Source organism: Sporosarcina sp. ACRSL, from assembly GCF_022346605.1.
Taxonomy (GTDB): Bacteria; Bacillota; Bacilli; order Bacillales_A; family Planococcaceae; genus Sporosarcina.
Genome location: NZ_JAKRNT010000002.1, coordinates 1 through 113,068, shown reverse-complemented (window position 1 = coordinate 113,068; position 113,068 = coordinate 1). Strand labels below are relative to the sequence as shown.

The following is a 113,068-nucleotide window of genomic DNA, read 5'->3' as shown; positions in this document are numbered from 1 at the left end:
CTCTCCCGCGGAGCAGCAGCCGTCCAAATCGGAACAGCATTATTAGCTACAGAAGAAAGCGGAGCGCATCCTCTGTATAAGCAAGCGGTCATAGATGCAACTGAAAACAACACCGTGCTAACGAAAGCATTCTCCGGTAAATCGGCACGAGGTATCCGCAATGAATTCATCGAAATGATGGAAGGTTTCCCGATCGCACCTTATCCATACCAAAACGATTTGACGAAAAAGATCCGAAGTGAAGCCGCTGCGCAAAGTCGTCCTGAATTTATGTCGCTTTGGGCGGGAGAACGCGTGCAGGACACGGTCGGCGGAACAGTGAAGGAGATTGTGGAGAAGTTTCTTGGAGATGGAGGGTGAAAGTGAAAAGAATACTACTAGCGGTTTTTTTAAGTGTTCTGTTAGTTGGATGTTCAGTTGGAAATGAAGAGTTGGATTCTAAACCAGCTTTAAACAAAGAATTTATTGATAAACATGCGGAAGCAGGTCTATCAAAAAGTGAAGTAGAAGAAATCTTCGGCATGGATTATTTCTCTGGAGAAGGCGATTTTGAGGCGAATGAAGTATGGGTATACGACAAGGTTAAAGATAACTTTGAGTATGAAAAGAGTACACAAATCGTTCCGTTTGATGCTATCCGAGAAGGAAATGTCGAGTATCAGCTATATATAAATTTTGTTGAGAATGAAGCAATTATGTACCTGCTTATTTACAGGGGAGAAGACGGCGGACTTTGGCAATATCAAGTTAATCCTGATGGCACAAAACAAGAGTATAAAATGTAAAGCGCTAAGCGGTATTAGCAACTTCCTTCTTTTGTTTTCTTCTAAAAAAGAAACGCCATATGTAATACAGCGTCCAAGCAATTGCTGGAATTAGATTTATATAAGGGTTCGCAATTTCTGTAAAAAGGATAAGTAACACTGATGCAGTTATAGATGGAACCATAATATAGATCCATACTCTAACTTCCTTGTTTTTAAAGCTTAGATCAAATCGGTCATCCATTGTAACTCACCCCTAGAACAACAACTATTTCCACTATTATAAACTATACGTCAGTGAAATCAAAAAACTTTTGAGGATAAGTATTGTAAAGAGGCGGTTCTCTCCGCCTCTTTACATATACCAAAGCAATTCATACCCCATCTTCTTCCCTTTCTCGCTCTCCTGCTCAACCACTTTCCAAATCCCGTTTTCTTTCAGAACTCTGTAATAAAAATTGGTCCCGTCGGCTTTCTTGAAAAGAATAAAGGCTTCATCGCCTTTTACAAAGGTAACGGGACTAATCACATTTTTGTAAGGCGGTTGAATCTCCGTGCTAAGAATATTGATGACAATTTCTTCAGCGATATGTGCCAGTGAATTGAAATCATTTTGTTTCTCCGCTTTGTAGCGCAGCTGGTTATAATCGTATCGTTCATAAGGAAGTAAATTTAAGTGGAAAGACTTTTTAATGTCGATGAGTGCTTCCTTATAAAATTGTTGCAACTTTTTTTCCTCGTCATCGCCAACATGCTGAAAATCGAGCAGTTTAACGCCTTTCGCACTGATTCCGAACTGCAATGTCTCCTTGCCGTATGGCGGATTTTCAGCCGTTTCAAATGTCTTTACTTGAACTTCCACTGTGAAGGAAAACCCGCCTTCATCTTCCCGCTGGATCGTCACTATTTTTGCATCGTGCAATCCATACGATTTATCGTAGCCATAATAGGCGATGATTCCTTCCGAAATATACGGTTGAAGTGTCGTTAGCAGCGCGTCTTTGATGGATTGTTGGTCAATATTTCGTTCTTCCGCTTTTGGCAACATAGGGTGGATGAGCATCGAAGTCATGAGGAATAGAAAGAACAACCTAAGCCATTTCAAGTCTAAACCCTCCTTTTCAGGTTTTACTCTTATGTTTTCCTATGTGAATGAAACGATACGTTTCCGAAAAATATAGCCTTGAATGAAGGCAATTGCGCTATAATGGATGAAATTGAAAATACGGATAACGGAGGATCATATGAAGAAATATATGGGTGAAATCGGATTGCTGTTAACGGCCATCATATGGGGAAGTGGGTTTGTCGGAAGTGCTGTAGCATTGGAAACATACACACCTTATCAGATTTTAGCGGGCAGGTTTCTAATTGGCGCTGTTTTATTATGTGCCGTCTTTTATAAAAAATTGAAGCTCATTTCAAAAAGCGCATTGATCAAAGGAGCCATCATCGGTGTGTTCTTATACATAGCGTTCGTGTTGCAAACGGTCGGCCTTCAATATACGACGCCATCCAAAAATGCGTTTCTGACGGCGGTGAATGTGGTCATCGTACCGTTTATCGGGCTGTTAATTTATAGAAGGAAACTGGATTTGTTCGAGGTCGTTGGCGCTTTTCTGGCGATGTTCGGCGTGGCGGTTTTGTCTCTCCAATGGTCAGCTGGCATCAATCTCGGAGATTTCTTATCGTTCTGCTGTGCAATCGGCTTCGCATTCCATATTTTCTATACGGCCCAATTCGTGAAAACGGAAGATCCGATTGTCCTGACAATCGTACAAATGGTGACTGCGACTGTCATCGGCTTCGTCGTTGTGTTGTTGAAAGGGGAGACGGCGTTCAGCATGCAACCGGAAGGGTTAACGTCTTTACTCTATTTAGGCGTTTTCTCAACAACGATTGCGTTTTTATTGCAAACCGTCTCGCAGAAATTCATTACAGAAACGAAAGCAGCAATCATCCTTTCGACGGAATCGTTATGGGGAATGGTCTTTTCCGTCATTCTGTTGAGCGAAATCCTTACGCTTAAGATGGGGATTGGTGCGGTTTTAATACTTGCTGCGATTATTTTATCGGAGACCAAATTAGGTTTTTTGACAAAAGGAAAACAAGTTCAATTATAAAAAAGATTCTTGTTGACCTGTCCCTTGCAGGCAGGTTTATAGTGGAATCAAAGGGAGGGGAACTATGTTATCAATCGGGAGAACAGCTTATTTAGTCGGGCTGACGACGAAAGCAATCAAGCATTATGAGGAGATCGGACTCGTCCAGCCTACCTATGTGAGTCCGGAGTCGGGATACCGGTTTTATTCGCAGAAGGAACAGCAACAGCTCGTGCGAATCAAGACATTAAGGAATTTCGGCGTGTCCCTTTCCGACATTTTGCGGGAAGGGGATGAACAGATGGAGTCGTTGTTGAGGAATCGGAAAAAGGAAATCGAGGATGAAATCAACAAACTGCAAGGGAAGATGGAAGGAATCGATCAATTATTAAGCAAAGGGGAGAAGGAAATGGAAACACGTATTGTCGAAAGCGAAGGGTTTACAGTGAGAGGGTACCAAATGAAGGGACCTGTATCTGAAATTCCGGCAGAATGGGATCGGTTAATCAAAGAGATTAATGAGAAAGATGTCGCTGTTGAAGAATCATTTGGTGTCTGCTTGAGTATGGAGAACGACATCATCCATTATATCGCGGGGCTGAAAGCAGAGTTTACGGAAGGGTTCCCAGACACGAAAGAGGTCGTTATTCCGGCGGGTAAGTTCATCGTTGCGAAAGTGGAAGGCGGCATTCCGGGAATCCCGGCTACGTATGACTACATCATTCAAATGGAGGACATCAAACTGCGGGATTGCTACGATTTCGAGCGATACGTCCATCCGGCTGGAGCAACGGAAGACGTTATAGAGATTTGGATGCCGATTGAGTGAGGGGACAAAATGTGGAAGAGAATTGAATGTGTTGCAGTCTATACTGAAGACATTGAGGAGTCAGTCGCATTTTACGAATCCTTAGGGTTACAGAAGACTTGGGAGACATTTCAGGACGAAGAAAAGAAGTGGGCACTTATTGGAATGCAGTTTCCTGATGGTAACTCGGAGCTTGTGTTGAAAAATAATCCTGATTTGAATTTTGCTGAGATAGAAATAGTCGTTGATGATGTTCACGAGACATACAAGGCTTTACAGTCAAAGCAAGGGGTTCAATGGATCCGCAAGCCGTTTCCTAATACTCTTGGCGGGCACGTAGCTGTTATGGAAGCACCTGACAAAAATGTTTTTGTGTTAGTTGGGAAATAGTAGTAATATGAAAATGAAAAACAATTAAGTTACTAAGAGCCAAGCCGAAAACAAAGGGGAGTAGTGGAATGGAAACACGCGTTGAACATGTCGAGCAATTCAAGGTAAAAGGCTATGAAATGAATGGGCCAGTAACGGAGATTCCGAAGCTTTGGGATGAATTGAACGGGGTTATTCAAGAAAAGGGAGCGACGCCTGAAGAGTCGTTTGGAATCACGTTAGGAATGGGTAATGGAAACTTTCACTACTTGGCGGGCATTAAATCGGAGTTGGCAGAAGGTTTTACAGATACGAAGGAATTGTTGATTCCAAGCGGTAAATTTATTGTCGCAAAGGTTGAAGGCGGAGTTGAAGCCATTCCGGCTGCTTTTGATGCGTTGTTGCGCAATCCGGATGTGACACTTAGACATAGCTATGGGTTTGAGCGATATATTCATCCTGTAGGTTCTAAGGGATACGAGACGGAAGTTTGGGTGGCGATCGAATAAGACAGGATCTGGCTTTTGCCGGGTCTTTTTTTATTGAATAATATGAATCTAAAAGGTGTTCGTAACGTAGATAAATATAGAGATTAACGGGGGGTGTTTATATGTGGATTGTGTGGATCATGATATTTTTACTCATCATCATATTGCTCTTGGTGAATGTGGTTTATTGTCTTTTAAAGATTAGCAATCAATTAAAACAGATTTCAGAGCATTTTAATGTGAAAGAAAAAGAAGTAGTCACAATGACTGATGAAGAGATTGAAAAGGAATTGGAAGACGAATTCAAGAAATAAAGCAGCATGAGAGAGGGTGGCAGCATGAAAGAAATTTATCGGAAGACGTCGATTGCCGGTTTTATTAGCGGCATCGGTATGATCTTATTTTGCATTCTTTATTATTTTATTTGGTATGAAGGGTTTTCGGTAAATGGCGATGTATTGTTTGAAGTAGGGATTGGCGGATTGTTTGCGCTTGGGGCAGGGGTTTATTTCAAAAAAGCATACGAAAAGCTGACGGATCCTCCTGTTGTCGAAAGTGCCTGGGATATGGAAGCTATTGGAGAATTAAATCTAAAACGAGTGCCTTCGTTGCTGCCGAAATTTGTCCATGTCGATCATAATGGACAACCGTTGTTTCAGATCCAACCTACAAAAGGACGGTTGCGCAATGGCCTCCTCTTTTTCTCGTTGTTTGAAAAAGGAATGGTGTTTCCCGTTGAATACGACATAGCGTCAATGGACGGGCTACCCATAGCAACTATCCGAATCAAAAACAATGTGAAGCAATTTTTGTTAACGTTGAAGAAACCCGATGGCACGGTATTAGGACAATACATACAACACTTATCCAAATCGGCAATGAAAAACCGGGGCACTCTTTATCATGCGGATGGCACGGTCTGGCGGCAGCTAGAAGCGAACAACATGGCGGGGGATATCGATGTGACAGATGAGGATGGAAATCGGACAGCTTCGTATCGCTACGGCTTGTTTCCTTACGCGACGCTTCCTGCCTTCCAAAGCACGGCCCATCATGAGCATGTCAGTTTCGGGGCCCATATTTCATCCGATGAAAAGTTTGCTTACGTCATGATCTTTTTCTTTTGGTTGGATGTATGAGTAAAGGGATATTTTCCATGCATGAGGATTTGAGTAAGGATAAGTTTTGAAGGAACTGGTATCACTAATTTTCCTGAAACCGTTAGTTTTATAAAAACCTATCTGAAGGGGATAAAATTTTGTAAAGACAGACCATAAGAGCAAGATTGAGGACGAAAAGGAAGGCGATTACTTGTTAAAATGGGTTCAATACATGTAGGGAGCTAAGATCTTAGCGTTGAAAGGATAGTGAACCGTGATGGGAAATATCAATCTTTCATTTGAAGAGATGTGGGAAAAAATCATCGCTTGTGATCGTAAATATGATGGCCTTTTTTTTACGGCAGTAAAAACAACTAAAATATATTGCCGGCCTTCCTGCAGATCAAGGAAGCCTAAAAAAATGAATGTGGAGTTTTACCATGACATGAAAGAAGTTGAAAAAGCCGGATATCGAGCATGCAAAAGGTGCCAACCAGAGGCAGATCAGTCGCCGCATATTGAAATGGTTAGGAATATCATTAAATTTCTAGTCAATCACCATAAAAAGAATGTGGTATTAAAAGATATAGCGGATCAAGTTGGTTTAAGTCCTTTTTATTTGGAAAGGTTATTTAAACAAGAAACCAAGGAGACTCCGCGGGATTATTTAGAAAAAATACGAATTGATAAAGCAGCTCATCTTCTAAAAAGCTCGACTCTGACGAACCTTGAGATCTGCTATGAGGTGGGTTTCCGGAGTCCTTCTAATTTTTACAAAGCATTCCGGAACTTAAAAAACTGTTCACCTAGTGAATACCGAAAGGAATTTCTTCATGAATTGGACGGATTATGAATCGCATTTGGAGATTTATCCTCCCGAGGACTTTAACTTTGAAGAGTGTTTAATTTTTTTAAGTAGATCCGACAGGGAAATCCTTCATAAAATTAAATCCGGATCTATATATAAACTACTAAAAGTGAAAGAATCCTTAATCTTATTCAAGATAGAACATACTGAAAACACGTTAAAGGTTGAATTTCCTATAAGTACTCCATCGATTCATTTGCGAGAAAAAGTGGCAGAGTACATATGGGAATGGTTCGATTTGGAAAGGGACTTAACAGGATTTTATCAAATGGCTTTACATGATAAAGTTTTAAAGAAACTAGTTCATAGCTATAATGGCTTGAGGATTATCTGTATGCCAGATTTATTTGAAGCACTAGTATGGGCGGTCATTGGACAGCAAATTAATTTAACATTTGCATACACATTAAAGAAACGTTTCGTGGAACAATATGGTGAAAGCCTTTGTTTTGAGGGTGAAACGTTTTGGATATTCCCATCAATTGAAAAAATAGCTTTAATAAGTATCGATGATTTAAGAAAACATCAATTTACTTCAAGGAAGGCAGAATATATTATTGGCATAGCTAAAACTATGTTAAATGGCGAATTGACAAAGGAAGTCTTACTGCAAAAGCAGGATTATGAGCAAGTTAAAAAAACATTAATGATGATAAAAGGTGTTGGAGCGTGGACTGCCGATTACGTTATGATGAAATGCTTACACAATACTTCTTCTTTACCAATAGCGGATGTCGGTCTTCATAACGCTATTAAGAATCTATTGGGATTAGATATGAAGCCGACCGTTGAAGAAATCAAAGAATATGCCGTTATTTGGGAAGGTTGGGAGGCATATGCTACTTTTTATCTTTGGAGGTCCTTATATGACAAAAAAATCTAAATTAGATTATGAATCACCGATAGGCTTGATAGAAATAATAGGTAATCATGATGCCGTTAACTCTATTATGTTCACTGAAAGGCGCGAAAAGGTGAATGTATTAACCGTTGAAACTCCCGCGGTTCTAGCGGAATGCTATAAACAATTTGACGAATATTTTAAAGGTGAACGTTATGAATTTACATTTCCTTTTCAGTTTGAAGGAACTGATTTTCAAAAAAGTGTATGGGAAGCTTTGAGAGAAATCCCTTACGCTGAAACGGCATCTTATAAGGATATCGCTGTTTCCATCGAAAACAAAAAGGCAATCAGAGCTGTAGGGAGTGCGAATGGGAAAAACAAGTTGAGCATTGTAATTCCCTGTCACAGAATAATCGGTTCAAATGGGAAATTAACGGGTTATGCAGGTGGTCTATGGAGAAAAGAATGGTTACTTCAACATGAGCAGTCTTGTAATAAGGACATATAGAATTCAGAAACTATAAGTCAGCCTCCATTAAAGAAAAAAATACCTAACAATTCCCTTGTGAAAAGGATTATGTTAGGTATGTTGCTTGTGACCGCTAACCTATTATATTTGTATGAGTAACAAAATGATTGAAGATAGACATAGACATGCACTCGCCAAAAACAAAAATGCGAGTACTTGCTTTGGTTTCAGGCCAGCACGTAGCAATCGATAATGGATTTGGCTAGCATCCGCTTGATAAATAGACTTGCCTTGGACAAAACGTTTGACGACGACAAAAAGATTGTCGAAGATTGGTACTCCCAATGCCAAAATGGGAATGAACAATGAGAGAACGGTTGCTTGTTTGAAGGCTCCATCCAATGCGATGACCGCAAGCAAGAATCCAAGGAAACTTGCACCTGCATCCCCCATGAAAATCTTGGCAGGCGGTTTATTAAAGCGCAAATAAGCTACCGTAATGCCGACTAGCACAATCGCCATCATAGCGGAATTTGGCTGGCCTTTTGCAACTGCAACAATAAAAAGCGTAACAGCCGATATTGCAACAAGTCCTCCCGCGAGCCCATCCATGCCATCCGAGAAATTAATTACCGTTGTCACTCCGAAGATCCATAAAATCGTCAGTAGAAACTGCAGAATAAATGGAAGGGTGACATATTCACCGGATAGCGGGTTGACGAAGCCGTTAAACGTGATGCCCGACGCAAAAACAAGAATCGCGGCGGATACTTGCACGAGGAATTTAGGCAATGCCGGGAAATCCTTTCCCTTCGTTTTGAACCAGTCGTCGATCGTTCCAATCGTTAACAGCAATACTCCTCCCCCAAAAAGTGCGCCGGTTTCCCAAGTAAACTCTCTAGTAAATAGAAGATAGACGGAAAAAAAGCCAATGAAAAGTGCATAACTCGCCGTCAGTGGAATCGGTTTACGGTGTAATTTTCGTTCGACGTTTTCCTGGGGTTTGTCCACAAAATCGAGTTGGAAAGCGAGCTTTCGCAACGGGGGAATCAAAGCGTATACAATAAGAAATGATACTAAAAAAGCTAGTATGTACAAGAACTTTCACCACCGTTTTAGAAATTTTCTATTAATAAAGGACGTATTACTTTTAAGATGGTTCCCCATTTACTTGGGGCATTTCCCAATTCATCATATCGCCGTCCAGTCCAGTCCTTTTCATCCCCAACTTTTCCAACACTTTGATCGAAGCAAGATTATGGTGTAAACATTCGGCAACGATTTTCTTCACTCGCCCCGAAGCAAATGCCCATTCAACAAGAGCACGCACTGCCTCGGTCGCGTACCCTTTGTTTTGTGCAGAAGGAATGATGCCATAGCCGATTTCCACTGTTTTGTCTGAAGTCGGTTTCCCTTTAAATCCGATATCTCCAACAATCGTATTCGTTTCTTGATCCACAACGAACCAAACACCCCATCCGAATTGGGAATCGTCGTCTTGAAGTTCGGCTATATGTCCTTTAACGTGATCTCCTATTTCATAATCCTCAGGCGAAATGGTTGATAGAAATTCAGGTGTACAAGCTATTAATTGAAGTCTATTAGTATTGATGATCATGAGAATACCTCCTGAATAAGTCGTTATGTTAAGTATACTTGGAATGCTAGATATGAGTATAAAATTCTTTTTCAATTGTGTTGACTCTCACGTTACGTCATACTCTATAGTCAATAGTGAAGGGAGGCGGGGAATATGAAAGTGAAAGAAGTAGCGGATTTGACCGGTGTGAGTGTGCGCACGCTCCATCATTATGATGAAATCGGTTTACTCGTTCCGGACGAAGTGACGGAGGCGGGCTATCGGGTGTATTCCGATGAAAACTTGACGACCCTCCAGCAAATCCTATTCTTTCGTGAAGTCGGCTTCCCTTTGAAGAAAATCAAGGAGCTGTTGGATAGCCCGTCATTCAACAGACTGGAGGCGTTCGAGCTACAACGAGACATGTTGGTCGCGAAGCGCAAGCAATTGGAGACGATGATTGAGACGATTGACAAGACGCTCCAATCCGAGAGAGGAGAAATGACAATGACGAACGAAGAGAAGTTTAAAGGGTTCGACTTCAGTTCGAATCCATATGAGCAGGAAGCGAGAGAACGTTGGGGGGATAAAGCGGTCGACAAGGCGAATAAAAATGTCGCGAACTTCGGCAAAGAAACCCAAGAGGAGATGAACCGCATTTATTTCAAACTCGCGGAGCTCCGCAATACCGACCCTGCTGCAGAAGAATCTCAAGCTGCAATTGGCGAGTGGTATACTTTCTTGAATAAAATTGGCGATTATCCATTGGAAGCGTTCGCCGGACTTGGTGAAATGTATGTCGCGGATGAACGATTTACGAAGAACATTGACAAATTCGGGGAAGGATTGGCCGTATTCATGCGGGATGCGATGAATGTGTATGCGGAACGCGGGGGAAGGGAGTAAAGGTGATCAACGATTTCGCGTAGAATGCCTTTCGACAATTATTTATGCGCGAATAAAGGCGTTTATGCGCTTTTGAATCGATTTATGCGTAATTCGCCATCGTTATGCGTGAGTTCTGGCATTTATGCGCTTCTCGGCTAATTTATGCGCTTTTTCGCCGATTTATGCGTTTTTAGGAAGACATCCGACTTTTTGGATGTCTTTTTTTGATAAAAAAACCTTCTAGACGTTTCCGGTTAGTTGGCGTATTGTTGAATAAATACATCAACGGGAGTGATTGCAGATGAACGCAACTGAATTTTGCGAACGGTACGCAGTGGAACGGAAAGGGACGAATTCATTAAAATGGGATGCGCTTGACGTACGGTTCGGCGACCCGGATCTCATCGCCGCCTGGGTAGCCGACATGGAATTCAAAGCACCCGAAGCCGTCTTGGACGCCTTGCAGCAACGGGTTGCACACGGCGTATTCGGCTACTCCTTCGTGCCCGATTCGTTCTATGATTCCTTCATTGATTGGGAGAAACAGCATCATGGCTATGAAGTGAAAAAGGAATGGATGCGGTTTTCTACAGGTGTCGTCACCGCGCTGTACTGGTTTGTCAACGCCTTTACGAAACCGGATGAATCCGTATTGATTTTGACACCCGTCTACTATCCATTCCATAATGCCGTGAAAGATACGGGACGGAAATTAGTGACGTGCGAGCTTGTGAATGAAAATGGGAACTATCGTATCGACTTTGAAGCATTTGAAAAAAGCATTGTCGACAATGACGTGAAACTGTTCATCCAATGCTCGCCGCATAACCCGGTCGGCCGCGTGTGGACAGAAGAGGAGTTACGGAAGATCCTATCGATCTGCCAAAAGCATAACGTCCTCGTCATATCGGATGAAATCCACCAAGATCTTGTTATGGAAGGGCATACGCATATTCCTTCCGCAATTATATATGGCGGTGAATTCGCAGACCAGCTCATTACTGTCACGGCACCGTCTAAAACATTCAATCTTGCTGGGCTGTTGACGTCGTTTATCATCATCGAGAATGAACAGCTTCGTACACAATTCGATGCATATGTGAAAACGGTTAATCAAACAGAAGTGAATATTTTAGGACTTGCTGCTGCAGAAGCGGCTTATCGACATGGGCAAGAATGGCTTGATGGACTGAAAGCTGTTATCCGTCATAATTACGAACATGTGAAACAGCATCTTCACGAGAAGGCGCCGGAAATTATTATCTCGCCTTTAGAAGGGACATATTTGGTCTGGCTTGATTTACGGAACGTTATTGATGCGGAAAAGACGAAGGAATTCATTCAGGATCGCTGCCGGATTGCCGTTGACTTCGGTGAATGGTTCAGCGCAGAAGCGAAAGGGTTCATTCGCTTGAATATGGCGACAGAGCCTAGATTCGTCGAGCTTGCTGTTAAAAACATCTTGGCGAACTTGGAGAAGTGACGACTATTCAGTCCTCGCTGAAAGTTTTTAATAATATGGCAGTACATTCGACCTGATTAGTAGTATAATAGGAAAACCATCGACCGACGACCCATTGTGACTACCTATACATCCACAGAAATCGCTTACCCATGGGAATGAAAATTCTTTTGGGAGTGAAACTCTACATCTAGTTAAAACGTATAATACATAGATAGATAAAACGGTTGAACTGTCCGCCCCAGAGTAAATGTCTACAACTTAAGACTTAGAAGTTTTCCACCTGCAGACGGTTTAGCTTCCCGAAAAAAATGTACATACTGTAGATAGAGATGAGTTAGGGGTTGGAATAATGGGGGAAACGATCTATATTGTACTGACTGACACGGGAACCTTACTGTCTAAGGCGATCGGCATGTATACGCGGAAGGATTTAAATCATGCGTCGATTGCATTCGATGAGCAATTGACCGAGATTTATAGTTTCGGCCGGAAGCAGCAATACAATCCGTTCCTTGGTGGGTTCGTGCGTGAAAATGTAATGGAAGGCATTTTTCGGGAGGCCGATTGCGCTGTATACCGTTGTGAAGTGTCAACGGAAGCGTACTTGCGGATTCGTCAGAAAATCGCCCAATTCGAGTTGAATCAACGTAATTATAAATACAATTTTATCGGTTTGTTCGGCGTGGCGCTGAATAGAGAGATTCGACGGAAAAGGGCATTTTTCTGTTCGCAATTCGTCGCGACTGTCTTGCAGGAGAGCGAGCCGCATCGACTCATGACGAGACCTTGCCTGACGATGCCGCATCATCTGGCGTGCTTGCCGCATATGGAACTTGTGTATGAAGGCGACTTGAAGACGTACGTAATGAAAGTAAGAGGGCTGCAAATGGAACGTCCGCTTCGTATGGGACTGTTGAAAAGCTTGGCGTTCCGTCTGCTTGCCTGATCTTTGAGCTTCTCCAATGAGAGAAGCTTTTTTTACTTGTTCGTGCGATAATGAAAAAAATGATCGAAAAAGGATGACACGATGACAAAAACAATTGATGTACAAGTGAACGCACAAAGTATAGCCGCCATAAAGAAGGGGTACCCATTAATTTTGAAAGACGCAGTGGTCAACCCCGAAGTGTTGAAAGAAGAAGGAACGATTATCCGTTTGGTCGATAAATACCGTAAATTTATTGCGAAAGGCTATTATGGGAATCAGAACAAAGGAATCGGCTGGGTGCTGACAAAAGATGACAACGAAGAAATCGATTTCACGTTTTTTGAATCAAAGATTTCTGCCGCTTTAGCAAGACGGGAATCCTTTTTCGAAGATAGCGAGACGACCGCATTCCGCGTCTTTAACGGGGAAGGCGATGGCATCGGTGGATTGACGATCGATTATTTCGATGGTTACTACATGGTGAGCTGGTATAGCGAAGGCATTTATTCCATGAAGCATCATGTGTATGGCGTGTTGGACAAGCTTGTGGATTATAAAGCGGTGTATGAGAAAAAACGGTTCGATACGAAAGGCCAATATATCGAGCAAGATGATTTTGTGAAAGGGACCCCTGGGGATTTCCCGATCATCATAAAGGAAAACGGCATGAACTTTGCTGTTGATTTGAATGATGGCGCGATGACGGGGATTTTCCTCGATCAGCGCGATGTGCGAAAAGCATTGCGGGACAAGTATTCGGAAGGCAAGCATGTGCTGAACACTTTTTCGTATACGGGTGCATTTTCGGTCGCAGCAGCTCTAGGGGGCGCACGCGAGACGACGAGCGTCGATTTGGCGAAGCGCAGTTTGCCGAAGACGATCGAGCAGTTCAGCGTGAACGGCATTGATTATGAAGCGCAAAACATCAAAGTGATGGATGTGTTCGATTATTTCCGTTACGCGAAACGCCATGAATTGAAATTCGATGTAGTTGTTTTGGATCCTCCGAGTTTTGCACGTTCGAAGAAATATACATTCAGCACGGCGAAGGATTATCCGGCTTTGTTGAAGGATGCAATCGATATCACAGAGAAGAACGGCATCATCATTGCATCGACGAATAACGCTAGCTTCAGCATGAAGAAATTCAAGACGTTCATCGAAAAAGGATTTGCGGATGCCGGTTCACGTTATAAAATCCTCGAGGAATCTTCATTGCCAAAGGATTTCCGCACAAGCCGCGACTTCCCGGAATTCAATTACTTGAAAGTCGTCATTTTGCAGAAGTTGAAATAAACGAGTGGACGCCATCTCCTGTGTGGGGGGTGGCTTTTTTTGATGTTGCAATTAACTGAAGGAAGTCGTTCAATAGATAGAAAGATAGAAGAGGGGGAGAGCGGATGATTGAGGCGGTTCTGCATGGTGCCATCCTGGCACTGGGGTTGATTTTACCGTTAGGCGCACAAAATTTATTTGTGTTCAATCAAGGGGCGTTGCAACCGAAGCTGGTGAGGGCACTTCCAGTCGTCATAACTGCGGGGATTTGTGATACGATTTTAATCGTTGCAGCTGTATCGGGTGTTTCCCTACTTATTTTGACGTTCCACTGGTTGGAAACAATCATGTTAGCTGTCGGCATCCTGTTTTTGCTTTACATCGGAATTTCTCTTTGGCGAAGCGCTCCTACATCAATGGAGTCAGAAGCGGAACGGTTTTCTCCGAAAAAACAGATCATGTTCGCCGCATCCGTCTCCTTACTGAATCCCCATGCAATCATCGATACAATCGGCGTCATCGGATCGAACGCATTGAGTTATTCGGGAGAGGCCCGATTCGCGTTCACGCTGACGACAATTATTATTTCATGGTGCTGGTTTTTCGGACTTGCCTTAGCTGGGCGGATGCTCGGAAAGATGGATACGAGCGGGAAATTCATCGGGTTGATGAATAAAATCTCCGCCGTCGTCGTCTGGGGCGTTGCTGTTTACATGGCAATCCGTTTAATCTTTTAACGGTGCCTGTGCACCACACATTTATGACAATTCAAGAAAACTAATAATAATACAGAAGTTAAGCCAACGAAATTTGACGTCGTTGGCTTTTTGATTTTCCTTTATACAATTGTAGTGCATAGTCTGAATAGTGTCTTGCACAGGCACCTTCATAAATACCTTAATAATTCTTTACATTAAGAAGATTTGTGCTTAACAATGACCACGTACAATATGGTCTGTAAGGGAACGAACGAGAAAAGGAGGTAAGGGTAGTATTCATACCCAACAATCTGTCAATCGGGCTACTAAACTATCAATTGCTAACTGGAGGAGACAAGTTGAAAAACATTGGACGGTTCATCACATTGCTCGTTTTCGTTTTAGTATTAAGCGCATGCGGAGACAACCAGGAAGGTACAGGCAGCAAAGATAACAAAGCTTCAGCGGATAGTGGCAGGACGGAAATTACGTATTGGTATGCATTCGGGGATAAGATTGGGGAAAACAATGAGAATTTAGTCAAAATGTTTAACGATTCACAAGATAAAATTTTAGTGAAGGCGGAGTTCCAAGGGAATTACGCTGACCTTCATTCTAAAACGCAAGCGGCTTTCGCAGCGAAAAATGCGCCGGAAGTTACGTTGAATGAAATCGCTTCGATGGGCGTTTTTGCTCGTTCTGGAATGACGGAAAACTTGACGCCGTTCATCGAAAGAGACAGCGACATCAATTTGGAAGATTTCAATCCGGGTCTGATGGGCAACTCGTATGTGGACGGTAACATCTACGGACTTCCGTATTTGCGGAGCACGCCGATCCTCTACATGAACGTGACGATGTTGGAGGAAGCGGGCCTTGACCCAGCAGGTCCGAAAAACTGGAAGGAATTCGAAGAGTATTTACGTGCTTTGACTGTGGAAGGCAAAAGTGTCGGTCTGAGTATGCCGGTAGGAATTTGGAACTTTGAGGCGTTCGTTGGTGCTGGTGGCGGCGATATGCTAGCTTCAGATGATTCCGAAGTGACATTCAATGGAACAGCCGGGGTGGAAGCGCTGGAATTTTGGAAACACCTTACACAAGAAGGTATCTTGAAAATCCATACCGGTGATGAATCGTCTGCGCAAGCTTCACAAGACTTTGCAAACGGCAGATCTGCGATGATGTTCGCATCCACTGCAAACTTGACGCATACCTTGGCGGTCGCAGAGGAGAATGGATTTGAACTCAACACGGCATTCATGCCATCGAATAAAACGAGCGGTGTGCCGACAGGCGGTGCAAACCTTGTTATGACGGCAGGTCTGTCACCTGAAAAACAGGAAGCCGCATGGGAATTCATCAAATGGATGACAGCGAAAGAACAGACCATCTATGCGAGCACGTACACAGGCTATTTGCCGAGCCGACTTTCCGCTATTGATTCGGATGAGATGCAAAGCTTGTATAAGGAAATCCCTCAATACAAAGTGGCTGTCGACCAATTGCAATATGGAAAAGCACGGCCGATGGCGGATGCCTATCCTGAGATTTCGAAAATCTTGGAGGATGAAATTACGAGAAGTTTACTGGAGCCGGATTTATCAGCAAAAGAAGCATTGGATAAAGCAGCTGAGTTGTCGAATCCCCTCTTACAATAATCCGATTCGGGAAGATGGGCAATCGAGCCCCCTCTTCCTGTTTTCGTAAAGGAGACGATCACATTGAAATGGATGGAGCAAGTGAAAGTGACGATTTTCGATATGGACGGGACGTTGTATCAGGACGATGCTTTTTTAGGGCGGTATATAACGTATTTATTGGACGAAGTCGTAGACGAAGAGAATATGAGTGATGTCGTGTCCGAAGCGTACGATATTCTCGATGGCAATCATATTGTGCAGCTTGGCCATTTCTTTGATCGGAAACAGCATTTTTTCTATGAGCATGATCAGTTCTTGCCGACGAACTGTTATTCATGGGACGGCAAGAAGCATGAACATTCGATTGAGGAAGTTACATCACTCCTCTTCATCGGAGATCCGTGGGGCATCGCCAATCTATATGCAGAAAAATACGGCATACCACGTGAAAAGCGGAACGAGGCTTTTGAAAAAGTACGTTACGAAATGATTCAAAAGCCTTTTGAAATCAGACGCCATACGCCTTTATTCGAAAGCATCGCAGCACTCAGTACAAAGAAAAAAATATTCATGACGAATACGCCAGGGGATACCGGTCCAGCTTTCGTCACGTATTTGAATATCGGATCGATGTTTGATGATTATGTGTACGACGCAAAGAAGCCACTTGGGATGGAAACGATCGTGAAAGGGCTATTGAAAGAAGGGTATGCTCCGGACGAAATCCTTTCCATCGGAGATAATCCATACAATGATTTGGCGCCTGTCCGAAAACTTGGTGGACGCACTTGCCTCATTTCACCGTACACGCATTTTGGAAAACATGAGTGGGATCATACTGTCAAAACGGTGGAAGAGTTGGCTGACTTTTTACGTCAACCGTCTGTTGTGAAGCTATAAAGCGAAGAGGAGATGAACGGAATGGCTGAAATCAGATTAGTGAACATCGTGAAAAAGTTCGATGAGGATACAGTGGTGAACAACTTGAATCTCACAATCGAGGACGGTTCATTCACCGTTATCGTTGGTCCTTCCGGCTGCGGGAAATCGACGACCCTCCGGATGATTGCTGGATTGGAAACACCGACGAGCGGTGAAATCTGGATTGGTGATGATTGTGTGACGAATGTGGAGCCGGGCAAGCGGAATATCGCAATGGTTTTCCAAAACTATGCGCTCTACCCGACGATGACGGTTCGTAAAAATATCGAATTCGGCCTTGTGAATAAAAAGGTTCCAAAAGCGGAACGGGAGTCTTTAATTCGGGAAATTAGCGAGATTGTCGGTTTGACGGACCACTTGGATAAGAAGCCACATCAATTGTCAGGAGGGCAAAGGCAGCGGGTCGCATTGGCAAGAGCGATGGTGAAAAAGCCAAAAGTGTTCATACTGGATGAACCTCTTTCGAATTTGGACGCCAAACTGAGAGGGCAGATGAGACGAGAGCTGATCCAGCTGCATAAGCGTCTCGGCACGACGTTCGTTTACGTCACTCATGATCAGGTCGAGGCGATGTCGATGGGGGATCAGATCATTCTTCTCGATAAAGGCGTTACGCAACAAATGGATTCTCCTATGAATATGTATCATGACCCGAATAATGTGTTCACTGCTGAATTCATCGGTACACCGCCAATGAATATTCTCGAGCGTGGACATTTGAATACTGTATTACCGACGTTATTCGAAAATGTGAAATACGTCGGATTCAAGCCTGAGCATGCGGAAATCATCGGGGAAACAGAGGAGCGAAGGACGGATCATGTCGTGCTGCAAAGTGAGATCCTGACGACAGAAACATTAGGGGCAGAAACGATCTACACGGTGTCAAATGTTGCTGGCATGATGAATGTGAAAAGCTTCGACAATCCAATCACGGAATCGAATAATGTACAAATCGCCATTCCGTACGAGAAACTTTATTTCTTCGACGAGCAGAAAGAACGGATCCGTTTCCTCGAAATCGACAGGGCTGTTTCTCAACCGAAGCCGGCAATCGTTGGAGGCGTCTAATATGACTCTTGCAAATCCTAACGAGATGATCAATCACAAACGCGAGCGGTCGACGTTTTCCGCTTTGAACTGGGTAGCGATCAGGCCTTACATGATGATTTTTCCATCAATTATTGTGTTCACGCTGTTTTTCCTCTATCCGATCGGTTATATGATTTATTTAAGCTTCTATGATTGGAACTTCATTAGCCCGGACAAAGATTACGTCGGCTTATCGAACTTTACGGCATTGCTGCAAGACCCGAAATTTCAGCAAGTGTTGCGCAACACATTCGTCTATTCATTCGCGACGGTGTCATTGACAATCAGCATCTCCTTATTATTAGCCCTTTGGTTGAATAAAAAAGGGGCGATGTACGGATTTGTGCAAGGGGCGATTTTCAGTCCGCATATTATCTCTCTCGTTTCAATCTCGATGCTTTGGATGTGGATCATGGATACGGATTACGGATTGCTGAATTGGTTTTTAAATCTGTTCGGCATCGCAAGTATCCCTTGGCTGACAGATCCGAAGACGTCGTTGTTGTCGCTCATTATCGTCGCGGTTTGGAAAGGGATCGGCTATTACACGCTTATTTTCATCGCAGGCCTGCAAAGTATTCCCAAAGACATTTACGAAGCGGCGGCACTTGATGATACGAGCAAGGTTCGGACCTTTTTCAAATTGACGTTGCCGATGCTGTCGCCGACGTTGTTCTTCTTGACGATTATCGGGCTAATCGGTTCGTTCCAAGTGTTCGAAACGATTTCAATCATGACGAAAGGCGGTCCGATTAATTCAACGAATACGATCGTCTATTACATTTATGAAAATGGCTTCCGGTTCTTCAAAATTGGTTATGCCTCGACTGCCGGTGTCATCTTGCTGTTTGTCGTCGGCATATTCACGTTTCTTTATTTCAAACTGCTGTCACGAAAAGTCCATTACCAATCATGAAAGGTAGGAAGACATGAAGAGAAATCCGATTTGGACGGCCGTCAACGGAATCGGCCTGCTACTACTCATTTTCATTTTTGCAATGCCATTCGTCTGGATGATCTCCACCTCTTTTAAAACGTTAGGTGAAACGATGACCTTCCCGCCGAAATGGATTCCGAACCAATTGCTGTGGGAGAACTTTTCGAGAGCATGGAATTCAGGGCCGTTCCTGAAGTATTTGCTGAATAGCACGATTGTCTCTGTCGGCATTCTTGTTCTGCAATTTGCGACGATCATCCCTGCGGCTTACGCATTTGCGCGCTATCGATTCAAAGGGAGCAATTTCTTCTTCGGTGTGACGATGGTTACGTTGATGATTCCGACACAACTTATTTTTCTTCCGGTCTATTTGCAGATGAGTTCATGGGGGCTGTTGGATACGCTTTGGGCATTAATATTGCCGTTTGCGTCAAGTGCGTTTGGGATATTCCTTTTGCGCCAGTCATTCAAGCAAGTCCCGGAAGAGTTATTAGAAGCTGCTCGGTTGGATCAGGCGAGTGAATGGAAGATCATTATGAAAATCATGGTGCCGATGGCGAAGCCTGTCCTCATTACATTCGGGATGTTCAGCTTTATCGCCCATTGGAATGATTATTTCTGGCCGCTCGTCATGACAACGACTGATGCTTCCCGTACGTTGCCGCTCGGAATTTCGAAGCTTCGTGAGGTGGATGGCGGTGTCGCCTGGAATATTTTAATGGCGGGGAACCTCATATTGGTCATTCCGATCCTATTCATTTTCTTCTTCGCCCAACGGCAAATCATTCGCGCATTTGTCTACACGGGTGTGAAGTAAAGTGAAACTTCAATCAGTGAGGTTTTTCCACTGATTGTTAGTTGAACCAATCGGGCTTTTACTGGCTGTTGATCCCCTACTGAGAATTTTAGATTCCTCTATAATTTTTGAAGTTGGGTCTTACAGCCAGTTAAAGCGGGATAAAAACAGCTAAGACAGAGTAAATTCCATGAAAGCGGGTGAGCAGATGGAACAGTTGACGATTTCGTTTGTCATCCCTTCCTACAATGAGGCGGGGAATATTGCTAACGTGATGAAGGCAATTTCAGATGAAATGGCGCACCAGCAAATGGCATATGAGGTGTTGTTCGTCGATGACGGCAGCACGGATGGGACAATGATTGAAATTAGAGATATTCAATATACGTACCCGGAAGCTGAATATGTTTCATTCACACGGAACTTCGGGAAAGAGGCTGCGATTATAGCTGGACTGCAACATGCAAAAGGACATGCGGTCATTTTGATGGATGCTGATTTACAGCATCCTCCCGCTTTAATATCCGAGCTATTGAAAGGTTTTGAAGAGGGGTATGACCAAGTGATTGCGAAACGCAATCGGAAAGGGGATTCTCGTCTCCGGTCGCTGTTATCGAGTGCCTATTATCGCATTGTCAATAAAGCGATCGACGTTCAGTTGAATGACGGGGAAGGGGACTTCCGGTTGTTGAGCAGGCGTGCGGTCGACTCGCTTTTATTGCTCAGCGAAGGTAATCGTTTCTCCAAAGGGCTATATGCTTGGATTGGATTAGAGCAAAAGACGATTACCTATGAAAATGTCACACGTCAGCACGGGGAGACGAAATGGTCTTTTTCGAAGCTGCTGAACTATGCGATCGACGGAATCGTTTCGTTTAACACGAAACCGCTGCGTCTTTGCATGTATATCGGATTAGCGACATTGACATCAGCATTGGTGTACATTTTCGTCACACTTATTGGCATCTTCCTTCATGGTGTGGCGGTGCCCGGGTATTTCACGACGATTTCCGCTGTCCTTTTCTTGGGTGGAATCCAATTGTTATCTCTCGGAATCATCGGCGAATACATCGGAAGGATTTACAATGAAACGAAAAAACGCCCGCATTATTTAGTTCGGCAGACGAGCGTCGAAGCAAAACGGGAAGGCCAGGCGACAGTGCATGGCTCGTGAGTTCAATGCGTTTTTCATTGTAGGTGTTGTCAATACAGTGGTTTACTACGGTCTTTATTTGGGCGGAGTGCACGTATTGCATTTGCAATACGTGATCGCCCATTTTGCGGCGGTCATCATAAGCATGGTCGGATCATTTTTACTGAACAGCTATGTTACATACGGTGTGAAACCGACATGGAAAAAGTTCTTCCTGTTTCCGGTCACCCAATTTGTGAATATCGGAGTGACGTTCATCGTCCTCTTTGTTCTCGTCGAGTGGCTGAACATGAATAGCAGCATCGCTCCACTCGCCGCCTTGGTCGTAACCGTGCCGATCACGTTCGTTGTAACCGGGAGGGTGCTAAAAACTGCATGAACAGACAAAGGACATCACAGTGGATCGCTATATGGGCCGCAAGCCTTGTTATCGCGGTCCTCAGCCATCTTTTTTTTCTAACGGAATTTTTCAAAGGGCGTTATATGACAGGGCTGAACGACGGCCTGTCCCAAATGATTCCGTTCAAATACTTTCTTTATAATTTGTATACGAGCGGGGAGTTTTTCTACTCGGAGAGCTTCGGACTGGGCGGCGGCGTATTCTCGCAGCTAGGGTATTATTTTTCCACGTCGATTGTCTTTATCGTGACCGTACTCATCACGTTCCTGCTTGAGAAGATCGGGGTCATCTCGACGCCAGACTTGTTTTACTGGGCGAATACACTCATCGTTATTAGCATTTTGCGAATGACGTGCATCATTGCACTGACTACATATTTTTTCAGGACAATTCGATTCCATTGCATTCCTGCTTTTATCGGCGCCGTCCTTTACGGCACGAGTGTCATTTATTTTAGGCATGTGACATATTGGGAGTTTTTTGCCGATGCGATGCTATTCTTTCCGTTGTTGCTCATTGGCGTGGAAAGAATACTGCAAAATGGGAAGGGCGGATTGTTCATCGCAGCAGTCGCGCTTAATATGATCGACAATTTCTACTTCGCGTATGTAAATTTCTTGCTCGCCTTTTTGTACATCCTTTTCCGTTGGCTGTTCCCGCTTTTCATTGAAGAGACGGAGAAGGGGAAGCAGGTGAAGCTGTTTCTCGTTGGAGGGATTGCAGGGGCGGGGATTAGCGCTCCGTTTTTCATTCCGTCCGTCTACGGGTATTTGAACAATTTCAGGCCGGAGTATGAGGATTCCATTCCTCTATTTGGGGCGGTCGATAACTTGCTGCTCCATGGAAGGATTGTCATACTGCCTGCTTTCGTGCTGCTTTGCCTGTTGATGATTCCTCTTTACAAAAACCGTGCATTCAGGTTTTTTGCTAGCAGTACAATCGTGCTATGCGTAATGCATTATAGCCCGTTTGTCGGCAGTGTGTTCAACGGCTTTTCTGCGCCGCAATACAGATGGGAGCATTATCTTTCCCTTATGGCAGGGGGGACGGCAGCGGCTGCACTTCAACAGTTGCGCACGGTGCGGCTACAAAATATTGTCATCTCCGCGACCGTTGCAACCGGGCTCTATATTGTGTTTTACACGTTCGATCCGAAGCTTAAAATCCAAATGCACGAGTCTTATTTGCTCATTTGCGCCGGTGTCACGATTGCATTGTTATTTGTTTTCTATTGGAAAAAAAAGCGGTGGGCAATGTGTCTCCTGATTGCATTTATTTTATTCACATCAGTGCTCACGGCGAATATGTTCCAGGAAGAAAAGCTGACATATCGGGACAATGGCAAAAATAAAGGCCCTGACTACGGCATCACTCGGGAGTATATGGAAAGCGAGCATTATTACGGGGTGGATCAGCGGGCATTGATCGAGGACGTGTTGGCTGCTGAAACGGATCCGCTTGCAAGAATTGACTGGATGATTGAAACGAGGAACAATACGCCAATTGTCCAAGACTTCAACGGGATGAGCGTGTACTCGAGCATTTTGAACAAACATTTGCTGTTATTTTATTTACAGGATCTCCAGATCGACATGAGACGGGAGAGCGTCAGCAGATATGCTTCTCTCGGTGACCGGGCAAATCTGTACAGCATTTTGAATGGCAGCTATGCGATTCGGAAGGAAGGCGGGGATCCGGTTCCTTTCGGGTTTGCGGAAATCGCGAGGGAAGGTGAGTACATAGCATATAAAAATGACTACCTCCTTCCGTTCGCTCGTACGACATCTGTCCTTTACTCTGAAGAGGATCTCAAGGATGAACCCGCACTTGCCAAAGAGCATGCGATGTTAAATGGAATCATTTTACCCGACGTCGAAGGGGCGGAAATTCCTGAGCTGGTGGATATTGCTGACGAAGTGACGTTTGAACCTGTGAATGCAACGTATGAGGATGGGATTTTGCATGTAGCGGATGGCGAGGGGGGAATCGACGTCGTTATGGGGGAAACGGATTTGAAAGTGGACAGCTTCCTGTCGTTCTTCATTCAACGGAAAACGACTGATAAGGCTTTTAATTTGAAAGTGAACGGGTTCACGACCGAACGGAAGGAAAATGACTCGATCTACAGGACGAATGTTAACGATTTGACGATCAGAGTGCCGTCCGAAAAACGGATTGCTATCAGGGTGCCGAAAGGGAAATACGACCTGCGCGACTTTTCATTGTATACGGAGGATTATTCGTTATTGAAAGCAGTGAAAGCGCAAAGCGACCAGGAAGCGCCTATCGATGTAAGTTGGAACGGGAGCAATGCGAAGATCGTGTTGGACAATCATAAAGGGGATTCTCATATCGTCCTTCCGATTCCATTCGAGAAGGGATGGACTGCGAAACGGAATGGTGAGAAAACACCGATTCTACAGGCGAATTATGCCTTTACGGGCATTGAACTCGAGAACGGGAAGAATGAAATTGAGTTAACGTATTACCCGCCTTATTTCTGGCCATCACTCGGACTGAGTATCCTGTCGATATTGTTTTCGGTTTATTGGACTAGGAGAAATGAAAAGGCTTCAAAGGCAGCTTTTTATAATTAGCTTTGACGAATAGCGAAGGGTTCGATTTGTAGAATTTCTACATTAGATTATCGTAACCCTATCGCTTTCGCCGCTTTTAGGTCGAAGAAGACCCTTATGAAGTACGAGCTCTTCTGCCAATCTTGCAAACATAATCCATCAGCTTGCTATGGACTCCTGGGAATAGCGTAAAAAAGATGTCCATTGTTCTTCGCATAGGCATCGGACAAATTAACGGGGTATTATGATGAACGCCCTTCAGTGCAATCTTTGCCAGCTTTTCAGGAGCCATCAGCTTTTGTTTTTTCATCTGCTGAACCATTTTTTCCTTATCAATGTTAATAGCAATAGCATTTGAAAAAATGGGTGTATCTACAAATGTGGGACAAAGTGCACTTACTTTCACACCATATTCTTTTGCCTCATAATGTAGTGAAGTTGTGAGACCGACTACAGCGTGTTTCGTTGCTGAATATGCCGAAGTCAGAGGAGAGGGCCCGAGTCCTGCTGCAGATGCTGTATTGACAATATGGCCAAAGCCTTGCTCTTTCATGATGCTATATCCAATCTGTGTCCCATGGATGACTCCCCATAGATTCACATCCACAATATGTTTCCAGTCATCTGCTGAAACATCAAATAACTCGCCATACATCGTAATTCCTGCATTGTTAAATAGATAATCTAGCCTCTCGAATTCTTGGAAAGTGTTCCTCATTAACTCTTCTACACTTGTTTGATCAATTACATTTACATATTCATATCGCGAACAGTTCGCTTGTCGATTAAGTTCGTCCTCCAAAACCTTTCCTTCACTCATATTCACATCCGCTATGATGACAAATACCTGTTGTGAAATGAGTTCTCTACAAAGTGCTTTCCCAATACCTGACGCTCCGCCAGTTACAATCGCTACTTTTCTATTTGTGTTCATTGGTTAATGCCAAAGGAACCATTGTATTTTGGTCAATTGCGTTTTTGATCACATGGGCGTATTCATCTGAAACGATTTTTGCTCCGGGGCTGTTCAAATGTATTCCATCCAAGGTAAGCTTTAAACCACGCTTAGCTGATAATTGATCGATTTTTTCTGCTTTTTTATAGAAGAACACATCAAACATGACCCGAAACGGATTGGTGGAAATATAATCTGAACTAGTCTCGTTAGTTAATGCTTTTTCAAAAACGGCATGAAGATCCAAATAATGTACGTGCTCCTTTGCACTTAACGATTTGATGAGCATACATAATTCTTTAACTTCCCTGTTGGAAGGATTATCAAAATGTTCACCAACTAAAGCAGGTGAAACCATCACCACCATTTTGGAAGAAGAATTTACGATTTCTAAAATCTGTTGGTAAACCTCTTTAAATTCCTCAAGATTTTCTACTACTGGCTGCGCCTTAACATTTAAAAGCTTTGAATACACGTCATTTGTACCAATCCAAAGGAATGCCAAATCAAAATCATCATCTAGTCCTGTTTTTGTTAAACGACTATATAGACTTTTTACTGTCTCCCCAGGTTTTCCGAGATTTACAAACAAATCCTTTGGAAATCTCACTTTTAACATATTTGCAAATGAAACACCTGGACGCCCCTCAGTTAAACTGTCACCGATTAATGCGATCTTCATGTAATTTTCCCCTTTTCTTTATTGAACTTAAAAAGATGGTGATTGCTTGTTCAAATAAAGGCTCAAGTGACTGTAATGGCTGTGTATTCGTCAATTGGCATAGCCCCCCAAGCCAAGTCCCTACTAGTGCAGTCCATTCATCAACGTTTCCATTTTCAAACTCCCCGCGTTCAATTCCCTCTAAAAAGATTGAACGATAAGTGCTCATTGGCACTACTGCAAGTTCATATAACTTTCGGACTGATTCCGGTGATGATTTAGGATTTGCGCCCAATTCCTGTCCTGCCTTTAGCAGAGGCGTTTGATAATTGTACAGAACATGTTTGGCCATCCCGTACCATTTTTCAGTGGCAGACGAATAGTTTGGTTCTTTTTCCATCCATTTGGCATACCATTCATGCATGGAATTCTGAGCTAATAGAACAAATAGCTTTTCCTTGTTTTCAAAGTGATAGTAGATGTGGCCTTTACTGTATCCGGATGCTTTAGAAATATCTCCGATTGAAGTCTGATTGTACCCATACAGTGAAAACAATTCATAAGCTTTTTCCCTAATAATTCGTTTTGCCTCTTCGCTGTCATAACGCCTACTCAATTCATAAAGATCTCCTTCCGTTGATTTGAACGATTGTTCTAATTCTATTTTATTACTTATTTATCCAAATAGATATACAGATAATCACTTTTCGTAAAATTGACACAAATAAAAAAGAGCAACAATTTACGTTGCTCTTCAACTAAGCTTGTTATTAATGCTTATTATTTATTTATTTATTTATTGAACAAGTGTTGGTAGCAATGATACCGTGCAATTCCGGTCTTCGTCGATTCCTTTTCCATCCGTACGATGTGTGAAATGATTCATGTTTTCATAAATTAAGGCTGCGTTCTGCTTAAGCGTCTCGTCATTCAAATCAATGGATGACACGACGATTTGCTCATCCTGGATATCAATAACCCGGAATGACTGCTCATCTAAACAAGCTGCAGTTTGAACGAACGTCCAGTTGCCTTCTTTCACAATCGAATCGCGATGCGTATGGCCATTGAAATACATGCCGATGCCTTTCTTTTGCTCTAATAAACTCCGCATATCAATGCCCGGATGGATGGATCCGTTGTTCAGCTCCGATCCTTTTGTTGTGTTGTGCACGGGATGATGTGCAAACACAAGTAACGGCTTTTCTCCTGAATTTTGAATGACGTGCTCGAACCATTCCAATTGCTCGTCATCTATCCAGCCGCCCCAACATTCATAATCCAATTCTCGAGCCGTATCCAAAAATGCAAATACCGCCTGCTCCGTTTCGAATGAATGGTATTGTTTCTGCCCAGTCAAGGCGAGAAGCTCTTGTTTCGTCAATGAGTAGTTGTCATGATTCCCTAACACGTGGATGAATTCACGGGAATCACCGATCAGGGAATAGATGTTGTGCAATTCGTGCGCCATGCCGTAATTGGTTAAATCACCGAGAGAGACGTGCAAACGTGCGTCGATCGCCAAAAACTGATCGATGAATTCCTTGTAAAACGATGCACGCGCCTCTAACAAACCTGGTACTCTTTCATCGACTGCCGGATAATGCAAATCACTGAACAATGCAATTTTCAATGGAATGCTCCTCTCAAAATGGATTCGACTCCATCATACCTACTCAATGTGAAGTGCATATAGCAATCTTGTTAATAGAGTGTAAAATCAGACTCCTTTAGTGAGGAATGCTTGTGTTTACCATGGTTTTGCTCGAGTTCGGTGAAGTTATGCGCGAGTTCAGCATACTTTTGCGCGAGTTTCGCATAGTTATGCTCGGGTTTGCTATACTTTTGATCACTTTGTGACTTTCGACCTCCGGAAATTAAACATCACAACCGTCATTTACAACCCTCTTAACTCCTCATTCAACTTCTCCGCCTGCTTCCTGAAATATGCATAGAAGGACAGCCAGATGATTGAGTAGAACGCGATGAAGATAAGGAGCATGCCGATGAATCCTTTCATCGTGAACGGGATCCATCCAATGATAAACGCAACGATAAAATAAAGGGCAGTGACACTAAGAAAATGCAATGTCGTTTGTACCGGCAACGTCAGTCTTTCGTTTTCAAACAGCAAAGGAGTCACCGTGAAGAACCAGCCGCAAAACATAGTTCCGAGAGCATTTTTTCCGAGGATTGCCGCATCCAACATTTCTTTATCGCCAATATAGATAACCGCTAAGATCGTAACAAGTGCGAGGAATGAGCCGAAAAAGATGCCGAGTATACTTCTCGTTATAAACGTTTTCATCCGTTTTTCCTCCTGTTCATTTTTAATGCTTCCTTGATGCCACTCACGTATGTGCGTGAAACGTATTCTTTCGCGCCGGATTTGAAATGGACGACTAATGTGCCGTTGAACGAGGCTTCGAATCGGCTTAACTCATGGAGATTGGCAATAACCGATTTTGATAGTCGAATAAATTTCGAAGAAGGCAGCATTTCCTCAAGCTCATACAATTTCTCTTTTAATGAAAAGGAGCCGGAAGACGTAACAGCCACAACGCCTTCCTTTTCCGTATGGAAGTAATGAATTTCATCAGGTTTCAAAATATGCTGCATCTCGCCGTCTCGACCGACGAGAAACTCAGTCTTCTTTCCTTTCAAAATATCAAGAATTTCCTTTATCGAATCATCCACTTCATTGCAATGGATCGTCACTTTGGTCTCTTCGTAAATTTCGTCAATGTCCAGTGTTACTTTCATTTTGTACAACCCCTCCTCGGTTCCTAGTAGTAGGATACCATTTCAAGGAAGATTTTCGCAGTCTATTTCCAAAACGTAGAACCAATAAGGAGATGGCAGTGGCGATGACGATAAATCCGATAGATTGAAGTGTTGCTGCATTCCACTCCAACTGCCCATTCCAAACGGCGATGAATAATTGATTCATATGATAGACGGGATTGAAATCGGCGATGACTTGCACGAATTTCGGCATCATGTTGATCGGCATCGTGAACCCGCCGGTGAACATGACGACTTGGAAAATGACAATGGAGAAGACGAGTGCGGCATTCATGCTTGTGAAAAGCGAGTAGATGGCTGACGAAATAATAAGCAATGCTGCGTTCAGTAGCATGAACAACCCGAAGGCCAAGACAAAGTTGACCGGTTGGAATGAAAGATCATAAGCGATTAGACCGATAAAGAACACGAGGAAATATCCGAAGCTCGTAATGATGATGGACCGTAAAATGTTCGACAGCAACAACGTCCTTTTCGGAACGGGGGATAAAATGATCCGTTTTTCTACGCCTGTCGTCCGGTTCATCACTTGGTCAAACCCGAATGCGAAAAAGACGACCCCAAATGTGATGAGCAAGATGAAGGAAGGGGTGTATGTTTCGGCATAATTGAGATTGCCGGCATATGTAACATCCCCGAAAAGCTGCCCCATGAACAAATACGTGACCGGTGGAACGATGATCGTGAACACCATATAGAAAATCTCCCGTGAGAACATGAGCAAGTCGTATTTTAATTGCGTCGCTAACATTGGTATTCCTCCTCAAATAGATACTTTTGATAAGTAAAATTCGTTAATCGATTTGTAGCCGGTTGAAAGTATCGCTTCTGTTGTATCAAACACTTCATTGACGCCTTCATTTAACAGCATCACTTTATCGCAATACAATTCAACTTCGTCCATATTGTGGGTCGTCAAAATGACCGTGCTGCCCGTGCGTCCGTTGTATTCGGAAATATATATCCAAAGCATATTCCGCATATGCGGATCGAGGCCAGTCGTTGGTTCATCCAAAATGAGCATTTTCGGTTCGGATAAAAAGGCGATCGCTAAGCTGACGATCTGCTTCCAACCGCCCGATAATTTGTCGAAGTATTTCTTCCGATGCGGTTCAAGTTTGAAGTCGGTGATGATCTGCTCGATATCTATCGGTGATTTGTAATACGCTTTGAACAGTTTTAGCAGTTCGACAACTTTCAATGTTTTATAAAATTGGGTAGGCTGCAGTACCGCTGAGATATCTTTTCGCACATGTTCAAGCTGACTAGTCGAGAGAGCTTGAAGTTCTTTATCGAATATGAGCACATTCCCGTCGTCATACGGTTTTAACGTCATGAGGATTTCAAGGAACGTCGATTTGCCCGCCCCGTTTTTACCGATGACCCCGATGATTTCACCCGCCTCTGCTTTGAAATCGATACCTCGTAGCACTTTGTTGTCCCCATATGCCTTTTGTAAATTGCTGACACGCACAATTTCCATTTCAAATCCCTCCGTCGCTGTTCTTTGTACACTTACTATATACAGACAATCAGAATCCGTATGCAGGTTTTCGATGACCGGTCGTTATTTTACGGTCAGTTGCAAAAAAGCACCTGTCAGTTGCATTCGGCGGACACGTCATTGGAAATATGATCGAGTTTGAGGGAGTTTTGCGCGAGTTCAGGTGAGTAATGCGCGAGTTTGAGGGAGTTATGATCAAGTTCGGGCAAGTTATGCGCGAGTTTGCTATACTTATGCTCATTTTGGGACCTTCAGCGTATTCAAGACAAGTTGATAAAGAAGGAAAATGGTGAATCTTTGTGGAAGTAAGATTAGGTTGGGGGTGACTATATGGTTTCATTACAACCGATTAAACGAAGCAAACTGAGAATATTTGCAGGGAAGAAAGTATATAGATTGAAACGCTATGGTGAATGGCTGTTTGACGGAAAAAAGTATGCGCGCAAAAGACTCGAAGAAAAACTTCCGTATGTCGTGATGAAGCACCGGACGCCTTTGCTGAGGCAATTGAAAGATGTCGATATGCAGCTGCAACGGAATAAAATCATTAATTTACAGCTCGCTACAAAACGATTGCATAAAGTCGTGATCGAGCCGGGCGAAACGTTCTCATACTGGCGGCTGATCGGCAATACGACGAAGCGGAAAGGGTATGTCGACGGCATGATTCTCCATTATGGAAAGGTGACTGTCGGGACGGGCGGGGGGCTCTGCCAGCTGTCGAACCTCATTTATTGGATCACGCTGCATACGCCATTGACTGTGACAGAGCGCTATCGCCACAGTTATGACGTCTTTCCCGATTCAAATCGCAGTCAGCCATTCGGCAGCGGGGCGACGTGTGCGTACAATTATTTGGATTTGCAAATTAAGAACGAAACCCGAACGCCATATCAGCTGATGGTTTACTTAACGGACACGCATCTTAACGGGGAATGGCGTTCGGCGGTACCACCAACTCGAACGTACGAGATTTACGAAAAAGATCATCATTTCACAAGAGAATTATGGGGCGGCTACGTCCGTCATAATTCGATTTTTCGGAAAGTATACGACGCAGAAGGGAACCAGATCGACGATGAGTTCGTCACAGAGAATCATGCGATAACGATGTATGAGCCATTTCTAACATACGAGGGGGACGGGAAATGATTGTCATGATCAACGGGGCGTTCGGTGTCGGAAAGACATCGGTTGCGAATGAATTATTGCAAAGATTAGACGGAGCCATGCTGTTTGATCCGGAAGAGGTCGGGTTCATGCTGAGGAATATCATCCCGGCAGAAATGAAGTTGGAAGGCGAGAAAACGGGGGATTTTCAAGACTTGAACATGTGGAAGCCATTGACGGTCGAAGTGGCAAGACAGTTGCGCGAGACATATGGTAAAGATTTGATTGTGCCGATGACGATTTACAACAAGGACTATTTCAAGACAATCCATGGCGGTTTTTTGCAGGTCGATCCTGAAACGTATCATTTCTGTTTGACTGCGAAAAAGGAAACGATCCATGAGCGGTTGCTTGAACGCGGGGAAGAGGAAGGCAATTGGTGTTTCCAGCAGACGGATAAATGTCTTGCCGGCTTTGAAGACGACTGCTTTGAACAATTCATCCCGACTGACGAAATCGGGGTCAACGAGATTGCCGACTTTATTTGTAAGGAGATTGGAGCGAAGTCAATATGTTAGGTTTGAATAAAGATGTAGTCGCTTTAACTTCATATCGCGATGAATGGAAAGAGCTTTTCGCGCAGGAGAAGAACCTATTGGAATCGTTGATCGGGGAATACGTAGTAGACATTCAGCATATCGGAAGCACGGCGACCGAAGGGATTGCAGCAAAGCCAATGCTCGATGTCCTGATCGGCGTCAGTTCGTTGGATGATGTGAAGAAATTTGATAAGTACCGGTTGAAGGATGCGGATATTTATCATTTAGGGCGTGTGGAAATTGAAGGGAAGGAAGTCTTCGCCAAGTTCTCCGATTTGGAGGAATTGACGAAAACGCATGTCTATCACGTCGTTGAGTATGGAGGCGACTGGTGGAAGCAACACACGCTATTTAGGGACTATCTGAATGACCATCCTGACATCGCGAGACAATACGAAATGTTGAAGAAGGAAGCGGCGTTGAAATATCCAAATAATGAACGCCTCTATACAGAGGCAAAGAAAGCGTTTGTCGATGATGTACTGAAAAAGTGTAACATTCAACAAACTTAACAAATAATTTACATAATGCTTTTTCCCTATAACCTATAATTATAATTGACTATAGATCGTTAGGGGATGCTAGGAATTGAGAATGACAGTCGGAAAGAAGTTGTGGATTGGATTTTTAGCGATTCTATCCATTGTTCTGTTAGTCGGAGCATCCGGGTTATGGGCTCTATCCAAATTGGATGCGGAGTACCGTTATTTAATTGACGATAAAATAAAAAATGTAATCGTCATGGAACAACTATTGTCAGCCCAACATGCGGATGCAAAAAATATCCGCGGCTACATCATCTACCAAGAGCAATCATACGTGGAACAACGAAAAGAAATATTGGAATCCATTAAAGGACATATTAAAGAACTGGATCAAGCATTACATACTCCATCCGCACGCGATATTATGAAAGACGTGAAGGAGACAACTAAAAGCGCTGAGACAATTAGTGAACTAATCATCCGAGATGTACAGGCAGGCAATTTGGAAAGCGCGATGAACTTGGCAATGGAGGTTTCCTTCTATCAGGAGGAAGTTTCGGCCAATCTTCAACAGTTAATTCAACAGCAAGAAACGGAGCAAAAGAATACGGAAGAACAGTTACAAACTGTGTTGAAATGGATCTATTATCTGATTGGCGGTTTAATAGGATTTGCTGTCGTTTCAAGTATCGTTATCGCGCGAATCATTAGCCGCAGTATCGCCAAACCAGTTCGAAACATGACTGCTTCGCTCGCTAAACTAGCAAACGGGGATTTTACTGCAGGCCCAATTGCAGTGCGGAATAAAGATGAAATTGGAGAAATGGCAACAGCGCTAAATGGGATGACGGAAGACTTACGAGGGATTTTGACGACCGTCAAAGAGTCCGCCATCCAGCTTGCACTCCATGCTGAGGAACTATCCGCTAGCTCGGAAGAAAGTTTGGCTGCTTCTGAAACCGTTGCCGAAATAACGGAGCGGAATTTACTTGCGAGTGATGAGCAGGTCGGAAAAGTGAATGATTCCAATCGTTCTTTGAATGAAATGCTAAAAGGGATTGACCAAATTAGCGATGATAATGAAAGAATGCAACATGCTTCAACGGAAGTTGCTGACCTCGTTTTGGATGGAGCGTCAAGAATGCGAGAGGTAACGAGTCAGATGGGGAAAATTAGCTCGTCCATTCAGGAGTCATCTATCACTATTGGACAACTGGCAGCTCACTCGGAAAAAATCCGTGAAGTGACGTCATTCATTACAACGATGGCGGAGCAAACCAATTTACTAGCGTTGAATGCAGCAATTGAAGCTGCACGTGCTGGGGAACATGGCAAAGGGTTCGCAGTCGTTGCGGAAGAGGTTCGCCAACTTGCAGACCAATCGAAACGGTCAGCAGGGCATATCAGTCAAATGATTGATGAGATGGTTAGTAATGTGCAAAGAACGATCAAGAGTTCGGAAGAAAGCAATGGATTCATTACAAAAGGAAGGGAATTGTCGGAAAGGACCGGGGATGTGTTTCAACGAATCGAAGGTGCGACTTTGCTCATGAACGATGCGATGCATGATGTCTCAACGAAGATTAAGGAAGTCCGGTCCATGACGGATATCGTCTCCGCTGAATCGATTCATATCCAAGATCTCGCTTTGCAAACGTCAGCAGAAGCCCAATCAGCAAGTGCCGCAACAGAGGAGCAGCTATCCGCAAATGAAGAAATATCTGCAAATGCGCAGACGCTCGCAAGTCTCGCAGATCGCCTGTTAGATGACGTGAATCGGTTTACGATAGCTGAATAATTAAATAGGAAACGATAAGTCGTTCAACATCGGAGTGTTGGACGGCTTTTTGCATATAAACCATTACCCTGTTCTGTAGTGCGAGAAATGGTGTTACAATAAATATATAATTTTCAGACTATATATAAAGGCGGGGGATAGATGAGTACTTTATGGTTGGATTGGGCAAAAAGAATTCAGGCCTTGGCGCAGTCAGGTTTAGCTTTTTCGAAAGATATTTATGATATCGAGCGTTATGAGGAATTACGAGAAATAAGTGTAGAGATCATGGCGAAATATACCGACATAGAAGTAACGAAAATTAGGGATTTGTTTACGAATGAAACAGGCTATCAAACTCCGAAAGTAGATGTACGTGGTGTCGTCTTTCAAAATAATCAAATCCTCATGGTGAAAGAAAATATTGATAATAAGTGGGCTTTGCCAGGCGGTTTTTGTGATATTGGCTTATCCCCTTCAGAAAATGTAGTAAAGGAAATTAAAGAGGAATCCGGTTATGAGGTAATTCCGGTTAGGTTACTTGCATTATTAGATAAAAACAAGCACCCTCACCCTCCAGATCCTTACCATTATTATAAGATTTTTATATTGTGCGAAATTATTGGAGGAGAGCCCGCTGTAGGAATGGAAACGACTCAAGTTGAGTTCTTTTCGGAAAACAATTTACCTTTGCTCTCTACGAAGCGAAATACAGAATCACAAATAAAAATGCTCTTTGAATACTTGAAGAACCCTGACAAGGAAACAATCTTTGATTAATAGATATACATTCCACTGTCAGTAGAATCTCGTATTCAACCAATAGTTGATAGGCGATAAGGGAGCAATATGCTACGCTGAAAATAACAGTGCGCACTGAAACTTATTGGGGAGGTTGTTTACATGTTGGATACGCGAAAGGTTGGAAGCTACATATCAAAGCTTCGAAAAGAGAAGGATTGGACGCAGATGGAATTGGCGGATCGTCTGAATGTGAGTCATCAGGCTGTTTCGAAATGGGAACGGGGAGAATCATTGCCAGACCTCGGAACATTGATGAACATCGGACAGGCTTTTAGTGTGTCAGTAGATGAGTTGATGAATGGCGGGGCCGAGCGGGAAGGTTCCGTGTATGTCCATAATCTTGGTCGGATCGTAAAGGGGATTTCTGAGGATCGTCGTGAGGAAGTCGCGGAAATGATCAATGCGGGCGAAGCTGATATGGATGAATTGATTGAAGTCGCACCTTTATTGAGAGCGAGTGAATTGGCTGCCGTGACGGAGAAGGTTGATAAAAGCTTGTTCAATCATGACATGATTGTGAGGCTAGCACCGTTTGTAGAAACAGAGGTGTTGGATGAACTCGTACTCCAATCGATGGAAGAAAACGTCGACCTTGAACTGATTGGGAAACTGGCACCTTTTGTTAGCAGTAAAGCGTTAGGGGACATGCTGGACAAGGCTGTTACTGAAGGAGGGGATTTTGACGCTATCGTCCGGCTTGCACCTTTTGTGGAAAGAGCAGCGTTGGATAGACTTGTACTCCAGGCGAGGGAGGATGGCGTTGAGTTGGAGCAGATTGGGAAACTCGCTCCGTTTGTCAGCAGAGAAGCATTGTGGAATTTACTAGACAAGGCTGTTACGGATAAAGTAGATTCTGATACCGTCATCAAACTGGCGCCGTTTATTGGAAGAGAACATGTAGATAAATTGATTGAACGAGCTGTGGACGAGGACTTGGAATGGGAATTTGTTGTCAGATTAGCCCCGTTTTGCAGTCGGTCAATGTTAAATCAACTGGCGGAACGGGTAAAAGAGGGCGAATTGGATTCCAGTCGCTTAGTTTCTCTTGCACCTTTCATTGACAGAGAAGTGCTCAGCAGGATTATCGATCGGATGGATATGAGCAAATTTGCTCCGGAAACTATTGCTGAATTAGCGCCTTTTGTCGATAAAGGGACGTTAAGCAAATGGATTCAAGGTCTATTAGTAAAGTGATGGAAAAAGCGGCACCGAATCAATTTTGGTGCTGCCTTTTTATATGTTGAAAATTGAAGGATTTGGTACTCCTTTTGTCGAATAAAATACGATGTTGATTTTTGGCTAAAGTTGCCAACGGAGGGATTAAGAATGATTGTGAATAATGAGCGGTTAGCAATCAGGGAATTGATTGCTGAAGATAAATTCTTAATGGCTAAATGGTTGTCGGATCCCGAAGTTCTTCAGTTTTATGAAGGAAGAGATCGTCCATTGGATTTGGCGCAAGTCGAAGAGGATTTCTACGGGGAAGCGGAGGAAGAAACGCGGTGTCTCATTCTGTATGAGGAGCAGCCAATCGGGTATGTGCAATTCTATCCGGTTGGAGAAGAAGAGAGGCGGATTTATGGTTATATGGATCCGTCGGAAATCCTTTTCGGGATGGATCAGTTCATCGGCGAACCTACCTATTGGAATAAAGGAATTGGTACGCAGCTTGTCGAATTAATAGTAACGTATTTGTTGAATGAAAAGAACGCAGACCGCATCGTTATGGATCCTCAAACGTGGAATGAGCGGGCCGTCCGTTGCTATGAGAAATGTGGATTCAAAAAGGTGAAGCTCCTGCCGAAGCATGAATGGCATGAAGGGGAATATCGGGATTGCTGGCTCATTGAATATAGTAAGGAGTGAGGGTGTGAGTCCGAGAAACCGAGGGTCTGCCGTAATGATTGAAGAAGATAAGGTCGCTGTCATAAAGCGGAATCGAAATGGAATGGAGTATTATGTCTTTCCGGGCGGTGGAATTGAAGAAGGTGAAAGCCCAGAACAAGCAACAATCCGGGAGGTGTTTGAGGAAGTAGGGGTACATATCGACATAATACGACAACTAGGAACTGTTCAATTTAATGGAACGCAATACTATTTCTTGGCTAGAATCGTCGGGGGGCAATTCGGAACGGGGCAAGGCGAGGAATTCGAGGAAAATCGCAATCGGGGCCTATATGAACCGCAATGGCTACCAATCGCAAAGCTTGAGTCGCTAGATGTTCGTCCGATGGAAATTGTAAAAAGAATACAAATGGAAATTTGAAAAGTGGTTGGAGGAAACGGGAATGAGACTGAAAAGGATGAAAGCAATATTTGCAGCAAAACGGTTTGTCGATGAATACTTCCCTCATTGCCAAGCTGCGGTTCTTGCGGGAAGCGTCGTTAGGGGAGAAGAAACACCGACGTCTGATCTCGATATTGTTGTCTTTGATGATTTGCTCACTGAGGCGTACCGTGAATCCCGTATTGAATACAACTGGCCAATTGAAGTATTCGCACATACGTTAACCTCATACAAAACCTATTTTCGTTCTGATGCGGAACGGGCGCGTCCGAGCTTGCCCCGAATGGTAGCGGAAGGGATTGTATTAAAGGATTCCGGAATTCTAGCTACGATTAAAAACGAAGCCGCTGAGCTTTTGAATGAAGGGCCGCTCCCATGGTCTGAACAGACGTTGATGATGAAAAGGTATATGTTGACAGATGCGCTTGGGGATTTTCTAGGGACGCAAAATGAAGCGGAAGCGCTCTTCATTGCCAATACACTCGCCGAATCCATCCATGAATTTGTTCTCCGGACGAACGGGCATTGGATTGGTGCGTCAAAATGGATTGTCCGCGCGTTGAAACAGTACGATGAGGATTTTGCCGATCGATTTGTAGCTGCATTTGACGCATTTTATAAAACCGGCGATCGGGAAGGAATCATCACAATAACAGATGAAGTGTTAGCACCATATGGCGGGAGGCTTTTTGACGGGTATTCGTTAGGGAAGTGAGGGGTTTAAGGATGACAGTGACGTACGTAGATTGGGGCGGACATAAGTTGAAGCTTACGTGGATGCCGGATTTGATGCCACAACGGGAACTGGTCACAAGCGTCCATGCGTTTTGTTTTTATGAGGGGAAGCTGCTTATGGTGAACTTGAATGACCGGGGATGGGATTTTCCGGGTGGGCATATCGAAGTGGGCGAAACAGTGGAAGCGTGCGTTCGAAGGGAAGTGCTGGAGGAGGCCTATGTAATTGGGGATTGCCGGCTGCTCGGCGCCATTGAAATAAACCATGACGAAAATCCGCTATGGAATGAAACAAGTCCCTACCCGAAAGTCGGCTATCAAGCGTTTTATCGGATGGATATTACGGAATTCTTGCCGTTTGATGCAGGGTTCGAGTCGTCGGAACGGATGCTCATTCAACCGGAAGAGGTGAGCAGCTATTATAAAGGCTGGCACGACGTGTCTGAAGCGATAATGGAAACGGCTCTTAAGAAAATGCAAATATGAAAGCGAAACTACTGATTCCTCTTTTCGTTTTAGTTACAATATCGGTTGTATTCACAATTGCAATAAACCGACAAGATCCCAAAGTTGAACCTTTTTCAACTGAGGTCGGAATCCCGGAAACGAATTTGGATGTACTCACAATAACAGATGAGGCAGGCCGAACCTTTGAAATCGCCATAAAAGATATACCGATATTTAAAGCTTACTTGGATGCCCAGGATGATGCCGAAATTGAACTTGAACGAACGCAATATGAAATGATAAACAGCTCTTCCGAAGGGTATGTTCTCATTTTAAAATACGGCTGTGGAAATAAGCAATGTTCAACCCTCTTGATTAAAGCGAGAGACTCAGAAGTTTTTAGTGTCCCTTTATCAACCGGGATTTTTCAGGATTTCAAAATTTCGCCTGGACAAGATGAACTGTTAGTAAGATACGGTTACAACGAAGGCGGAGTTGTAGTTCGCCATATATTAATAGCAATCGATCTACAGAAAATGAAAGTGATCCCTTTCGAATCGACTGAACTAGCCGAAGAGTATATGTATACACCGACGTGGCCGATCGTTGACTATCAATGGATGGACGATGAAAAGTTCTCGATTGAAACATCCGATTTGACGTCATCCGATTTTGATACAGTTAAGGATTGGTACGCTTCAGGTGACCTGAAAACAAAAAGGGTAGAAATCTTGTTGAGCAAAACTGAGAGGCTAGACGCCTATGAGGTAATAGAGGAATGATAGCCGCTTACCGGATGGTTTTCTCTTGAATTAGCGAGTTTATCTATTGAATCGATGAAGTTATCTATTGCATACCGGGAGTTATCTATTGAATAGAGAAAGTTATCTATTGAATATCTAAATGTATCACCAAAACAGGACCTTTGCTCTACGTGAAATAAAGGCAGGTGGCTCAAATGAAAATACGGAAACTGCAGCATGATGAAACGCCGCCCAATGATCTGCTTCTGCTCGCCGATCCTTCTCGTGAACTCGTAGATGCGTACATCGCGGAAGGCGAATGCTACGTTGCCGAGGAGAACGGGGAAAGGATTGGCGTCTTTGTCGTAGTGGCATTAGACGCAAATACGATTGAGATTAAAAACATCGCCGTCCGTGAAGACAGGCAGGGACAGGGGATAGGGAAGAAACTTCTGCAAAGCGCAATAACGGTTGCTAAAGAAAACGGTTATCGGACTGTTGAAATCGGAACGGGAAATTCAAGCATCGGTCAGCTTTCGCTCTATCAGAAATGCGGTTTTCGCATTTCGAGCGTCATCAAAGACTTCTTCACCGATTACTATGACGAGGTCATTATGGAGAACGGCATTCAATGCATCGATATGATTCGACTTAGGTTGGAAATTCAGTAAACGAAAGAAGGGAATTTTGTTGGGAATACCAGAGAAATTAAAACGGGGAGATGAAATACGGATCATCGCACCAAGTCGAAGTGCGAGTATTCTTTCTGAAGAAGGCGTTCAAGTTGCAAAGGAACGATTGGAGAATTTAGGCTTTGTCGTTTCTTTTGGCAAACATGTCTTTGATAAAGATCTTCATAATTCCACTTCCATTCAGCAAAGGGTGGAGGATTTGCATGAGGCATTTGCCGATAAAAATGTAAAAGGCATATTGACGGTTATTGGCGGTTTCAATTCGAATGAACTTCTGCCGTACATAGATTATGAATTGATTAAAGAGAATCCAAAAGTGTTTTGCGGATATAGCGATATAACGGCAATCGGAACTGCGATTACAACACAAACCGGAATGGTCACGTACTCAGGACCTCATTTCTCAAGCTTTCAAATGAAGAAGGCGCAGGCATACCAAACACATTTCTTTAAGCAGTGTCTCATGCAGGATACGCCGTTTGAGTTGGAGCCATCTGAACAATGGACCGATGATGCATGGTATTTAGATCAGGAGAACCGGAATTTTGAAGAGACGGCTTGGAAAACGTATAATGCGGGCGAGGCAAGCGGGCAGCTATGGGGCGGAAATTTATGCACATTGAATTTGCTGCAAGGGACTACGTATATGCCAAGTATTGAAAATGCCATCTTATTTGTTGAAGACGATGAAATGACTACTCCCGAAACGTTCGCAAGGGATTTAACGTCTTTATTGCAAAATGCAAAGTCCATAAAGGCTCTCGTCATCGGCAGGTTTCAACGAGCATCGAAAATATCGGAGGAGCAACTTCTGTTCATTCTTGACAAACATCCACTATTGAAGGAGATTCCTGTTCTATATGATGTTGATTTTGGCCATACACAGCCGATGTTTACGTTTCCAATTGGCGGAGAGGTACAAGTGGATTCATTGAAGGGTTTATTAAAACTGGTAAGGTTTTAAGCTGGATATTCGAACGAAGTACTAATGAAATCGGAATTTCACAACAAAACACATCGGTATTAACAGACAGATTAACATACAAAAACGCTTGGGATCTTTATACCAAGCGCTTTTTTCATTTATCCATATTTAATTGTTGTGAAGAAGTGAGTTGCTTAAAAACAGATTCTATACCCTTACTTAATCTAATAAACCCACTGCAATTGTCCCTTTCTCATTTTTGCAATGTACATTATTTGCCCTGTGTGGTTATGCACTTCTCGCACCATTTGTACCATCATATCGAGTAAAGTTGATTCGTTGTCATTGGCACTAAAAGTAAGTGGGGGCATATTCAGATAGGGCTGCCAAACTAACAATTGGGGGTTTTGTTTTATGTCTTCTAAAATCTTAATAATTACATCAAATGATTCATCAGCAAGGATAAGAGCTTCTTCTTTTGATAATAGAAGTCCTCGTTCAAATTCTTTATTTCTATCTCTATTGTCTGGTACATTAAAAAATACTGTCTCAAGTCGTTGACGAACTGTTCCTCTAATATGTGATATTAGATTTGCTATGCTGTTACTCTCTGAGGAGGGATGCCATACAATATCTTCTTCTGATAATTGGTCTATTGCTTGATAAACCCATTTTTTTTCAGATTTAAACTTTTTCAATATGCTATCAATAAGTAAGATAGAAATATCCAAAGAGCTTCCTACTTTCTATTGAAAAACTATTTATTTCTGTTGTCTAAAATAAATGATCTTCTTTTCCATCCTGCTTAGTTAGTTTAAGATCATTTCTTCACAAACTCTTATACACATTATAACCTATTTCTCATTAAGTTCCGAAATTTCTTTCGATATTCAGGTGATTAACATCCTGAATATGAACCAACTACTACTTAGTAAAAGGAGGCGCTACTTTTGTTTGTTTAATCTTTGTGCTCCATCCGTCTGCTCATTCCTTGTAAATTGAATATTTGTTATGGTATAGGGCAGTCTAATCCTTAGAAAAAAATTGAAAGGATTGGATAAATTGTATTACTACAAGGAAGAGCTCATTAATATTATTACTCCTGATAAGCCAGACCCTGAAGCTGCAAGAGTTATGCAAGAAATATTAGGCGGTCATTTTGGTGAAATGAGAACAATGATGCAGTATTTTTTCCAAAGCTCTAATTTTAGAGGGAAAGAGACACAATATCGAGATTTGCTCCGTGGCGTTTTCTTGGAAGAAATCGCGCACGTCGAACTCGTTCAAAATACAATCAATCAGCTATTAAATGACTCTGGCTATTCTGCTGCTCCAGGAAACGCCGGCGCCGATCAAGCTCCACTTAACGACGCCACGAGACATGCAAATCCTCATCACTATATTATCGGCGCACAGTCTTCTCTACCAGTTGACGCTTCTGGTAACCCTTGGAATGGATCTTGGGTGTATGCTCATGGTAACCTTATCGGAGATTTACTAGACAATTTGGTACTCGAATCAACGGGAGTTCTCCAAAAAACTCGTATTTACGAAATGAGTTCAAATAAAACATTCCGTGAAACACTCGCATTCCTTATTGTTCGTGACAACGCGCATCAGAATGCCTTTGCGAAAGCGTTGGAGACGTTAGGTGTTGATTGGGGTAAGATACTCCCAATCCCTAATTATGATATAAACAAGTATCCTGAATGTAGAAAATATGTAGACATGGGATTCCATAATGCACAGTTTAACTTTAGGTTAGACCCTACTCGCATAGCCGAGATTTTCCAAGGTGAGTCACCGAGCAGGAATGCAGGTACACTCAATGTAGTTGACCCTCCTAAAGGTTTCCCTGTACCGATGATGCCTGAGATGCCTAATGAACATAGCCCTGGAACTCCAGATTTGAATCGATAAGAGTTCAGCCCCTAGGAAGATCTCCGGGGGCTTTTTGTGTCTTGTCGTTCCGAAAGAACAATTTCTTTTTGTCACAAATTAGTTGGGAGACAAACGGAAACTTTCCGATTACGCTGAAAGTAAAAGGTTGAAGGTTTCTGCGAGGGGGTTGCCTTGATGAGGCGAATGTTAATTCCACTACTGCTGTTTTCCACTATGATGATGACAGGTTGTGTCTATGAGTATACGGAAGAGGATGGCTACCGGATGGCGGTCATCAATGAAGGATTTCCGGTCCCTAAAAATGCCTATGAGCTAAAGCCGGAAGACTGTACATCGGAAATTGCGAAGTCGGCGAAGTATAGGTTGAAGGGCATCGGGGATGAAGAGGGTACCCCGCCTGCCGATTATTTGGAGGAAATTAAGAAGTGGGGATGGATTGAACTTGAAGACAAACGGGTCGGCCATGTTCATTACTTTGAGAAAAAGGGCAAGATCATGTCGCTCATCATTCAGGAGAATGTGTTTGATGTGTTTGAGATGAGCGATGATGTAGAGTTGTAATGAACAAACAGAGGATGGTGACGAATTAAGTCCATCCTCTTTTTTTGTTTGCCACCATCTATGAACCTTCCATATGGATGGTACACATGTTATGATATACATAACAAAAGGAAGGGGATGGTAAGAGTGGCTGAATCGGAAAAGATCACGATTAATATGAACGTCGTTGATTTAGGGAAAGTTGATCTATTGGTGGATCAAGGGTTTTATTCTAACCGAACAGATTTCATTCGAACTGCGATCCGTAGACAATTGGAAACGCATGCTGAAGAAGTGAAAGAGATCGTCACGAGGAAATCGTACGTCGTTGGGGTAGTGCGATACGGAAGAAAAGAATTAGAAGAGTTGCGTGATGCGAGTACGATGTTAGATGTGAAAGTGGCAGGATTACTGGTCATTGCAGATGACGTCAATGCAGAACTTGTAGAACAGACATTGGCTTCTGTGCAAGTAAAAGGTGTTTTGAAAGCGAATGTGGAAGTGAAATCGGCGATACAGAAGCTCTAAAAAGACGCCTTCCGGAAAAATAAAAACCGGGAGGCGTCTGACGTTATTGAGAATCCCCTACAATGACCCGAATCCTTTCCTTCTTTTCTGCTTCGCTTTTATATTCAAAGAATCCGAGCTGATTCCCCCAAGGGTCTGCGAAAGTTCCCCATCTGACCGGAACCTCTTCTCTTGAATGAAGTTCAAAGGATTCCACTCCTAGCTCCTGCTGAACCCGATTGCGCTCCTCTTCAATGTCAAGAACTCCCAAGCGGATTGGACCAGAATTCATGGAAGGATGACCTTCCGCAACTTGCAGCCAGCAGCCCGGAAGAAGCTCCCACTCAGCGAACCCTTCATGGGGAATGAAATCTGGTTCTCTTTTAAGCAAGGTTGTATACCACTGTTGCCCTTTTTCAAACTCAGATACGCGGACTTGAATTGTCATTTCATAAATCAATCGAATCACCTTTTCACTGTTATTCAAACAACGCAACTTCCGGATCTTTTCTAGCGCAATATACAAGCATGGCATGCAGCTGTCCGCGGTGATGATAGAGGTGAGAAGAGATTTCTAGCAGCCACTCAAACCGTGTATAGGAAACGCCCCAGTAGGAAGTTGTCGTTTGCATAAGATCTTCCTCTGTATATTTAAAATAACGGTTCTCCAATGAAGTGAAGTTAGCCAGCAGAGCTTCTTTCATTTCAGCTATGGATTGAAGGGGATTAGAGGAATAATATGTGCTCATCTGTTCCTCGGAAGCCTCGTCTGAAATAAGAAGGTCTGCCTGGCAAATAAGAGAGACATGGGCCAGCAGCTGTCCGATGGAGAACTTGTTGTCAGTCGGTTTTACGTCTAATTCGCTCGGCTCCAATTGGTCCATCATAGTAGTGATAGACCGTACTGCTATCGAAATTTGATTCAACGTGGCCTTTACGTATGCATTCATTTTGTCACCTGTTTTCTAATAGGAGCAGACCTCGATACGGTTCCCGTCAGGATCTGTCGCTATGAAATATTTCGCTCCCTCTTCCATGATAGCGCCAACGTCTGTACCGTGAGATGAAAGATAAACATGCGCTTCCTCAATTGATGGTGTATATAAGCTGAATAGGCTATTGCTCATTTGTTGTTTATGTTGATTGACACAGAGCGTGATGGATGTGTCTCCGAATGAGATCGCTTGATACATTCCATTGTCATCTTTCCATCCGGGTATACCACCTAACACTTCCACATAAAAGTGCAGTGCCTTTTCAAGACGTTGAACCGGAATGAAAACTGTATCGACTTTTTCAAATAGCATTGTTTTTGCAAGGCCTCCCGTTACGAAATTGCATCAAATGCCCTCAGTACCCTCAAATTATCAAGCGTCAGCACGCCGCTCCATTCCTGTTTTGCCGTTTCCCAAACATCTTCAAACCGCCCCCACGCCCATGTCGGTTTCCAGCTGCCGTCTTCCGATTGGGTTGATCGGAGATGCTGGATGTTGGCAGGGATGATTTCTTTAAAATCTTCATATAGAAAAGACGTCGGAGACGATACGACTTGAAGAGGGAGCAGGCAATAGTCATGCCACTTTTCCGGATTCGTCGTCACGCTATGTTGTGCAATCTCACGTACTCTATCGGAAATCTTGTCTGCTTCTTCGGCCGGCAATTCTCTCGTCAATTTCAACAAGCACTGCAATTCATGGAAATCGTTTGTCGCCTCTTCGTTGACGTATGCAACTGCATGGGCTGTAAGCTTTTCAAGAAAATCCTCAGGGACAAGGCCTTTATAATGATGGAGCAATCCTGTCATTTCAGCGCTCGGATTACCCCATGGCCAATCGCCGCCGTAATTCCACCAGATGGCACGTGGCGCTGTCTCCACTTCCTTCGGGACAATTTCCCAACCCATCTTTTCTTCGTCAAATGTATGGAGGGCATATTGAATAGCCTGTTGCACCATCGGCTCCGATTCATCCGCCCCGATGCGGATCAAATGCTGCAACCCAATTGTTGTCGCTAACGTCGAAGAGGCTTCACACCGGAAATCGGGTTCCAATCCTTTTCCGAAACCACCGTCTTCATTTTGATAAGCTTTCAATTCTTCCAACACTGGCTCGCGGCTGCGGTTCTCAAATTCAAATTCGAATAGCGCCTTTTCCAATGGACGTGCTGTTGATTTGAGAAATTCTGTGGCATGTTGGAATTGATCAGCAGATAGTTTTTCCATATGAATCCCTACTTTCAAGATAAATGATTGATATGGATGTATTCGCTATCGTCTTATGTAAATCCTTCCAGTTTCAAAATAATTGGCCCTTATATGGTGCAATATGATTATCTGAAAACCGCGACCGCCTGAACCTCCGTCCGAACCGCCTGAAGTAGGATCGTGACCGCCTAAAACTTCGTCGAAACCGCCTGAAGCAACATTGCGACCGCCTGAAACTTCGTCAAAACCGCCTGAAATCTCGCCACAACCGCCTAAAACAACATTGAAATCGTCTAATAACAGCCTTTTACTTAGAGCGTTCCGCAAAACAAATAAAAAGATGAAGGAAAATGTAGCTTTCCTTCATCCGTTTACGTTCATTAAAACTCAGATTCGGCAAGTGCTCTTGCAATCGCATCTTCAATCGGCGCGACTGGCCCGGTGATGTAATTATTGATCATGATGGAGAAAATCAATTCCGTACCGTCTTTCGCTGTTACATAACCGGAGAGGGTGGAGACGCCTGTGATGGAGCCGGTTTTCGCTTTGACGTTGCCGGCTGTCAATCCATCGCCCATCCGGTTCCGGAGTGTACCGCCGACCATCCGTTCAGGATTGCCTGCAATCGGTAAGGATGCTTCAAAAGCAGGGAACCAGCTTTTCCCTTGAATGTTATACAACAGTTTCGATAGTTCATCCGCAGAAACGAGGTTTTTATGCGACATGCCGGAGCCGTCGCGGAGAACGACTGTATCCGTGTTGACGCCGAATTGTTTCAGCTTCTCCTTCATAACTGCTAGCCCCGCGTCCCAGCTGCCTTCGCCGCGTTGTACTTTCCCCATTTCCTTCACTAATGTTTCCGCATGCCCGTTGTTGCTTAACTTCATGAATGGAATGAAAAGCTCGCTAAGCGGCATTGATTTTTTTGAAGTGAGAACAGTTGCCCCACTAGGCGTTACACCTGTCTTCATTCCGCCATTTCCAACAAATTGGATGCCTTCTGCTTCTAGCGATTTATTGAATACATCAAGCGCTAGCATTGAAGGATCCCAGACGGCTGACCATGAACGGGATACCGTACCTTCGAGTGGCATTTTCCCTTTAATGATAATCCGGTTTGTTCCATGCTCACGTGCGATGGAGATGCTCTTCGCTTCGCCTTTTGCAACAGTCGTTGCGTTATTAACGATTACAACTGAGTCTGTTTGTGGAGTAAGGGTCACTTTCGGAAGATCTCCTGCTTTATTGCCAGGATTCACTTCGACGATTACAGTTCCTGCATCATAGTCCTCGTTCGGTGAAAGCGTCAGTGCAGACACTTGCGCTCCGACATAATTATGCTCATCCGACCAGTTCAAATCTTGCGAATAGCGGACGTCGTCGTACCAACTGTCGTCGGCGATCAAGTTGCCGTTAATTTTGTTGATCCCTTTCGCTTTTAATTCCTTCGCGAATTGATCCAAATCCTTTTTCATTAACGTCGGGTCGCCTTTACCTTTTAGATAAAGATTGCCTTGAAGCATGTTCCCTTTCACTTGACCGTCCGTCAGAACTTCCGTTGAAAAACGGTAATCCGGCCCTAATATGTCCATTGCTGTTGAACCTGTCAGCAATTTCATATTGGAAGCAGGGCGGAGGCGGATGTCGCCGAAGTGGGAATAAATCGATTCACCCGTATCGGCTTTTCGAACACTGACCCCGGTAATTCCCCCTTGGAGCTTCGGGTCTTTCAAGATTGCCTGTAATTTTTGATCTAAAGTTGTCGAATCAATGGATGCTACGGGAGTCGTTTCCCCGGATGCGGCGACAGATGAATACGTTCCTTCATGTGTTACCGGAAATACGGCGATCAACGCAATGGCCATTGCGAGGAAAGCCTTTTTGAAAATACATTGCTTTTTCATTAACATGCTCACATCCTTTCATCCTTTGTATTTGATTGTACGCCATCTTCATCAAGGTGGGTAGATGAAAAATGCAGAATATTAGCAATTAAAGCGTTTTTCCTAAGTGGGTAGGTAGTCGTTACTAATTATATGTTTGGAGGGCTTTGCCCATACGTGAACTAACAGTTGCGAAGAACAGAGGTTCAGGTAGAATTATGTATATTCATACTAGTAAGGAAGTGTCGGAATGATGCAGTACACTTTGTCACCATTGGGCGACCAAGCTGTTGTCATAGAAGTTGGCAAACAGATCGACACATCATCCGAGCAGAAAGTGAAGGCGGTTGTCTCTCGGTTGGAAGCAGAAGCACCGCCATGGATGATTGAATACATACCTGCTTATACGACCGTTACTGTCCTTTATTCGATACGGGAATTCCTTAAAGAGGATAGTCCGTATAAGGCCGTTTGCGAGCGGATTCGCGAGTTGCTAGAAGATGTGAAGGAATCCGCTGCCACGCAGCAAAAAGTTGTGAAGATCCCTGTTTTGTATGGCGGCGAATTTGGTCCGGATTTGGACTTTGTTGCGAAGTATAATGGTTTGACGGCAGATGAAGTCATCGAGATCCACACGTCGGGAGATTACAAGGTACATATGATAGGCTTTGCACCGGGTTTCCCGTTCATCGGGGGAATGTCCGAAAAAATCGGTGCGCCAAGACGAACGACACCTCGGTTGAAAATACCTGCACGCTCTGTCGGGATTGCGGGAGTGCAGACGGGAGTTTATCCGATCGAAACGCCAGGGGGCTGGCAACTAATCGGGAGAACACCGCTTGAGTTGTTCCTTCCGGATGAGGATCCTCCGAGTTTGCTTGCCGCGGGGGATATAATTCAGTTTTACGAGATAACGAGAGATGAGTATGAAGACTTGAGAGGTGGCGCCGAATGATTGAGGTTCGTAAGCCGGGTCTTCATGATACAGTTCAAGATTTGGGAAGGTACGGATACCAGAAATTCGGTGTCGTGGCAGGTGGCGCCATGGACCCATTCTCTCATCGGGTTGCAAATTTGCTAGTCGGGAATAAGGAGACGGAAGCAACACTTGAAATGACACTCGTCGGTCCGCATCTTTTATTTAAGGAAGATGCCCTGATTGCCATTTGTGGCGGGGATCTAGCTCCGGCAATTGAAGGCATAGCTGTACCGATGTGGAAATCGGTGTTCATTCGAAAGGGAAGCGAATTGCGGTTCGGAGCGGCGAAGGCGGGGGGCAGGGCCTATTTGTCGGTCGCTGGCGGGTTTGACATGCCGGTTGTGCTCGGAAGCCGGTCGACGTATGTGAAGGCGCGGCTTGGTGGATTGAATGGAAGGGCGGTCGGGAAAGGGGATGTCCTTCATGTTGGTCCGCCAACGATGTATTCTGTGGCCATGGAGGAAAAGCTCGCATCAGACGAACCTTTTCAGGCGGCAGATTGGCAAGTTGCGCGTCATCTCCTTCCTCGTCTATCGAACCATTCTGAGATACGGGTCATGCAGGGCAGGCAATATGAGTTGTTTGACGAGGAGAGCCATTATAAGTTTTGGAATGAATCATTCACCGTCAGTTCGCAATCGGATCGGATGGGCTACCGAATCAGTGGTCCTATATTGCAGCTGAAAGAGCCGATGGAAATGGTGTCTGAAGCGGTTACGTATGGCTCCATCCAAGTTCCTGCGGACGGAAATCCGATCATTTTGGCTGCTGATCGGCAGACGACAGGCGGTTATCCGAAAATCGGGCAGCTGGCTTCAGTTGATTCTACAAAGCTTGCGCAGGCGAAGGCGGGAGATCGCCTTTCATTCAAAGAAGTGACAATCGAAGAATCACAAAGGTTGTTTGCCAAACAGGAAATGAATTTGAAGGAACTACGAGCAGCGATTCGAAATAAATGTAGATAGGGGTTTTTGGAATGGCATTTGTAGTCGATTTGAATTGTGATATGGGCGAGAGCTTTGGCGCGTATGTTATGGGGAATGACGAAGCAATTTTGGAGACGATTACGTCGGCGAATATTGCTTGCGGATTCCACGCAGGTGACCCGACGACGATGCGAAGGACGGTGCGGTTGGCCCTAGAGAAAAACGTCGGCATCGGCGTGCATCCCGGCTTGCCGGATTTAGCAGGATTCGGACGTAGAGAAATGGCGATTTCTGCGGAGGAAGTTTTTGACCTCGTCGTTTATCAAATAGGAGCTTTGGCTGGGGTCGCAAAAGCGGAAGGAGGCCGGTTGCAACATGTGAAGCCGCATGGCGCGCTTTATAATATGGCGGCTGTGAACCATGAGTTATCCGAAGCGATTGCAGAAGCTGTTTATAAAGTAGATCCGGTATTGATTCTCTTCGGGCTAGCGGGCAGCGAGCTAGTCAAGGCAGGGGAGAGGATCGGGTTGAAGGTGGCGCATGAAGTGTTTGCGGACTGGACTTATCAAGCGGACGGAACATTGACTTCGCGCAAGAAGCCGAATGCATTGATCACCGATTATGAAGTCGCTATTCGCCAAATTATTCGGATGGTGAAGGAAGGCAAGGTGACTGCGACGGACGGAACGGAAGTTGCGATTCAAGCCGATACGATTTGTATTCATGGGGATGGGAAGACAGCGGTGGAGTTTGCGAGGGTGATACCGGGTGCATTGGAGAGGGAAGGGGTCAGGGTTAGGAAGATTGGCGACGTTTTGGCTGGACGTTGCTAGATAATGAACAACGGGGGTGAGTTCATGAAAAGGGCAAATCTATTTCTACTAATCGTTCTATTGCTTTTACTAAGCGCTTGTGGGCATGTTTCATCAGTTTATACAGCTTCACTATTAGTTGTAATTGAGAAAGACCATGTAGACGAAGACTATTGGATAATTGCTTATGATCCTAATAACCAAACCGAAGAGGAAGCGTTTCAGATTATGGTTGATAATGAATTGCTTTGGAACAATATCAAGGTAGATGAAGAGTATGCTGCTTCCTATACAAAAGAAGGAAATAAACCGTGGGTGTTGGAGGAGATTAAGTAGACTTCGGAAGTGGATGGAAAATTTTCAGCAAACAAGGAAGTGATTATTATGAGGCTTGATGGAAAAAATGTAATTCTCTCAAGAGTTACTCCGGATGATTTGGATTTTGTTTGTGAACTAGAATGTAATAAAGATATTTGGTTTTATGAAGAACATGTTGAATCAGATAGAAATGTCGTTAAAGAAACGTACCTACAAAAGATGAATACTCCACATAGTTATGATTTTATTGTCAAAAGCACTGTAGATGGAGAAGTAAAATCAATCGGTCTGGCCCAAATTTGGTGTTATGTAGAGCATAGAAAGAGTTGGGAGCTTGGTTTTGCAATTCTTCCTAGTTACCAAGGAAACGGATTTGGGTATGAAACAACGAAGCTTTTACTAGAGTTTGCGTTCGAAAGATTACAGGCTCATAAAGTAGTCGGTATGTGCAATTGCAACAATCTTAAATCTGTAAAATTAATGGAGAGCTTGAGTATGAAAAGAGAGGGAACATTTAAAGAAGAACTGTTCTGGAATAACCAATGGCATGATCAATATTTTTATTCAATACTGGATAGAGAGTATTTAAATAATTCATCAACGAAACAAAACCACCTCGCTTAAATTACACGAAGTGGTTTTTTCTCATTTATTCCCCTAAATCAACATTATGATAAACTTGCTGAACGTCTTCCAAGTCATCCAACGCGTCGATCATTTTTTCGAATTGCGCTTGTGCGTCAGCGTCCAACTCGACATCGTTTTGTGCCAACATTGTCAGTTCAGCGACGGAGAATTCAGTGATGCCGGCGCCTTTCAATGCTTCTTGCACAGCGTGGAATTGATCCGGTTCCGCGTATACGATGACAGTATCTTCTTCTTCCAAAATATCGCGGACTTCGATGTCTTCTTCCATTAGAAGTTCGAGCACTTCGTCAGCTGTTTTACCTTCCAAGCCGAAGACGGCAGTTGCGTCGAACATATACGCAACGGAGCCGCTGACGCCCATGTTTCCGCCGTTTTTCCCGAATGCTGCGCGCACTTCGGAAGCGGTGCGGTTGACGTTGTTCGTAAGCGCGTCGACGATAACCATCGAGCCATTCGGGCCGAAGCCTTCGTAACGAAGCTCGTCATAGTTTTCCTCAGCGCCGCCTTTCGCTTTCTCAATCGCACGGTCGATGATCGCTTTTGGCACGTTGTACGTCTTTGCGCGCTCAATGACCATTTTGAGATTCTGGTTCAACTCGGGATCAGGGTCACCTTGTTTTGCTGCTACATATAATTCACGCCCGAACTTTGCGTAAATACGGCTCGTATTCGCATCCTTCGAAGCTTTTTTCTCTTTAATATTATTCCATTTCCGGCCCATCTTTTTCACTCTCTCTTTCACTATGAGCTTAGATTCGTCGAGCTATTATACACCCGTTGCATGAATGCTGACAAGTGAAAAATCCTTTAATTGGAATGTAGTAAGTTCTCATTCCTGTGCAAAGTTTAGTTGTTTTCTAGTTCTTGTCTATAGCATAAAGCATTTTTTGAATGAAATCTTGACCCCCGTCAAGTTTTCACTTTTTAAACGAGGAAAAGTGCCTTATACTGAATGTGGCACTACATTTTCGAATAGAGAGGAAACGTGGGCATGGAACTTGTATATAAAGGTAAAACGAAAGACGTTTATAAATTGGAAGATGGCAATGTTTTATTGACATTCAAAGATGACGTCACCGGGGAAGACGGCGTGTTCGATCCGGGTGCAAATACAGTGGGGCTGACGATTGAAGGCGCGGGGCAATCAGGCTTGCGCATGACAAAATTCTTTTTTGAGAAATTGGCGGATCGAGGGATTCCGACACATTATATCGACGCGAATATCGAAAACGCGACGATGACAGTGAAACCGGCAACTGTGTTTGGAAAAGGGCTTGAAGTGATTTGCCGTTTCCGCGCGGTCGGAAGCTTCTTGCGCCGGTACGGAGCGTACTGCGAAGAAGGACAACCGTTGGACGCATTTGTCGAAGTGACGATCAAAGACGACGACCGCAATGACCCGCCGATTACGAAAGACGCGTTGGCGCAGCTCGGCATTTTGACGAAAGACGAGTATGATGTTTTGGAGAAGTTGACGAAGGACATTTCGACTGTCGTGAAAGAGGAGCTTGCGGCGAAGGGGCTTGAACTGTATGACATCAAGCTCGAATTCGGACGCGATCCTAAAGGTGATATCATGCTCATCGACGAAATTTCCGGTGGGAATATGAGAGTGTATCAAGACGGTGAGTATGTAGCACCGCTTGACTTGGAGAAATTAGTGTTAGCTTAAAATAGGTAAACCGCTGCTCATTTCAATGAAGGGGAATGAGCGGCGGTTTTTCTATTTGTAATTTACTCCTGCGGCCAAAGGGGGAGGTGGCGCGTCCAAAGTAAGGGGTTGCGCGTCCAAAGCGAGTGGTTGCGCGTCCAAAGCGAGCGGTTGGGCGTCCAAAGTGAGTGGTTGAGTGCCTCAACGTCCAAAGTCGATGTCCCATCGCTCAAAGCCGTAGCTCCCGCGCTCAAAGCCGTAGCTCCCGCGCTCAAAGCCGTAGCTCTCGCGCTCAAAGCCGTAGCTCCCGCGCTCAAAGCCGGTGCTCCCGCGCTCAAAGCCGGTGCTCTCGCGCTCAAAGTCGTTCCCCCCGCGCTCAAAGCCGTAACTCCCGCGCTCAAAGCCGGTGCTCCCGCGCTCAAAGCCGATGCTCTCGCGTTCAAAGTCAATGCCCCCAAGCTCAAAGCTGTAGCTCCCACGCTCAAAGCAATCCGCCCGCACCCAATTCTCCGCACTCAAGCATTCGACAAAACAACGGGAAAAATTCCCACTCATAAAACAGCGGCAGTTGGGTATGCTTGGCAAGAGTAAATGTGGAGGAGGAACTACAATGAAGCAAAAACTGATAATTGTCCTACTTTTGAGTGCCATTCTTGCAGTGGCGGGATGTGGGAAAATGAAAAAAGAAACGCTGCCTGTTAGCGGGGAAAAGATGGAGGCGATCGTCGCTCCTTTATTGAATACAAAAGGGGATGAGATCGGCGAAGTCACATTGGTCCAGGAGACGGAAGGGGTGCTCATCAATGTGCAGGCGGAAGATTTGCCGCCTGGGATGCATGGTATTCACATCCATGAAACCGGCGTGTGTACACCACCGGATTTCACTTCAGCCGGAGCGCATTTCAATCCGACCGGGAAGGAACATGGCTTTGACAATCCGAAAGGCTTCCATTTAGGCGATTTGCCGAATATTGAAGTTGACCAGGAAGGAAAAGTGTCCATGAAGCTGACAACTTCTGAAATTACGTTGAAGAAGGGCATGGAAAATTCGATCCTTGATAAGGACGGAAGCGCCATCGTTATTCATGAAACGGCAGATGACTATAAGACCGATCCAGCAGGGAATTCAGGTGCACGGATTGCTTGTGCACCAATTACAGGGAAGAAATAAGAAAAAACCGGTCCAATGCGTGGACCGGTTTTTCATTCTTCATATTTAAGGCTTCAAAATCACTTTAATGCAATCATCTTCATGCTCGAAGAAATGATGATACGCAGCGGATGCTTCCTCCAACGGAACGACGTGCGTAATGATTTCCGTCGGATCGAATTCACCTTTTGTAATCTTGTCGAACAACATTGGCATGTAATGGACGACAGGGGCTTGCCCCATCTTTATCGTAATATTTCGTTCAAACATATTTCCAAGCGGGAACATATTGTAGAGCGATCCGTAGACGCCTGTCAGATGGATCGTCCCGAATTTGCGCACGGCCTGATAACCGATTTCTACAGCGCTCAACGTCCCGCCTTGCATCTTCAGCTTCTGACCGACTTTTTCCGCGATATTCTTCTTCCCGTCCATTCCGACACAATCGATGACGATGTCGACACCGCCGTTGGTAAGATCTTTAATATGCTCACCCATATTGTCATATTCGTCGAAATTAAAAGCTTCCACCTTGTTCATTTTAACAGCATGTTTCAGACGATAAGGGACATGGTCAACAGCTATAACGCGTTTCGCACCTTTCATCCAAGCGAACTTTTGCGCCATCAAGCCAACAGGGCCGCATCCAAGGACGGCAACCGTATCCCCTTTTTTCACTCCTGCATGCTCCACGCTCCAATAGGCAGTCGGCAGTACGTCGGACATGAACAACAGTGCCTCGTCCGGCAATTCGCAAGACTCAGGGATGACAAACGGAAGGAAATTCCCATAAGGGACACGCAAATATTCCGCCTGGCCGCCCGGATAATTCCCATAGCGTTCCGTGAACCCGAAATAACCGCCCGTATCCACATGGGGATTGCGGTTCGAATTATCACATTGGCTTTCCATCTCATTCTCACAATAAAAACATTGACCACATGATATATTGAACGGAATAACGACACGGTCGCCTTTTTTCACTTTCGTCACATTCGGACCGGTTTCTACGACAATTCCCATCGGTTCGTGGCCGATGACATAATCTTTCTGCGTCGGCAATGCACCTTGATAAATATGCAAGTCGGATCCGCAAATGGCCGTCGACGTCACCTTGATAATAATATCATCGGGCTTCTCAATCTTCGGAGCCTCCACTTTCTTCACTTGGATGTCTTTCACGCCTTGGTACGTTACTGCTTTCATTCGAACTCCTCCTTATCTATCTGTTCTCACACTTGTCTTCCCCGGAACAGATAGATGTACACATGAAAGAGTCATTGTAAGAAGAAGTTTTCCGTATAATAGGGCTGCGATTTCTCGTTAAAGGCGACGCCGATGCCGAGATGACTGTAATCTTTAATTAAAATATTATCCCGATGCCCTTTTGAATTCATGAGACCTTCATGCGCGAAAATGCTGCTTGACTGGCCGTATGCCAAGTTTTCGCCCGCCCTGCGGAACTTGATCCGATCCGCCTTCATCCGATCGAAAGGCGACTGCCCTTGTAAATTATCATGGCTAAAATAATCATTCGCCGCCATATCAAGGCTATGCTTGCGGGCTGTTTCAGCAATCGCATCATCCCAGTGCAAAATCGAGCGTCCGTGCCGAACACGAGCGGCATTCGTCAAATCGAAAAGCTGCTGTTCGAACCCATTGCGCAGAGATACATCTCCGCCTGCGTACATTCCGGATTTCTGCTGTTCAAGTGCGGTCGTAATCAGCTTGACAGCCGTTACGGTATCATCCCGATGAAGGTCGTAAAACACATACATATATGCACTTCCTACTTTAAAAAGATCCATCCCTTCATTTTCCTGAAGGATGTAGACGTACAAGCCTTTTCGGATTTCTTTCAGCGGCTCGCCATAGGCCTTGCGTACATCTGCTTTCGGTGTGCCGTACTGGATGCCCGCCTTCGATGAAATGAGATCGTCGTTCGTGTAGATTGCATTGACTTTCCATTTTTCATCGAAGGAAATCATGACGAAATTCTGGTAGTCTTCATGGTACGTAAACCATTCGGAACCGTATTCATTCAATGAACGGCTTTTCGGCTCGCCAAGCTCTGCTTTCACTTGTTGTTTCGTTGCGCCGAGCTCGATATTATGGATGGACATTGCGCTGTTGTCGGGTTTCGCCAATTCGGGCTTCGCCACTTTGTCAGGGATCATTTGCTCCATTTCGGATGTTTTTGAAGAAATATATAGAAATAATCGATTAGCAGTGTCGAGTGTGGAGCTCATGGCAGAATTGGCCGGCTTCGAGTCCAATACATCTACAATTTTTTCGTCGACCTGATTTAAGAAAGAAAGGTCGACGTATTTCGAAACGGGCTCTTCCCATAAAGGTCTTGCGAGATAAACTGCCACTATGAAAATGATAAATAGTAAAATCCGCTTCACGGAAATCGCCTCCTTTCTACTATTGTACCCGCCAAAGGGGCGATAGATACAGTGAGAACCATTGGTAGTTTGAGTCTTGGCGGAAAGGCGGTATACTTGTAGAACAATAATGGATCGGAGTATCGGACATGAAATTGACGAAGAAGATGCAAAGTGCACTGCTCATGGAAAACAATAGACAACTGTTCAAATGCCCGATCTGTTCTGCGGGGATGGAAATGGTTGATCATTCGAGGCTCGTCTGCCGGGACATGCATTCGTTTGACTTGGCGAAGAGCGGATATGTCAATTTAGCACCGCAAGCACATTCGACGAAATATGATAAATCGTTGTTTGAGGCGAGAACATTAGTTATGAATAGCGGCTATTTTGGACCTGTCCTTGAGAATGTTATAGCTCGTATAAATGACCATTTGACTGGAACAGAACATTCAGTCGTATTAGATGCAGGTTGTGGGGAAGGGACGCACTTACATGCAATTCATTCACAGCTAGGAACGGAATGCATCGGCATCGGTATCGACTTGGCGAAGGAAGGTATCGCGGCGGCATCGAAAAATTATCCTGGCATCATTTGGAGTGTGGCGGACCTTGCTGCCATGCCATTTGCCGATGCGCAGCTCGATGCGATTATCAATATTTTATCACCAGCCAATTACGCTGAATTCAACCGACTGTTAAAACCAGGCGGCATGATCGTGAAGGTCGTACCGGAGAGCGGCTATTTGCAGGAATTGCGTGATGCTTTCTATGAGGGGAAGCAGCAAAAAGAGGAAGCTGACCCATTGGAGCGTTTCCGCGAACAGTTCGACGCTGTGGAATCGGAACGACTGACGTATACGTTTTCATTGCCAGAAGGGTTGCTCGAGCCGTTGATTCGCATGACTCCGCTCACATGGAATGCGAGTGAAGAGCGGGTCCGTGAAGTTCTTTCGGCGGGGATGAAGGAGATTACGATTGACTTACGAGTAATTGTGGGTGTTCGACGGTAAGGCGTGTGGGAATAAATGGTCGAACGGTGATAATGTCATCGTGAGCGGTGATAATCCGGGTCTAAGCGGTGATAATGCATATGTGGGCGGTGATAACTTGTCCACAAGCGGTGATAAACACGACTAACCGGTGATAACCTGAACTTGTATGTTTTCTAGAAAAGGGAGATGGTAAGATGTTCAGCGGAATTAGTGCAATCCCAAATTGGTTTTATATGATGGCGTTTGTAGTTGTCATACTGCTCGTCATCTTCATCGAATGGAAGACGCGATAGGAGGGGGTGCATGGGTGAGAAAAAGGATAAGCGTGTGAGACCGCGACTGTCGCCAGAACATGAATTGTTGAGACCATCTGATATATGGAGCCTAGATCGGTTTGTTGAAAAGGTACGATTTGAAGGTGGCGTGATGCCGAGCGCAGATGGGGAACGCTTTGTTTTTGATAATTGTGTGTTCAAGGATATGTCATTTGCGAACGCCGATTGGAGGGGTGTGGAATTCGTCGATGTTTTATTCCAAACATGTGACTTCTCGAACGTCCAAATGGAAAATGCCACGTTTCACCGATGCGAAATCGTTAATTCGAAACTGACGGGAGCGGATATCGCTAATTCCAATTTAGGACATCTGCTTGTGAAGGATAGTGACGTCCGCTATGCGAACTTTAATTTTTCCGAGATGAAGGAAATTGAGTTCGTTAACTGCAACTTAATGGATAGTGATTATTACGAATGCCAGTTCAAGGAGGCTCGGTTTGAAAAGTGTAAGATCGATAATGCGAATTTCTTGGAAACCGATTTGGACGGCGTTGATTTGTCCAACAGTTCGTTTGATCGAATTGAAGTAACAGTTCCAAAAATTGCAGGATGCATCGTTTCGAAGGAGCAAGCACTAGGTTTTGCACGTGCGCTTGGTCTAACGGTGAAGGATGAATGATGGTATACTGGAAACACATTTTGAAACAGAAAGAGTGGCCATAACATGCTTACATTCGAACAAAAACAACAAATCATTGAGACGTTCCCCGAACTGACACGGAAAGAAGTATCGATGAAGCGGCTTAATTATCATTATGAAGACAGTCTTTATGAGAAAACGGTCGTTGTTCAGCATCTTCACCCGAACGGCAACGGATTTGTGTACGTGGAAGGGATTCCGGGCTACGAGACGGATGACCGCGGCCTCGTCAACATTCGCGAAGCGACAGAAGAGGAATTGATTAAAACAATCCGGGACGCCATCCGCGCGCTATCGACCGATGACGCGGAAGAGGAAGAAGAGGAGATCGAGGAAGTGTGGGTGAATGAGCAAGGCGAGAAGCTGACATTGCTCGAGGAAGAAGGCTTTTTCAATATTTATCATGGCTACAATCTAGAAGAAAGTTTCGGCGATTACCGGGAAGCAGTTGATTATTTGAAAGAGGAGAACTTCAAGCAAAGTGGGGGTGAATCCGAATGAAAGGCAGAACGCTCGTCATCGGGCTTGTTGTCTTCATCCTTGCAGTCGTCGCAGCCATCTACTTCGCTATGATAGCGGAATTCAATAAAGAACGGCCGAACAATACGAACGTGGAAATTGTGGATTGATTGTAAATAAAACTGCCTGGACAAGCGGGATTCCGATGTCCAGGCAGTTTATTTATGTTCATGAATTAATGCCAATTGCCGGCCTTATAAGGACCTTTCCTAAAAGGCATCCACCAATTCCACTTGCCAAACAATTTCATCAAACTTGGAACAAGCAACAAACGAATGATTGTCGCGTCGATGGCGACCGCAATCGCGATGCCGACCCCGATCTGTTTCACCGGCATGACGTCGGTGAAGGCGAAAGCGCCTGTTAAAACAATCATGATCAACGCTGCTGATGTAATGATTTTACTTGTCGTCGCAAGCCCCTCAACGGTCGAATGATCATTATCAATCGTATTTGCATACTCCTCCTGCATCCGCGAAATGAGGAACACTTCATAGTCCATGCTTAATCCGAAGACGAGGCTGAAGACGATCACCGGGATGATGAGCGCAATCGTTCCGGGGTGCAGCCCGAAATGACCGTATTGGAAAATGTATACGAGAATCCCGAACGTCGCGGCCAGTCCGACGACATTCATTAAAATCGCCTTCAACGGAATCAAAATGGAGCGGAACGCAATCATTAAGATGATGAACGTCGATACAAGGATAATCGTCAGTGCAATCCAGATATTATCAAAAATTTCATCGAAAATTTCTTGATTGAACTTCGGTGCGCCGCCGACGAGCAGATCCCACTCCGTCTGTTCCGACCAATCCCGCGCCCATTGCTGTGCTTCCTCGGACGTACCTTTCGCCTGAAGCGTCACAGGGATCATTAATTGATTACCTTTGACAAGTGATTTGAATAAAGGTTCCAGCTGCGTTTTAATTTCGGGAACTTGTAGCGCTTGCTCCCACTCTTTTGGCGACCCGACACCGCTCGCGGTGAATATCGTTGTCAGCTTATCAACTAACGGATCATCCGACAACTCCTCTTCCAACGCTTTCATAGCGTGCAAGCCCTCGGTATTGGACCAACCGCCGTCTCGATCGGCAATCAAGTACACCGTCGATTGGTTGCCGAGCCCGAATGTGGCATCCATCAATTCATATGAGGCGCGCGTGTCATATGACGGAGGCAGAGAATCGATTTGCGGAATTGTCACATCCATATTTTTCACGGGAATGACAGCAATGCCTAATAAGAGAAGGGCCCCAATCGTAATCCGGATCGGCCGTTTAATAACCGCGTTGGCGAACTGTCTCCAACGGTCGGAGCCATTCTCTTTTACCTTAAGGATACGGCCTTTATTCAACCGATCGCCGAGTACAATCAATACCGACGGCAGCAGCGTAACTGAACTAAGCACTGCCATCCCGACAACAATCATGCCGCCAAGCGCAATGTTTTGGAAAATCTCCACTTCAATGACGAACATGGCGCCAAGCCCGATGAACACACAAAATGCCGAGAAAATAACAGAACGGCCCGCTGTCCGGATTGTTGTCGCCGTAGCCTCCAACACATCGCTTTTCAATCGTTCTTCCCGATAGCGGCTAATGAACAGCAAGGAAAAGTCGATGCTCAAAGCGAGCCCAAGCATCGGGATAATATTCAATACGAAAATCGATAAGTCCATCTGCCCACCGACTAATGCCAGTACACCGAATGCTGAAATGACGGTCGCCACCCCGACGATTAAGGGAACGATGGAAGCCATGACAGTCCCGAAGGCAAGGAGAAGAACGACAATGGCGATCGGCAAACCGATTGCCTCCGCCTTCATCAAATCCCGTTGGCTCGCGCTGTTAATATCTTTCGTAATGGCGGATCGTCCGGTTAAGACAACCCCTTCCTCATCCCCGATCGCTTTCCGAATATCCGTCACGACCGCCGACATATCTTTGTCAGTGTCTTCAAAATGAAGCAATGCGTACGATACGTCTTTCGTATATTGCTCTTCATTTTCAAGCGGGGAAACGATTTCAGAAGTGAGGTCAAGTTCCTCAATATTGGCTAGCGTCGAAGAGATGGTGTCATCCGCCACGTTATCAAAAACGACGAACATCGTCTCCGCCGGCAAATCGAATGTTTCCGAAGCGATTTTCATAACTTGCTCATGCTCCGCATCCATCCGAAAGCCGTCACCCGCAAGCAACCCTGGCAGGCGGATGGCGAAAGCGGCCATCGCAATGAAAATGACAATCCACGCAATAATAATGGTTTTATAGCCTCTCGTAACAAACCGCGCAAGTGTGCGCATACACTCGTCCTCCCCGGTACATGATCTCTCTATCTTTCTATCATAACGAAGATGTGTAGGATTGTCTTTTAAGAAATTGTTATTTGGAATCGCGTCGCTAGTGAGGGCCCGCGCGTCCAAAGGCACCGCTTTCAAAGGGGATGCTCCCGCGCCCGAAGTGCAGGCTTCCGCGCCCGAAGTGCAGGCTTCCGCGCCCGACGCGCCCGAAGTGCAGGCTCCCGCGCCCGAAGTGCAGGCTCCCGCGCCCGAAATGCAGGCTCCCGCGCCCGAAGTGCAGGCTCCCGCGCCCGAAGTGCGGGCCTCCGCGCTCGAACGTCTCTGCTAATACAATCAATAAAATGAAAAAAACCACTCCCCGAAGGAAGTGGTTTTGAATGGGTTAATTCAAATTAGTTTTTTTCAACGTTTGTTGCTTGAAGTCCGCGTTGACCTTGTTCGATTTCGAAAGTCACGTCTTGGCCTTCTTCAAGAGTCTTGAAGCCTTCGCCTTGGATAGCGGAGAAGTGTACGAATACATCGTCGCCATCTTCACGTTCGATGAAGCCATAACCTTTTTCTGCGTTAAACCATTTTACTTTACCATGTTCCATGTTTGTTTCCTCCTTGTGTGCTGAGCACACATTGTGTTACTATCCTTGCTCAAGTCTTGAAGCGGTCAAGCATTACACCGTGACCATCACGCCGAACAAAAATAATTCTCCTTTATCATAACAGAGCTGTTTTGGCAATGCAAGTAAAATCTTTTTCAATTGCATGAAGAAATGTTTCTTTTCTAAAAAGAACGACTGAATTCTTATATTCCTTTATCTAAGGCGTTTCTCTTAGAAAAACAACTTCAAAATTTGGTACGTAATGGCAGCGATTGCTGCGGAAATTGGCAAGGTGATCACCCACGTGAGGACAATTTTTCTGGCAACTCCCCATTTGACACCGCGAACACGTTGCGCCGATCCTACACCCATGATGGCGGACGAGATGACATGCGTCGTACTGACCGGCAAGTGGATGAGCGTTGCCCCGAAGATGATCATTGCGGAAGTAAGGTCGGCCGCAGCCCCATTGACGGGACGGATCTTCATGATTTTTCCTCCGACCGTTTTAATGATTTTATAGCCACCGATCGATGTTCCGAGTCCCATCGCCGCCGCAGCAGCAACCCGGACCCAAAGTTGAATCTCGTCGGTTGACTGCATTTCGGCAGCAATCAACGCCATCGTAATAATTCCCATTGCTTTCTGGGCATCGTTCGTACCGTGTGTGAACGCTTGTAAGCTCGCCGTTCCGATTTGCAAGTACCGAATCCGTTTATTCGCCTTGAACAGATTCCTGTTTTTCAATAAAACCTTGAACAGCGACATCATCAGAAAACCGCCCGCAATGGCGATGAACGGTGACAGAATAAGCGCTTGCATAATTTTGAGGAATCCACCGTAATTCAAAATGCCGAACCCCGCCGCAGAAATGGCGGCACCCGCAATTGAACCGATCAACGCATGCGACGAACTCGAGGGAATGCCGTAATACCAAGTGACCAAATTCCAAGTAATGGCTGCAATAAGAGCGGCCAAAATGACGAGCGAACCATTTTCTAAAAAGAACGGATCGACGATATCCTTTGAAATCGTCTTGGCAACACCCGTGAACGACAATGCCCCGATGAAGTTCATAATTGCCGCAAGATAAACGGCAGTACGTGGTTTTAAGGCCCGCGTCGACACCGATGTAGCGATGGCGTTCGCGGTGTCGTGGAAGCCGTTTATGAAATCGAAAGCAAGTGCAAAAACAACGATCGCTATCGTGAGTACTATTATCGTCTCCATGAAGAGCTACCCCTTACGCGTTTCGCATAATAATTCTTTCAATTGTGTTCGCCACATCCTGACAATGGTCTGCAATCTCTTCGAGGAGCTCATAAATATTCTTTAACTGGATGATACGGATGGGGTCCTTCTCACGAATGAACAACTGTTTGATTGATGTACGTAGGACTTCATCACAAATGCGCTCAAATTCCTTAATGAGAACAGCATGATCTCGCATTTGAACGAGCTTCTTCCTTGCTAACAGTTCCATCGCTTTAACGATTTGGTCCGAACTTTTCACAATATTATCCATGAATTTCTGGATATACTCATCAATTTTCGTAAGCGAAAACATTTCTAAATAGGCAACGAACTGTTCGATGCCGTCTAGAATATCGTCCATATTAATAGCTAATTGCAAAATATCTTCCCGCTCGATCGGCGTCATGAAGGAAGTGTTGAGTTTGGAAATTAGATCGTGAATTAGATCATCGCCTGCTGTCTCGTAATCTTTCAGCTTGATGCTCACTTCCTTTAGATCGGCTACTGAAGTTACTTTAAAGTCATTTGTATAATGCATCGCTTCTTGAACGTGTTCAGCAATCTCCAAGAGAGCAGCGAAAAATGGATCGGTTCTACGATGACTGAACATGATTATCCTCCCTCTGTTTCGAGAATCTATTTTAGCAGTCCTATTATCATAGCAAAAAAGATAATAAAGAAGTACAGATTTTGGCAAAATCATAGACAGAGAGAATTTTGGACGACCCGATATTTATTTCCAAAAAAATTGAAACCTTATGTCTGGTTAACCGTATGTATAGTAGAATTCAAAGTAGGAGAAGGCGAGGTGAGAGGATGGAAGTGTTCGGAATGCCGGTTATTAATGTCTATTTGACTGTGCTCATCATCGCAGGATTGGCAACCGTGCTGTACATTTTCTTCAGTGACATTGCAGAAGGGGTGGGGGAAGCAAGTCCGCTACTGGATCCAGCAGTAATTCTAGCGTTCATTTCATTTACATCCGCAGTCGGTTATATTTTGGAATTGACGACAGATTGGAATCATTTGCTGATTTTCATCATTGCGCTTGGAGCCGCGACCGCATTGGACTTCCTTCTATATTTCTTCGTGCTCCTTCCATTGAAATCCGCGGAAGTATCGCTTGCCTACACAGACGAATCGCTGACGGGTCAGGTCGGTAAAGTTATCGTACCGATTCCGATTGACGGCTTCGGCGAAATCGTCATCGAAAACGTGAATGGGATCATTTCGAAAAGGGCTGCTGGATACGAAAACCAAGCGATCGACTACGGAAAAGAAGTACTGATCATTGAAGTGAAGGAAGGAACGTTCATTGTGAAGGAATATGAGCCTTTCCGCTTCAAATGATCAAAGCACAACAATTATTTTACTAAGGGGGAATTAAAATGCCAGGAACGTTAATCGTTATCGGGATTGTCGTGTTCATTTTGCTTGCTGTTATCCTTGTCTACGTTTCGAAGTACAAAACAGTCGGGCCAGATGAGGCGCTCATCGTCACGGGAAGTTATTTAGGAAGCAAAAACGTACATACGGATGATTCGGGCAACCGGATTAAAATCATCCGTGGTGGGGGGACGTTCGTCTTCCCAGTGTTCCAACAATCGGAGCCGCTAAGTTTACTATCAAGTAAATTAGAAGTGACGACGCCTGAAGTGTATACGGAACAAGGTGTTCCGGTTATGGCAGATGGAACTGCGATCATTAAAATCGGAGGATCGATTTCTGAAATCGCGACGGCAGCGGAGCAGTTTTTAGGTAAATCGAAAGCCGACCGCGAAAACGAAGCGAAGGAAGTGCTGGAAGGGCATTTACGTTCCATTCTCGGATCCATGACAGTTGAAGAGATTTATAAAAACCGTGATAAGTTTTCACAGGAAGTGCAACGTGTTGCTTCGCAGGATCTCGCTAAAATGGGGCTTATCATCGTTTCATTCACCATTAAAGATGTTCGCGATAAAAACGGTTACTTGGATTCACTCGGTAAGCCGCGCATCGCCCAAGTAAAACGCGATGCAGATATTGCAACTGCGGAAGCTGAAAAAGAAACACGCATCAAAAACGCTGAAGCATCGAAGGAAGCACAAAAAGCGGAAATCGAGCGTGCGACTGAAATCGCAGAAGCAGAGAAGGAAAATCAGTTGAAAGTCGCTGATTACCGCCGCGAGCAAGATATCGCGAAAGCACGCGCCGACCAAGCGTATGAGCTCGAGTCCGCCCGTGCGAAACAGGAAGTTACAGAGCAGGAAATGCAAGTTAAGATCATCGAGCGTCAAAAGCAAATCGAGTTGGAAGAGAAAGAGATTTTGCGCCGTGAGAAGCAATATGATTCTGAAGTAAAGAAAAAGGCTGATGCAGATCGTTATGCAATCGAGCAAAACGCAGCTGCTGAGAAATCCCGTCAAATGGCGGCAGCGGAAGCGGAAAAGTATAGCATTGAAGCACGTGCTGCGGCGGAGGCTGAAAAAATCCGCCTAGACGGTCTGGCAAAAGCTGACGCACAGCGTGCACAAGGTGAATCGGAAGCAGAAATTATTCGACTGAAAGGTCTTGCGGAAGCGGAAGCGAAACGCAAAATCGCAGAAGCATTCGAGCAATACGGCCAAGCAGCTGTGCTTGACATGATCGTTCGCATGATCCCTGAATACGCGAAGCAAGTCGCAAGCCCGCTTTCGAACATCGATAAGATCACTGTCGTCGACACAGGCGGCGGTGAAGGCGGCGGTGCTAATAAAGTGACATCATACGCAACGAACCTCATGTCTACGTTGCAAGAGTCCTTGAAAGCATCGTCAGGCATCGACGTTAAGGAAATGATGGAAAGCTACGTCGGAAAGAACAACTTGCGCCCAAGCCTCGACAATTTGGCGGAAGAGCTTCGTTCAACAAAGCCAACACCGGTCAAACCGAAACCCGTTGACGAAGAATAAATAATAGGCACCCAAATCGCTCATGCGGTTTGGGTGTTTTTTATGCCGACCGCCTGAACTCGCCTGCAACCGCCTAAACGGGCCATTACATTATGCCTATTACTCAAATTGAAGAAAGTATATTCAATCTATTCAAAAAGAATCATAGCGGTTCCCGCCGTTGTTCGCTATAATAATAGAAATAGGCTGAAACAAGTCGAAATGTGTTATGGAGGATAAAGATGGGACCAACTCGAAGCGATACGAAGCAACTAACGGAAAGCCGATACCCCGTTTTACGGATGACGTCCGGACCGATTACGCTCATGGGGCGTTGGAATAACGTTGCGGAAGCCCTCTTTTCATTGAATGAAGGGGGTTCGTTCTGCGCCCAATACAACCCAGAAAACACGATTGTGGAGACATACACATTATTAGACGGCGTAGCCGAAATTGAACACAACGGCGAATACAGAATAATGGAGATCGGGGAAACGATCGACGCATCCCAGTATGACAAAGTCATTACATTTTACGGAACAACGAACGCCGAAATCCTTATGAAGATGGATGCTGATTTCTATGAACATTTATTTTACGAAACCCAATTACTGCAGTACGAAATGGATGCAGTCGCCCACGTGGACGGCTATACGTATCACCATTGCGACCGGATCAGGCAATATGCGATTGAAGTGTGGAAACGGATGGACCAACCGAAATGCAAGCTGAAATTATTGCGGTGGGGCTCCTATTTCCATGACATCGGCAAGCTTTCAATTCCCCTCGAGATTTTGAATAAACCCGGAAAGCTCACGCGCGAAGAATGGGACATTATGAAGTCGCATTCCTCGATCGGCGCCAACATTATGCGCGCACATCCCGTGCAATGGCTAAAAGACGCTGCATTTATCGTCGAACAGCATCATGAACGGTATGATGGGACAGGCTACCCCCGAGGTCTAAAGGGGGATGAGATTTCGCTGGAAGCCTCCATCGTCTCCGTCGTCGACGCCTTTGACGCCATGACAACGGAACGGGTGTATAAAGAGGCCATATCGATCGAAGAAGCCATCGCGGAACTGAAAAGGGGCAAAGGGACACAATTTCACCCGAAAGTTGTGGAACATTTTATAAAAGTGATTACCGAAGGGAAAAAGCAAGCCATCTAGCATTTTTTAGTTTACAGGAGGGCAATTTGTGAATATCGAGTATTTATCTGAAGAGCGGTATTCGGACTTTATAGAGTTCTGCAAAAAATACAGGAATAACGTAGATGATTCCTATCTTTATGAAGAAGACCTAAAAACCTTTCAGCCTGATGAGGATAATCCGACGTATATCGTCTTAAATGACCGTTCAGAAATCATTGCTGGGGTTTCTCTCGTCAAGGATTCATATTACAGAAGAGGAAAAAAGGGGCGCTTTCGGATCTTTCATTCTGCAGAACCAGACCGGGACATTTATGAGTTGATGTTGCAGAAGATAAAGCCCCATACAGCGGATATCAACGAAGTCTTTCTTTTTATTCAAGAGAACAATCTTGCTGTCCGGGAGATCTTTCAATCCTTGCAGTTTACAATTGAGCGTTACGCCTATTTTCTTACAAGAGAAGCGGTGGAAGCCGAACAGCCAAGCTTACCGGAAGACTATTCATTTAAAACATTCGAATTCAATCAAGATGAGGAAGATTATCTTTATGTACGTAATGCTGGTTTTGCAACACTGAAAGGATCAGAGACTCCCATGACAATTGAAGAAGTCAAGAAAATGGGGAATGATGAGGATTATATAGAAGGTGGAATTTTCCTTCTCTATCATCGGGAAAAGCCGGTTGGAATCGTCCGCTCAATTCGTGATTCCCATAATGAAGAAGCAGTCATCAACATAGGTCCCATTGCTCTCATCCCTGAATATCAAGGAAAAGGATTAGGACGTCAGTTAGTTAGAAAAGCTCTTCAGTTTGGAAAAAATATTGGACTGCCAAAAGCGGTATTGAGCGCCAATGCGGATAACGAACGAGCGGTTCATCTTTATACGAAAGAAGGATTTAAAAAGGAAGAATCGCTCGTTTGCTATCATTTGATTCTATAACTATCGAACAAGACTCGGGATTCTGGGTCTTTTTATTTTCTTTCATTCCGAAAAAGGTGCATGATAGAAGAAGAGTTTGAATTATCTATTGAAAGGGGCAAGAAAGATGGAGTATCGTATCGAGCATGACACATTTGGAGAAATCAAAGTACCAGCGGATAAGTTATGGGGAGCGCAAACGCAGCGAAGCAAGCAGAACTTTAAAATCGGCGGAGAACGGATTCCACTCGGCGTCATCCGTGCGTTTGCCCATTTAAAAAAATCAGCAGCGATTGCGAGCAACTCTTTTGGCAATCTATCTGACACGAAAATGAAAGCAATTGTCGCAGCTGCGGAAGAAGTAATCGAAGGTAAGTGGGACGACCATTTTCCACTCGTCGTTTGGCAAACGGGTAGTGGTACGCAATCGAATATGAACATGAACGAAGTACTCGCAAACCGCGGCAATCAGCTGTTAGAAGAATGGGGCGAGGAAGAACGCCTTCACCCGAACGATGATGTAAACAAATCCCAAAGCTCCAACGACACATTCCCGACAGCATTGCACGTTTCAGGCGTCATTGCAGTTGAGCGTGAATTGCTGCCTGCTCTACAAGAACTAAAAGCTACGCTTGGCAAAAAAGCTGAAGAATTCATGGATATTATCAAAATCGGACGTACGCATTTACAAGACGCGACGCCGCTTACATTAGGCCAGGAAATTAGCGGTTGGCATCGCATGCTTGAGAAAACGGAAAAAATGCTGAATGACAGCGTCCAATCGATGAAGGAACTTGCCATCGGTGGAACTGCGGTCGGTACAGGGCTTAATGCACCGAAAGGGTTCGGAGAGAAAGTCGCTGAAGAAATTTCGAAATCGGTCGGCATCGAATTCACATCCGCTGAAAATAAATTCCATGCCCTCACTAGCTATGACGAAGTCGTCTACACGCATGGTGCAATGAAAGCGCTAGCTGCGGATTTGATGAAAATCGCGAACGATGTAAGATGGCTAGCAAGCGGCCCGCGTTCAGGGATCGGCGAAATTACAATTCCTGAAAATGAACCAGGCAGCTCCATCATGCCAGGTAAAGTGAACCCGACACAAAGTGAAGCACTCACAATGGTCGTTGCGCAAGTGATGGGCAATGACGCGGCAATCGGTTTTTCGGCCAGCCAAGGAAACTTTGAATTGAACGTTTTCAAGCCGGTCATTATTTACAACTTCTTGCAATCTGCGAAGTTGCTTGCAGACGGCATGCGTAGCTTCAATGAAAACTGTGCAGTTGGAATTGAACCGAACCGTGAAGAAATCGACAGCAAAGTGAAAAATTCATTAATGCTCGTAACAGCTTTGAACCCGCATATCGGCTATGAAAATGCGGCGAAAATCGCGAAAACGGCACATAAAGAAGGTACGACGTTGAAGGAAGCAGCACTCAAAACGGGACTATTGACGGAAGAGCAATTCGATGAATACGTTGATCCTTCAAAAATGATCGGACGGTAATGGATCATGTACGAAAAAGATTGTCCGTACTGCAATTTGACGGCAGATCCCGAGCAACAGATCATTTTTGAGACAGCGACATGCGCTTATATTCAAAAGCCATCTGAACAAAGAGTACTTGAAGGAAGTGGCTTAATCGTCCCGAAACGGCATGCGGAAAATGTATTTTCATTAACGCCTGAAGAGTGGCGGGATACGCAGGAGTTGCTGCTGAAGGCAAAAGCCTATTTGGAAGAGCGTTATGACCATGAAGGGTATTCAGTCGGTTGGAATACAGGCGAAGTGGGCGGGCAATCGATTCCGCACGCCCATTTGCATGTCATCCCGCGGTTTGCAGATGAACCGCTAGCAGGAAAAGGCATCCGCTATTGGATCAAACAGAAGGAAAATGAGCGGGGGACATTGTCCACAAAGTTGTAACCCTAATCGTTTTGGAAATCCATTATGATGGAAGGACAATGACAAATGAAGGAGTAGACATGAAAGATGAAAAAACTCATGCCTATCATGCTTATAGCAATGCTTGTCCTTGCCGCATGCGAGGACAAAGCACAGCAACACGGGCACGACGACTATTTGGAAGTGGGTCACGAACACCAGCTACCGAATGGAGATGTGCAGGAAGCAACTGAATCGGCAGACGTACTGCCAAAGTTTTTGGACGGTAAGTCAGTAGACGTCCGCCTCGTCTACCAATTGGCGGCTTCTGCTCCAGACGTTCTTGAATATATGCCGTGCTACTGCGGTTGCGGAGAAATAGCGGGACATGGCAACAACTTGAACTGCTTCGTTGACGAAATCCGCGAAGATGGTTCCGTCGTCTGGGACGACCACGGCACGCGCTGCCTCGTCTGCCTGGAGATTGCTGTTCAATCCGTGCAAATGAAACAAGAAGGAAAATCGATGAAAGAAATTCGCGATTTCATCGATGACAAGTACAAAGAAGGCTACGCACAACCGACAGACACGCCGATGCCAGCATAAATGAGAGAGAGCAGACAAACTTGAAAAACAGTTTGTCTGCTTTTTTATGTGGAGTCCGGGCGATTATCAAGTATCATAAGGTGTTTTAACTCATATTATTCTGAAATTGTCTCTACCTCTTTAGTTTTATCACAAATCGTCGTATGCTATGGAGAGAATCATGCAACACAAGGAGATAGATCAAATGATTTTCGAGGGGAATAACAAAATCCGTAGGAAAATCTTTCAGACCGTCGATCAGTTAACCGACGATGAATTCAATAGAACACCGTCAAATGGCGGCTGGTCTCCGAAGCAAATTTTGGAGCACCTCGCTTTAATGGAAGCCTATATAGCTTCAAAAATATCGGAAGAATTGAAGAATCCGAAGAGCCCAAAAGCCTTCAAGAAAATTATTTTACGTTCTGGAAGTTTGCTCGTTAAAGGGGAACTCCCCATGCAAACGAGACCGACTACTACGTATAAAACCATTTTGGAAATCAAAGAAGAACTTCATCACTCACGAATTTACTTGCTCGATATTTATGATGGCAGCTGCAAGGATCAGTTACGTGAAAAGTCCTTCCAACATCCGAATCTCGGTTACATTCCACTACATCAATGGTTCCAGGTCGTCGGTCTGTATGAAAACTGCCATCTGAAGCAATTGAGGAAGACAATTAATGATTTGCGAATAAACGGCTACTCCTTAAAGCCTAGCGAAAATTCCCCAACGCAATAGCGTGTGGGGATTTTTTGATTCAGCATACTGCACGAGCACAAGAAAGAAGGATTCCTGCCTATTAAACCTTTTAGTCAAATTACATAATTTTGTCCGTATTGGACAAAATAACATTGCATTTCCCTAAAAAAACGAGGTGGTGAAATAGATGGCTGATGACAAACGTAAACGTGTCGATACTGACGAGGAAGTAAGAGCTGCTAGTCTAGGCGCTTTTTCTGGAGATAGGCTACTTTCCGCACTTGATCCATTTGGAACCGCTGCTGTGACGAGTTCTGACAAAGCGATAGGCAACAAGGCAGAAGACGGTGACATAAATGACGATGTTGACCAAAGCGAGAGAATAAGAGATAGACAGTAAATTCATTCTCGTACTAAATGTTAAGGCATGCAGTGGACTTCCTAAAGGGGAGTCCTTTTCTTATGGTCGACGTAAAATTAGTTTTCCAAGATTATGCTATAATTTTAGCAACATAGAGTAAGGGGACGTGTTGCATAATGAACAACGAACAATTCGTCGCATCGTGGAGCGGCGGCAAGGATTCAGCATTGGCCTATTACCGGGCGCTCCAAGCGGGCGGAGTCGCAAAACGGATTTGGACCATGTTCGAGGAGGATAAAGAACGATCAAAATCGCATGCCTTGCCGCTAGAAATCATTCGGGCCCAGGCGGACAGTCTCGGTCTATCTTTAATGATTCGCGGTGCTGACTGGAAAGGGTATGAGGAGCAATTTTTAGATGCTATGAAGGAATGTGTAGATACAGGAATTCTGAATGGTGTCTTCGGTGATATTGATCTTGAAGATCATTTGAAGTGGATCCAAACAACTTGTGCAAAAGTCGGTATGAAAGCTGTCCACCCACTATGGATGGAACCGCGCCGAAAGCTGTTAGAGGAATTTGTGCATGCGGGTTTTGAAGCATACATAGTAGTCGTCAATACAAAAATGATGCCTGCACAATTCATCGGTCGCAAATTCACAATTGAATTGATGGATGAACTGGAATCGCTTGGCATCGATTCATGCGGGGAGTCGGGAGAATTCCATACAGTCGTTGTGGACGGACCGATATTCAAGAACCGCGTACCGATCGAGTTCAAAGGACAGCATGAACGGGATGGATATGTGTTTTTGGATGTTGGGCTAAATAAAACAAAAGAGGAATCATGAACCTGCTAGTTAGTTAATTAGCAGGTTTTTAATAATATGGTTTATGTTGGAATTTTTCTCTTGAATAACAGTTATTTTTTATTTATAATAAAAAAGTCGCTTTGTTTGTAAAGCGACATCCAATGACTTGTACCGCGAAATACGCATAAAACGATAAGTCTACGCATAAATCTTTTCAATTGCGCATAAAGCACTCCAAATGCGCATAAGTCCATTTTTTTACGCATAAATCTTCGGAAATGCTCATAAACGCGTGAAACTACGCATAAACGCATAAAAATAGAAACAGTAAAGGATGTATGGGAAAGAGAATGAAGGAACGAATGACGGAATCGCAAATCGTCACTTTGATCGAATCGACCATCCGTGCCGTCAACATGGATGTGGAGCTGAAACAGGAACGCACCGGCGTCAACATGATGTATGATTTCATTAAGGATGAAGTCCTCGTCGACATCGCCCGCGTACAAAAAGCCTGCCAAGAACTCCCCGAACCGATGCCACTGGAAACGTATCTTCGCGTATTAACAATCCATGAGTTGGGGCATGCAATGGATCGCAAAGCATTGCTTGACTCGCTTGACCGTTCGAAAGAAATTCTCCTTATGAAAAAACAAGCAGCTGCTGAAAAACGCCCGCTCGATGTACCGTTCATGACGATGGTGATGGACGAGCATAAAGCGGACATCGCCTTCGAAGAAACAGCGTGGGCCAATGCGGAAATATTGAACGGCTTTTTTGAAATTGTCGATGGTGACAGCTTTGAAAAAGTGAAGTTGCACAGCCTTTCGACGTATCGAGCATCGTATGAGGTTGACTTGGAACTCTATAATGGATTACTTCAAACGCAAGAGGAATTATTATCTGTATAACATGAAAGAAACCGCCGACCTGATGTAAATCAGGGGCGGTTTTTGTTTTTGAGGTGTATCCTTTTCTGTCACTATGGTCTATATAAAAAGTAAAAAGTTCTTTTTACAAGGAGTTGAAAAAGGTGTCGGCTTGTCTCTTCTGCACAAAATTTTTTCGGTGCGAAAATCTAACATGTGGATCAACAAAGGGTCGTCATCTCGCAAACGCCGTGAAATCAAGGTTTATTGATTCATAAAAAAATTCGCTAACAAGCAGGCCAACAAAGCCCTAACAAAGAGCTCACAAAGTGCTAACAACTAATAAAGAATTAAAGAAAGTAAGAAAGAAAAGAATTAAAAAGAATCCTGTGCATTAAGCGCTAGGGAACATCCAATTAATCTAAATAACCCGCTTCTTTCAATTCCCTTTCCAAAAACGGCTTGGCATTGAGCAAATCCCGGAACGCTTCGTATTTGGCGACAGCAGCGGAAGTCGGTTTCTTCCCTGTTTTATACGCACGAATTAAGATGTTTTTCGGCGTATGCTCCATATCGATGAATTCAAGCAGCTGTGCATCATACCCGACGAGCGTCAGAAGTTCGGCGCGGATGGAGTCTGTTGCAAGAGCCGAGAAACGCTCTTTAATGAGCCCGTGCTGGAGCATGACGTCGAGAGCGGGAGATTGGATTTGAGAAAACAGTTCGTGCTGGCAGCAAGGGACGCTCAATATCACTTCGGCTCCCCATTTGACAGCTCGCCCTAATGCCATGTCGGTAGCAACATCACACGCATGCAATGTGACAACCATGTCGACGGACGTTTCCTCGTTATAGTCGTTTATATCACCGACGAGGAATTCGAGTTGTTCATAGCCAAGATCTTTCGCGATCACATTACATTCTTCAATGACTTCTTTTTTCAGATCGAGACCTGTTACACGAATATCCAATCCTTTTTCGATATGCAAATAGTGATAGAGCGCAAATGTCAAATACGATTTACCGGAGCCGAAGTCCAAAATACGGACGGGACGGTCTTTCGGCAAATAGTCGAGTGCATCATCAATAAATTCGACGAAGCGATTGATTTGCCGGAACTTATCATATTTCTGCTTCTTCACCTTTCCTTCAGGAGATTGGACACCGAGGCGGATGAGGAATGGATAAGGCGTTTCATCATCCAATAAATAATTCTTTTTCCGGTTATGCGACAAATTGACTTTTTTCGTCACAGCAGCCTGTTCAGATTTCCAGGACGCCTTGAATTTCTTCGATAGCTGGATGTGAACTTTTTCATCTGTGAATTCAGCGTGCATTTGCTTGAATTGTTCCAGTAACTGTTGGATCGTAGGCTGAACGTCTGTGACTTTGACATTTTCATGTTTCAAAATGCGCTCGTAGTGATATTCAAATTGAATATGGACTTCTTTCTTTATTTCCACAGGCTTCAGTTTCACTTTCTGTAAACCGGTTGATTTGTATCGTGGCTGACTGATTGTTCCTTGGATGAATGCTCCTTCCTGTATGCGGGCTGTGAGTTTCTGGATGAGTTCTTCAAATTGCATGGTTGCTGGACCTCTTTTCGGGCAAATATGTACATATAAGAATACCAAAAGGGATTAGCGTTTGGCGAAGCTAATCCCTTAAATAAAATATATGTTATGCGTGGAAATTCTTATTTATGCGCGATTTACTCGATTTATGCTCATTTTATCTCGTTTATGCGTATATAAATTGATTTATGCGCTTTTAGAACGTTTTATGCGTGAATAAATGGATTTATGCGTAATTCAAACACTTTATGCGTAATTAAAGCATTCCGCCCTTTATTTAAACGTAAATCCACGCTTTGCTAAAAATTCCTTCATATGCGTCCGTCTTGGTTCAGCGAGGAAGTCGGCCATTTGGATGGACCAAGCTGTATCCTTCTGGTTTGAACCGCGGTTTAAGTAATAGTCGTGCATTGTTTGATCATAAGCTGGCAAAAGATCGTCATATTTGGCAGTGTCATAACTATTTTCGTGAAGAATCGCTTCGACAGGCAATCTTGGTTTCACTTCGTTTGCTTCGTTTGGAACGCCGATCGACATGGCGAACATTGGAGCAACACCGTCCGGAAGTCCTAATAGATCGCTGATTTCTGCAGGCGCGTTTCGGATACCTCCAATATAGCAAATGCCGTATCCTTTCGACTCGGCTGCAATCGCGACGTTTTGCGCAAAGAGCGCAACATCGATGGCGCCGACAAGCATGTTTTCGGCATGCGAATAATCGATTTTTCTATTATGCAATGCAGCTGCTTTTTCTAAACGAGCGTAGTCTGCGCAAAAGACGAGCACGGCTCCGGCGGATAGAAATTGGCTTTTATTACTCGCGAGTTTCGCTAGCTGCTCCCGTTTGTCTTGATCGGTTACATGAATGACGGAATAGGCTTGGACGAAATGGGAGCTCGCCGCATGCTGACCTGCGCTTACGAGTTCTTGAACGTCTTCCTTCGATAAAGGAATGTCCTTGTATTTTCGTACGGATGCGTGTGATGTCAATAAATCGATAACCATATGTATCCCTCCAAAGTATTTCGTTATTCTATATTGCGCGAATATATTCATGTTACACTACACGTAACACTTAGAAAAGGGGTGTGCTCATGGGGTTGTTTGAAAGTATATCGCTCACGACGACATTGCTCGTTCTTCTTTTAGTCGTCATACCTATTTCGACAGCTATCTATCTGTATATTTACGATAAACGGCAGAAGCAGCATGCCATTCTCCGGAACTATCCAGTGCTCGGGCGTATGCGCTATATGCTGGAGAAGACAGGGCCGGAGCTGAGGCAGTATTTATTCAACGCCGACCATGAAGGGAAGCCATTCAACCGGGAAGAGTATTTGCATATGGTGTTGCCGGGGAAGTATTTGAGCAGCATTATCGGTTTCGGATCAAAACGCAATTTTGAAGAGGCGGGTTATTACATCCGCAATGCGTTATTCACGAAGCAGAACGAGGAAATGCGTGTTGATAATGATGAGTTGATCCATACGATGCGCTACCGTGTCGATGAAGACAATCTGTTTTCGAGGAAGGAGCATCGGGAGGAAATTCCCGCCTTGCCTTGGCTGTTGCCGGAAGAAGACGCAATTGTCATCGGACCGAATTGCGAGCATCCTTTCAAGGTCCGCAGCCTACTTGGCCAATCTGGCATGAGTTATGGGTCGCTCGGCGAAAATGCGATTTCCGCCTTGTCAAAAGGGATTGGAATGGCGAAAGAAGCATGGATGAATACCGGGGAAGGTGGGCTGTCGCCTTATCATTTAGCAGGTGATGCCCATATTATCGCGCAAATCGGATCGGGGTTATTCGGTTTTCGCACCGAGGACGGGGAATTCAGCTGGGAACGTCTTCGTGAAAAGGCGGAAATCCCGCAAGTGAAAGCATTCGAGATCAAACTGGCCCAGGGTGCGAAAATGCGTGGAGGCCATGTCGAAGGAACGAAAGTCACGGAGGAAATTGCGAAAATCCGGAATGTCGTGCCGTACACGACGATCAACAGTCCGAACCGTTTTAGGCAGTTTTCCGATTATCCGACGCTCTTTGATTTTATTGAAAAGATCAGAGACCGGAGCGGTAAGCCAGTCGGCATAAAAATTGTCATCGGCGGCAAAGAGGAAGCCGAGGAGCTTGCTTCGTACATGCATGAAACCGGCAAAGGCCCGGACTTCATTTCCTTAGATGGCGCAGAAGGGGGATCAGGCGCAACCTATCAAGATTTAGCGGATAGTGTCGGCTTGCCTCTTAAATCGGCGATTGTCTTATTGGATGATGCGCTGCGGAAATACGAAGTGCGTGATCAAGTGAAAATCATCGCCTCCGGGAAGATTACGACACCAGACAAAGCGGCGATTGCACTCGCATTAGGTGCGGATCTTGTTCAAATAGCTAGAGGCTTCATGATTTCGGTCGGCTGTATCATGGCGGAACGGTGCCATACGAATGAGTGCCCGGCAGGTGTTGCGACGACCGACAAGAATTTGCAAAGAGGGCTCGTAGTCGAAGAAAAGAAATTTCGTGTGACTAACTATATCTTGACGATGCGTGAAGGGCTTTTCAGAATTGCGGCTGCAGCCGGAATTGATTCTCCGACAAAATTCGAGCGCCGCCATATCGTTTATAAGGACGAAAGAGGGCGTGTTTTCCCTGTTGAATGAAGGATTAGAGTCGTTTTGCCTATATGGTGAAACGGCTTTTTCGGTTAAAAGTACCTGAGACAACTTCTGAATTTTGTGATAATATGTAAATAAATAAAGATTGGTAGAAAGGGGTTAGATGGATGTCTTTGTTAAGAAAAACGGTTGGCGAGGTCGTAAGGCATTGGGCGAAAGCAATTCCTGAGCAAGAGGCCTATGTGTATCCGGAACACAATATAAGAAGAACATACGCTGAGTTTGATAGAGAGACAGATGAGCTAGCGAAGGCATTCATCGGAATGGGAATACAGCGCGGTGAGCATGTCGCCATTTGGTCTGACAATAAACCGCAATGGTTGCTCAGTCAGTTTGCCACAGGGAAAATGGGGGCCGTTCTCGTAACGGTAAATACGAATTACCAGGCGAATGAGCTTGAATATTTGTTAAAGCAATCGGATGCGACGACGTTAATCCTAGATGAAGGATTTAAAGGAACGAGCTATATTGATATTATCCGGTCCATTTGTCCGGAACTGCAAGAAAGCGATGATGGTGTCGTCTCCAGTGATAAATTGCCGAAATTGAAAAGAATTATTCTCATGACGGATCGTGAAGAATCAGGTATTTATAAATGGTCTGAATTTCTTGCCCATGCGGAAGGCATTTCAGATGAAGAATTGGCCAATCGGGAAAAGTCGTTGTCGCCTGACGATGTCATTAACATTCAATACACATCGGGGACGACAGGGTTTCCGAAAGGCGTCATGTTGACACATAACAATATCGTGAACAACGGAAAGATTATTGGGGACTTTATGAAATTGACAAAGAAGGACCGTCTTTGCATTCCTGTCCCATTCTTCCACTGTTTCGGAGCTGTTTTGAGCAATTTGGCAGCTGTAACGCATGGCTCGACAATGGTCATTCTTGAGCAGTTCGACCCCTTCCGCGTCCTGGAAGCGGTACAGGAGGAGAAATGTACGGCCCTTAACGGGGTGCCGACAATGTTCATTGCCGAATTGAACCATCCGGATTTCAATAAATTCGACACGTCATCGTTGCGTACGGGCATCATGGCGGGCTCCACTTGCCCGATTGAAGTGATGAAACAAGTGATCCATGACATGGGAGCGGAGGAAATTACGATTTGCTATGGGCAGACGGAAGCCTCGCCCGTCATTACACAGACGCAAACCGACGATCCAATCGAGAAGCGAGTGGCCACAGTTGGAAAACCGCATCCATTTGTTGAAGTGAAAATCATCGATCCGGTGACGGGAGAAGAGGTGCCTGTAGGGAGTCCGGGTGAGCTATGCACACGTGGGTATCACGTGATGAAAGGGTATTACAACAATGAAGAAGCGACGAGAGAGGCAATTGACGAGGATGGTTGGCTCCGAACGGGGGATATTGCCGTTATGGACGAAGACGGCTATATCGACATTACCGGGCGGATCAAGGATGTCATCATTCGCGGTGGTGAAAACATTTATCCGCGAGAAGTGGAAGAGTTCCTTTACAAGCATCCAGGAATATCGGACGTTCAAATTGTCGGTGTTCCGGACCCGAAATATGGCGAGGAATTGATGGCATGGATCATTCCGAAAAAAGGCGCGGACATCAATGAGGAAAATGTACGCTCATTTTGTCTGGGGAATATTTCGTACCATAAAATTCCGAAATACATTAAATTTATCGATGAGTATCCGATGACGGCATCGGGAAAAATCCAAAAATTTAAGCTGCGTGAAATGTCGATTGACGAAACTTTGTGTCATCAATCATAAAGAGACAGGTGAAGGAATGCTAAACTCCTTCACCTTTTTTTATTTTCATTCATATAGATTTGTTTCGAGTGATCCGTCAGCATGATAGACGGCTAGAATTCCGTTTTGTTCATTCACATACGGTTTGGCTTTTTGAAGTAAATCTTCCTTTGTCCCCTCCTTAAAAATGGCTCTGCTGCCGTCTTCCTTGATGAGGATCCAATCCTCGCCACGTGCTTTCGCTTCATATTTCGTGCGATCCGGACTATCCCCATGCACATATTCCCTTGCTTTTGCAGTCGCAATGGAAATCGCACGGCCTTCGTCATTCCCTTCGCGTAGTAACGCATTTGCTATTTCGATTGCTTTATTCCGGACGTCAGGCTCCAAGTTTTTAAACGAGTCGGGATAATCGTTTGTATTCCAAGGCATACGGAATCTCCTCCTTATGAAGATATTCCCGCTACCGCCTTGCTTAAACGTTATTCATGCTTGAATTACATTTCTCATGTCGATTCATATACATTTCCCGGGAAATTTGCTGGAAATGGGAGACAAGCTTATCTTTTATTCAACATTATAGGACAAATAGCTTGATATTTTCAAAGGAATCCTTTTTAATACATAGAATACATGATATTATTAAAATGTTACAAAAATAGGAGGGAGAAAATGTCTAGTTATATGTATCAATTGATTGCCATTATTTTTTATATGGTAATCATGCTCGTCATTGGATGGTACGCCTATAAGCGGACTGCCAACTTGAATGATTATATGTTAGGGGGACGGTCGTTCGGTCCTGCAGTCACTGCACTCAGTGCTGGGGCAGCCGATATGTCGGGGTGGCTGCTCATGGGGCTTCCGGGCGCAATATACGTAGCCGGTCTTGTGGAAGCTTGGATTGCCATCGGCTTGACGCTAGGTGCGTATTTAAACTATGTTCTCGTGGCACCAAGACTTCGCGTCTATACACAAGTGTCCAGTGACTCGATCACGATTCCGAGTTTTTTGGAAAGCCGACTGAAAGACAAATCAAGATTACTTCGAATTGCCTCAGGTATTATCATCCTTGTTTTCTTCACATTTTACGTATCTTCAGGCATGGTTGCCGGCGGTAAATTCTTCATGAGCTCATTTGATGTAAATTATCATACCGGAATGCTCATTGTTGCGGCGGTTGTCATCGCATATACATTTTTCGGTGGATTTATGGCCGTGACTTATACTGACTTTGTGCAAGGTCTCACGATGTTCTTGGCCTTATTATTAGTTCCTATTTTCGGATTAGTATTGACGGGTGGTTTCGCAGAAACAGCAGCTAGTATCCGGGAAGTGAATCCCGACGCACTCAGTCTAGTAAAAGGGGCTACGATTGCAGGTGTCATTTCGTCTGTTGCATGGGGTCTCGGTTATTTCGGGCAACCTCATATCATCGTCCGTTTTATGGCGATCAAATCGGTAAAGGAGATGAAAAGCGCACGTCGAATCGGAATCGGTTGGATGGCGTTAAGCTTGTTCGGTGCTATCGCAACTGCGTTAGTAGGTATCGCTTATTTTCATCAAAATACTGGTGCCGAATTGGTCGATGCAGAGACGGTGTTCATTGCATTAGGACAAATCATCTTCCATCCATTCCTTGCCGGTTTTATGTTAGCCGCAGTACTTGCCGCTATTATGAGTACGATTTCATCTCAATTGATCGTTACTTCTTCAGCTCTTGTCGAAGACTTATATAAGGTGGTCCTTAAGACTGACGCAACAGATAAGCAATATGTCTTCCTCGGGAGAATGGCGGTTCTTGTCGTTTCATTAATAGCGATCGCGCTCGCATGGCCGAACAATGAATCAATCCTAAAGCTTGTATCATTTGCATGGGCAGGATTCGGCGGAGCGTTTGGACCGATCATCTTGCTGTCCCTTTATTGGCGCAAACTCACTGCTTCGGGTGCTTTATGGGGAATGGTGGCAGGTGCGGTTACTGTTTTTGTATGGGGATCGATCGACGCGCTGTCGGATGCTCTTTATGAAATCGTTCCGGGCTTCCTTATCTGTCTAGTCGTCGCGTATGTCGTCAGCTTGATGACGTATCGCCCGAACGCTGAAATCGATAAGGAATTCTATGATGCAATGGAAATACTGAAAAAAGAAAGATAATGGAAACGGCCTCCGCAAATGTTGCGAAGGTCGTTTTTTTAATGGATATGGTAACCTATTTTAAAAGGGGGAGTATCCTATGAAACTTGACCATGTCGTTTATTTCACATCGAAATGTCCTAGTGACGTCGTTGAAGAGCAGAAGAAGGCAGGCAAACATGCTGTCATCGGTGGCAAACACGAAAAATGGGGGACGCATAATGCATTGATGTACGTGAAAAATGCGTATATCGAATGGCTGTCCGTCGAACGTCCTGAATTTGCGAAGCAAGTCAATCATCCATTGACTCGCTTGCTTCTTCATGACGTCGCTGAACAGGATGGCTGGGGTACATTATGTTTATCCGTGCCGAATATTGAGCAATTTAATGAGGAAATTACAAACAAAGGTTTTGCCACTTCGGGTGTGCTGGATGCGGAGCGTCGGACGGCGAGTGGAGAGCTTAGAAGATGGAAAATGCTCTTCGTCGATCAGCCGATTTCTCATGAACTGCCTTATCCATTTTTTATCGAGTGGGAAACGCCGGAGGAAGAACGGTTTGAACAGTTGCGTGCGGAAGGCACCTTGACTAAAGAGAATGAAGAACTGGAAATTAAGGAATGCATTTTCGGCGTGGAAGACCCGTTGCGGGATATAGGCGAATGGGCGGTCCTTCTTTCACAAAAGGTCGGAGATTCGAATGATATGATGATAGGGAATGTCCGGATGCGGTTCGTCCGTCAAGAAGAGGGGAAGGACAGGTTGAATGATGTTGTTATTGGGAAGAGATAGCGACGGTTATGCGTGAAAAATTGCGTTTATGCGTAAATTACAGGATTTATGCGTAATTCTATGAAGGAAAGCGTTCGTTAATTGCGGGAAGCTTGTGTGAGAGGGGTTTTTGAATGGACATATTAGTAGAATATGCGGTTCTTGTCGGTGTGCAGGAACAGACGAATGAGCATTTTGAATATGAAATGGAAGAATTGAAGAATTTGGCGGAAGCGATCGATGTGCATGTTGTTGGCAGTGTGACACAAAATTTGGAGCGCAGGCACCCGACCCATTATGTCGGGAAAGGGAAAGTATCGGAGATTAAACGATTTTACGAGGAAACGGACGCCAACCTAATTATTTTCAACGATGAGTTGTCCCCGTCCCAAATCCGTAATCTAGAACGAGAGCTTGAAGTGAAAGTCATTGACCGGACAATGCTCATCCTTGATATTTTCGCGAGACGTGCACGGACGCATGAAGCGAGGATGCAAGTCGAATTGGCGCAGCTCCAATATACGCTTCCGCGGCTAGTCGGTTTACGTGCTTCGTTGAGCAGGCAAGGTGGCGGCACGGGCGGAGGATTTCAAAATAAGGGTGCTGGGGAGACGAAGCTCGAGCTCGATCGTCGGAAAATCGAAGACCAGATTTCGAAGCTTCGGAAGGATCTTGACCATGTCCGCGACCGTCGTGATACACAGCGGAAGCAGCGGAAAAGAAGTGGCATCCCGGTCGTTTCAATTGTCGGCTATACGAATGCGGGCAAATCGACGTTGATGAATGCGTTGCTTCGGAAAATGGATGATGTAATATCGAAGCAAGTGTACGAAGAGAATATGCTCTTCGCGACGCTTGACACTTCCGTTAGACGCTTATCACTCGCAGACAATAAGGAATTCCTCTTGACGGATACGGTCGGCTTCGTTTCAAAGCTGCCCCATCATTTGGTCAAAGCATTCCGCTCTACGTTGGAAGAAGCGCGAGGAGCAGACCTTCTCCTTCATGTCGTCGACGTTTCGAATCCTGAGTACAGATATATGATGGAAGTGACGAATGAGACGTTGCAAGACGTCGGAGTAGAAAATATTCCGACCATCAATGTGTTCAATAAATCCGATCTCGCCGGAGTCCCTTATCCACGTGATACTGCGGATAGCGTTTGGATTTCAGCTAAAAATGGTGAAGGTTTAGATGAACTGATTGATTTAATTAAGAAAAAGGTTTTCGAACAATACATTACGTGCAAGCTGCTCGTTCCGTTCGATCGTGGCGATGTCGTTTCCTATTTGAACGATAAAGCGAATGTGAAGAAGACGGAGTACGAAGAAGAGGGCACATTGATGACCGTCGAAATGGACGGCTCCGAACGGGTGAAGTTCGAAGAGTTCATCGTAAGCCACTAACGAAAAGCGGAAGGCGCCTGCTTAGAGGCTACAAGCAAAGCCGTCACGTAGAACGGCTTTTGCGAGTAAAAGCATAGCGTTACGAGCACATCTTTGCTCTGCCGTCACGTAGAACGGCTTTTGCGAGAACAGACCGTCACGAAGAACGGTCTCTGCGAACATAAGCGAAGCGTTGAGAGCAATGTGTTCCTGCGACCCTAAGGGAGCAAAAGCGAAGCGTTGGGAGCAATGGTTTCTGCCAAAGAGTATCATCGACTCGAGCCCCTGGCGCCTGTAGCTGGACATAAAACGAAAAAACCGTACCGTGTGACTCGAAAGTCGCCGGTACGGTTTTTATCTATAAAGAGAAAGGGGGTGGGATGGTACTAGTATCCCCGATTCCCAAAATGTTAAACCTCTTGGAATTGAATATTATGCAGACGGGCAAAAATACCGCCCTTTCGTACTAACTCATCATATTTCCCATCTTCTGCAATGCCATCTTCAGTGACAACAATGACCCGATCGGCATCACGGATGGTTGCTAATCGATGGGCAATGACGAGAGTTGTCCGGTTTTCAGCCAACTCGTTCAACGATTGCTGGATGATCCGTTCCGTTTCCGTATCCAAGGCGGACGTCGCTTCATCCAAAATGAGGATCGGTGGGTTTTTCAAAAACATCCGTGCAATGGCAAGCCTTTGCTTCTGGCCGCCGGATAATTTTAATCCCCGCTCACCGATTTGCGTCTCATAGCCGTCAGGAAGCGAAGCGATGAACTCTTCCAAATGCGCTCTTTTTGCAGCCGCTATCACTTCTTCATCCGTCGCATTCAAATTGCCGTACGCGATGTTTTCCTTAATGGTTCCTGTGAATAAAAAGACGTCTTGCTGCACGATGCCGATTTGTGAACGCAGCGACTGCTGTGTCATATTGCGAATGTCGATGCCATCGATCGAAATGGCCCCGGAATGGACGTCATAAAACCGAGGGATAAGGGAACAGATTGTTGTCTTCCCGGCTCCGGATGGACCGACGAAAGCAATTGTCTCACCGGCTTTAATCGATAAATCAATGCCGTTCAATACATTTTTATTATCATCGTATTGGAAATGGACATCGTCAAAAAGGATATCCCCATGCAAATGGCTGACAGCCTTCGCGCCAGGCCGATCTTTAATTTCCGGCTCTTGTTCAATCAAATCGAGAAATCTACGGAAACCGGCCATCCCTTTCGGATACAACTCAAGTAATGCACTGATTTTGTCGACAGGCTTAATAAGAACATTGACGAAAAGAATGAATGCGACAAGTTCCCCTGGCTTCAGGCTGCCGTTATATGTGAACCATGCGCCGACGACAAGGACGATCAACGTCACGAATCTCGTCATCATATACATGCTCGAATGTGTCCACGCCATGACGTTATAGGCGACAAGCTTCGCAAGTCTGAAACTGCCGTTATCTTTTTTGAATCGCGAAATTTCGAAGTCTTCATTTGTGAACGATTTAACAACCCGCGCACCCGACACCGAATCTTCGACACGCGCATTGACGTCAGCGATTTTTCCATACATATTTTGCCACGCTGCATTCATTTTAATATTACAGAACGTCACAAGTACAATGAGAAGTGGCACCATGCAAATCGCAATGACAGCAAGTTCAGGATTAATCGAGAACATAAGAATGAAAGCCCCGATCATCGTCATGACCGCAATGAAAGCATCTTCCGGTCCGTGATGGGCAAGCTCACCGATGTCAAACAGATCATTCGTAATCCGGCTCATAATATGTCCTGTTTTCGTGTTGTCGAAAAATCGGAACGACTGGCGGTGGACATGATTGAACAGCTCCTGCCTCATATCTGTCTCGATATTGATGCCGAGTTTATGCCCTAAATAACTGACGATGTACTGCAGGAATGTGCTAAGCAAGTAGACGAGAAGCAAAAGAATGCTCGTCGTGACAATCATTCCCCAATCGCCCGAAGGCAATAATGTATCGATGAACCATTGCACCGCCATCGGGAATGCCAATTCGAGTAGAGCGACGAAAATGGCGCTGGAAAAGTCGATAATGAATAGCCGTTTATGCGGCTTATAATAGGAAAAGAATTTTTTTAGCATACGATGATGTCCTTTCTGTATCCCCGTTATTATAGCCGATTTTAATTCAAAGTGGTATGAAAAGTTTCAGAAATCGAAATAGTTTAGAAGGGTGAGAAAAGACATAGATTGTTTTTATGGTAGAAAAGATTCAAAAACGAGAAATTCCTAAAAAAGGTGGAACCCTTTTCCTTTCTTACCGTATGATTAGTCGTAACAGAAATAGAAACAAAGAAGGGAAGCGAATCAGATGAAAAAATGGCTAAAGGGTCTTGGTGTAGGCGTGCTTGCACTAGGATTGGCAGCTTGTGGGTCTGAAGCAGAGCCGAAAAAGGACGAAGCAACCGGTGAAAAAGTTGAGCTTACCAACAAAAGTGAGATGACGGCGGAGGAAGTATATAACAAAGCGATGGAAGTGTCTGCAGAACAAAAAAGCATGCATGCAGTCATGGATATCGACCAAAAAATCTCCATGGCAGGTCAAGAACTTGAAATGGATTCCAAAATCAAAATGGATATGGACGTGATCGTCGAGCCATTGGCAATGTACCAGAAGATGAACATGGACATGGGCGACATGGGTTCAATGGACATGGAAATGTACATGAATGAATCAGGCTTCTATATGAATGACCCTGAATCAGGCCAATGGGTCAAGCTGCCAAATGACTTGTATGAGGAAATGATGGCGGGAATGGGCGGCGAAACAGATCCTACATTAGATATGAACTTGTTCAAGGAATTCAAGGAAGATTTCAAGTTCGAACAAACGGATGATGAGTACATCTTAACGCTTGCCGCTTCTGGCGACAAGTTCAGCGGGCTAATGAAAGAATTGATGGGATCGGCTCTTCCAGCAGATATGGAAATGTCTGATGAGGAAGCGGAAATCTTGAACAATATGGACGTGAAAAGCTTGAATGTCGTCATTAACATCGATAAAGAAACATTCTATACGAATGCATTTGATTTAGACATGGACATGACGATGAAAATCGAAGAGGAAGAAATGCGCATCGTGCAAAAGATGAAATCAGTCATTACGAAAATCAACGAGATCGATGAAATCGTCATTCCTCAAGAAGTCATCGACGAAGCAGTCGATTTGGAAGAAATGATGCAAGGTCAAGAGGGTTAATATGCAAACGGTCATGGACAGCTGTCCATGACCGTTTTTTTTATGAATAGAGTCTTCAGCAATCCTCCGCTTTTGTTATCGTCTAGACTCCGGGCGCTGGAAGGATGCCTTAATTTCTGCAAAGACCGCAGAAATACGGCAAATCGAACCCTTCGTAGTTCGATTGGTTCGGGGTCATAAGTCACCTCTAGGCAGGCGCACTCCGCTTTTGTACTGTTAAAATCTTGCCACAATTGTTGCAATCCGCGTCATGACTGCTTTTGGACAGCTTCCTATCCATTTGAGGTATTTTAATTGATAATCATTTTCAACTATCAGTTGACACCTTATCCATAACTGCTATAATTGGGTTTGTAGCTAATTGATAATGGTTTTCACTCAGAAGATTCTCAGTTAGGCAAATATTCGATATCGGAGCTCTACCTCATGAAAATACGTTATTTATTCATAGCACTTATAGGATTATCCTTCCTATCGTTATTCGTAGGAGTGAGCTCGATCAAACCGACCGATCTCCTCGATTTCGGATCGGAAGAAACAGAGATTTTCCTCATTAGCCGCATACCGAGACTCGTCGCGATTTTACTCGCTGGGGCGGGGATGAGCATCGCGGGTCTCATTATGCAACAACTGAGCCGGAATAAATTCGTTTCGCCGACGACTGCTGGGACACTGGACGCGACCCGGTTAGGCATTTTGGTTTCGATGTTATTGTTCACCAATGCATCGACGATTGAGAAAATGGTTGTGGCGTTCATCTTTGCGCTTGCCGGGACATTGCTGTTCATGCAGATCCTCGACCGGATCAAGTTCAAGGACGCGATTTTCATCCCGCTCGTCGGGCTCATGTTTGGGAACATCTTGTCATCGATCACAACATTCTTTGCATATAAGTCGAACATTATCCAAAATATGTCCGCCTGGCTGCAAGGTGACTTTTCGATGATCATGTCAGGTCGATACGAACTCCTCTACATAAGCATCCCGGTGCTGATCATCACTTATTTTTACGCAAATCGCTTTACGGTTGCGGGAATGGGTGAGGATTTCTCGAAAAACTTGGGACTTGCGTATAAGCGGATTGTCAATATCGGTCTCATCCTCGTCGCCCTTGTGACAACAACTGTCATTTTGACGGTAGGAATGATTCCGTTTCTCGGTTTGATCATCCCGAATATCGTGTCGATTTTCCATGGTGATCACTTGAAGAAAACATTGCCGCACACCGCTTTATTAGGTGCGATCTTCCTCCTTATATGTGATATTTTGGGCAGGGTTCTCATCTATCCATATGAGATTTCCATCAGTTTGATGGTCGGTGTCATCGGAAGCGGTATATTCCTCTACTTGTTGTTTAGGAGGAAGGCATATGCGTGATTCTACTAAATTGATTATTCTAGTTGTGCTAGCTGCAGTTTCGTGTTCGTTGTATTTATTCCACGATTTGAATGGCAGTTTTGACTATGCACTTCCTCGCCGCGGCATTAAAGTGATCGCAATGGCGTTAACGGGAGTCGCGATTGCGTATTCGACGGTTATTTTTCAAACGATTACACATAATCGAATCTTGACCCCCAGTATAATGGGATTGGATTCCTTGTATATTTTGCTTCAGACAGTCGTAATTTTCTTCCTTGGATCGAACCATATAACGATTGTTAACAAACATGTAAATTTCATTTTATCCGTTTCGACAATGATTGTATTCGCGCTCGTTTTGTACAGGTTCCTCTTCAAGAGGGGCGGTCAGCCGATTTATTTCCTGCTACTTATCGGAATTATCGTCGGGACGTTTTTCCAAAGCATTTCGACGTTTCTGCAAGTGCTGATCGATCCAAATGAATTTTTGCGAGTGCAGGATAAAATGTTCGCGAGCTTCAATAATATTAGCGGGGAATTGGTTTGGTGGGCGCTTGGCATTGTCGTCCTCACATTTATCGTCGGTCGGCGGTCGTTCAGTGATCTCGATGTACTGTCGCTTGGCAGGGATACTGCCATCAATCTCGGTGTTAACTATGACAGGGTCGTCAAATTGATGTTAGTCCTCTCCGCGATTTTAATTTCCGTTTCAACGGCGCTCGTTGGACCGATTACATTTTTTGGACTGATCGTCGCAAACTTGTCTTATCAATTTTTCAAAACATATAAGCATTCCGTTCTGATTGCGGGAGCATCCGTTATGAGTATCATCGCACTCGTCGGTGGTCAATGGGTCGTGGAACGGGTTTTCACGTTCTCGACGACGCTTAGTGTCATCATCAACTTTATCGGCGGTGTGTATTTCATCTATTTACTATTAAAGGAGAGTCGATCCTCATGATCCAAGTCCGTGAGTTGTCAAAGTTCTATGGGAAAAAAGCGGTTGTTGAAAAGGTGAATGTCAATATCCATCGTGGAAAAATCACTTCCTTCATCGGCCCGAATGGAGCTGGTAAGTCAACGCTTCTATCGATGGTCAGCCGTCTCATTGACGCGGACACGGGTGAGGTGCTCGTAGATGATGACCATGTCCACAAAATGAAGTCAAACGAGTTTTCAAAGCGCGTCTCCATTTTGAAACAATCGAACTTCATGAATGTCCGTTTGACAGTCCGTGAACTCGTGTCGTTTGGACGATTCCCATACTCGAAAGGGAAGTTGAACGCTGAGGATTTGCGCATTGTCGATCAGGCGATGGATTATATGGGCCTAATGGAAATGCAACATGATTATATGGATGAACTGTCAGGCGGGCAACGTCAACGGGCATTCATTGCGATGGTCATCGCCCAGGATACCGATTATATATTGCTAGATGAACCATTGAATAACTTGGATATGAAGCATTCCGTCCAAATTATGAAGATTTTACGCAGATTGGTCGATGATCTCGGAAAGACCGTTGTCATCGTCCTTCATGACATCAACTTTGCATCCGTCTATTCCGACCGCATTGTCGCGTTGAAAAACGGGCGTGTCGTCAAAGACGGACCGACCGATGAAATCATCAACTCGGATGCATTGAAAGAGATTTATGACATGGATATACCGATTAAACAAATGAATAATTGCCGAATTTGTGTGTATTTTAATTCTTAAAAATAAAAGGATGGTTTGGATGAAAAAGCTTACAATGACGTTACTGCTTTCAGCTCTTATGGTTGTACTTGCTGCTTGCGGCGGAAATGATAAAGAAGGCAAAACAACAGGTTCCACTGTAAATGAATCAGGCGAAACGATAACAATCGAGCATGAGCTAAGCACTGAGCCTGTCGAAGTGCCGAAAAATCCGGAGAAAGTAGTCGTTTTCGACTTTGGAACACTTGATACAATGGATGCACTCGGAATTGAAGTAGCAGGTTTGCCAAGAGCGAATGTACCAGGTTACCTTTCGAAATACGATGATGATAAATACGTAAACCTTGGCAGCTTGAAAGAGCCAGATTTCGAAGCGATTCACGCAATGAAACCAGACGTCATCTTTATTTCAACACGTCAAGCTGAACTATATGACCAATTCGCTGAAATCGCACCAACGATTTATGTAGGCCTTGACTACACGCATTATATGGATTCTTTCAAACATAATGCGGAAATGATCGGTGAAATCTTCGGTAAGGAAGATGAAGTGAAATCAGAACTAGCAACGATTGATGAAGACATCGCTGCTATCCATGAAAAGGCAGCCGAAACCGGTTCAAAAGCGCTTGTCGTGCTGGCGAGCGAAGGCAAAGTGAGCGCATACGGTCCGAATTCACGGTTCGGCTTAGTCCATGACGTATTGGGCTACAAACCGGTAGACGAGAAAATCGAAGTGTCTACACACGGCCAAAATATTTCATTTGAATACATTTTTGATAAAAACCCTGACGTCCTATTCGTAATCGATCGCGATGCGGCTATCGGCAACGGTGCAAGCGCAAAAGACTCGATTGAAAACGATCTTGTGAAAAAGACGTCAGCTTATAAAAACAATAAGATTGTCTATTTGAATGGGGAGTACTGGTACTTATCAGGCGGCGGATTGCTGTCCATGAAAGAGATGATTAAAGAGGTAGAAGCAGGACTATAAGTTTCATTTAAAATGCTTGTTCACGACCAGTGAGCAGGCTTTTTTTATTGTACGGATAGGAGATCAGCCTATTATGCTATGATAAAACTAAAAGTAGTGATTTGAGGTGGCATGATGGAATTGGACTATGATGGAAAAGTCGACGTGAAAAGTGGAAACATTCGGTTCGACGGTGACATCCGGATAAGCGGAGACGTGGAAAATTCCATGTTCGTCGGAGCGAGGGGGAAGGTTTTCATCGCGGGAGCTGTCCAAAAAGCGACTGTCGAGGCAGGTGCTTCGGCCATCATCGAAGGGAATGTCCTTTCGTCCACTGTAACGGTCGGTATGCACGAAGTGCTGGAAGAAGAGCTTGCAAAGCAGTTACACGGGTTGCTTTCCTATTTGGAGAGAATGAACGATGCACTTCTTGAACTTATTCAAACTCGGGACGCTCAACTTGCGGAAATCGATGCACGTGAATTGAAAGAGCTTGTTCGGGTTATCCTAAAAGAGGAATATTTGGATTTCCAAGACGAAAAACTCGCGTTCATTCAAAAAGTAAAAAACCATTCAAGCCAATTAACGTCGTGCTGGGAGCCGGTCATCGAGAAATTGTACAGCGTCTTTACGGATACTTCGTTAACTGTCGTAAAGAACGGTGAGGAATTCTCGAAGTTTCTGGAGGAGGCTTATACGCTAATTGAGCGTTTTTCGGCGAGGGAGTGCCGAGAGTCGTACTTGAAGATCCCGTACGCCATTAACAGTGTCCTCTCATGCAATGGGAATATTGAAGTGACAGACGCTGGCCTTTCCAATTGTTCTGTTCATGCGGAAAAACAACTGTCTGTAGAAGGGTGCTGCCGTGGTGGTCTCATTTTTGCCGGTTCCAAGGTATCGATTAAAGAAACCGGTTCCCCTACAGGTGTGAAGACGGTTATCAAAACGGGAAAGGATGGCACCGTTACGATCGGCCTTGCCCGGTTCGGCACCGAGATTTGGATTGGGGACGACGTCCATCATATCGATGTAGATACGTTAGGGGTCCATGCTCGTATGGTCGATGGCGAACTGCGGATTCATTGAAAAACATATTGTGCTCGTAACTGACCCGGAGTATAATGACAAGTGTCAAGACACCAAAAGATTACAACGAAGGGCAGACTGAATTTGAACAATAAAAAACGCGGAATCTCCCGCAATAAATTACTCGTCATTTCCGGAACAGGCTGGATGTTCGACGCGATGGATGTGGGTATCCTGTCGTTTGTCATCGCTGCGATTTCGGTCGAATGGCATTTGTCCGCTGCGGAAATGGGCTGGATCGGGAGTGTAAACTCGATTGGTATGGCATTCGGTGCATTTGGCTTCGGATTGCTCGCAGACCGGATCGGTAGAAAAAATGTGTTCATGATGACGCTCGTGCTCTTTTCATTGGCGAGTGGATTATCGGCATTGACGACGACGCTTACCGTATTCCTGATTTTGCGCTTTTTCGTAGGAGCAGGTCTCGGAGGCGAACTTCCTGTCGCTTCGACGCTCGTTTCGGAAAGCGTGTCTGCAAAAGAACGTGGACGCGTCGTCGTCTTATTAGAAAGCTTCTGGGCTGCGGGATGGCTCGTAGCGGCATTGCTCGCGTATTTCATCATCCCGGAATACGGCTGGCGGATTGCATTGATCTTAACGGCATTGCCTGCCTTTTACGCTATTTACTTACGGCGGAATTTGCCCGACTCTCCGAAGTTCGTTGAGGAAGGGAAGCCGAAGCAATCACTGGGAGACAAGCTGAAGCTGATTTGGTCCAAGCCGTACGCGAAGAAGACGACGATGCTATGGATCGTCTGGTTTACCGTCGTGTTTTCCTATTACGGCATGTTCCTTTGGCTGCCGAGCGTCATGGTCATGAAAGGATTCGATATGATCCATAGCTTTAAATACGTGCTCATTATGACGCTTGCGCAATTGCCGGGCTACTTTACGGCAGCTTGGCTCATTGAGAAGGCGGGGCGCAAATTTGTGCTATCGACGTTCTTGATCGGAACAGCGGTGAGCGCGCTGCTATTCGGAAATGCGGAATCGTTGACAACGCTACTCGTTTCGGGCGCGTTCCTTTCATTTTTCAACTTGGGAGCATGGGGAGCGCTGTACGCCTATTCGCCGGAACAATATCCGACGTCCGTCCGCGCGACCGGCTCGGGCATGGCAGCGGCAGTCGGTAGGATCGGCGGCATTTTCGGGCCGATGCTCGTTGGCTCGATGTTAACCGCTGGCTACGAATTCGGTTTGATTTTCGGCATATTCTGCGGCGCTATCATTATCGGAGTCCTCGCGGTAATTTTGTTAGGAACGGAAACAAAACAATTGGAATTGGAATGACTGAAAGGACTGCCGCGGCAGTCCTTTTTGGTTGGAAAAGTGTCGCGCGCTCAAAGCAAGCTCCCGCTCACCTAAACTCAACCTCTCCTATCGGACATTACAATAAATTGAAACTTCCAATCGATTCCATTCGTATTAGTCGTATAGAGAGAGGGGATGTTGATATGTCAGTCAAGAACTTCAATGTGTCGATTTCACCAAGCGAAGCGGTGGACATCATTCAATCGGAAATCCTCCGCGGCAGCATTAGCGGTACGCTCGTCGACCATTACGTCAGAACGACCGGGTCGGCGGAATTCCATGTCCTCATTATGGAGAAATACTATATGCGGTCGAATAACAGGGCTTCGGTCACCGCAACAATCGATAATTTCGATGGAAAAACACGGGTTCACGTCGTGGCGGCGGGGAGTTCAGAAGGCGTTTTCTTCCGATTCGATTGGGGAGCGGGCAATAACTTTGCGACTAGCGTAGAGCGAGCGTTGGGGCAATATATAGTTGGGGGCGGATGAATTGATTCAAGAGGTCATGAAATACTATTTTACAGAACCGGTTACACGCCACGAAATTTTGCGGGACAAGGACAGACTCGTTGCAGAGGTGGAAGTGGATGGGGAAACGTATTTCCTGAAGGGCGAAAAACAATTGGTTGCCTTTATTGAGAAAGTCATTACTTTCACGACCTTCATGAATAACGCTAGATTGCCGTTCATCGTGTCAGAGAAAACGATAGAGGGAAATGGATATGTTGAACATGAAGATTTGGTTTTTATTCTCGAACGAAAAGGGGACGGTAAGGAGATAAAACGTCTCCAGCTGTCCCATATTAAAAAGATTGGAAAAATGCTCGGCATGCAGCACACAGTCTCTTCCGCAACTGACTTCCGCTTCGGGACAGGAACAAGCTGGGGCATGTTCGGCGGAAATAAAACCGATGCGCTCGGCGATTATGATGAAAATGAATTGAGCTATTTGGATCTCATTCAATGTGTTGAGGAGACGGGAATGTATAACGCAGAACTGACCACGTTAAAAGAGTTGTATCAGTTCAGAAGATCCCAATTGAAAGAAGTATGGGATTCGCTTCCATCGGGTCCGGTGCAAGGAGATTTCTGTCCCTATAATCTTTTATTCCAACAAAACAAAATTTCTACCGTCTTTGACTACAATATCGCAGGGGATGAAGTCTTCATTAATGAATGCATAGGCGTTGCAGTTTTTTTAGTTTGGCACCATGACTTCGAAGGAAATGAAACCCCGGAGGAACGTTATCATGCATACATAGAAGCTTATACATCACAAAGACCTCTGTCTGATCGCGAACTCGAAATGGTTCCACATCTATTCGCAATCATCCGCGCATTTCGATATGATCGGGTAGACGAAGGAATCGAGAAGATCAAACAAGGCAATGGAAAAGCATTTTTAGATGAAACAATTCTACTATTGCAAGGCTGAAAGGGGTGCGCCTGATGTTTCGAATACCTGAATCGATCGCTGATATAGGCAGGGAGCGGATCGAAGGATTTCCGGTCGAGGGGTTTGTTTATGGGGAAGGTCTGCAGAAACCTGAACTGATGCTGATCGGCGAGGCGCCGGGGGAGTTTGAGATTGTGGACGGCATACCTTTCGTCGGAAGGGCAGGCAAGGAATTGATGAAGTCGCTCGATTCGATCGGATTGACGCGTGAGGATGTGTATATAACGAGCGCGGTTCGGAGCAGGCCTTTTAAATGGGGCGAGAAACGGGAGAGGGACGGAACGTTGACGAAACGGAAATACAATCGGCCGCCGACACAGAAAGAGATACTGGCGCATGCACCGGTGCTCGATTATGAGCTAGCCAATATCGAGCCGAAGCTGATCGTGGCGCTCGGCAATGTCGGCTTACAGAGATTGCTTGGCAAAGACGCGAAAGTGACGGAGCTGCACGGACAGTTGTTGGAGCGACCGGTGCAGTATCTACCTGATCTCGACAGCACGGCGTTCAAGTGGACGGACCGCTTGTATCGGATTGTCCCGACCTTCCATCCCGCAGCCGTCTTTTATCGGCCGTCGCATCGACCGGACTTGGAAGCAGATTGGTTGAAGATTGGACAGTACTTGGGGGAATTGCGAAATGAATGAAACATCATATCAACGTATTCTTATTATTGGTTGCAGCGGTGCAGGAAAATCGACATTATCGGTTGCACTTGCTGAACGACTGCAATTACCGGTCCTTCATTTGGACACCCTTTTTTGGAATGAAGGCTGGGTACCCACCCCGAAGCCAGAATTTCGGAAACAACTTCAAAGCGAACTAGAGAAGCCCGCATGGATCATTGATGGAAATTTCAACTCCACCATTGAGATGCGGGCTCGCTATGCTGATTTGATTATCTTCCTCGACTTTCCGAACTGGTTATGCCTGTCCAGGGTTTTCAAGCGGAGATGGATGTATCGGGGGAAGACACGTCCTGACATGGCGGAAGGCTGCGAGGAAAAGGTTGATTGGGAGTTTGTGAAGTTCATCTGGACGTATTCGAAAAAGAAGCGGCCGGGTGTATTGCAAATGCTTGATCGTGCAGATGCAGAAGTGCTCATTTTGAAATCACCAAGCGAAGTGGAGAGATGGTTGGCAACATTGGCTTAGGGGGGAATTGAGTGAAAAAGGGAATGTGGATTGGCATTGGTTTATTCGCCGTTGTGTGGATAGTTTTAGCGACACTATTTTTCCCGTATTCATTTTTTAGCGTCTATAAATCCGTTTCGGTTCAAACGGAACTTCCTATTTTACAAGACTACAAAATGAAATTGTATGAGTTTAAGAAGGTGGATGAAGAGAATGAAGGATGGGATCTGCTAAAGGATAAGAGAGTGGATCGGGTAAAGTTTAATACTGAAACCATTTTAAAGACGTTTGAAATGGATATGATGACGACTTCTAGAGCGAAAATTAGTAAACGAGACTTAAATGAGATGTTTGATAATGTCAGAAGCTTGCGAAAAACACTATTGTATATCAATTTTAATGAAGAACTTAATTATGAATCTAAAAAGTATCTCGATGCAGCTTTGCGATGGTGCTTAGCTGCCGAGGACGAAATTGTGAGGTTGAAAAGTTCCCCTTATTATACGAGATTCCAATTAATCGATGAAATCGAGGTTATTCAAAATGATGTTAGAATGAGCTTCGATATGTATAGGCAATTTTATCATGCTTATTATTGGTATGAGGGAGAATAAATCGCCTGGACTAACGTTTATGCGCAAGTTCTACAGTTTATGAGTATTTATAAGGATTTATGCGTGAGTTTTTTCGATTATGCGTAATTGTACGGATTTATGCACTTCTGGAGTAAGTTATGCGCATCTGGATAAATTTATGCGTATTTGGGAAGAGGAGAGGGTGAGTGGATGGAAAGTGAATTGAAAACGAAGGGGTCGATGAAGGAATTCTTCGGTTTAGTGCGGCAGTTGAAGTGGTCGAAGGGTGTAACTGTGATTGCGCTCGTTCTTGCTTTATTTTCGACTGCGGCGAGCTTGGCGATTCCGTTAGTGACGAAGGTACTTGTGGATTCATTAGCGGAGATGGCATTTAACTGGCAGACGGCTGTGTTTCTTTTTACGGTGTTCATATTGCAGGCGGTGCTTGGCGGTGTGTCTTATTATTTGCTGGCGTTCGTCGGAGAAACGATTGTAGCTGATTTACGGGGAAAGCTCTGGCGTAAAGTGCTGCGGCTTCCTGTCCCTTATTACGATGAGAATGAAACCGGTGAGACGATGAGCCGGATTACGCAAGATACGACGATATTGAAGCAATTGGTGTCGGAGCATCTTGTGTCGTTCATTACAGGGATCATCTCGATCATCGGGGCGGTAGCGATTTTATTGTATTTGGATTGGAAGATGACGCTCATTATGTTGATCAGTATCCCTGTCAGCATGGCAATCATTTTCCCACTAGGTCGGATCATGCATAAAATTGCGAAAGCGACACAAGGGGAGATGGCGAAGTTCTCAGGTCATCTCGGCCGGGTTCTTGGTGATATCCGGTTAGTGAAGGCGTACCGGGCGGAGCAGAATGAAGGGGTAAAAGGCGAGAAGGCAATCCACTCGCTCTTTTCATTTGGATTGAAGGAAGCGAGAATCCAGGCGATTATTTCACCGGTCATGACGCTCGTTATGATGAGTATTTTGGTCGTTATTTTAGGCTATGGCGGGGCACAAGTTTCGAAAAATGTTTTATCACCGGGAACGCTTGTCGCTATCATTTTTCTTATGTTCCAAATCATTTTCCCGTTTGCGCAAATGGCGCAGGTATTTACAGTTTTTCAGAAAGCGGTCGGGGCGACGGAGCGGATTCAGCAAATTTTACGGATGGACAGCGAGCGGGCGGAAGGGTTCGCTAAAGTGCCGAATGGCGGCCTTCAGTTCGAGTCTGTCAGTTTTGCATATGAAAGCGGGAAAGATGTATTAAGGGGGATTTCATTCGAGGCGAAACCTGGGACAGTCACTGCGTTTGTCGGTCCGAGTGGCGGCGGGAAAACGACGGTTTTTTCTTTGATTGAACGTTTTTACTTGCCGACTGAGGGTGTCATCTCCATTGGGGGCACACCGATTTCGGATATCGCTTTGTCCGACTGGCGGAAGCGAATCGGTTATGTATCACAAGAAAGTCCGTTGCTAAGCGGGACGATATTGGATAATATTGCTTACGGTTTGGAAGAACGCCCTTCACTCGAGGAAGTGCGGAAGGCCGCGGAGGCTGCCAATGCGCTTACTTTTATTAATGAAATGACGGATGGCTTCGAAACACTCGTCGGGGAGAGGGGAATGAAGCTTTCGGGCGGCCAGCGACAGCGAATTGCGATTGCACGGGCACTCTTGCATGACCCTGAAATTCTGTTGTTAGACGAGGCGACGTCCAATTTAGACAGTGGATCGGAAACGCATGTCCAGGAAGCTCTCCAGCGGCTCATGGAAGGACGGACAACGCTCATCATCGCGCATCGGTTGTCGACGGTGATTGACGCCGACCAGCTCATTTTCCTCGAAGCGGGACGTATTACCGGGATTGGGACGCATGAGGAATTATTCGAAACCCACAAGCTGTATCGGGAGTTCGCGGAAGGGCAAGGCTTGTCATGAAAGCTTTAGCATCTTGATGAAGAAAGCAACGAAGAGTACGGAGGTAAAAAGAAATGGCAGCCAAGAAATCGCTAGCGGATTATCAGCGAGCATATGAGGAAATCATATATGCAGACCAACCAAAAAGAGATATGCTGCTGGTCGGTTTAATGACTGAGATGGAAAAGCAATTCAAGATTCCCTACCCTCGAACTAAAGAGTGGGAAAGGGAGTATCCAGAAATCGCAGCGATGTACAGGAAATTACGCATTACAAGAACATTGTAAAAGAGAAAATCGGCACGGACGGAGGGATTCTGTTGTACGAACCGATCGACAAAAGCTTTTTTAAACCTCATGTGCTGGAACTTGCACGGAATCTTGTCGGCCAATACATTGTACATGAAACTGAGGAGGGTGTCATTGCTGCAAGAATCGTGGAGACAGAGGCGTATCATGGACCTGAAGATCGTGCTGCCCATAGTTTCGGGAACCGTAGGACGAAGCGGACGGAGATCATGTTCGGCGCACCAGGGCTTGTGTATACGTATCAAATGCACACCCATACGCTGATGAATGTCGTCAGTGGACCTGTTGGGACGCCGCATGCGGTCCTGATCCGCGCGGCCGAGCCGGTCGAGGGGCTTGAATTAATGCAGGCAAACCGCGGAGCCCATCTCAAAATGAAAGATTGGACGAATGGGCCGGGGAAACTGTCGAAAGCCCTTGGTGTAACGATGGACTATTATGGACATCATTGGGCAGATGAACCGCTTTTTATTGCCCACGGGCCGGGTGCAAGCGAGATTGTAACGGGCCCTCGTGTAGGAATTGGCAATACCGGGGAAGCAGTCCACTACCCGTGGAGGTTTTTTGAAAAGGATAATCCATATGTCTCAAAATACCGCCCATAAGTTTAGCTCCACTCCAGTGTGGAATAGTAGATTGGAGCATAAATTTGGAAAGGGTGGATGAATAAATGGCAAAAATCGCTACAGTCCTTACGAATCTATACGAAGACTCGGAGTACACGGAGCCTGCGAAAGCGTTTCAGGAAGCGGGACATGAAGTCGTCACGATTGAAAAGGAAGCAGGCAAAGAAGTGAAAGGTAAACAAGGGGAGTCGACCGTCAATATCGACCTCGGAATCGACGATGCGTCTCCTGAAGACTTTGACGCGTTGTTCATCCCAGGCGGCTTTTCCCCAGATCAGCTGCGGGCGGATGACCGTTTCGTCCAATTTGCGAAAAAGTTCATGGATGATAAAAAGCCTGTCTTCGCCATTTGCCACGGACCTCAGCTGCTGTTGACGGCAAAAACGTTGGAAGGCCGCGATGCAACGGGCTACAAATCCATCAGAGTCGATATGGAATATGCCGGTGCGAAGTATGCCGATAAAGAAGTCGTCGTCTGCCAGAATCAATTGGTGACAAGCCGGACGCCTGATGATATTCCGGCATTCATTAGGGAATCGAAAAAGTTACTGGAAAAATAATTTAAATTGGTAGTCGCTCCTTCCAGGGAGCGACTATTTATTTTGTACATACCGAAATATAAAAATAAAGAAAAAATTCACCTTGAAATGGATAGGTAAGAATGGTAAATTGGGAAGGGACAAGTAAACACGAGTTGAAAATTCGGATTATTTGGTACATGAGCCGTTTTTTTGCGAGGACACCAGGGGGGAAAAACATCATGAAAAAAGTACTGAAAATGGGAAGCGCTTTCATCGGAATCATCGTGGGGGCAGGTTTTGCTTCCGGGCAAGAAATTCTACAATACTTTACAAGCTTCGGAATCATGGGGATGGCAGGAGCAGTCGTTTCAACAGCTTTATTCGCATATTTAGGCATGGTTTTGACGAGGCTTGGGAGCCGTTTGAAGACGACATCCCATAAAGAAGTCATTTATCAAATAAGCGGACGGGTATTAGGGACAATCATTGACTACATAATTATTTTCACATTGTTCGGTGTAGGGGTCGTGATGGTGGCAGGTGCCGGTTCAAATCTTCAGCAGCAATTCGGGATCGCCCCATTCTACGGAAGTCTTTTGATGGTAGTACTTATTTTCCTGACAATCTTAATGAATGTCGATAAGGTTGTAGCTGTCATTGGCGGACTTACACCGTTCCTTATTTTGGCGGTTGTCATCGCTTCAGTCTATTCTTTAACAACGATGGATACATCGTTTGCAGTACTCGATCCAATTGCTCAAGATGTGAAGACGACATTGCCGAACTGGTTCATTTCAGGCGTAAACTACGTGTCGTTTAATATTGCGGTCGGTGCTTCCATGGCTTTAGTAATGGGAGGAGCGGAAAAAGACGAAAAGACGGCTGCACTTGGTGGATTAGTCGGCGGTTTAGGTCTCGGTATTCTTATTATCCTGAGCCATTTGGCAATCTTCTCGAGAGTGGACGTCGTTGGAGATTCGGATATGCCGATGCTGGCAATCATTAATGATATCTCTCCAATTCTTGCAATATTCATGGCTTTCGTTCTATATGGAATGATTTTCAATACGGCTGTAGCCATGTTCTATGCATTTGGAGCTCGTTTTACAAGAAGCGGAACGAAGAATTTCAAGGTATTTCTTTTTATCACTTTGGCAATCGGTTTCGCGTTAAGCTTCTTCGGCTTTAAAGACCTTGTCGCTTATTTCTATCCACTCATTGGTTATCTAGGATTATTGCTTTGCGGTATTTTAATTTACACTTCATTTAACTTGCCTAAAAAGGTTAGACGTTAATAAACCAAAACACGCGGCTCCCGTTGAAAGGCAGCCGTGTGTTTTTACATCCAGCTCCAGGCGCCAGATGCTCGGGGTCATAAGTCAAAGCTGCTGTGTGGCAAAGGGCGCCACTTCGCATCTTCGCCTTATGCCTGTCGCATCTATTCAGGCGCCTTCCGCTTTTGAATTATGCAGTTACAAGTTCCAATGTTTCCTTCGGTCCGAAGAATTCATAGTGAATTTTATCCTCGGAAACACGTTTGCATGCAATGCGGAAATGACCGCTTGCATGAATGGAGTCGGTCCACAGACGGAATGAAGGAATGCTACTTGACGTTCCTGAGTCGTATTAGCAATTGTTTGGTACATCGCCATCATCGGTGTAATCCAGACGCCCCCGCTGATCAATTGAAATACATCTTTACGATGATGTAATTTTTTTGACACATTTCTTTCACGATGCTGTCATAATCGTTATAATAGGATGGAGAATGGCGATGATCTTATGCGGTTGACGTTATACACGGATTATTCTCTGCGGGTGCTCATGTATTTAGGCTCCAAGGACGTCGGAGAGCTATCGCTTACTGCTTATTTGACGGTATTGGACAAGTACCCGATAGCAGATTTTCTAGTGAACAAAGATGAGCTTGCTGCAATTTTGTTCAGCAAATCTTTATGATAGAATAAAAAAGGAAATATACCAGTAGGAGGATTATGATGGGGAAAGTATTTGTATTTGGACATAAAAACCCTGACACCGATTCCATCACATCGGCGATCAGCTATGCTTACTTGAAACAACAACTAGGAATGGATGCAGAAGCGGTACGCCTCGGTTCCATTTCTGGAGAGACTGCATTCGCTCTGGGCCATTTCGGCTTCGAAGCACCACGATTAATTGAAAAAGCGGCACCGGAAGCAAAGCAAGTCATCCTCGTCGACCATAATGAAAAGCAACAGAGCGTCGATGATCTGGATGAAGTGCAAGTGATTGAAGTGATCGACCATCACCGGATCGCGAATTTTGAAACGGCAGATCCGCTCTATTACCGTGCGGAACCGGTCGGCTGCACAGCGACGATCCTCAAGAAGCTTTACAAGGAAAATGGCGTTGACATTCCGAAAGAGATTGCAGGACTTATGCTTTCAGCGATCATTTCCGACTCGCTCCTTTTCAAATCGCCGACATTCACGGAAGAAGATCGTGTTGCGGCGGAAGAACTGGCAGCGATTGCTGGTGTAGATGCGCAAACGTACGGTCTTGACATGCTGAAAGCAGGAGCGGATTTGAGCGGAAAATCTCTTGAAGAGCTCGTTTCACTCGACGCTAAAGAATTCACACTCGGAAATTCGAAAGTTGAAATCGCGCAAGTGAACGCAATTGAAGTAGATGACGTATTGAGCCGTCAGTCCGAGCTTGAAGTGCTGTTGAACAGCATTATCGAGGAAAAAGGATTGGACCTGTTCTTGTTCGTCGTAACGGATATTCTTAACAACGATTCAACGGTCATTGCACTCGGCAATGCTGCTGAACGCGCATGCGCGGCATTCAACGTTTCCCTGACAAACAATACAGCAATCTTCAAAGGCGTCGTCTCCAGGAAGAAACAAATCGTTCCTGTACTGACGGAGGCTTTGAAGTAAAAATCAAAGAGTAGAGGCGGGAACAGTAACGTTCCTAGTCTCTACTTTTTTATTCCAACAAATGCCGCAAATACCGGTCAGGTGCATTCAGAAAATCACGCGTCAATTGTACGTGGGACATTTCCTCGAAAGTGGATGGCATCAGCTCACCATCCAAGATTTCGTATAAATCCGCGCCAGGGTATGCCATGAAGATCGGAGAATGTGTAGAAATGAGGAATTTGGCACCTTCCTTCGTCATGTCATGGATCATTGCAAGGAGCGACAATTGGTTTTGCGGCGATAACGGCGCTTCGGGCTCGTCAAGTATGTAAAAACCACCGGGACGGAATCTTGCCTGGAACAAGTCAAAAAAACTTTCCCCATGGGACCTTTTTCCAAGCCCATCCCCGTATAAATCGCGTAACTCAGAAAATGTTCTGGCATAAGGGAGGACTTCAAGGCTGTATGGATCACGCTGTTTTATTTCCTCCACTTTCTCCTTCGCTTCTTCGCGCATGATTGCGAGGCTCCGTGTATACGTAATAAAATCCGAAGCCCTAAAAAAGAATCCGTTTCTCGTCTTCACATCCCAGATTAGTTGCAAATCATCGGCAAGATCGAATGCAGGGGAGAGGGAATGATCCTGTTCCATATGCTCTCCGCTGATCAGGATGCTTCCGGCAGCCGCTGCAATCCCTTCCAACAGAGTCGTCTTCCCGCTTCCGTTGTCGCCCGCAATGATGGTGACGGGAGAATCAAGGACGAGTGACTCGAAATTCCGTACGAGATCAAGATTGAACGGATAATGGTCATCAACTGTTCTATGTTTCCGTAGTATTTTCCGCAAGGACATACAACTCACCCCTTTTGGACAGTATACTGGATAACGAAAGAATCGCCTATCCTAAATCCAATGGCTTCGTTGCAGGGCCTTCGAGAACCGAGCCGTCCTGCCGAAAGCGGGATCCGTGGCACGGGCAATCCCACGTCTGATCAGCTTCATTCCACCGGGTTCTACATCCCATATGCGTACAAATCGGTGAATTCGTTCGTGAAATATGACCGCCGGTGAATTCTTTCAGTACGATCCCAGTGTTTTTCAAAGCTTGAAGGAGGAACGATCCGAACCCTGTCCGATCGGGGGCATAGAGCGAAGCCGCCTTGTTTTGCCGACCGACAATCTGGTCGCTTATAATCCGCGCACTGACGAGAGAATTGCTGAGGCCCCATTTCCTGAAACCTGTATTCAAATATACATACGGCATGCTCGGTGATATGCAGCCTGCATACGGGACGAGGTCTGGCGTCTGCGGATCTTGTGCGGACCAGCTGTATTGCATTGCATCAAGCTGATAGACGTTGCGCAATTCAGAGGATAATGTTTCATAATGCACTTGCGTCTCTTTCTCCATACCGGCCAGATGCCCTTCGCCGGCTAACATGAAATGTGGTTTTCCGTCAATGTAAGCAGTTCTCGCGGAACGTTTCGGATTATCAACGGAAATATATTGTCCCGTTAAGGGCATATTCGCCGGTGTCGAAACGATATAGGATCGGCCGACGATCAACTTCAAGATTTGCAAACCCTTTATCGCTTCAATCGGATAATGTGTACAGAGGACGAGTTCGTTGAATTGAATTTCGTTTTGTGAATTTGTATAGAGCAACCGTTTCTTCAAATCCATCAAGCGTACATCCGAGCGTTCATAAATACGGGCACCTGCTTGGACAGCCAGCTTCGCCAAATGCTGGCCGAAACGTACGGGGTGTATTTGCGTTTCATCTCGTAACGTCAATGTCGCTACTGTTTTTAAGGGAAGCTCACTATTCCTGCCGAATTCTCCCGGAATGCCGATCTCCTCATACGCCTTCTTTTCATATTGAAGCAATTCAGTCCCGTATTTCGATTGTGAAAAAAGGATAGAATCCGCATTTCTCAATTCATCACCATATGCAAATGACCTTCCGAACAGGACGGCTTCCCGGTTTACCTCGTAATAGATCTTTGCATTGTCGCGTCCGAACTGTTTGATCAGGTCTGCATAGACAACGTCATGTTGTACCGTCAATTTACCTGTTGAATTGCCAGTCGCACCGCAGAGGATTTCATCTTTTTCAAGCAGGACGACGTCTTTTCCTTCCTTGGCAAGAAAATAGGCATTTGCGATGCCGCTCAAGCCTCCGCCAATGATGCAAACATCGCATGATAAATCTTCATCCAAAGCGGGGTAGGAATCCCGCGGATAAGCGGTTTGTAGCCACAATGACTTGCGCATTTTCAGCCCTCCAATTAATCTTCATATACAAGTGACAGGCATATTCATTGTTGCCATTTTGAATGAAATCTAAAATAGAACATGAAAGGTGGTCTTGAATCATGAAAATTGAAGTATGGTCAGACTATGTTTGCCCGTTCTGTTATATCGGGAAACGGAGATTGGAAGAAGCGTTGAATGCAGCAGATTTGAAAGACAAGTCGGAAGTCGTGTTCAAGGCGTTCCAATTGGACCCGAACACACCTGTTGGCTCGGAAGGATCCGTTCCTGCGAGCTTGGCGAGGAAATACGGCACGAGCTTGGAAGAAGCGAAAGGGATGTTGCAGAACGTTGCAATCCAGGCGAAAACAGTCGGCCTCGATTATGACGTCGAAGCAATGAAAGAAGCGAACACATTCAACGCCCACCGACTTGCGAAGCTAGCCGAGCAGGAAGGGAAAGACGCCGCGGTCACAGAACGTCTTCTGGAAGGTCATTTCGTCAAAGGAGAAACGCTCGACAATGAAGAGACATTGCTTGCGATTGCCGAAGAAGCAGGTCTAGCTCGGGAACGTGTTCAACAAGTGCTCCAATCCGACGAGTTTGCCGAAGAGGTGAAAAGGGATATCGAAGAGGCGGGGCAAATCGGAGTACGAGGCGTACCGTTCTTCGTCATCAATCGCAAATATGCGATTTCAGGAGCACAACCCGCCGAAACATTCGTGCAAGCATTGAAAAAAGCAGCTGGAGAAGAAACAAATTAATAAAAATGACGGCATTAGCTTTTATCGCTAATACCGTCATTTTCTTTTGCTATTTCTATTTCATCTACTACTTCTACTTCTTTATCTTCTTCTATTTCTACTTCATTTTCTTTCTCTTTCTCTTCCTTATATAAAACTTCGAACAGTTCGTCTTCCGTTGATATATCCGCCAATTTCACTTTCGAACGGTACGCAGCCCGAACGATCAGGTGACCTGCGACAGGAGCGGTGAGAAAGACGAAAATGATACCGAGGAGCAACCGTACACTAAAGATTTGCTGGCTGAATAAAAAATATAGAAACGTTCCCAAAAGGGTCAGTAACACCGCAAGCGTCGAACTTTTTGTCGCGGCGTGGGACCTCGTGTACACATCCGGAAGGCGAATCAATCCGAACGCACTGATGACACTCGCAAACCCGCCCGTCAAAATGAGCAGAGCCCCTATGAATTCACCGATCTCGTTTACGTTCAATGATGACCCTCCTCTCAATGGATTTTGAGAAGGCGATCGTTCCGATGAATGAAAGGATACCTAAGATCAAAATGACTTCAAAAAAGGCTGCAGTATTCAACATGATCGATACAACGGCAATCATCGCAATCAAGTTAACCCCGATCATATCAAGTGCGATGACCCGATCCGGCATCGATGGACCAAGAATGATCCGAAGGACAGCAATACAGATCGTGATGGTGAATAAGACGAGCGATATGGTAATCATTGTTTCGATCATCGTGTCACCTCCATGATCGCTTTTTCAAAGTTCTTCAGTTGTTTAATCAAACCTTCCCGGGATTGCTCGACATCCATCGCATGGATGTATAGGGTATCGCCTTCAGGAGCAACTTCCATGACGACGGATCCCGGAGTCAACGTGAGAAGAAGAGACAGCATCGTCACTTCCACGTCACTTTCCAACACGGTCTCATATTTAAAGATGCCCGGTTTGATTTTCAATTTTGGACTTAAAATCTGTCCCAATACGACGATCGTGGATTGGGTCAATTCACGGATGAAAATCAACAGCAATTTAAACGAAGAGTATAACCTGCGCAAATAAAACTGCCTGCCGAAAAAGCGGTGCAGGAAAAAGACGATTCCAATTCCGACAAGGAAACCGGCAATGAAAGTCGTGAATCTAAATTCATCTTCATCTATCAACATCATCCATAAAAAAGCGATGAACAGATTTAGTAACAACTGGGCTGGCATCAAACTCCACCTCTACTTTCCGCTTAACGATTTCCTTGCAAGACAGCATCAATATAAATCTCAGGATTCATCAGCGTCCTCGCTGCGTCGCTGACATAAGGGGCAAGCCCTTCGACGCCGATTCCTATCGCAATTGTCATAATCCCGAATAGCACACATGGGACGAGCATTCCTTTTTTCAATGGGATGTCTTCATCCTCATTAATGATCGTCTCGCCCCAAAAACAATTCAGGAAGATGCGCAATAGCGAATACAAGACGAAAATTCCTGATAAAAAGGCTGTCGTCAAAAGGATAAATGAGCCAGTCTCGATCGCTCCCTGTCCTATGTACACCTTGCCGATGAAGCCGCTTAACGGCGGTATGCCTGCTAGTGATAGCATCGTAATGAAAAACAGCCAACCGAGTATCGGATAGTTCCGGATCAAGCCACTCATTTCTTCGATCTTCGCTTTCCCCGTCAAATAGATCATCGTACCGCCAAGAAGGAACAGTAATGCTTTGACAACCATGTCATGGATCAAGTAATAAATCGCTCCTTGGAAAGCAGTTTCCGATGACATCGCGAGCCCTGCCAAAATGAATCCGACAGCAATCACAACATTGTACGCAATAATTTTCCGGATATCGTTGTACGCAATGGCCCCGATACTTCCGCCAATCATTGTGAGAATGGCCATCACACCAATCACGTTATGTGTGATGATTGTATCATGGTAGAAAATAAGGGTGAAGACGCGGAACATCGCATAAATCCCAACTTTGGTCAGCAGAGCGCCAAAAAGGGCCGCGACTACGGTTTGAGGTACGCTGTATGATCCAGGCAGCCAGAAATAAAGTAGTAACCCTGCCTTCAAACTGAATACGATTAGGAACATAAGACTGATCACGGTCAAGATAGGACCTTGTCCAACTTCTGCCACCCTGACGGATAAGTGAGCCATATTCAATGTGCCGACAGCTCCGTATAAATACGCAATTCCTATTAAAAAGAACCAGGATGAAAGGACATTGATCGTTACATATTTCATTGATTCGATCAGTTGAAGTTTCCTGCCTCCCATTGTAATGAGCACATAAGAGGACAGAAGCATAACTTCAAAACAAACGAATAAGTTGAATAGGTCACCTGTCAAAAACGAGCCGTTCACGCCCGCGACAAGGAAGAAAACGAACGGATAAAAAAACGTATGCTCAAACTGTTTCTCGATGGATGAGAAAGCATAGATGAGCAGAATCCCAGTCACGATCGAAGTCGTCGTAACGAGCAGCATGGAAAACGAATCTGCTACAAACAAAATACCGTATGGTGGCAACCAGCCACCAAAATCTAGCCTCAAAATCCCGTCTTGCTGGATTTGGTTCAAAACGACAAGACTGGCAACGAGTGTCAAGATACTCGAAACGATGCTCAGAACACGCTGAGTTTTTACGTAATGGCGTAAAAAGACTAAGATGATTCCCGTCACTAATGGGATGATCATCGGCATAACGATTATATTATTCATCTTCAAACCCTCTCAATGCTTGGAGGTCGTCCGTTGCCGTCTTCTTATACGTGCGGTACGCAAGCACAAGAAGTAAAGCGGTAACGGCGAAGCTGATAACAATTGCAGTAAGAATCAATGCTTGTGGCAATGCGTCCGTATAGCTTTCCGCACCTTCGCCAAGCAATGGTGCACTGCCTTTCTTCAGCCCTCCCATAGTTATCAATAGCAGATGCGCTGCATGCGATAGGACAGCGGTCCCTAAAATGACACGGATTAAATTACGGGACAGCAGCAAATAGACAGCTACCGTTACAAGAATGCCGACAAGTATCGAAATTAACGTTTCCATTTGCTACACATCCTCACTAATAGTTGAAATGATTGTCACGACAACTCCGACAACTGTCAACGCTACCCCTGCTTCAAATAGCATGACCGTAGACAGTTCAGTTTCTCCGAAAACAGGTAAGTCGAAGTAGTCAAAAGCCTGTGTTAGGAACTCTTCCCCGAACAGAACAGCCCCGATGCCCGTACCGACGGCAAGGAATGCACCGATTGCCGCTATTTTCTTAAAATCAAACGGAATACCTTTCCGCACTGTTTCTATATCATGGACCAAGTAAAGCAGAACGAATGCAGAGGAGAGGACGAGACCGCCGATAAAACCACCACCGGGACTGTTGTGACCCGCTAGAAACAGCTCTATGCCGAACGTCAATATGATGAATACGACGATTTTCGTCACTGTTTGTAATATGACATCATTAATCTTCATAGTCCCGTCCCTCCTTTTGCACTTTTAATTTAATGAGGGTGTAAACCCCGATTCCTGCGATGAATAGAACGACAACTTCGAGCATCGTATCAAATGCACGGAAATCACCGAGGATCGTGTTGACAATGTTTTTCCCTCCAGCAAGGTTGTATGAATCTTCAAAGTAAGAAGAAATGGATTCAAACATTTTATTCCCTTGTACGGTAAGGGCGAGAACGGTCACGATCGTACCTACAGAGATGGCAATCAATCCATTGAATACTTTCGTACGTATCGGAGAATCTTCCTTCTTCCATTCCGGCAAAAAGTAAAAAGCAAGTAGAAACAGGGCTGTCGTCACGGTCTCAACAACAGCTTGTGTCAAAGCCAAATCCGGTGCGCGAAAGACGACAAATAAGAAGGCGATCGAATAACCGAGCACACCATTTAAAATCATGGCTGTCTTCCGGGACTTCACGAGTAAGATGGAAATAGCCGCTACAATCATGGCGAACACGATAAGATATTCATTTAACGAGATTGGCGCGTTATTTGAAAAGTCGAAGGAATACGACCCCGTCAGCAAAATGGCGGCTCCCACCGACACGATAAAGAAAGAGAAAATGTAGACGAGATAATCCTTCAAATACCCTCTCATATAGAAACGGGTCAAGAAACTTGATCCATTCTCAAGCGTTTCTAACAAGGCATTGTAAACCGAGTCTAAACTCCATTTCATTGGAGCAACCGTATAGATGCCTTTCCAATAACGAAGGGTTTTGTACAAGATTGTTCCAACAACAACAACCCCAACTGTCATCCATAAGGCGACACTCTCGAACCCATGCCAAGCGTAGATTTTCGGTGCCAGACCTTCAGCACCTGCAAGTGTCGGATAGACGGCATTCATTGCCGGACGCAACAAGTAATTACCTATGATATTCGGGAAGAAGAAAATTCCTACGACGAGCACCGCTAAAATAGAAGGCGCAATGAGCATTCCGATAGATGCTTCCCTCGTCGATTGTTTCTCGAGTTTCTCAATATGAAGTTCACCAAAAAATGTCTGAAACACAATAATCATGCTGTAAACAAATGTGAAGACACTTGCAATCCAAGCAACGACAAGGAAAAGAATACCGATCGTACTTGCATCAAAAAGATCAAAATTACGTGCATTCACTAGAGCATCGAAAAACATTTCCTTGCTGAGAAATCCATTGAAAGGAGGCAATCCGGCCATTGAGAAGCTGCCGATTAAAGCTATGGTGAAGGTCACCGGCATGAAAGCCATTAGCCCGCCTAATCTGCGGATATCCCGGGTCCCGAGTTCGTGGTCGACAATTCCGACGACCATGAACAGCGCACCTTTGAATGTGGAATGGTTAACGAGATGGAATAATGCAGCAAATGTAGCTTGTGCATAGAGAATTGAATTGGCATCCGCTCCTTGATTGAGCGCAGCAGATCCAAGACCGATGAGGCTCATGATCAAACCGAGCTGACTGATTGTCGAATAAGCGAGCAACGCTTTTAAATCAGTCTGTTTCACAGCATTGAAAGAACCCCAGAACAACGTGAAAATTCCTCCGCCGCTTACAATATAGAGCCAGCTCATCTCAGTGCCGAAAATGGGCGTGAATCGAGCGACTAAATAGATGCCAGCCTTAACCATCGTTGCGGAGTGTAAATAAGCACTGACTGGCGTAGGAGCTTCCATTGCATCCGGCAACCAAATATGAAACGGAAATTGTGCCGATTTCGTAAAGGCACCTAGTAATACGAGCAACATCGCGAATAAAAAGAGAGGCTCGTCCGTATACTGACCAATCGTTGCAATGATCTCGCGGACACTGAAAGAACCCGTCAGAAACTGTAACATGAGGAATCCGGCAAGCATCGCGATTCCACCGGATACTGTAATGAGCATTGATTTTTGTGCACCGTACCTCGATTTTTTCCGATGATACCAAAAGGCGATCAACAGGAAGGAGGAAATGCTTGTCAATTCCCAAAAGACATATAATACCATTAAGTTGTCAGAGAAAACGACTCCAAGCATGGCGCCCATGAACAATAAAAGATAAACGTAAAAGCGCCCTAATGATTCCCGTTCAGATAAATAAAATATGGAGTAAAGGATAACTAAACTGCCGACACCCGTAATCAGAAGGCCAAAGATTAAACTTAAGCCGTCAAGGTATGTCGTAAAATGGATCCCTGCAGAATCGATCCACCGAATCGTATGTTCATACGTCTCGCCATTTGCAATGGAAGGGATGAAACTCGCCAGTAAAATGAATAATGCGATGGGCACGATAATAACGAACCAGCCGATATGCCGGCCAATCCTTTTATAAAGAAAAGGAATGAATATCGCTGCCAAAAAGGGGATAAATATGGATAATGTAATCGTCAACAACAGAAAACCTCCCACTACTTCAACTTCTATGTAAATTTTTTCAAAATTTATTGAGGATGGACTTGACTCCTATGTAAACTGGGGACATAATAGGTAGCTACAGATACCAATTGCAAAAGTGCATAGTTGAATTATACACTAAAAATATTTCTATCGCCTTTGATGCGATTGCATCTTGTAAGTCAATGGTCGTTCATGTATAATGTTGTGGTTTTCAAATATAGATTCGTAAGACGAAACAAAAATAATTGTAAGAGGTGACTACGGTCATGGGCAAAGCAAAAGGACGTATGGACGAAGCAATACTTGTTTGTGTCTACTACGGTCCAAATGGTGAACGTCTCATTAGACGTGGACATAAAATGGCAACGATTATGGACTGTCCACTGTATATTTTAACAATAGACCCATTGCCATACGATGAATTCGACGCCGAAAAATCCGAGTATATCGAAAAATGGAAAGAGCTTGCGAAAGAGCTTGACGTTGAAGATTTCATCATTCTTGATAATGAAAAGCGGCCGGTTGCTAAAGCGATCAAAGAAGTAGCCCACAAGCATAATATAACGCAAATCATTATCGGTCAAACGGCTCAAAGCAGATGGGAAGAGATTACGAAAGGCTCCTTCATGAACGTATTATTACGTGAAATCACATTCGTCGATTTCCACGTTGTATCCGTCTCCCGTTCCATTCGGGACGAAATAGAAGGCATGTTCGAAAAAGGTGTTCGGGCTTATTTAGTCGAAGATGGGGATGGCTTCCGAATTAGCTTCACTCTGTCAAAAGAGGCGCGTTTCGAAGGGATCTTCTTCAAGGAAATCGGAACAGATTTCAATAACGGGATTTTCAAATTCATGAATAATAATAAAATGTGCCAAGTGCATATTACGGATGACAGAGTTACTCCAGATACTCAATTCGTCTGCAAAACGGCGCAATAAAAAAGTAAATATAAGCGGATGGCCGATTGCTGGTCATCCGCTTTTTTTGTACCCTTTAATATTTGTTTCGCTTGAAGGATGCCTTAATTTCTGCAAAAACCGCAGAAATTAAGGCGAATCGAACCCTTCGCAGCTCGATTTGCTCGGGTCATAAGTCAAAGCTACTGCGTAGCAGAAACCATTGCTCCCAACGCTTCGCTTTTGCTCGCAAAAGCCGTTCTACGTGACGGCTAATACAAAGATGTGCTCGCAACGCTTCACTTTTGCTCGCAAAAGCCGTTCTACGTGACGGCTAATACAAAGATGTGCTCGCAACGCTTCGCTTTTGCTCGCAAAAGCCGTTCTACGTGACGGCTAATACAAAGATGTGCTCGCAACGCT

131 protein-coding genes (1 of these 131 cut by a window edge) are annotated in these 113,068 nt (G+C 44.8%); 91 read left to right on the top strand and 40 right to left on the bottom strand.

What is annotated here, in order from left to right; all coding sequences use genetic code 11:
* Positions 1-360: the final stretch of an NAD(P)H-dependent flavin oxidoreductase gene (locus MHZ92_RS03715; protein WP_239430200.1), read on the top strand. It extends 657 nt beyond the left edge of the window; only the last 360 of its 1,017 coding nucleotides appear in the window; the start codon falls outside the window, past its left edge; its stop codon occupies positions 358-360.
* A 2-nt stretch (positions 361-362) separates the two neighbouring features.
* Entirely contained in the window at positions 363-785 is a 423-nt protein-coding gene (locus MHZ92_RS03710; protein ID WP_239430199.1) for a PhoU family transcriptional regulator, read from the top strand.
* 4 nt (positions 786-789) lie between these two features.
* On the opposite strand, the gene MHZ92_RS03705 is transcribed toward MHZ92_RS03710, so the two are convergent.
* A complete protein-coding gene (locus MHZ92_RS03705) occupies positions 790-1,008 on the bottom strand; it encodes a hypothetical protein (RefSeq protein WP_239430198.1) in 219 nt (72 codons plus the stop codon).
* A gap of 111 nt (positions 1,009-1,119) precedes the next feature.
* Positions 1,120-1,869 (bottom strand): DUF3888 domain-containing protein, encoded by a 750-nt coding sequence (locus MHZ92_RS03700; protein WP_239430197.1) that lies wholly within the window; start codon positions 1,867-1,869, stop codon positions 1,120-1,122.
* Between the two features lie 139 nt (positions 1,870-2,008).
* Here MHZ92_RS03700 and MHZ92_RS03695 point away from each other — a divergent pair, with 139 nt between their 5' ends.
* The 9 genes from MHZ92_RS03695 (at position 2,009) to MHZ92_RS03655 (ending at position 7,851) form a co-directional block, all read left to right on the top strand.
* On the top strand, positions 2,009-2,887 hold the full coding sequence (locus tag MHZ92_RS03695; RefSeq protein ID WP_239430196.1) for a DMT family transporter: 879 nt from the start codon (positions 2,009-2,011) through the stop codon (positions 2,885-2,887).
* A gap of 64 nt (positions 2,888-2,951) precedes the next feature.
* Positions 2,952-3,695: a GyrI-like domain-containing protein gene (locus MHZ92_RS03690; RefSeq protein WP_239430195.1), complete on the top strand. Its 744-nt coding sequence runs from the start codon at positions 2,952-2,954 to the stop codon at positions 3,693-3,695.
* Positions 3,696-3,704: 9 nt separating this feature from the next.
* Positions 3,705-4,064, top strand: a complete 360-nt coding sequence (locus MHZ92_RS03685) for a VOC family protein (protein WP_239430194.1) — start codon at positions 3,705-3,707, stop codon at positions 4,062-4,064.
* Positions 4,065-4,132: 68 nt separating this feature from the next.
* Positions 4,133-4,552 carry a GyrI-like domain-containing protein gene (locus MHZ92_RS03680; RefSeq protein WP_239430193.1) on the top strand — a complete coding sequence of 140 codons (420 nt, stop codon included), beginning with the start codon at positions 4,133-4,135 and terminating at the stop codon, positions 4,550-4,552.
* Between the two features lie 101 nt (positions 4,553-4,653).
* The gene (locus MHZ92_RS03675; RefSeq protein WP_239430192.1) at positions 4,654-4,845 is read left to right on the top strand and encodes a hypothetical protein; all 192 of its coding nucleotides are present in this window, start codon (positions 4,654-4,656) and stop codon (positions 4,843-4,845) included.
* A 24-nt stretch (positions 4,846-4,869) separates the two neighbouring features.
* Positions 4,870-5,670 (top strand): hypothetical protein, encoded by an 801-nt coding sequence (locus MHZ92_RS03670; protein ID WP_239430191.1) that lies wholly within the window; start codon positions 4,870-4,872, stop codon positions 5,668-5,670.
* A gap of 238 nt (positions 5,671-5,908) precedes the next feature.
* Entirely contained in the window at positions 5,909-6,484 is a 576-nt protein-coding gene (locus MHZ92_RS03665; protein WP_239430190.1) for a bifunctional transcriptional activator/DNA repair enzyme AdaA, read from the top strand.
* The gene (locus MHZ92_RS03660; protein WP_239430189.1) at positions 6,465-7,382 is read left to right on the top strand and encodes a DNA-3-methyladenine glycosylase family protein; all 918 of its coding nucleotides are present in this window, start codon (positions 6,465-6,467) and stop codon (positions 7,380-7,382) included. Before MHZ92_RS03665 ends, MHZ92_RS03660 begins: the two co-directional genes overlap by 20 nt.
* The gene (locus MHZ92_RS03655) at positions 7,366-7,851 is read left to right on the top strand and encodes a methylated-DNA--[protein]-cysteine S-methyltransferase (protein ID WP_239430188.1); all 486 of its coding nucleotides are present in this window, start codon (positions 7,366-7,368) and stop codon (positions 7,849-7,851) included. Before MHZ92_RS03660 ends, MHZ92_RS03655 begins: the two co-directional genes overlap by 17 nt.
* 102 nt (positions 7,852-7,953) lie before the next feature.
* Here the strand turns inward: MHZ92_RS03655 and MHZ92_RS03650 are convergent, their stop codons facing one another.
* Positions 7,954-8,910 (bottom strand): MraY family glycosyltransferase, encoded by a 957-nt coding sequence (locus tag MHZ92_RS03650; protein WP_239430187.1) that lies wholly within the window; start codon positions 8,908-8,910, stop codon positions 7,954-7,956.
* 52 nt (positions 8,911-8,962) lie between these two features.
* On the bottom strand, positions 8,963-9,430 hold the full coding sequence (locus MHZ92_RS03645) for a GNAT family N-acetyltransferase (protein WP_239430186.1): 468 nt from the start codon (positions 9,428-9,430) through the stop codon (positions 8,963-8,965).
* Between the two features lie 135 nt (positions 9,431-9,565).
* On the opposite strand from MHZ92_RS03645, the gene MHZ92_RS03640 reads away from it, so the two are divergent.
* The 13 genes from MHZ92_RS03640 (at position 9,566) to MHZ92_RS03580 (ending at position 24,202) form a co-directional block, all read left to right on the top strand.
* Positions 9,566-10,297 carry a MerR family transcriptional regulator gene (locus MHZ92_RS03640; RefSeq protein ID WP_239430185.1) on the top strand — a complete coding sequence of 244 codons (732 nt, stop codon included), beginning with the start codon at positions 9,566-9,568 and terminating at the stop codon, positions 10,295-10,297.
* A 283-nt stretch (positions 10,298-10,580) separates the two neighbouring features.
* Entirely contained in the window at positions 10,581-11,762 is a 1,182-nt protein-coding gene (locus MHZ92_RS03635; RefSeq protein ID WP_239430184.1) for a MalY/PatB family protein, read from the top strand.
* 331 nt (positions 11,763-12,093) lie between these two features.
* The gene (locus tag MHZ92_RS03630; RefSeq protein ID WP_239430183.1) at positions 12,094-12,690 is read left to right on the top strand and encodes a hypothetical protein; all 597 of its coding nucleotides are present in this window, start codon (positions 12,094-12,096) and stop codon (positions 12,688-12,690) included.
* Positions 12,691-12,771: 81 nt separating this feature from the next.
* Entirely contained in the window at positions 12,772-13,968 is a 1,197-nt protein-coding gene (locus tag MHZ92_RS03625) for a class I SAM-dependent rRNA methyltransferase (protein ID WP_239430182.1), read from the top strand.
* Between the two features lie 104 nt (positions 13,969-14,072).
* On the top strand, positions 14,073-14,684 hold the full coding sequence (locus tag MHZ92_RS03620; RefSeq protein WP_239430181.1) for a LysE/ArgO family amino acid transporter: 612 nt from the start codon (positions 14,073-14,075) through the stop codon (positions 14,682-14,684).
* A gap of 320 nt (positions 14,685-15,004) precedes the next feature.
* On the top strand, positions 15,005-16,303 hold the full coding sequence (locus MHZ92_RS03615) for an ABC transporter substrate-binding protein (protein ID WP_239430180.1): 1,299 nt from the start codon (positions 15,005-15,007) through the stop codon (positions 16,301-16,303).
* Between the two features lie 63 nt (positions 16,304-16,366).
* Positions 16,367-17,185, top strand: coding sequence for an HAD family hydrolase (locus MHZ92_RS03610; RefSeq protein WP_239430179.1), 819 nt, complete (start codon positions 16,367-16,369; stop codon positions 17,183-17,185).
* 21 nt (positions 17,186-17,206) lie between these two features.
* Positions 17,207-18,298: an ABC transporter ATP-binding protein gene (locus MHZ92_RS03605; RefSeq protein ID WP_239430178.1), complete on the top strand. Its 1,092-nt coding sequence runs from the start codon at positions 17,207-17,209 to the stop codon at positions 18,296-18,298.
* Between the two features lie 25 nt (positions 18,299-18,323).
* The gene (locus MHZ92_RS03600) at positions 18,324-19,235 is read left to right on the top strand and encodes a carbohydrate ABC transporter permease (protein ID WP_239430495.1); all 912 of its coding nucleotides are present in this window, start codon (positions 18,324-18,326) and stop codon (positions 19,233-19,235) included.
* 13 nt (positions 19,236-19,248) lie between these two features.
* Complete coding sequence (locus MHZ92_RS03595; RefSeq protein WP_239430177.1) at positions 19,249-20,073, top strand: carbohydrate ABC transporter permease; 825 nt, start codon at positions 19,249-19,251, stop codon at positions 20,071-20,073.
* Between the two features lie 187 nt (positions 20,074-20,260).
* Positions 20,261-21,226: a glycosyltransferase family 2 protein gene (locus MHZ92_RS03590; protein ID WP_239430494.1), complete on the top strand. Its 966-nt coding sequence runs from the start codon at positions 20,261-20,263 to the stop codon at positions 21,224-21,226.
* On the top strand, positions 21,216-21,584 hold the full coding sequence (locus tag MHZ92_RS03585) for a GtrA family protein (protein WP_239430176.1): 369 nt from the start codon (positions 21,216-21,218) through the stop codon (positions 21,582-21,584). The genes MHZ92_RS03590 and MHZ92_RS03585 overlap by 11 nt, the downstream gene beginning before the upstream one ends.
* On the top strand, positions 21,581-24,202 hold the full coding sequence (locus tag MHZ92_RS03580; protein ID WP_239430175.1) for a YfhO family protein: 2,622 nt from the start codon (positions 21,581-21,583) through the stop codon (positions 24,200-24,202). Before MHZ92_RS03585 ends, MHZ92_RS03580 begins: the two co-directional genes overlap by 4 nt.
* A gap of 94 nt (positions 24,203-24,296) precedes the next feature.
* Here the strand turns inward: MHZ92_RS03580 and MHZ92_RS03575 are convergent, their stop codons facing one another.
* The 8 genes from MHZ92_RS03575 to MHZ92_RS03540 form a co-directional block, all read right to left on the bottom strand.
* Complete coding sequence (locus tag MHZ92_RS03575) at positions 24,297-25,115, bottom strand: SDR family NAD(P)-dependent oxidoreductase (RefSeq protein WP_239430174.1); 819 nt, start codon at positions 25,113-25,115, stop codon at positions 24,297-24,299.
* Positions 25,102-25,818, bottom strand: coding sequence for an SGNH/GDSL hydrolase family protein (locus MHZ92_RS03570; protein WP_239430173.1), 717 nt, complete (start codon positions 25,816-25,818; stop codon positions 25,102-25,104). The genes MHZ92_RS03575 and MHZ92_RS03570 overlap by 14 nt, the downstream gene beginning before the upstream one ends.
* The gene (locus MHZ92_RS03565; protein ID WP_239430172.1) at positions 25,796-26,413 is read right to left on the bottom strand and encodes a TetR family transcriptional regulator C-terminal domain-containing protein; all 618 of its coding nucleotides are present in this window, start codon (positions 26,411-26,413) and stop codon (positions 25,796-25,798) included. The genes MHZ92_RS03570 and MHZ92_RS03565 overlap by 23 nt, the downstream gene beginning before the upstream one ends.
* 180 nt (positions 26,414-26,593) lie before the next feature.
* A complete protein-coding gene (locus MHZ92_RS03560; RefSeq protein WP_239430171.1) occupies positions 26,594-27,430 on the bottom strand; it encodes a metallophosphoesterase family protein in 837 nt (278 codons plus the stop codon).
* Positions 27,431-27,694: 264 nt separating this feature from the next.
* Positions 27,695-28,105 carry a DUF3021 domain-containing protein gene (locus MHZ92_RS03555; RefSeq protein WP_239430170.1) on the bottom strand — a complete coding sequence of 137 codons (411 nt, stop codon included), beginning with the start codon at positions 28,103-28,105 and terminating at the stop codon, positions 27,695-27,697.
* The gene (locus MHZ92_RS03550) at positions 28,102-28,560 is read right to left on the bottom strand and encodes a LytTR family DNA-binding domain-containing protein (RefSeq protein ID WP_239430169.1); all 459 of its coding nucleotides are present in this window, start codon (positions 28,558-28,560) and stop codon (positions 28,102-28,104) included. The genes MHZ92_RS03555 and MHZ92_RS03550 overlap by 4 nt, the downstream gene beginning before the upstream one ends.
* Positions 28,538-29,353, bottom strand: a complete 816-nt coding sequence (locus MHZ92_RS03545) for an ABC transporter permease (protein ID WP_239430168.1) — start codon at positions 29,351-29,353, stop codon at positions 28,538-28,540. The genes MHZ92_RS03550 and MHZ92_RS03545 overlap by 23 nt, the downstream gene beginning before the upstream one ends.
* Before the next feature lie 12 nt (positions 29,354-29,365).
* Complete coding sequence (locus MHZ92_RS03540; protein WP_239430167.1) at positions 29,366-30,085, bottom strand: ABC transporter ATP-binding protein; 720 nt, start codon at positions 30,083-30,085, stop codon at positions 29,366-29,368.
* 351 nt (positions 30,086-30,436) lie between these two features.
* On the opposite strand from MHZ92_RS03540, the gene MHZ92_RS03535 reads away from it, so the two are divergent.
* The 13 genes from MHZ92_RS03535 to MHZ92_RS03475 all read left to right on the top strand — a co-directional run bounded on the left by MHZ92_RS03535 (position 30,437) and on the right by MHZ92_RS03475 (position 40,749).
* Entirely contained in the window at positions 30,437-31,258 is an 822-nt protein-coding gene (locus MHZ92_RS03535; RefSeq protein ID WP_239430166.1) for a VanW family protein, read from the top strand.
* Positions 31,255-31,794: an AAA family ATPase gene (locus MHZ92_RS03530; protein WP_239430165.1), complete on the top strand. Its 540-nt coding sequence runs from the start codon at positions 31,255-31,257 to the stop codon at positions 31,792-31,794. Before MHZ92_RS03535 ends, MHZ92_RS03530 begins: the two co-directional genes overlap by 4 nt.
* Positions 31,788-32,327: a GrpB family protein gene (locus MHZ92_RS03525; RefSeq protein ID WP_239430164.1), complete on the top strand. Its 540-nt coding sequence runs from the start codon at positions 31,788-31,790 to the stop codon at positions 32,325-32,327. Before MHZ92_RS03530 ends, MHZ92_RS03525 begins: the two co-directional genes overlap by 7 nt.
* Before the next feature lie 82 nt (positions 32,328-32,409).
* A complete protein-coding gene (locus tag MHZ92_RS03520) occupies positions 32,410-34,098 on the top strand; it encodes a methyl-accepting chemotaxis protein (protein WP_239430493.1) in 1,689 nt (562 codons plus the stop codon).
* Positions 34,099-34,239: 141 nt separating this feature from the next.
* Positions 34,240-34,857 (top strand): NUDIX hydrolase, encoded by a 618-nt coding sequence (locus tag MHZ92_RS03515; protein ID WP_239430163.1) that lies wholly within the window; start codon positions 34,240-34,242, stop codon positions 34,855-34,857.
* 123 nt (positions 34,858-34,980) lie between these two features.
* A complete protein-coding gene (locus tag MHZ92_RS03510; protein ID WP_239430162.1) occupies positions 34,981-36,075 on the top strand; it encodes a helix-turn-helix domain-containing protein in 1,095 nt (364 codons plus the stop codon).
* 132 nt (positions 36,076-36,207) lie between these two features.
* Positions 36,208-36,747, top strand: coding sequence for a GNAT family N-acetyltransferase (locus tag MHZ92_RS03505; protein ID WP_239430161.1), 540 nt, complete (start codon positions 36,208-36,210; stop codon positions 36,745-36,747).
* A gap of 34 nt (positions 36,748-36,781) precedes the next feature.
* On the top strand, positions 36,782-37,147 hold the full coding sequence (locus tag MHZ92_RS03500; RefSeq protein ID WP_239430492.1) for an NUDIX hydrolase: 366 nt from the start codon (positions 36,782-36,784) through the stop codon (positions 37,145-37,147).
* Positions 37,148-37,169: 22 nt separating this feature from the next.
* The gene (locus tag MHZ92_RS03495; RefSeq protein WP_239430160.1) at positions 37,170-37,883 is read left to right on the top strand and encodes a nucleotidyltransferase domain-containing protein; all 714 of its coding nucleotides are present in this window, start codon (positions 37,170-37,172) and stop codon (positions 37,881-37,883) included.
* Between the two features lie 11 nt (positions 37,884-37,894).
* Complete coding sequence (locus MHZ92_RS03490; RefSeq protein ID WP_239430159.1) at positions 37,895-38,389, top strand: NUDIX hydrolase; 495 nt, start codon at positions 37,895-37,897, stop codon at positions 38,387-38,389.
* Positions 38,386-39,132, top strand: a complete 747-nt coding sequence (locus MHZ92_RS03485) for a hypothetical protein (RefSeq protein WP_239430158.1) — start codon at positions 38,386-38,388, stop codon at positions 39,130-39,132. The genes MHZ92_RS03490 and MHZ92_RS03485 overlap by 4 nt, the downstream gene beginning before the upstream one ends.
* A gap of 176 nt (positions 39,133-39,308) precedes the next feature.
* Positions 39,309-39,764, top strand: coding sequence for a GNAT family N-acetyltransferase (locus MHZ92_RS03480; protein ID WP_239430157.1), 456 nt, complete (start codon positions 39,309-39,311; stop codon positions 39,762-39,764).
* 19 nt (positions 39,765-39,783) lie between these two features.
* Positions 39,784-40,749 (top strand): S66 family peptidase, encoded by a 966-nt coding sequence (locus MHZ92_RS03475; RefSeq protein ID WP_239430156.1) that lies wholly within the window; start codon positions 39,784-39,786, stop codon positions 40,747-40,749.
* Between the two features lie 185 nt (positions 40,750-40,934).
* On the opposite strand, the gene MHZ92_RS03470 is transcribed toward MHZ92_RS03475, so the two are convergent.
* Complete coding sequence (locus MHZ92_RS03470) at positions 40,935-41,441, bottom strand: DUF1572 family protein (RefSeq protein ID WP_239430155.1); 507 nt, start codon at positions 41,439-41,441, stop codon at positions 40,935-40,937.
* A gap of 331 nt (positions 41,442-41,772) precedes the next feature.
* Here MHZ92_RS03470 and MHZ92_RS03465 point away from each other — a divergent pair, with 331 nt between their 5' ends.
* The 3 genes from MHZ92_RS03465 to MHZ92_RS03455 all read left to right on the top strand — a co-directional run bounded on the left by MHZ92_RS03465 (position 41,773) and on the right by MHZ92_RS03455 (position 43,680).
* Positions 41,773-42,630 carry a manganese catalase family protein gene (locus tag MHZ92_RS03465; RefSeq protein ID WP_239430491.1) on the top strand — a complete coding sequence of 286 codons (858 nt, stop codon included), beginning with the start codon at positions 41,773-41,775 and terminating at the stop codon, positions 42,628-42,630.
* Positions 42,631-42,786: 156 nt separating this feature from the next.
* Positions 42,787-43,173, top strand: a complete 387-nt coding sequence (locus MHZ92_RS03460) for a hypothetical protein (RefSeq protein ID WP_239430154.1) — start codon at positions 42,787-42,789, stop codon at positions 43,171-43,173.
* Between the two features lie 126 nt (positions 43,174-43,299).
* Entirely contained in the window at positions 43,300-43,680 is a 381-nt protein-coding gene (locus MHZ92_RS03455) for a CopG family transcriptional regulator (RefSeq protein WP_239430153.1), read from the top strand.
* Between the two features lie 43 nt (positions 43,681-43,723).
* Here the strand turns inward: MHZ92_RS03455 and MHZ92_RS03450 are convergent, their stop codons facing one another.
* Genes MHZ92_RS03450 through dacB form a run of 6 tightly spaced genes read right to left on the bottom strand, consistent with a single transcriptional unit; the run spans position 43,724 to position 47,772 of the window.
* The gene (locus tag MHZ92_RS03450) at positions 43,724-44,119 is read right to left on the bottom strand and encodes a VOC family protein (protein ID WP_239430490.1); all 396 of its coding nucleotides are present in this window, start codon (positions 44,117-44,119) and stop codon (positions 43,724-43,726) included.
* A 19-nt stretch (positions 44,120-44,138) separates the two neighbouring features.
* Entirely contained in the window at positions 44,139-44,609 is a 471-nt protein-coding gene (locus tag MHZ92_RS03445) for a DinB family protein (RefSeq protein ID WP_239430152.1), read from the bottom strand.
* Between the two features lie 15 nt (positions 44,610-44,624).
* A complete protein-coding gene (locus MHZ92_RS03440) occupies positions 44,625-44,966 on the bottom strand; it encodes a VOC family protein (protein ID WP_239430151.1) in 342 nt (113 codons plus the stop codon).
* Positions 44,967-44,986: 20 nt separating this feature from the next.
* Positions 44,987-45,880 carry a hypothetical protein gene (locus tag MHZ92_RS03435; protein ID WP_239430150.1) on the bottom strand — a complete coding sequence of 298 codons (894 nt, stop codon included), beginning with the start codon at positions 45,878-45,880 and terminating at the stop codon, positions 44,987-44,989.
* 45 nt (positions 45,881-45,925) lie between these two features.
* Complete coding sequence (locus MHZ92_RS03430) at positions 45,926-46,189, bottom strand: hypothetical protein (protein WP_239430149.1); 264 nt, start codon at positions 46,187-46,189, stop codon at positions 45,926-45,928.
* Positions 46,190-46,242: 53 nt separating this feature from the next.
* Positions 46,243-47,772, bottom strand: a complete 1,530-nt coding sequence (gene dacB, locus MHZ92_RS03425; protein WP_239430489.1) for a D-alanyl-D-alanine carboxypeptidase/D-alanyl-D-alanine endopeptidase — start codon at positions 47,770-47,772, stop codon at positions 46,243-46,245.
* Positions 47,773-47,998: 226 nt separating this feature from the next.
* Here dacB and pxpB point away from each other — a divergent pair, with 226 nt between their 5' ends.
* Genes pxpB through MHZ92_RS03400 form a run of 5 tightly spaced genes read left to right on the top strand, consistent with a single transcriptional unit; the run spans position 47,999 to position 51,404 of the window.
* Complete coding sequence (gene pxpB, locus MHZ92_RS03420) at positions 47,999-48,700, top strand: 5-oxoprolinase subunit PxpB (RefSeq protein WP_239430488.1); 702 nt, start codon at positions 47,999-48,001, stop codon at positions 48,698-48,700.
* On the top strand, positions 48,697-49,689 hold the full coding sequence (locus tag MHZ92_RS03415) for a biotin-dependent carboxyltransferase family protein (RefSeq protein ID WP_239430148.1): 993 nt from the start codon (positions 48,697-48,699) through the stop codon (positions 49,687-49,689). Before pxpB ends, MHZ92_RS03415 begins: the two co-directional genes overlap by 4 nt.
* Before the next feature lie 11 nt (positions 49,690-49,700).
* On the top strand, positions 49,701-50,483 hold the full coding sequence (locus tag MHZ92_RS03410) for a LamB/YcsF family protein (RefSeq protein ID WP_239430147.1): 783 nt from the start codon (positions 49,701-49,703) through the stop codon (positions 50,481-50,483).
* 3 nt (positions 50,484-50,486) lie between these two features.
* Positions 50,487-50,798, top strand: a complete 312-nt coding sequence (locus MHZ92_RS03405; RefSeq protein WP_239430146.1) for a hypothetical protein — start codon at positions 50,487-50,489, stop codon at positions 50,796-50,798.
* Between the two features lie 9 nt (positions 50,799-50,807).
* A complete protein-coding gene (locus MHZ92_RS03400) occupies positions 50,808-51,404 on the top strand; it encodes a GNAT family N-acetyltransferase (protein ID WP_239430145.1) in 597 nt (198 codons plus the stop codon).
* 25 nt (positions 51,405-51,429) lie between these two features.
* Here the strand turns inward: MHZ92_RS03400 and MHZ92_RS03395 are convergent, their stop codons facing one another.
* The gene (locus MHZ92_RS03395) at positions 51,430-52,149 is read right to left on the bottom strand and encodes a YebC/PmpR family DNA-binding transcriptional regulator (RefSeq protein ID WP_239430144.1); all 720 of its coding nucleotides are present in this window, start codon (positions 52,147-52,149) and stop codon (positions 51,430-51,432) included.
* A gap of 270 nt (positions 52,150-52,419) precedes the next feature.
* On the opposite strand from MHZ92_RS03395, the gene MHZ92_RS03390 reads away from it, so the two are divergent.
* The 3 genes from MHZ92_RS03390 (at position 52,420) to MHZ92_RS03380 (ending at position 54,250) form a co-directional block, all read left to right on the top strand.
* Positions 52,420-53,100 (top strand): phosphoribosylaminoimidazolesuccinocarboxamide synthase, encoded by a 681-nt coding sequence (locus tag MHZ92_RS03390; RefSeq protein WP_239430143.1) that lies wholly within the window; start codon positions 52,420-52,422, stop codon positions 53,098-53,100.
* A gap of 108 nt (positions 53,101-53,208) precedes the next feature.
* Entirely contained in the window at positions 53,209-53,670 is a 462-nt protein-coding gene (locus MHZ92_RS03385) for a hypothetical protein (RefSeq protein WP_239430142.1), read from the top strand.
* Positions 53,671-53,689: 19 nt separating this feature from the next.
* Positions 53,690-54,250, top strand: a complete 561-nt coding sequence (locus MHZ92_RS03380; RefSeq protein WP_239430141.1) for a superoxide dismutase family protein — start codon at positions 53,690-53,692, stop codon at positions 54,248-54,250.
* A gap of 45 nt (positions 54,251-54,295) precedes the next feature.
* Here MHZ92_RS03380 and MHZ92_RS03375 read toward each other — a convergent pair whose 3' ends face one another.
* Positions 54,296-55,435 (bottom strand): zinc-dependent alcohol dehydrogenase, encoded by a 1,140-nt coding sequence (locus MHZ92_RS03375; protein WP_239430140.1) that lies wholly within the window; start codon positions 55,433-55,435, stop codon positions 54,296-54,298.
* A gap of 71 nt (positions 55,436-55,506) precedes the next feature.
* Complete coding sequence (locus MHZ92_RS03370; protein ID WP_239430139.1) at positions 55,507-56,637, bottom strand: CAP domain-containing protein; 1,131 nt, start codon at positions 56,635-56,637, stop codon at positions 55,507-55,509.
* 128 nt (positions 56,638-56,765) lie between these two features.
* Between MHZ92_RS03370 and MHZ92_RS03365 the strand changes: the two genes are divergently transcribed.
* The 5 genes from MHZ92_RS03365 to MHZ92_RS21335 all read left to right on the top strand — a co-directional run bounded on the left by MHZ92_RS03365 (position 56,766) and on the right by MHZ92_RS21335 (position 59,215).
* A complete protein-coding gene (locus MHZ92_RS03365; RefSeq protein WP_239430138.1) occupies positions 56,766-57,629 on the top strand; it encodes a methyltransferase domain-containing protein in 864 nt (287 codons plus the stop codon).
* On the top strand, positions 57,616-57,756 hold the full coding sequence (locus MHZ92_RS03360; RefSeq protein WP_239430137.1) for a hypothetical protein: 141 nt from the start codon (positions 57,616-57,618) through the stop codon (positions 57,754-57,756). The genes MHZ92_RS03365 and MHZ92_RS03360 overlap by 14 nt, the downstream gene beginning before the upstream one ends.
* Positions 57,757-57,914: 158 nt before the next feature.
* A complete protein-coding gene (locus MHZ92_RS03355) occupies positions 57,915-58,565 on the top strand; it encodes a pentapeptide repeat-containing protein (protein ID WP_239430136.1) in 651 nt (216 codons plus the stop codon).
* 45 nt (positions 58,566-58,610) lie between these two features.
* On the top strand, positions 58,611-59,087 hold the full coding sequence (locus MHZ92_RS03350) for a hypothetical protein (RefSeq protein WP_239430135.1): 477 nt from the start codon (positions 58,611-58,613) through the stop codon (positions 59,085-59,087).
* Entirely contained in the window at positions 59,084-59,215 is a 132-nt protein-coding gene (locus MHZ92_RS21335) for a hypothetical protein (RefSeq protein ID WP_255723347.1), read from the top strand. The genes MHZ92_RS03350 and MHZ92_RS21335 overlap by 4 nt, the downstream gene beginning before the upstream one ends.
* Positions 59,216-59,280: 65 nt before the next feature.
* Here MHZ92_RS21335 and MHZ92_RS03345 read toward each other — a convergent pair whose 3' ends face one another.
* Positions 59,281-61,410: an MMPL family transporter gene (locus MHZ92_RS03345; protein ID WP_239430134.1), complete on the bottom strand. Its 2,130-nt coding sequence runs from the start codon at positions 61,408-61,410 to the stop codon at positions 59,281-59,283.
* Positions 61,411-61,471: 61 nt separating this feature from the next.
* Between MHZ92_RS03345 and MHZ92_RS03340 the strand changes: the two genes are divergently transcribed.
* Positions 61,472-61,735, top strand: a complete 264-nt coding sequence (locus MHZ92_RS03340; protein ID WP_239430133.1) for a hypothetical protein — start codon at positions 61,472-61,474, stop codon at positions 61,733-61,735.
* Between the two features lie 64 nt (positions 61,736-61,799).
* On the opposite strand, the gene MHZ92_RS03335 is transcribed toward MHZ92_RS03340, so the two are convergent.
* The 3 genes from MHZ92_RS03335 to MHZ92_RS03325 all read right to left on the bottom strand — a co-directional run bounded on the left by MHZ92_RS03335 (position 61,800) and on the right by MHZ92_RS03325 (position 63,864).
* The gene (locus MHZ92_RS03335) at positions 61,800-62,000 is read right to left on the bottom strand and encodes a cold-shock protein (RefSeq protein ID WP_025783780.1); all 201 of its coding nucleotides are present in this window, start codon (positions 61,998-62,000) and stop codon (positions 61,800-61,802) included.
* 231 nt (positions 62,001-62,231) lie between these two features.
* On the bottom strand, positions 62,232-63,230 hold the full coding sequence (locus MHZ92_RS03330; protein WP_239430132.1) for an inorganic phosphate transporter: 999 nt from the start codon (positions 63,228-63,230) through the stop codon (positions 62,232-62,234).
* Positions 63,231-63,243: 13 nt separating this feature from the next.
* Positions 63,244-63,864: a DUF47 domain-containing protein gene (locus tag MHZ92_RS03325; protein ID WP_239430131.1), complete on the bottom strand. Its 621-nt coding sequence runs from the start codon at positions 63,862-63,864 to the stop codon at positions 63,244-63,246.
* A gap of 206 nt (positions 63,865-64,070) precedes the next feature.
* Between MHZ92_RS03325 and MHZ92_RS03320 the strand changes: the two genes are divergently transcribed.
* The 11 genes from MHZ92_RS03320 (at position 64,071) to MHZ92_RS03270 (ending at position 73,496) form a co-directional block, all read left to right on the top strand.
* Complete coding sequence (locus tag MHZ92_RS03320) at positions 64,071-64,604, top strand: hypothetical protein (RefSeq protein WP_239430130.1); 534 nt, start codon at positions 64,071-64,073, stop codon at positions 64,602-64,604.
* Between the two features lie 38 nt (positions 64,605-64,642).
* Positions 64,643-66,184 (top strand): flotillin family protein, encoded by a 1,542-nt coding sequence (locus MHZ92_RS03315; RefSeq protein WP_255723346.1) that lies wholly within the window; start codon positions 64,643-64,645, stop codon positions 66,182-66,184.
* 221 nt (positions 66,185-66,405) lie between these two features.
* Positions 66,406-67,335: an HD-GYP domain-containing protein gene (locus tag MHZ92_RS03310; protein ID WP_239430129.1), complete on the top strand. Its 930-nt coding sequence runs from the start codon at positions 66,406-66,408 to the stop codon at positions 67,333-67,335.
* Positions 67,336-67,363: 28 nt separating this feature from the next.
* Positions 67,364-68,257, top strand: a complete 894-nt coding sequence (locus MHZ92_RS03305; RefSeq protein ID WP_239430128.1) for a GNAT family N-acetyltransferase — start codon at positions 67,364-67,366, stop codon at positions 68,255-68,257.
* 106 nt (positions 68,258-68,363) lie between these two features.
* Positions 68,364-69,746 (top strand): class II fumarate hydratase, encoded by a 1,383-nt coding sequence (fumC, locus tag MHZ92_RS03300; RefSeq protein ID WP_239430127.1) that lies wholly within the window; start codon positions 68,364-68,366, stop codon positions 69,744-69,746.
* Between the two features lie 6 nt (positions 69,747-69,752).
* The gene (locus MHZ92_RS03295; protein ID WP_255723345.1) at positions 69,753-70,166 is read left to right on the top strand and encodes an HIT family protein; all 414 of its coding nucleotides are present in this window, start codon (positions 69,753-69,755) and stop codon (positions 70,164-70,166) included.
* A gap of 66 nt (positions 70,167-70,232) precedes the next feature.
* Positions 70,233-70,730, top strand: a complete 498-nt coding sequence (locus MHZ92_RS03290) for a PCYCGC domain-containing protein (protein WP_239430126.1) — start codon at positions 70,233-70,235, stop codon at positions 70,728-70,730.
* Between the two features lie 184 nt (positions 70,731-70,914).
* Entirely contained in the window at positions 70,915-71,451 is a 537-nt protein-coding gene (locus tag MHZ92_RS03285) for a DinB family protein (protein ID WP_239430125.1), read from the top strand.
* Between the two features lie 148 nt (positions 71,452-71,599).
* On the top strand, positions 71,600-71,812 hold the full coding sequence (locus MHZ92_RS03280; protein WP_239430124.1) for a hypothetical protein: 213 nt from the start codon (positions 71,600-71,602) through the stop codon (positions 71,810-71,812).
* A gap of 137 nt (positions 71,813-71,949) precedes the next feature.
* Positions 71,950-72,624, top strand: coding sequence for a diphthine--ammonia ligase (locus MHZ92_RS03275; RefSeq protein ID WP_239430123.1), 675 nt, complete (start codon positions 71,950-71,952; stop codon positions 72,622-72,624).
* 311 nt (positions 72,625-72,935) lie between these two features.
* Positions 72,936-73,496 (top strand): integrase, encoded by a 561-nt coding sequence (locus tag MHZ92_RS03270; RefSeq protein ID WP_239430122.1) that lies wholly within the window; start codon positions 72,936-72,938, stop codon positions 73,494-73,496.
* 374 nt (positions 73,497-73,870) lie between these two features.
* Here the strand turns inward: MHZ92_RS03270 and MHZ92_RS03265 are convergent, their stop codons facing one another.
* Both MHZ92_RS03265 and nfsA read right to left on the bottom strand, forming a co-directional pair.
* Positions 73,871-75,040, bottom strand: coding sequence for a class I SAM-dependent methyltransferase (locus MHZ92_RS03265; RefSeq protein WP_239430121.1), 1,170 nt, complete (start codon positions 75,038-75,040; stop codon positions 73,871-73,873).
* 261 nt (positions 75,041-75,301) lie between these two features.
* Positions 75,302-76,033: an oxygen-insensitive NADPH nitroreductase gene (gene nfsA / locus MHZ92_RS03260; protein WP_239430120.1), complete on the bottom strand. Its 732-nt coding sequence runs from the start codon at positions 76,031-76,033 to the stop codon at positions 75,302-75,304.
* Positions 76,034-76,122: 89 nt separating this feature from the next.
* Here nfsA and MHZ92_RS03255 point away from each other — a divergent pair, with 89 nt between their 5' ends.
* A complete protein-coding gene (locus MHZ92_RS03255) occupies positions 76,123-77,682 on the top strand; it encodes an FMN-binding glutamate synthase family protein (protein ID WP_239430119.1) in 1,560 nt (519 codons plus the stop codon).
* A 122-nt stretch (positions 77,683-77,804) separates the two neighbouring features.
* Positions 77,805-79,448 carry an AMP-binding protein gene (locus MHZ92_RS03250; RefSeq protein WP_239430118.1) on the top strand — a complete coding sequence of 548 codons (1,644 nt, stop codon included), beginning with the start codon at positions 77,805-77,807 and terminating at the stop codon, positions 79,446-79,448.
* Between the two features lie 45 nt (positions 79,449-79,493).
* On the opposite strand, the gene MHZ92_RS03245 is transcribed toward MHZ92_RS03250, so the two are convergent.
* Positions 79,494-79,859 (bottom strand): hypothetical protein, encoded by a 366-nt coding sequence (locus MHZ92_RS03245; protein ID WP_239430116.1) that lies wholly within the window; start codon positions 79,857-79,859, stop codon positions 79,494-79,496.
* Between the two features lie 240 nt (positions 79,860-80,099).
* Here MHZ92_RS03245 and putP point away from each other — a divergent pair, with 240 nt between their 5' ends.
* The 3 genes from putP to hflX all read left to right on the top strand — a co-directional run bounded on the left by putP (position 80,100) and on the right by hflX (position 83,741).
* The gene (gene putP / locus MHZ92_RS03240; RefSeq protein WP_239430115.1) at positions 80,100-81,584 is read left to right on the top strand and encodes a sodium/proline symporter PutP; all 1,485 of its coding nucleotides are present in this window, start codon (positions 80,100-80,102) and stop codon (positions 81,582-81,584) included.
* Between the two features lie 79 nt (positions 81,585-81,663).
* Entirely contained in the window at positions 81,664-82,356 is a 693-nt protein-coding gene (locus MHZ92_RS03235) for a VOC family protein (RefSeq protein ID WP_239430114.1), read from the top strand.
* Positions 82,357-82,469: 113 nt separating this feature from the next.
* A complete protein-coding gene (gene hflX, locus MHZ92_RS03230) occupies positions 82,470-83,741 on the top strand; it encodes a GTPase HflX (protein ID WP_239430113.1) in 1,272 nt (423 codons plus the stop codon).
* Positions 83,742-84,130: 389 nt separating this feature from the next.
* On the opposite strand, the gene MHZ92_RS03225 is transcribed toward hflX, so the two are convergent.
* Entirely contained in the window at positions 84,131-85,849 is a 1,719-nt protein-coding gene (locus MHZ92_RS03225; RefSeq protein ID WP_239430112.1) for an ABC transporter ATP-binding protein, read from the bottom strand.
* Between the two features lie 229 nt (positions 85,850-86,078).
* Between MHZ92_RS03225 and MHZ92_RS03220 the strand changes: the two genes are divergently transcribed.
* The 17 genes from MHZ92_RS03220 to MHZ92_RS03140 all read left to right on the top strand — a co-directional run bounded on the left by MHZ92_RS03220 (position 86,079) and on the right by MHZ92_RS03140 (position 101,233).
* Positions 86,079-86,966, top strand: coding sequence for a DUF6612 family protein (locus tag MHZ92_RS03220; RefSeq protein ID WP_239430111.1), 888 nt, complete (start codon positions 86,079-86,081; stop codon positions 86,964-86,966).
* 426 nt (positions 86,967-87,392) lie between these two features.
* Positions 87,393-88,343, top strand: coding sequence for an ABC transporter permease (locus MHZ92_RS03215; protein ID WP_239430110.1), 951 nt, complete (start codon positions 87,393-87,395; stop codon positions 88,341-88,343).
* Positions 88,336-89,286 (top strand): iron chelate uptake ABC transporter family permease subunit, encoded by a 951-nt coding sequence (locus MHZ92_RS03210; protein WP_239430109.1) that lies wholly within the window; start codon positions 88,336-88,338, stop codon positions 89,284-89,286. The genes MHZ92_RS03215 and MHZ92_RS03210 overlap by 8 nt, the downstream gene beginning before the upstream one ends.
* Complete coding sequence (locus MHZ92_RS03205) at positions 89,283-90,044, top strand: iron ABC transporter ATP-binding protein (protein ID WP_239430108.1); 762 nt, start codon at positions 89,283-89,285, stop codon at positions 90,042-90,044. Before MHZ92_RS03210 ends, MHZ92_RS03205 begins: the two co-directional genes overlap by 4 nt.
* A gap of 19 nt (positions 90,045-90,063) precedes the next feature.
* On the top strand, positions 90,064-91,017 hold the full coding sequence (locus tag MHZ92_RS03200) for a siderophore ABC transporter substrate-binding protein (protein WP_239430107.1): 954 nt from the start codon (positions 90,064-90,066) through the stop codon (positions 91,015-91,017).
* A gap of 114 nt (positions 91,018-91,131) precedes the next feature.
* Positions 91,132-92,082, top strand: coding sequence for a FapA family protein (locus MHZ92_RS03195; protein ID WP_239430106.1), 951 nt, complete (start codon positions 91,132-91,134; stop codon positions 92,080-92,082).
* Between the two features lie 147 nt (positions 92,083-92,229).
* The gene (locus MHZ92_RS03190) at positions 92,230-93,372 is read left to right on the top strand and encodes an MFS transporter (RefSeq protein ID WP_239430485.1); all 1,143 of its coding nucleotides are present in this window, start codon (positions 92,230-92,232) and stop codon (positions 93,370-93,372) included.
* A 164-nt stretch (positions 93,373-93,536) separates the two neighbouring features.
* The gene (locus tag MHZ92_RS03185) at positions 93,537-93,884 is read left to right on the top strand and encodes a DUF6054 family protein (RefSeq protein WP_239430105.1); all 348 of its coding nucleotides are present in this window, start codon (positions 93,537-93,539) and stop codon (positions 93,882-93,884) included.
* 1 nt (position 93,885) lies between these two features.
* Positions 93,886-94,830, top strand: coding sequence for a phosphotransferase enzyme family protein (locus MHZ92_RS03180; RefSeq protein ID WP_239430104.1), 945 nt, complete (start codon positions 93,886-93,888; stop codon positions 94,828-94,830).
* Between the two features lie 14 nt (positions 94,831-94,844).
* Positions 94,845-95,498, top strand: a complete 654-nt coding sequence (locus MHZ92_RS03175) for a uracil-DNA glycosylase (RefSeq protein WP_239430103.1) — start codon at positions 94,845-94,847, stop codon at positions 95,496-95,498.
* The gene (locus tag MHZ92_RS03170; protein ID WP_239430102.1) at positions 95,491-96,006 is read left to right on the top strand and encodes an AAA family ATPase; all 516 of its coding nucleotides are present in this window, start codon (positions 95,491-95,493) and stop codon (positions 96,004-96,006) included. The genes MHZ92_RS03175 and MHZ92_RS03170 overlap by 8 nt, the downstream gene beginning before the upstream one ends.
* 11 nt (positions 96,007-96,017) lie before the next feature.
* Positions 96,018-96,599 (top strand): hypothetical protein, encoded by a 582-nt coding sequence (locus tag MHZ92_RS03165; RefSeq protein ID WP_239430101.1) that lies wholly within the window; start codon positions 96,018-96,020, stop codon positions 96,597-96,599.
* Between the two features lie 171 nt (positions 96,600-96,770).
* Positions 96,771-98,504 carry an ABC transporter ATP-binding protein gene (locus MHZ92_RS03160; RefSeq protein ID WP_239430100.1) on the top strand — a complete coding sequence of 578 codons (1,734 nt, stop codon included), beginning with the start codon at positions 96,771-96,773 and terminating at the stop codon, positions 98,502-98,504.
* A 53-nt stretch (positions 98,505-98,557) separates the two neighbouring features.
* Positions 98,558-98,770 carry a hypothetical protein gene (locus tag MHZ92_RS03155; RefSeq protein WP_239430099.1) on the top strand — a complete coding sequence of 71 codons (213 nt, stop codon included), beginning with the start codon at positions 98,558-98,560 and terminating at the stop codon, positions 98,768-98,770.
* Positions 98,771-98,802: 32 nt separating this feature from the next.
* Positions 98,803-99,396 carry a DNA-3-methyladenine glycosylase gene (locus tag MHZ92_RS03150; RefSeq protein ID WP_370644619.1) on the top strand — a complete coding sequence of 198 codons (594 nt, stop codon included), beginning with the start codon at positions 98,803-98,805 and terminating at the stop codon, positions 99,394-99,396.
* A 65-nt stretch (positions 99,397-99,461) separates the two neighbouring features.
* A complete protein-coding gene (locus tag MHZ92_RS03145; protein WP_239430098.1) occupies positions 99,462-99,977 on the top strand; it encodes a type 1 glutamine amidotransferase domain-containing protein in 516 nt (171 codons plus the stop codon).
* Positions 99,978-100,177: 200 nt separating this feature from the next.
* Complete coding sequence (locus tag MHZ92_RS03140) at positions 100,178-101,233, top strand: YkvI family membrane protein (RefSeq protein ID WP_239430097.1); 1,056 nt, start codon at positions 100,178-100,180, stop codon at positions 101,231-101,233.
* Positions 101,234-101,410: 177 nt separating this feature from the next.
* Here the strand turns inward: MHZ92_RS03140 and MHZ92_RS03135 are convergent, their stop codons facing one another.
* Positions 101,411-101,662: a hypothetical protein gene (locus MHZ92_RS03135; RefSeq protein ID WP_239430096.1), complete on the bottom strand. Its 252-nt coding sequence runs from the start codon at positions 101,660-101,662 to the stop codon at positions 101,411-101,413.
* A 37-nt stretch (positions 101,663-101,699) separates the two neighbouring features.
* Between MHZ92_RS03135 and MHZ92_RS03130 the strand changes: the two genes are divergently transcribed.
* Both MHZ92_RS03130 and MHZ92_RS03125 read left to right on the top strand, forming a co-directional pair.
* Positions 101,700-101,897 (top strand): hypothetical protein, encoded by a 198-nt coding sequence (locus MHZ92_RS03130; RefSeq protein ID WP_239430095.1) that lies wholly within the window; start codon positions 101,700-101,702, stop codon positions 101,895-101,897.
* Positions 101,898-101,935: 38 nt separating this feature from the next.
* Positions 101,936-102,862 (top strand): manganese-dependent inorganic pyrophosphatase, encoded by a 927-nt coding sequence (locus tag MHZ92_RS03125; protein ID WP_239430094.1) that lies wholly within the window; start codon positions 101,936-101,938, stop codon positions 102,860-102,862.
* Positions 102,863-102,911: 49 nt separating this feature from the next.
* Here the strand turns inward: MHZ92_RS03125 and MHZ92_RS03120 are convergent, their stop codons facing one another.
* Entirely contained in the window at positions 102,912-103,697 is a 786-nt protein-coding gene (locus MHZ92_RS03120; RefSeq protein ID WP_239430093.1) for an AAA family ATPase, read from the bottom strand.
* A gap of 46 nt (positions 103,698-103,743) precedes the next feature.
* Positions 103,744-105,120 carry an FAD-dependent oxidoreductase gene (locus tag MHZ92_RS03115; protein WP_239430092.1) on the bottom strand — a complete coding sequence of 459 codons (1,377 nt, stop codon included), beginning with the start codon at positions 105,118-105,120 and terminating at the stop codon, positions 103,744-103,746.
* 101 nt (positions 105,121-105,221) lie between these two features.
* On the opposite strand from MHZ92_RS03115, the gene MHZ92_RS03110 reads away from it, so the two are divergent.
* Positions 105,222-105,863: a DsbA family oxidoreductase gene (locus tag MHZ92_RS03110; protein ID WP_239430091.1), complete on the top strand. Its 642-nt coding sequence runs from the start codon at positions 105,222-105,224 to the stop codon at positions 105,861-105,863.
* Positions 105,864-105,877: 14 nt separating this feature from the next.
* Here MHZ92_RS03110 and MHZ92_RS03105 read toward each other — a convergent pair whose 3' ends face one another.
* The 7 genes from MHZ92_RS03105 to MHZ92_RS03075 are packed head-to-tail and all read right to left on the bottom strand — an operon-like array spanning position 105,878 to position 111,743.
* Entirely contained in the window at positions 105,878-106,336 is a 459-nt protein-coding gene (locus MHZ92_RS03105; RefSeq protein WP_239430090.1) for a Na+/H+ antiporter subunit G, read from the bottom strand.
* Positions 106,314-106,598, bottom strand: coding sequence for a Na(+)/H(+) antiporter subunit F1 (locus MHZ92_RS03100; protein ID WP_239430089.1), 285 nt, complete (start codon positions 106,596-106,598; stop codon positions 106,314-106,316). Before MHZ92_RS03100 ends, MHZ92_RS03105 begins: the two co-directional genes overlap by 23 nt.
* Positions 106,595-107,077, bottom strand: coding sequence for a Na+/H+ antiporter subunit E (locus tag MHZ92_RS03095; protein WP_239430088.1), 483 nt, complete (start codon positions 107,075-107,077; stop codon positions 106,595-106,597). The genes MHZ92_RS03100 and MHZ92_RS03095 overlap by 4 nt, the downstream gene beginning before the upstream one ends.
* A gap of 23 nt (positions 107,078-107,100) precedes the next feature.
* Positions 107,101-108,585, bottom strand: a complete 1,485-nt coding sequence (locus MHZ92_RS03090) for a Na+/H+ antiporter subunit D (protein ID WP_239430087.1) — start codon at positions 108,583-108,585, stop codon at positions 107,101-107,103.
* Positions 108,578-108,916: a Na(+)/H(+) antiporter subunit C gene (locus tag MHZ92_RS03085; RefSeq protein ID WP_239430086.1), complete on the bottom strand. Its 339-nt coding sequence runs from the start codon at positions 108,914-108,916 to the stop codon at positions 108,578-108,580. The genes MHZ92_RS03090 and MHZ92_RS03085 overlap by 8 nt, the downstream gene beginning before the upstream one ends.
* 3 nt (positions 108,917-108,919) lie before the next feature.
* Positions 108,920-109,342, bottom strand: a complete 423-nt coding sequence (locus tag MHZ92_RS03080; RefSeq protein ID WP_239430085.1) for a Na(+)/H(+) antiporter subunit B — start codon at positions 109,340-109,342, stop codon at positions 108,920-108,922.
* Positions 109,332-111,743, bottom strand: a complete 2,412-nt coding sequence (locus MHZ92_RS03075; RefSeq protein ID WP_239430084.1) for a Na+/H+ antiporter subunit A — start codon at positions 111,741-111,743, stop codon at positions 109,332-109,334. Before MHZ92_RS03075 ends, MHZ92_RS03080 begins: the two co-directional genes overlap by 11 nt.
* Before the next feature lie 269 nt (positions 111,744-112,012).
* Here MHZ92_RS03075 and MHZ92_RS03070 point away from each other — a divergent pair, with 269 nt between their 5' ends.
* The gene (locus MHZ92_RS03070; RefSeq protein ID WP_239430083.1) at positions 112,013-112,687 is read left to right on the top strand and encodes a histidine kinase; all 675 of its coding nucleotides are present in this window, start codon (positions 112,013-112,015) and stop codon (positions 112,685-112,687) included.
* The last annotated feature ends 381 nt before the right edge of the window (positions 112,688-113,068 follow it).

What these genes read in the sequence shown, in the direction of transcription:
- MHZ92_RS03285 (WP_239430125.1), top strand. Translation starts at nt 70,915, where the DNA reads ATGATTTTCGAGGGGAATAACAAAATCCGTAGGAAAATCTTTCAGACC.
- MHZ92_RS03510 (WP_239430162.1), top strand. Translation starts at nt 34,981, where the DNA reads ATGTTGGATACGCGAAAGGTTGGAAGCTACATATCAAAGCTTCGAAAA.
- MHZ92_RS03665 (WP_239430190.1), top strand. Translation starts at nt 5,909, where the DNA reads ATGGGAAATATCAATCTTTCATTTGAAGAGATGTGGGAAAAAATCATC.
- MHZ92_RS03415 (WP_239430148.1), top strand. Translation starts at nt 48,697, where the DNA reads ATGATTGAGGTTCGTAAGCCGGGTCTTCATGATACAGTTCAAGATTTG.
- MHZ92_RS03265 (WP_239430121.1), bottom strand. Translation starts at nt 75,040, where the DNA reads ATGCAATTTGAAGAACTCATCCAGAAACTCACAGCCCGCATACAGGAA.
- MHZ92_RS03575 (WP_239430174.1), bottom strand. Translation starts at nt 25,115, where the DNA reads ATGAACACAAATAGAAAAGTAGCGATTGTAACTGGCGGAGCGTCAGGT.
- MHZ92_RS03160 (WP_239430100.1), top strand. Translation starts at nt 96,771, where the DNA reads ATGGAAAGTGAATTGAAAACGAAGGGGTCGATGAAGGAATTCTTCGGT.
- MHZ92_RS03315 (WP_255723346.1), top strand. Translation starts at nt 64,643, where the DNA reads ATGCCAGGAACGTTAATCGTTATCGGGATTGTCGTGTTCATTTTGCTT.
- MHZ92_RS03640 (WP_239430185.1), top strand. Translation starts at nt 9,566, where the DNA reads ATGAAAGTGAAAGAAGTAGCGGATTTGACCGGTGTGAGTGTGCGCACG.
- MHZ92_RS03235 (WP_239430114.1), top strand. Translation starts at nt 81,664, where the DNA reads ATGAAACTTGACCATGTCGTTTATTTCACATCGAAATGTCCTAGTGAC.
- MHZ92_RS03140 (WP_239430097.1), top strand. Translation starts at nt 100,178, where the DNA reads ATGAAAAAAGTACTGAAAATGGGAAGCGCTTTCATCGGAATCATCGTG.
- MHZ92_RS03660 (WP_239430189.1), top strand. Translation starts at nt 6,465, where the DNA reads ATGAATTGGACGGATTATGAATCGCATTTGGAGATTTATCCTCCCGAG.
- MHZ92_RS03410 (WP_239430147.1), top strand. Translation starts at nt 49,701, where the DNA reads ATGGCATTTGTAGTCGATTTGAATTGTGATATGGGCGAGAGCTTTGGC.
- MHZ92_RS03635 (WP_239430184.1), top strand. Translation starts at nt 10,581, where the DNA reads ATGAACGCAACTGAATTTTGCGAACGGTACGCAGTGGAACGGAAAGGG.
- MHZ92_RS03705 (WP_239430198.1), bottom strand. Translation starts at nt 1,008, where the DNA reads ATGGATGACCGATTTGATCTAAGCTTTAAAAACAAGGAAGTTAGAGTA.
- dacB (WP_239430489.1), bottom strand. Translation starts at nt 47,772, where the DNA reads ATGTTAATGAAAAAGCAATGTATTTTCAAAAAGGCTTTCCTCGCAATG.
- MHZ92_RS03395 (WP_239430144.1), bottom strand. Translation starts at nt 52,149, where the DNA reads ATGGGCCGGAAATGGAATAATATTAAAGAGAAAAAAGCTTCGAAGGAT.
- MHZ92_RS03130 (WP_239430095.1), top strand. Translation starts at nt 101,700, where the DNA reads ATGGAGAATGGCGATGATCTTATGCGGTTGACGTTATACACGGATTAT.
- MHZ92_RS03540 (WP_239430167.1), bottom strand. Translation starts at nt 30,085, where the DNA reads ATGGAAATTGTGCGTGTCAGCAATTTACAAAAGGCATATGGGGACAAC.
- MHZ92_RS03670 (WP_239430191.1), top strand. Translation starts at nt 4,870, where the DNA reads ATGAAAGAAATTTATCGGAAGACGTCGATTGCCGGTTTTATTAGCGGC.
- MHZ92_RS03630 (WP_239430183.1), top strand. Translation starts at nt 12,094, where the DNA reads ATGGGGGAAACGATCTATATTGTACTGACTGACACGGGAACCTTACTG.
- MHZ92_RS03570 (WP_239430173.1), bottom strand. Translation starts at nt 25,818, where the DNA reads ATGAAGATCGCATTAATCGGTGACAGTTTAACTGAGGGGCGTCCAGGT.
- MHZ92_RS03320 (WP_239430130.1), top strand. Translation starts at nt 64,071, where the DNA reads ATGGAAGTGTTCGGAATGCCGGTTATTAATGTCTATTTGACTGTGCTC.
- MHZ92_RS03545 (WP_239430168.1), bottom strand. Translation starts at nt 29,353, where the DNA reads ATGTTAGCGACGCAATTAAAATACGACTTGCTCATGTTCTCACGGGAG.
- MHZ92_RS03225 (WP_239430112.1), bottom strand. Translation starts at nt 85,849, where the DNA reads ATGCTAAAAAAATTCTTTTCCTATTATAAGCCGCATAAACGGCTATTC.
- MHZ92_RS03350 (WP_239430135.1), top strand. Translation starts at nt 58,611, where the DNA reads ATGCTTACATTCGAACAAAAACAACAAATCATTGAGACGTTCCCCGAA.
- MHZ92_RS03460 (WP_239430154.1), top strand. Translation starts at nt 42,787, where the DNA reads ATGAGGCGAATGTTAATTCCACTACTGCTGTTTTCCACTATGATGATG.
- MHZ92_RS21335 (WP_255723347.1), top strand. Translation starts at nt 59,084, where the DNA reads ATGAAAGGCAGAACGCTCGTCATCGGGCTTGTTGTCTTCATCCTTGCA.
- MHZ92_RS03335 (WP_025783780.1), bottom strand. Translation starts at nt 62,000, where the DNA reads ATGGAACATGGTAAAGTAAAATGGTTTAACGCAGAAAAAGGTTATGGC.
- MHZ92_RS03695 (WP_239430196.1), top strand. Translation starts at nt 2,009, where the DNA reads ATGAAGAAATATATGGGTGAAATCGGATTGCTGTTAACGGCCATCATA.
- MHZ92_RS03550 (WP_239430169.1), bottom strand. Translation starts at nt 28,560, where the DNA reads ATGAAAGTAACACTGGACATTGACGAAATTTACGAAGAGACCAAAGTG.
- MHZ92_RS03155 (WP_239430099.1), top strand. Translation starts at nt 98,558, where the DNA reads ATGGCAGCCAAGAAATCGCTAGCGGATTATCAGCGAGCATATGAGGAA.
- MHZ92_RS03245 (WP_239430116.1), bottom strand. Translation starts at nt 79,859, where the DNA reads ATGCCTTGGAATACAAACGATTATCCCGACTCGTTTAAAAACTTGGAG.
- MHZ92_RS03555 (WP_239430170.1), bottom strand. Translation starts at nt 28,105, where the DNA reads ATGAAAACGTTTATAACGAGAAGTATACTCGGCATCTTTTTCGGCTCA.
- MHZ92_RS03115 (WP_239430092.1), bottom strand. Translation starts at nt 105,120, where the DNA reads ATGCGCAAGTCATTGTGGCTACAAACCGCTTATCCGCGGGATTCCTAC.
- MHZ92_RS03080 (WP_239430085.1), bottom strand. Translation starts at nt 109,342, where the DNA reads ATGAAGATTAATGATGTCATATTACAAACAGTGACGAAAATCGTCGTA.
- MHZ92_RS03675 (WP_239430192.1), top strand. Translation starts at nt 4,654, where the DNA reads ATGTGGATTGTGTGGATCATGATATTTTTACTCATCATCATATTGCTC.
- MHZ92_RS03190 (WP_239430485.1), top strand. Translation starts at nt 92,230, where the DNA reads ATGTTCGACGCGATGGATGTGGGTATCCTGTCGTTTGTCATCGCTGCG.
- MHZ92_RS03175 (WP_239430103.1), top strand. Translation starts at nt 94,845, where the DNA reads ATGTTTCGAATACCTGAATCGATCGCTGATATAGGCAGGGAGCGGATC.
- MHZ92_RS03585 (WP_239430176.1), top strand. Translation starts at nt 21,216, where the DNA reads ATGGCTCGTGAGTTCAATGCGTTTTTCATTGTAGGTGTTGTCAATACA.
- MHZ92_RS03210 (WP_239430109.1), top strand. Translation starts at nt 88,336, where the DNA reads ATGCGTGATTCTACTAAATTGATTATTCTAGTTGTGCTAGCTGCAGTT.
- MHZ92_RS03250 (WP_239430118.1), top strand. Translation starts at nt 77,805, where the DNA reads ATGTCTTTGTTAAGAAAAACGGTTGGCGAGGTCGTAAGGCATTGGGCG.
- MHZ92_RS03200 (WP_239430107.1), top strand. Translation starts at nt 90,064, where the DNA reads ATGAAAAAGCTTACAATGACGTTACTGCTTTCAGCTCTTATGGTTGTA.
- MHZ92_RS03505 (WP_239430161.1), top strand. Translation starts at nt 36,208, where the DNA reads ATGATTGTGAATAATGAGCGGTTAGCAATCAGGGAATTGATTGCTGAA.
- MHZ92_RS03380 (WP_239430141.1), top strand. Translation starts at nt 53,690, where the DNA reads ATGAAGCAAAAACTGATAATTGTCCTACTTTTGAGTGCCATTCTTGCA.
- MHZ92_RS03620 (WP_239430181.1), top strand. Translation starts at nt 14,073, where the DNA reads ATGATTGAGGCGGTTCTGCATGGTGCCATCCTGGCACTGGGGTTGATT.
- MHZ92_RS03595 (WP_239430177.1), top strand. Translation starts at nt 19,249, where the DNA reads ATGAAGAGAAATCCGATTTGGACGGCCGTCAACGGAATCGGCCTGCTA.
- MHZ92_RS03520 (WP_239430493.1), top strand. Translation starts at nt 32,410, where the DNA reads ATGACAGTCGGAAAGAAGTTGTGGATTGGATTTTTAGCGATTCTATCC.
- MHZ92_RS03590 (WP_239430494.1), top strand. Translation starts at nt 20,261, where the DNA reads ATGGAACAGTTGACGATTTCGTTTGTCATCCCTTCCTACAATGAGGCG.
- MHZ92_RS03685 (WP_239430194.1), top strand. Translation starts at nt 3,705, where the DNA reads ATGTGGAAGAGAATTGAATGTGTTGCAGTCTATACTGAAGACATTGAG.
- MHZ92_RS03625 (WP_239430182.1), top strand. Translation starts at nt 12,772, where the DNA reads ATGACAAAAACAATTGATGTACAAGTGAACGCACAAAGTATAGCCGCC.
- MHZ92_RS03405 (WP_239430146.1), top strand. Translation starts at nt 50,487, where the DNA reads ATGAACAACGGGGGTGAGTTCATGAAAAGGGCAAATCTATTTCTACTA.
- MHZ92_RS03100 (WP_239430089.1), bottom strand. Translation starts at nt 106,598, where the DNA reads ATGATCGAAACAATGATTACCATATCGCTCGTCTTATTCACCATCACG.
- MHZ92_RS03145 (WP_239430098.1), top strand. Translation starts at nt 99,462, where the DNA reads ATGGCAAAAATCGCTACAGTCCTTACGAATCTATACGAAGACTCGGAG.
- MHZ92_RS03645 (WP_239430186.1), bottom strand. Translation starts at nt 9,430, where the DNA reads ATGATCATCAATACTAATAGACTTCAATTAATAGCTTGTACACCTGAA.
- MHZ92_RS03270 (WP_239430122.1), top strand. Translation starts at nt 72,936, where the DNA reads ATGAAGGAACGAATGACGGAATCGCAAATCGTCACTTTGATCGAATCG.
- MHZ92_RS03125 (WP_239430094.1), top strand. Translation starts at nt 101,936, where the DNA reads ATGGGGAAAGTATTTGTATTTGGACATAAAAACCCTGACACCGATTCC.
- MHZ92_RS03330 (WP_239430132.1), bottom strand. Translation starts at nt 63,230, where the DNA reads ATGGAGACGATAATAGTACTCACGATAGCGATCGTTGTTTTTGCACTT.
- MHZ92_RS03195 (WP_239430106.1), top strand. Translation starts at nt 91,132, where the DNA reads ATGGAATTGGACTATGATGGAAAAGTCGACGTGAAAAGTGGAAACATT.
- nfsA (WP_239430120.1), bottom strand. Translation starts at nt 76,033, where the DNA reads ATGGTTATCGATTTATTGACATCACACGCATCCGTACGAAAATACAAG.
- MHZ92_RS03220 (WP_239430111.1), top strand. Translation starts at nt 86,079, where the DNA reads ATGAAAAAATGGCTAAAGGGTCTTGGTGTAGGCGTGCTTGCACTAGGA.
- MHZ92_RS03485 (WP_239430158.1), top strand. Translation starts at nt 38,386, where the DNA reads ATGAAAGCGAAACTACTGATTCCTCTTTTCGTTTTAGTTACAATATCG.
- MHZ92_RS03090 (WP_239430087.1), bottom strand. Translation starts at nt 108,585, where the DNA reads ATGAATAATATAATCGTTATGCCGATGATCATCCCATTAGTGACGGGA.
- MHZ92_RS03290 (WP_239430126.1), top strand. Translation starts at nt 70,233, where the DNA reads ATGAAAAAACTCATGCCTATCATGCTTATAGCAATGCTTGTCCTTGCC.
- MHZ92_RS03580 (WP_239430175.1), top strand. Translation starts at nt 21,581, where the DNA reads ATGAACAGACAAAGGACATCACAGTGGATCGCTATATGGGCCGCAAGC.
- putP (WP_239430115.1), top strand. Translation starts at nt 80,100, where the DNA reads ATGTCTAGTTATATGTATCAATTGATTGCCATTATTTTTTATATGGTA.
- MHZ92_RS03495 (WP_239430160.1), top strand. Translation starts at nt 37,170, where the DNA reads ATGAGACTGAAAAGGATGAAAGCAATATTTGCAGCAAAACGGTTTGTC.
- MHZ92_RS03345 (WP_239430134.1), bottom strand. Translation starts at nt 61,410, where the DNA reads ATGCGCACACTTGCGCGGTTTGTTACGAGAGGCTATAAAACCATTATT.
- MHZ92_RS03120 (WP_239430093.1), bottom strand. Translation starts at nt 103,697, where the DNA reads ATGTCCTTGCGGAAAATACTACGGAAACATAGAACAGTTGATGACCAT.
- MHZ92_RS03215 (WP_239430110.1), top strand. Translation starts at nt 87,393, where the DNA reads ATGAAAATACGTTATTTATTCATAGCACTTATAGGATTATCCTTCCTA.
- MHZ92_RS03085 (WP_239430086.1), bottom strand. Translation starts at nt 108,916, where the DNA reads ATGGAAACGTTAATTTCGATACTTGTCGGCATTCTTGTAACGGTAGCT.
- MHZ92_RS03280 (WP_239430124.1), top strand. Translation starts at nt 71,600, where the DNA reads ATGGCTGATGACAAACGTAAACGTGTCGATACTGACGAGGAAGTAAGA.
- MHZ92_RS03605 (WP_239430178.1), top strand. Translation starts at nt 17,207, where the DNA reads ATGGCTGAAATCAGATTAGTGAACATCGTGAAAAAGTTCGATGAGGAT.
- MHZ92_RS03355 (WP_239430136.1), top strand. Translation starts at nt 57,915, where the DNA reads ATGGGTGAGAAAAAGGATAAGCGTGTGAGACCGCGACTGTCGCCAGAA.
- MHZ92_RS03275 (WP_239430123.1), top strand. Translation starts at nt 71,950, where the DNA reads ATGAACAACGAACAATTCGTCGCATCGTGGAGCGGCGGCAAGGATTCA.
- MHZ92_RS03110 (WP_239430091.1), top strand. Translation starts at nt 105,222, where the DNA reads ATGAAAATTGAAGTATGGTCAGACTATGTTTGCCCGTTCTGTTATATC.
- MHZ92_RS03435 (WP_239430150.1), bottom strand. Translation starts at nt 45,880, where the DNA reads ATGGAAAAACTATCTGCTGATCAATTCCAACATGCCACAGAATTTCTC.
- MHZ92_RS03295 (WP_255723345.1), top strand. Translation starts at nt 69,753, where the DNA reads ATGTACGAAAAAGATTGTCCGTACTGCAATTTGACGGCAGATCCCGAG.
- MHZ92_RS03375 (WP_239430140.1), bottom strand. Translation starts at nt 55,435, where the DNA reads ATGAAAGCAGTAACGTACCAAGGCGTGAAAGACATCCAAGTGAAGAAA.
- MHZ92_RS03390 (WP_239430143.1), top strand. Translation starts at nt 52,420, where the DNA reads ATGGAACTTGTATATAAAGGTAAAACGAAAGACGTTTATAAATTGGAA.
- MHZ92_RS03680 (WP_239430193.1), top strand. Translation starts at nt 4,133, where the DNA reads ATGGAAACACGCGTTGAACATGTCGAGCAATTCAAGGTAAAAGGCTAT.
- MHZ92_RS03690 (WP_239430195.1), top strand. Translation starts at nt 2,952, where the DNA reads ATGTTATCAATCGGGAGAACAGCTTATTTAGTCGGGCTGACGACGAAA.
- MHZ92_RS03365 (WP_239430138.1), top strand. Translation starts at nt 56,766, where the DNA reads ATGAAATTGACGAAGAAGATGCAAAGTGCACTGCTCATGGAAAACAAT.
- MHZ92_RS03070 (WP_239430083.1), top strand. Translation starts at nt 112,013, where the DNA reads ATGGGCAAAGCAAAAGGACGTATGGACGAAGCAATACTTGTTTGTGTC.
- MHZ92_RS03185 (WP_239430105.1), top strand. Translation starts at nt 93,537, where the DNA reads ATGTCAGTCAAGAACTTCAATGTGTCGATTTCACCAAGCGAAGCGGTG.
- MHZ92_RS03480 (WP_239430157.1), top strand. Translation starts at nt 39,309, where the DNA reads ATGAAAATACGGAAACTGCAGCATGATGAAACGCCGCCCAATGATCTG.
- MHZ92_RS03490 (WP_239430159.1), top strand. Translation starts at nt 37,895, where the DNA reads ATGACAGTGACGTACGTAGATTGGGGCGGACATAAGTTGAAGCTTACG.
- MHZ92_RS03255 (WP_239430119.1), top strand. Translation starts at nt 76,123, where the DNA reads ATGGGGTTGTTTGAAAGTATATCGCTCACGACGACATTGCTCGTTCTT.
- MHZ92_RS03600 (WP_239430495.1), top strand. Translation starts at nt 18,324, where the DNA reads ATGATCAATCACAAACGCGAGCGGTCGACGTTTTCCGCTTTGAACTGG.
- MHZ92_RS03655 (WP_239430188.1), top strand. Translation starts at nt 7,366, where the DNA reads ATGACAAAAAAATCTAAATTAGATTATGAATCACCGATAGGCTTGATA.
- MHZ92_RS03515 (WP_239430163.1), top strand. Translation starts at nt 34,240, where the DNA reads ATGAGTACTTTATGGTTGGATTGGGCAAAAAGAATTCAGGCCTTGGCG.
- MHZ92_RS03500 (WP_239430492.1), top strand. Translation starts at nt 36,782, where the DNA reads ATGATTGAAGAAGATAAGGTCGCTGTCATAAAGCGGAATCGAAATGGA.
- MHZ92_RS03310 (WP_239430129.1), top strand. Translation starts at nt 66,406, where the DNA reads ATGGGACCAACTCGAAGCGATACGAAGCAACTAACGGAAAGCCGATAC.
- MHZ92_RS03325 (WP_239430131.1), bottom strand. Translation starts at nt 63,864, where the DNA reads ATGTTCAGTCATCGTAGAACCGATCCATTTTTCGCTGCTCTCTTGGAG.
- fumC (WP_239430127.1), top strand. Translation starts at nt 68,364, where the DNA reads ATGGAGTATCGTATCGAGCATGACACATTTGGAGAAATCAAAGTACCA.
- MHZ92_RS03445 (WP_239430152.1), bottom strand. Translation starts at nt 44,609, where the DNA reads ATGAATGCATACGTAAAGGCCACGTTGAATCAAATTTCGATAGCAGTA.
- MHZ92_RS03530 (WP_239430165.1), top strand. Translation starts at nt 31,255, where the DNA reads ATGATTGTCATGATCAACGGGGCGTTCGGTGTCGGAAAGACATCGGTT.
- MHZ92_RS03095 (WP_239430088.1), bottom strand. Translation starts at nt 107,077, where the DNA reads ATGCCAGCCCAGTTGTTACTAAATCTGTTCATCGCTTTTTTATGGATG.
- MHZ92_RS03205 (WP_239430108.1), top strand. Translation starts at nt 89,283, where the DNA reads ATGATCCAAGTCCGTGAGTTGTCAAAGTTCTATGGGAAAAAAGCGGTT.
- MHZ92_RS03440 (WP_239430151.1), bottom strand. Translation starts at nt 44,966, where the DNA reads ATGCTATTTGAAAAAGTCGATACAGTTTTCATTCCGGTTCAACGTCTT.
- MHZ92_RS03525 (WP_239430164.1), top strand. Translation starts at nt 31,788, where the DNA reads ATGTTAGGTTTGAATAAAGATGTAGTCGCTTTAACTTCATATCGCGAT.
- pxpB (WP_239430488.1), top strand. Translation starts at nt 47,999, where the DNA reads ATGCAGTACACTTTGTCACCATTGGGCGACCAAGCTGTTGTCATAGAA.
- MHZ92_RS03535 (WP_239430166.1), top strand. Translation starts at nt 30,437, where the DNA reads ATGGTTTCATTACAACCGATTAAACGAAGCAAACTGAGAATATTTGCA.
- hflX (WP_239430113.1), top strand. Translation starts at nt 82,470, where the DNA reads ATGGACATATTAGTAGAATATGCGGTTCTTGTCGGTGTGCAGGAACAG.
- MHZ92_RS03170 (WP_239430102.1), top strand. Translation starts at nt 95,491, where the DNA reads ATGAATGAAACATCATATCAACGTATTCTTATTATTGGTTGCAGCGGT.